This window comes from Pseudoalteromonas sp. CR1 (assembly GCF_019392235.1).
In the GTDB taxonomy this organism is placed as follows: Bacteria; Pseudomonadota; Gammaproteobacteria; order Enterobacterales; family Alteromonadaceae; genus Pseudoalteromonas.
Map to the genome: position 1 here is coordinate 1 of NZ_JAHXRM010000003.1, position 115343 is coordinate 115343.

105 protein-coding genes and 4 tRNA genes (1 of these 109 running past the window's edge) are annotated in these 115343 nt (G+C 39.1%); 68 read left to right on the forward strand and 41 right to left on the reverse strand.

Features of this window, described 5'->3' with window-relative positions; translation table 11 throughout:
* Positions 1-2: 2 nt before the first annotated feature.
* The 4 genes from KZZ04_RS04090 to KZZ04_RS04105 all read right to left on the reverse strand — a co-directional run bounded on the left by KZZ04_RS04090 (position 3) and on the right by KZZ04_RS04105 (position 2782).
* Positions 3-76 (reverse strand) — tRNA-Val (locus KZZ04_RS04090).
* Positions 77-196: 120 nt separating this feature from the next.
* A tRNA-Val gene (locus KZZ04_RS04095) sits at positions 197-273 on the reverse strand.
* A gap of 114 nt (positions 274-387) precedes the next feature.
* Positions 388-1449 carry a DUF3080 family protein gene (locus KZZ04_RS04100; RefSeq protein WP_219421913.1) on the reverse strand — a complete coding sequence of 354 codons (1062 nt, stop codon included), beginning with the start codon at positions 1447-1449 and terminating at the stop codon, positions 388-390.
* Positions 1430-2782, reverse strand: a complete 1353-nt coding sequence (locus KZZ04_RS04105; protein WP_219421915.1) for an MATE family efflux transporter — start codon at positions 2780-2782, stop codon at positions 1430-1432. The genes KZZ04_RS04100 and KZZ04_RS04105 overlap by 20 nt, the downstream gene beginning before the upstream one ends.
* A gap of 128 nt (positions 2783-2910) precedes the next feature.
* On the opposite strand from KZZ04_RS04105, the gene KZZ04_RS04110 reads away from it, so the two are divergent.
* Positions 2911-3537 (forward strand): riboflavin synthase, encoded by a 627-nt coding sequence (locus KZZ04_RS04110; protein ID WP_058405487.1) that lies wholly within the window; start codon positions 2911-2913, stop codon positions 3535-3537.
* On the opposite strand, the gene KZZ04_RS04115 is transcribed toward KZZ04_RS04110, so the two are convergent.
* Complete coding sequence (locus tag KZZ04_RS04115) at positions 3534-3737, reverse strand: CPXCG motif-containing cysteine-rich protein (RefSeq protein ID WP_219421917.1); 204 nt, start codon at positions 3735-3737, stop codon at positions 3534-3536. The genes KZZ04_RS04110 and KZZ04_RS04115 overlap by 4 nt on opposite strands.
* Before the next feature lie 136 nt (positions 3738-3873).
* Positions 3874-4734 carry a fructosamine kinase family protein gene (locus KZZ04_RS04120; protein ID WP_219421919.1) on the reverse strand — a complete coding sequence of 287 codons (861 nt, stop codon included), beginning with the start codon at positions 4732-4734 and terminating at the stop codon, positions 3874-3876.
* A gap of 124 nt (positions 4735-4858) precedes the next feature.
* On the opposite strand from KZZ04_RS04120, the gene KZZ04_RS04125 reads away from it, so the two are divergent.
* Entirely contained in the window at positions 4859-5551 is a 693-nt protein-coding gene (locus KZZ04_RS04125) for a hypothetical protein (RefSeq protein ID WP_058405490.1), read from the forward strand.
* Between the two features lie 68 nt (positions 5552-5619).
* Here KZZ04_RS04125 and KZZ04_RS04130 read toward each other — a convergent pair whose 3' ends face one another.
* Positions 5620-5982 (reverse strand): DUF3718 domain-containing protein, encoded by a 363-nt coding sequence (locus KZZ04_RS04130; RefSeq protein ID WP_138528525.1) that lies wholly within the window; start codon positions 5980-5982, stop codon positions 5620-5622.
* Between the two features lie 251 nt (positions 5983-6233).
* Between KZZ04_RS04130 and KZZ04_RS04135 the strand changes: the two genes are divergently transcribed.
* From KZZ04_RS04135 to KZZ04_RS04145, 3 genes are all read left to right on the forward strand, one after another.
* On the forward strand, positions 6234-7019 hold the full coding sequence (locus KZZ04_RS04135; RefSeq protein WP_058405492.1) for a hypothetical protein: 786 nt from the start codon (positions 6234-6236) through the stop codon (positions 7017-7019).
* A gap of 100 nt (positions 7020-7119) precedes the next feature.
* Entirely contained in the window at positions 7120-8502 is a 1383-nt protein-coding gene (locus KZZ04_RS04140; protein WP_138528529.1) for an amidohydrolase, read from the forward strand.
* Positions 8503-8514: 12 nt separating this feature from the next.
* The gene (locus KZZ04_RS04145) at positions 8515-9756 is read left to right on the forward strand and encodes an amidohydrolase family protein (RefSeq protein WP_219421921.1); all 1242 of its coding nucleotides are present in this window, start codon (positions 8515-8517) and stop codon (positions 9754-9756) included.
* Positions 9757-9858: 102 nt separating this feature from the next.
* On the opposite strand, the gene KZZ04_RS04150 is transcribed toward KZZ04_RS04145, so the two are convergent.
* Positions 9859-12081 carry an NADP-dependent isocitrate dehydrogenase gene (locus KZZ04_RS04150; protein ID WP_058405495.1) on the reverse strand — a complete coding sequence of 741 codons (2223 nt, stop codon included), beginning with the start codon at positions 12079-12081 and terminating at the stop codon, positions 9859-9861.
* Between the two features lie 516 nt (positions 12082-12597).
* Positions 12598-12816, reverse strand: coding sequence for a cold shock domain-containing protein CspD (cspD, locus tag KZZ04_RS04155; protein WP_006792879.1), 219 nt, complete (start codon positions 12814-12816; stop codon positions 12598-12600).
* 208 nt (positions 12817-13024) lie between these two features.
* Between cspD and clpS the strand changes: the two genes are divergently transcribed.
* Positions 13025-13333, forward strand: coding sequence for an ATP-dependent Clp protease adapter ClpS (gene clpS / locus KZZ04_RS04160; protein ID WP_021032429.1), 309 nt, complete (start codon positions 13025-13027; stop codon positions 13331-13333).
* 68 nt (positions 13334-13401) lie between these two features.
* Positions 13402-15663 carry an ATP-dependent Clp protease ATP-binding subunit ClpA gene (gene clpA / locus KZZ04_RS04165; RefSeq protein WP_058405496.1) on the forward strand — a complete coding sequence of 754 codons (2262 nt, stop codon included), beginning with the start codon at positions 13402-13404 and terminating at the stop codon, positions 15661-15663.
* A 193-nt stretch (positions 15664-15856) separates the two neighbouring features.
* Here clpA and infA read toward each other — a convergent pair whose 3' ends face one another.
* The 4 genes from infA to trxB form a co-directional block, all read right to left on the reverse strand.
* Entirely contained in the window at positions 15857-16075 is a 219-nt protein-coding gene (gene infA, locus KZZ04_RS04170) for a translation initiation factor IF-1 (RefSeq protein ID WP_002962494.1), read from the reverse strand.
* A 90-nt stretch (positions 16076-16165) separates the two neighbouring features.
* Complete coding sequence (locus tag KZZ04_RS04175; protein ID WP_219421923.1) at positions 16166-16870, reverse strand: arginyltransferase; 705 nt, start codon at positions 16868-16870, stop codon at positions 16166-16168.
* Positions 16863-17579, reverse strand: a complete 717-nt coding sequence (aat, locus tag KZZ04_RS04180; protein WP_219421924.1) for a leucyl/phenylalanyl-tRNA--protein transferase — start codon at positions 17577-17579, stop codon at positions 16863-16865. The genes KZZ04_RS04175 and aat overlap by 8 nt, the downstream gene beginning before the upstream one ends.
* Positions 17580-17678: 99 nt before the next feature.
* A complete protein-coding gene (gene trxB / locus KZZ04_RS04185) occupies positions 17679-18629 on the reverse strand; it encodes a thioredoxin-disulfide reductase (RefSeq protein ID WP_058405499.1) in 951 nt (316 codons plus the stop codon).
* Between the two features lie 289 nt (positions 18630-18918).
* On the opposite strand from trxB, the gene pssA reads away from it, so the two are divergent.
* A complete protein-coding gene (pssA, locus tag KZZ04_RS04190; protein WP_219421925.1) occupies positions 18919-20244 on the forward strand; it encodes a CDP-diacylglycerol--serine O-phosphatidyltransferase in 1326 nt (441 codons plus the stop codon).
* A gap of 69 nt (positions 20245-20313) precedes the next feature.
* Here the strand turns inward: pssA and ald are convergent, their stop codons facing one another.
* Positions 20314-21435, reverse strand: a complete 1122-nt coding sequence (gene ald, locus KZZ04_RS04195; protein WP_219421927.1) for an alanine dehydrogenase — start codon at positions 21433-21435, stop codon at positions 20314-20316.
* 142 nt (positions 21436-21577) lie between these two features.
* On the opposite strand from ald, the gene lrp reads away from it, so the two are divergent.
* The 8 genes from lrp to KZZ04_RS04235 all read left to right on the forward strand — a co-directional run bounded on the left by lrp (position 21578) and on the right by KZZ04_RS04235 (position 30629).
* Positions 21578-22057, forward strand: a complete 480-nt coding sequence (gene lrp / locus KZZ04_RS04200) for a leucine-responsive transcriptional regulator Lrp (RefSeq protein ID WP_006792871.1) — start codon at positions 21578-21580, stop codon at positions 22055-22057.
* Between the two features lie 168 nt (positions 22058-22225).
* Positions 22226-24724, forward strand: a complete 2499-nt coding sequence (locus KZZ04_RS04205; RefSeq protein ID WP_219421929.1) for a DNA translocase FtsK — start codon at positions 22226-22228, stop codon at positions 24722-24724.
* Complete coding sequence (gene lolA, locus KZZ04_RS04210) at positions 24721-25347, forward strand: outer membrane lipoprotein chaperone LolA (protein ID WP_219421931.1); 627 nt, start codon at positions 24721-24723, stop codon at positions 25345-25347. Before KZZ04_RS04205 ends, lolA begins: the two co-directional genes overlap by 4 nt.
* Positions 25340-26683 carry a replication-associated recombination protein A gene (locus KZZ04_RS04215; RefSeq protein ID WP_219421933.1) on the forward strand — a complete coding sequence of 448 codons (1344 nt, stop codon included), beginning with the start codon at positions 25340-25342 and terminating at the stop codon, positions 26681-26683. The genes lolA and KZZ04_RS04215 overlap by 8 nt, the downstream gene beginning before the upstream one ends.
* Positions 26676-27056: a fluoride efflux transporter CrcB gene (crcB, locus tag KZZ04_RS04220; protein WP_058405505.1), complete on the forward strand. Its 381-nt coding sequence runs from the start codon at positions 26676-26678 to the stop codon at positions 27054-27056. The genes KZZ04_RS04215 and crcB overlap by 8 nt, the downstream gene beginning before the upstream one ends.
* Positions 27057-27065: 9 nt before the next feature.
* On the forward strand, positions 27066-28370 hold the full coding sequence (serS, locus tag KZZ04_RS04225; RefSeq protein ID WP_219421935.1) for a serine--tRNA ligase: 1305 nt from the start codon (positions 27066-27068) through the stop codon (positions 28368-28370).
* A gap of 731 nt (positions 28371-29101) precedes the next feature.
* Complete coding sequence (locus KZZ04_RS04230; RefSeq protein WP_219421937.1) at positions 29102-29473, forward strand: hypothetical protein; 372 nt, start codon at positions 29102-29104, stop codon at positions 29471-29473.
* Positions 29474-30200: 727 nt separating this feature from the next.
* Positions 30201-30629, forward strand: coding sequence for an aspartyl protease family protein (locus KZZ04_RS04235; RefSeq protein ID WP_219421939.1), 429 nt, complete (start codon positions 30201-30203; stop codon positions 30627-30629).
* A 66-nt stretch (positions 30630-30695) separates the two neighbouring features.
* Here the strand turns inward: KZZ04_RS04235 and KZZ04_RS04240 are convergent, their stop codons facing one another.
* Positions 30696-31877: a PQQ-dependent sugar dehydrogenase gene (locus tag KZZ04_RS04240; protein ID WP_219421940.1), complete on the reverse strand. Its 1182-nt coding sequence runs from the start codon at positions 31875-31877 to the stop codon at positions 30696-30698.
* Here KZZ04_RS04240 and KZZ04_RS04245 point away from each other — a divergent pair.
* Positions 31862-32314 (forward strand): hypothetical protein, encoded by a 453-nt coding sequence (locus KZZ04_RS04245; RefSeq protein WP_058405510.1) that lies wholly within the window; start codon positions 31862-31864, stop codon positions 32312-32314. The genes KZZ04_RS04240 and KZZ04_RS04245 overlap by 16 nt on opposite strands.
* Before the next feature lie 69 nt (positions 32315-32383).
* Here KZZ04_RS04245 and KZZ04_RS04250 read toward each other — a convergent pair whose 3' ends face one another.
* Complete coding sequence (locus tag KZZ04_RS04250) at positions 32384-33586, reverse strand: Nramp family divalent metal transporter (protein ID WP_219421941.1); 1203 nt, start codon at positions 33584-33586, stop codon at positions 32384-32386.
* A 597-nt stretch (positions 33587-34183) separates the two neighbouring features.
* On the opposite strand from KZZ04_RS04250, the gene KZZ04_RS04255 reads away from it, so the two are divergent.
* The 8 genes from KZZ04_RS04255 to KZZ04_RS04290 all read left to right on the forward strand — a co-directional run bounded on the left by KZZ04_RS04255 (position 34184) and on the right by KZZ04_RS04290 (position 42250).
* Positions 34184-34717: a spore coat U domain-containing protein gene (locus tag KZZ04_RS04255; protein ID WP_058405512.1), complete on the forward strand. Its 534-nt coding sequence runs from the start codon at positions 34184-34186 to the stop codon at positions 34715-34717.
* A gap of 64 nt (positions 34718-34781) precedes the next feature.
* Positions 34782-35291 carry a spore coat U domain-containing protein gene (locus tag KZZ04_RS04260; RefSeq protein WP_058405513.1) on the forward strand — a complete coding sequence of 170 codons (510 nt, stop codon included), beginning with the start codon at positions 34782-34784 and terminating at the stop codon, positions 35289-35291.
* Between the two features lie 11 nt (positions 35292-35302).
* On the forward strand, positions 35303-36040 hold the full coding sequence (locus KZZ04_RS04265; RefSeq protein ID WP_138529246.1) for a molecular chaperone: 738 nt from the start codon (positions 35303-35305) through the stop codon (positions 36038-36040).
* A gap of 2 nt (positions 36041-36042) precedes the next feature.
* Positions 36043-36567, forward strand: coding sequence for a hypothetical protein (locus KZZ04_RS04270; protein ID WP_219421942.1), 525 nt, complete (start codon positions 36043-36045; stop codon positions 36565-36567).
* A complete protein-coding gene (locus KZZ04_RS04275) occupies positions 36516-39410 on the forward strand; it encodes a FimD/PapC C-terminal domain-containing protein (RefSeq protein ID WP_219421943.1) in 2895 nt (964 codons plus the stop codon). Before KZZ04_RS04270 ends, KZZ04_RS04275 begins: the two co-directional genes overlap by 52 nt.
* On the forward strand, positions 39407-40330 hold the full coding sequence (locus KZZ04_RS04280) for a spore coat protein U domain-containing protein (RefSeq protein WP_058405516.1): 924 nt from the start codon (positions 39407-39409) through the stop codon (positions 40328-40330). Before KZZ04_RS04275 ends, KZZ04_RS04280 begins: the two co-directional genes overlap by 4 nt.
* 231 nt (positions 40331-40561) lie before the next feature.
* Complete coding sequence (locus KZZ04_RS04285; protein ID WP_235591506.1) at positions 40562-41671, forward strand: endonuclease/exonuclease/phosphatase family protein; 1110 nt, start codon at positions 40562-40564, stop codon at positions 41669-41671.
* A gap of 159 nt (positions 41672-41830) precedes the next feature.
* Positions 41831-42250: an MAPEG family protein gene (locus KZZ04_RS04290; protein WP_058405517.1), complete on the forward strand. Its 420-nt coding sequence runs from the start codon at positions 41831-41833 to the stop codon at positions 42248-42250.
* Between the two features lie 55 nt (positions 42251-42305).
* On the opposite strand, the gene KZZ04_RS04295 is transcribed toward KZZ04_RS04290, so the two are convergent.
* Positions 42306-44153 carry an ABC transporter ATP-binding protein gene (locus KZZ04_RS04295; protein WP_219421944.1) on the reverse strand — a complete coding sequence of 616 codons (1848 nt, stop codon included), beginning with the start codon at positions 44151-44153 and terminating at the stop codon, positions 42306-42308.
* Between the two features lie 114 nt (positions 44154-44267).
* Positions 44268-45101 carry a hypothetical protein gene (locus tag KZZ04_RS04300; protein ID WP_058405519.1) on the reverse strand — a complete coding sequence of 278 codons (834 nt, stop codon included), beginning with the start codon at positions 45099-45101 and terminating at the stop codon, positions 44268-44270.
* 286 nt (positions 45102-45387) lie between these two features.
* On the opposite strand from KZZ04_RS04300, the gene KZZ04_RS04305 reads away from it, so the two are divergent.
* The gene (locus tag KZZ04_RS04305; protein WP_219421945.1) at positions 45388-45792 is read left to right on the forward strand and encodes a GFA family protein; all 405 of its coding nucleotides are present in this window, start codon (positions 45388-45390) and stop codon (positions 45790-45792) included.
* On the opposite strand, the gene KZZ04_RS04310 is transcribed toward KZZ04_RS04305, so the two are convergent.
* Positions 45793-46596, reverse strand: a complete 804-nt coding sequence (locus KZZ04_RS04310; protein WP_058405521.1) for a hypothetical protein — start codon at positions 46594-46596, stop codon at positions 45793-45795.
* A gap of 292 nt (positions 46597-46888) precedes the next feature.
* Here KZZ04_RS04310 and KZZ04_RS04315 point away from each other — a divergent pair, with 292 nt between their 5' ends.
* From KZZ04_RS04315 to KZZ04_RS04330, 4 genes are all read left to right on the forward strand, one after another.
* Entirely contained in the window at positions 46889-47302 is a 414-nt protein-coding gene (locus KZZ04_RS04315) for a hypothetical protein (protein ID WP_058405522.1), read from the forward strand.
* A 14-nt stretch (positions 47303-47316) separates the two neighbouring features.
* Entirely contained in the window at positions 47317-47718 is a 402-nt protein-coding gene (locus tag KZZ04_RS04320) for a hypothetical protein (RefSeq protein WP_058405523.1), read from the forward strand.
* 111 nt (positions 47719-47829) lie between these two features.
* Positions 47830-49218, forward strand: a complete 1389-nt coding sequence (locus KZZ04_RS04325) for a M28 family peptidase (RefSeq protein ID WP_219421946.1) — start codon at positions 47830-47832, stop codon at positions 49216-49218.
* Positions 49219-49335: 117 nt separating this feature from the next.
* Positions 49336-49779, forward strand: a complete 444-nt coding sequence (locus KZZ04_RS04330) for a DUF4826 family protein (protein ID WP_058405525.1) — start codon at positions 49336-49338, stop codon at positions 49777-49779.
* A gap of 42 nt (positions 49780-49821) precedes the next feature.
* Here the strand turns inward: KZZ04_RS04330 and KZZ04_RS04335 are convergent, their stop codons facing one another.
* From KZZ04_RS04335 to mnmA, 5 genes are all read right to left on the reverse strand, one after another.
* A complete protein-coding gene (locus KZZ04_RS04335) occupies positions 49822-50280 on the reverse strand; it encodes a GNAT family N-acetyltransferase (protein WP_058405526.1) in 459 nt (152 codons plus the stop codon).
* A 16-nt stretch (positions 50281-50296) separates the two neighbouring features.
* Positions 50297-51454, reverse strand: coding sequence for a cupin domain-containing protein (locus KZZ04_RS04340; protein ID WP_219421947.1), 1158 nt, complete (start codon positions 51452-51454; stop codon positions 50297-50299).
* Between the two features lie 87 nt (positions 51455-51541).
* The gene (purB, locus tag KZZ04_RS04345) at positions 51542-52912 is read right to left on the reverse strand and encodes an adenylosuccinate lyase (RefSeq protein ID WP_058405528.1); all 1371 of its coding nucleotides are present in this window, start codon (positions 52910-52912) and stop codon (positions 51542-51544) included.
* 31 nt (positions 52913-52943) lie between these two features.
* A complete protein-coding gene (gene hflD / locus KZZ04_RS04350) occupies positions 52944-53546 on the reverse strand; it encodes a high frequency lysogenization protein HflD (RefSeq protein WP_006792838.1) in 603 nt (200 codons plus the stop codon).
* Positions 53546-54646 (reverse strand): tRNA 2-thiouridine(34) synthase MnmA, encoded by a 1101-nt coding sequence (gene mnmA / locus KZZ04_RS04355; protein WP_058405529.1) that lies wholly within the window; start codon positions 54644-54646, stop codon positions 53546-53548. The genes hflD and mnmA overlap by 1 nt, the downstream gene beginning before the upstream one ends.
* Positions 54647-54988: 342 nt before the next feature.
* Here mnmA and KZZ04_RS04360 point away from each other — a divergent pair, with 342 nt between their 5' ends.
* Entirely contained in the window at positions 54989-56251 is a 1263-nt protein-coding gene (locus KZZ04_RS04360; RefSeq protein WP_219421948.1) for a sensor domain-containing diguanylate cyclase, read from the forward strand.
* A gap of 195 nt (positions 56252-56446) precedes the next feature.
* Here KZZ04_RS04360 and KZZ04_RS04365 read toward each other — a convergent pair whose 3' ends face one another.
* Genes KZZ04_RS04365 through KZZ04_RS04395 form a run of 7 tightly spaced genes read right to left on the reverse strand, consistent with a single transcriptional unit; the run spans position 56447 to position 59583 of the window.
* The gene (locus KZZ04_RS04365; protein ID WP_058405531.1) at positions 56447-56884 is read right to left on the reverse strand and encodes an NUDIX domain-containing protein; all 438 of its coding nucleotides are present in this window, start codon (positions 56882-56884) and stop codon (positions 56447-56449) included.
* Positions 56877-57560 carry a pseudouridine synthase gene (locus tag KZZ04_RS04370; RefSeq protein ID WP_058405532.1) on the reverse strand — a complete coding sequence of 228 codons (684 nt, stop codon included), beginning with the start codon at positions 57558-57560 and terminating at the stop codon, positions 56877-56879. The genes KZZ04_RS04365 and KZZ04_RS04370 overlap by 8 nt, the downstream gene beginning before the upstream one ends.
* On the reverse strand, positions 57560-57889 hold the full coding sequence (locus KZZ04_RS04375; protein WP_058405533.1) for a TusE/DsrC/DsvC family sulfur relay protein: 330 nt from the start codon (positions 57887-57889) through the stop codon (positions 57560-57562). Before KZZ04_RS04375 ends, KZZ04_RS04370 begins: the two co-directional genes overlap by 1 nt.
* A gap of 3 nt (positions 57890-57892) precedes the next feature.
* On the reverse strand, positions 57893-58159 hold the full coding sequence (locus tag KZZ04_RS04380; protein ID WP_219421949.1) for a DsrH/TusB family sulfur metabolism protein: 267 nt from the start codon (positions 58157-58159) through the stop codon (positions 57893-57895).
* Positions 58156-58512 carry a sulfurtransferase complex subunit TusC gene (tusC, locus tag KZZ04_RS04385; RefSeq protein WP_058405535.1) on the reverse strand — a complete coding sequence of 119 codons (357 nt, stop codon included), beginning with the start codon at positions 58510-58512 and terminating at the stop codon, positions 58156-58158. Before tusC ends, KZZ04_RS04380 begins: the two co-directional genes overlap by 4 nt.
* Positions 58509-58862, reverse strand: a complete 354-nt coding sequence (gene tusD, locus KZZ04_RS04390; protein ID WP_219421950.1) for a sulfurtransferase complex subunit TusD — start codon at positions 58860-58862, stop codon at positions 58509-58511. Before tusD ends, tusC begins: the two co-directional genes overlap by 4 nt.
* Before the next feature lie 55 nt (positions 58863-58917).
* Positions 58918-59583, reverse strand: a complete 666-nt coding sequence (locus KZZ04_RS04395; protein ID WP_006792828.1) for a Bax inhibitor-1/YccA family protein — start codon at positions 59581-59583, stop codon at positions 58918-58920.
* Between the two features lie 249 nt (positions 59584-59832).
* Between KZZ04_RS04395 and KZZ04_RS04400 the strand changes: the two genes are divergently transcribed.
* The 21 genes from KZZ04_RS04400 (at position 59833) to KZZ04_RS04500 (ending at position 89000) form a co-directional block, all read left to right on the forward strand.
* Positions 59833-59923 (forward strand) — tRNA-Ser (locus KZZ04_RS04400).
* Positions 59924-59974: 51 nt separating this feature from the next.
* A tRNA-Ser gene (locus KZZ04_RS04405) sits at positions 59975-60065 on the forward strand.
* 337 nt (positions 60066-60402) lie between these two features.
* A complete protein-coding gene (locus KZZ04_RS04410) occupies positions 60403-60783 on the forward strand; it encodes a hypothetical protein (protein ID WP_058405537.1) in 381 nt (126 codons plus the stop codon).
* 128 nt (positions 60784-60911) lie between these two features.
* Positions 60912-61370: a GAF domain-containing protein gene (locus KZZ04_RS04415; RefSeq protein ID WP_010556413.1), complete on the forward strand. Its 459-nt coding sequence runs from the start codon at positions 60912-60914 to the stop codon at positions 61368-61370.
* A complete protein-coding gene (locus KZZ04_RS04420) occupies positions 61370-61648 on the forward strand; it encodes a hypothetical protein (protein WP_058405538.1) in 279 nt (92 codons plus the stop codon). Before KZZ04_RS04415 ends, KZZ04_RS04420 begins: the two co-directional genes overlap by 1 nt.
* Positions 61649-61663: 15 nt before the next feature.
* On the forward strand, positions 61664-62311 hold the full coding sequence (proQ, locus tag KZZ04_RS04425) for an RNA chaperone ProQ (protein ID WP_058405539.1): 648 nt from the start codon (positions 61664-61666) through the stop codon (positions 62309-62311).
* Between the two features lie 25 nt (positions 62312-62336).
* The gene (prc, locus tag KZZ04_RS04430; protein ID WP_219421951.1) at positions 62337-64361 is read left to right on the forward strand and encodes a carboxy terminal-processing peptidase; all 2025 of its coding nucleotides are present in this window, start codon (positions 62337-62339) and stop codon (positions 64359-64361) included.
* Between the two features lie 178 nt (positions 64362-64539).
* Positions 64540-66003 carry a Na+/H+ antiporter NhaC gene (gene nhaC, locus KZZ04_RS04435; protein WP_219421952.1) on the forward strand — a complete coding sequence of 488 codons (1464 nt, stop codon included), beginning with the start codon at positions 64540-64542 and terminating at the stop codon, positions 66001-66003.
* A 45-nt stretch (positions 66004-66048) separates the two neighbouring features.
* A complete protein-coding gene (gene pepN, locus KZZ04_RS04440) occupies positions 66049-68643 on the forward strand; it encodes an aminopeptidase N (protein ID WP_219421953.1) in 2595 nt (864 codons plus the stop codon).
* Entirely contained in the window at positions 68644-68865 is a 222-nt protein-coding gene (locus KZZ04_RS04445; RefSeq protein WP_058405543.1) for a DUF2835 domain-containing protein, read from the forward strand.
* A gap of 253 nt (positions 68866-69118) precedes the next feature.
* Positions 69119-71215 carry a DUF1302 domain-containing protein gene (locus tag KZZ04_RS04450; protein ID WP_219421954.1) on the forward strand — a complete coding sequence of 699 codons (2097 nt, stop codon included), beginning with the start codon at positions 69119-69121 and terminating at the stop codon, positions 71213-71215.
* Positions 71216-71228: 13 nt separating this feature from the next.
* Entirely contained in the window at positions 71229-72593 is a 1365-nt protein-coding gene (locus KZZ04_RS04455; RefSeq protein WP_219421955.1) for a DUF1329 domain-containing protein, read from the forward strand.
* A gap of 129 nt (positions 72594-72722) precedes the next feature.
* Positions 72723-73718, forward strand: a complete 996-nt coding sequence (locus KZZ04_RS04460) for a YCF48-related protein (protein ID WP_138529208.1) — start codon at positions 72723-72725, stop codon at positions 73716-73718.
* On the forward strand, positions 73718-76039 hold the full coding sequence (locus tag KZZ04_RS04465; RefSeq protein ID WP_219421956.1) for an RND family transporter: 2322 nt from the start codon (positions 73718-73720) through the stop codon (positions 76037-76039). Before KZZ04_RS04460 ends, KZZ04_RS04465 begins: the two co-directional genes overlap by 1 nt.
* Before the next feature lie 208 nt (positions 76040-76247).
* A complete protein-coding gene (locus KZZ04_RS04470; protein WP_058405548.1) occupies positions 76248-81089 on the forward strand; it encodes an NAD-glutamate dehydrogenase in 4842 nt (1613 codons plus the stop codon).
* A gap of 120 nt (positions 81090-81209) precedes the next feature.
* Positions 81210-82220 (forward strand): quinone-dependent dihydroorotate dehydrogenase, encoded by a 1011-nt coding sequence (gene pyrD, locus KZZ04_RS04475; protein ID WP_058405549.1) that lies wholly within the window; start codon positions 81210-81212, stop codon positions 82218-82220.
* Between the two features lie 122 nt (positions 82221-82342).
* The gene (locus tag KZZ04_RS04480) at positions 82343-82873 is read left to right on the forward strand and encodes a cell division protein ZapC (RefSeq protein WP_058405550.1); all 531 of its coding nucleotides are present in this window, start codon (positions 82343-82345) and stop codon (positions 82871-82873) included.
* Positions 82874-82964: 91 nt separating this feature from the next.
* Positions 82965-85082 (forward strand): bifunctional 23S rRNA (guanine(2069)-N(7))-methyltransferase RlmK/23S rRNA (guanine(2445)-N(2))-methyltransferase RlmL, encoded by a 2118-nt coding sequence (rlmKL, locus tag KZZ04_RS04485; RefSeq protein ID WP_219421957.1) that lies wholly within the window; start codon positions 82965-82967, stop codon positions 85080-85082.
* Positions 85075-85314 carry a glutaredoxin family protein gene (locus tag KZZ04_RS04490; RefSeq protein WP_138529202.1) on the forward strand — a complete coding sequence of 80 codons (240 nt, stop codon included), beginning with the start codon at positions 85075-85077 and terminating at the stop codon, positions 85312-85314. The genes rlmKL and KZZ04_RS04490 overlap by 8 nt, the downstream gene beginning before the upstream one ends.
* Positions 85315-85329: 15 nt before the next feature.
* Positions 85330-87243 carry an ABC transporter ATP-binding protein gene (locus KZZ04_RS04495; RefSeq protein WP_058405553.1) on the forward strand — a complete coding sequence of 638 codons (1914 nt, stop codon included), beginning with the start codon at positions 85330-85332 and terminating at the stop codon, positions 87241-87243.
* An 11-nt stretch (positions 87244-87254) separates the two neighbouring features.
* The gene (locus tag KZZ04_RS04500) at positions 87255-89000 is read left to right on the forward strand and encodes a DUF3466 family protein (RefSeq protein ID WP_219421958.1); all 1746 of its coding nucleotides are present in this window, start codon (positions 87255-87257) and stop codon (positions 88998-89000) included.
* Between the two features lie 66 nt (positions 89001-89066).
* On the opposite strand, the gene KZZ04_RS04505 is transcribed toward KZZ04_RS04500, so the two are convergent.
* Complete coding sequence (locus tag KZZ04_RS04505) at positions 89067-89576, reverse strand: DUF2062 domain-containing protein (RefSeq protein WP_219421959.1); 510 nt, start codon at positions 89574-89576, stop codon at positions 89067-89069.
* On the opposite strand from KZZ04_RS04505, the gene KZZ04_RS04510 reads away from it, so the two are divergent.
* The 7 genes from KZZ04_RS04510 to tcdA are packed head-to-tail and all read left to right on the forward strand — an operon-like array spanning position 89556 to position 97028.
* Positions 89556-91823 (forward strand): DNA internalization-related competence protein ComEC/Rec2, encoded by a 2268-nt coding sequence (locus tag KZZ04_RS04510; RefSeq protein WP_219421960.1) that lies wholly within the window; start codon positions 89556-89558, stop codon positions 91821-91823. The genes KZZ04_RS04505 and KZZ04_RS04510 overlap by 21 nt on opposite strands.
* A gap of 60 nt (positions 91824-91883) precedes the next feature.
* Positions 91884-93629: a lipid A export permease/ATP-binding protein MsbA gene (gene msbA, locus KZZ04_RS04515; protein WP_058405556.1), complete on the forward strand. Its 1746-nt coding sequence runs from the start codon at positions 91884-91886 to the stop codon at positions 93627-93629.
* Positions 93626-94606, forward strand: coding sequence for a tetraacyldisaccharide 4'-kinase (lpxK, locus tag KZZ04_RS04520; RefSeq protein ID WP_219421961.1), 981 nt, complete (start codon positions 93626-93628; stop codon positions 94604-94606). The genes msbA and lpxK overlap by 4 nt, the downstream gene beginning before the upstream one ends.
* Positions 94596-94793, forward strand: a complete 198-nt coding sequence (locus KZZ04_RS04525; RefSeq protein ID WP_138529188.1) for a Trm112 family protein — start codon at positions 94596-94598, stop codon at positions 94791-94793. Before lpxK ends, KZZ04_RS04525 begins: the two co-directional genes overlap by 11 nt.
* Positions 94781-95542: a 3-deoxy-manno-octulosonate cytidylyltransferase gene (gene kdsB / locus KZZ04_RS04530; protein WP_138529186.1), complete on the forward strand. Its 762-nt coding sequence runs from the start codon at positions 94781-94783 to the stop codon at positions 95540-95542. Before KZZ04_RS04525 ends, kdsB begins: the two co-directional genes overlap by 13 nt.
* 7 nt (positions 95543-95549) lie before the next feature.
* Positions 95550-96218, forward strand: a complete 669-nt coding sequence (locus KZZ04_RS04535) for a TIGR01621 family pseudouridine synthase (protein ID WP_219421962.1) — start codon at positions 95550-95552, stop codon at positions 96216-96218.
* The gene (tcdA, locus tag KZZ04_RS04540) at positions 96219-97028 is read left to right on the forward strand and encodes a tRNA cyclic N6-threonylcarbamoyladenosine(37) synthase TcdA (RefSeq protein WP_219421963.1); all 810 of its coding nucleotides are present in this window, start codon (positions 96219-96221) and stop codon (positions 97026-97028) included.
* Here the strand turns inward: tcdA and KZZ04_RS04545 are convergent.
* The 3 genes from KZZ04_RS04545 to KZZ04_RS04555 all read right to left on the reverse strand — a co-directional run bounded on the left by KZZ04_RS04545 (position 97020) and on the right by KZZ04_RS04555 (position 100074).
* A complete protein-coding gene (locus tag KZZ04_RS04545) occupies positions 97020-97436 on the reverse strand; it encodes a SufE family protein (protein ID WP_219421964.1) in 417 nt (138 codons plus the stop codon). The genes tcdA and KZZ04_RS04545 overlap by 9 nt on opposite strands.
* Positions 97437-97449: 13 nt before the next feature.
* The gene (locus KZZ04_RS04550) at positions 97450-98676 is read right to left on the reverse strand and encodes an aminotransferase class V-fold PLP-dependent enzyme (RefSeq protein WP_219422050.1); all 1227 of its coding nucleotides are present in this window, start codon (positions 98674-98676) and stop codon (positions 97450-97452) included.
* A gap of 111 nt (positions 98677-98787) precedes the next feature.
* Positions 98788-100074: a citrate synthase gene (locus KZZ04_RS04555; protein WP_058405563.1), complete on the reverse strand. Its 1287-nt coding sequence runs from the start codon at positions 100072-100074 to the stop codon at positions 98788-98790.
* A gap of 419 nt (positions 100075-100493) precedes the next feature.
* On the opposite strand from KZZ04_RS04555, the gene sdhC reads away from it, so the two are divergent.
* From sdhC to sucD, 8 genes are all read left to right on the forward strand, one after another.
* Positions 100494-100871 (forward strand): succinate dehydrogenase, cytochrome b556 subunit, encoded by a 378-nt coding sequence (gene sdhC, locus KZZ04_RS04560; protein WP_074210168.1) that lies wholly within the window; start codon positions 100494-100496, stop codon positions 100869-100871.
* The gene (gene sdhD, locus KZZ04_RS04565) at positions 100862-101209 is read left to right on the forward strand and encodes a succinate dehydrogenase, hydrophobic membrane anchor protein (protein WP_219421965.1); all 348 of its coding nucleotides are present in this window, start codon (positions 100862-100864) and stop codon (positions 101207-101209) included. The genes sdhC and sdhD overlap by 10 nt, the downstream gene beginning before the upstream one ends.
* Positions 101210-102982 carry a succinate dehydrogenase flavoprotein subunit gene (gene sdhA, locus KZZ04_RS04570; protein WP_058405564.1) on the forward strand — a complete coding sequence of 591 codons (1773 nt, stop codon included), beginning with the start codon at positions 101210-101212 and terminating at the stop codon, positions 102980-102982.
* Positions 102983-102992: 10 nt separating this feature from the next.
* The gene (locus KZZ04_RS04575) at positions 102993-103709 is read left to right on the forward strand and encodes a succinate dehydrogenase iron-sulfur subunit (RefSeq protein WP_006794722.1); all 717 of its coding nucleotides are present in this window, start codon (positions 102993-102995) and stop codon (positions 103707-103709) included.
* A 90-nt stretch (positions 103710-103799) separates the two neighbouring features.
* A complete protein-coding gene (sucA, locus tag KZZ04_RS04580) occupies positions 103800-106619 on the forward strand; it encodes a 2-oxoglutarate dehydrogenase E1 component (RefSeq protein ID WP_219421966.1) in 2820 nt (939 codons plus the stop codon).
* 3 nt (positions 106620-106622) lie between these two features.
* A complete protein-coding gene (gene odhB, locus KZZ04_RS04585) occupies positions 106623-108134 on the forward strand; it encodes a 2-oxoglutarate dehydrogenase complex dihydrolipoyllysine-residue succinyltransferase (RefSeq protein WP_219421967.1) in 1512 nt (503 codons plus the stop codon).
* Positions 108135-108311: 177 nt separating this feature from the next.
* Positions 108312-109478, forward strand: a complete 1167-nt coding sequence (sucC, locus tag KZZ04_RS04590; protein ID WP_006794719.1) for an ADP-forming succinate--CoA ligase subunit beta — start codon at positions 108312-108314, stop codon at positions 109476-109478.
* Positions 109478-110350, forward strand: coding sequence for a succinate--CoA ligase subunit alpha (gene sucD, locus KZZ04_RS04595; protein WP_008127375.1), 873 nt, complete (start codon positions 109478-109480; stop codon positions 110348-110350). Before sucC ends, sucD begins: the two co-directional genes overlap by 1 nt.
* A 62-nt stretch (positions 110351-110412) precedes the next feature.
* Here the strand turns inward: sucD and KZZ04_RS04600 are convergent, their stop codons facing one another.
* Positions 110413-111483 (reverse strand): DUF3083 family protein, encoded by a 1071-nt coding sequence (locus KZZ04_RS04600; RefSeq protein WP_219421968.1) that lies wholly within the window; start codon positions 111481-111483, stop codon positions 110413-110415.
* 218 nt (positions 111484-111701) lie between these two features.
* Between KZZ04_RS04600 and glnS the strand changes: the two genes are divergently transcribed.
* Positions 111702-113360, forward strand: coding sequence for a glutamine--tRNA ligase (glnS, locus tag KZZ04_RS04605; protein WP_219421969.1), 1659 nt, complete (start codon positions 111702-111704; stop codon positions 113358-113360).
* 92 nt (positions 113361-113452) lie between these two features.
* Here the strand turns inward: glnS and fur are convergent, their stop codons facing one another.
* From fur to KZZ04_RS04630, 5 genes are all read right to left on the reverse strand, one after another.
* The gene (gene fur / locus KZZ04_RS04610; RefSeq protein ID WP_219421970.1) at positions 113453-113896 is read right to left on the reverse strand and encodes a ferric iron uptake transcriptional regulator; all 444 of its coding nucleotides are present in this window, start codon (positions 113894-113896) and stop codon (positions 113453-113455) included.
* 186 nt (positions 113897-114082) lie between these two features.
* Positions 114083-114610 carry a flavodoxin FldA gene (gene fldA / locus KZZ04_RS04615; RefSeq protein WP_058405570.1) on the reverse strand — a complete coding sequence of 176 codons (528 nt, stop codon included), beginning with the start codon at positions 114608-114610 and terminating at the stop codon, positions 114083-114085.
* Positions 114611-114624: 14 nt separating this feature from the next.
* Positions 114625-114903, reverse strand: coding sequence for a LexA regulated protein (ybfE, locus tag KZZ04_RS04620; protein WP_002962928.1), 279 nt, complete (start codon positions 114901-114903; stop codon positions 114625-114627).
* Positions 114904-114905: 2 nt separating this feature from the next.
* Positions 114906-115127, reverse strand: coding sequence for a DUF2788 domain-containing protein (locus tag KZZ04_RS04625; RefSeq protein WP_006793041.1), 222 nt, complete (start codon positions 115125-115127; stop codon positions 114906-114908).
* Between the two features lie 95 nt (positions 115128-115222).
* Positions 115223-115343: the final stretch of an alpha/beta fold hydrolase gene (locus tag KZZ04_RS04630; protein WP_219421971.1), read on the reverse strand. It continues 647 nt past the right edge of the window; only the last 121 of its 768 coding nucleotides appear in the window; its start codon lies beyond the right edge, outside the window; its stop codon occupies positions 115223-115225.

Sequence of the window (115343 nt, forward strand, 5' to 3'; positions counted from 1 at the left end):
GGTACGACTGAGTGGATTCGAACCACCGACCCCTACCATGTCAAGGTAGTGCTCTAACCAACTGAGCTACAGTCGTACAATTTTTTTAGGATTCTTAAATGTTGCTACGACTGAGTGGATTCGAGTCACTGAACCTTGGACCGGGTGGCCAAGAGTAGGTAGTGCTCTATCCATCAATTGTATGTTTCATTAATGTTGGTACGACTGAGTGGATTCGAACCACCGACCCCTACCATGTCAAGGTAGTGCTCTAACCAACTGAGCTACAGTCGTATTTTACATTTAATAAGCTTATGAAAATAATCACCAGCGGTCGCTAATATATAGCGTGGGGGAGGTCGAATCAAGCACGTTTCGTATTTTTAAGTTTATTTGCCGTTTTTTTATTCATATCGGGCTGATTTCACACGTTTTATAAAATTCTTGCCACCAAATAACATGCTGTTTAGCTGAGCTTTTTAACTGATTTAATAAATTTGTTTTAGAGTGGGGTGCTAGTAGCTCATTAATAGCATCTGTTGTTACTGGCTCTTTATACCAAACCTGGTTTAATAAAGGCTGAAGTACTTCAAGAAAACCAATAAGTTGTGCCTGATATGGCTGTATTTGCGACAAATAATATTTTTGAAAAATATTATTCATAATTTTCGCTTTATCTTTGTTTTTATTTTTAGGGCAAAGAGTATTTAGCTCTATATTTTCAACTAAATTAGTGGCAGATTGATTTAGTCGAACTTGTTGCCTTACAGATTTGATTAAGGACTGATTAAACCTGTATTTGTTAAGCGTTTCGAGTGCTTGATATATTGCATCTGCGTTTATTTCGTCAAATTGAGACTGTGCTAATTGAGCTTTAATAGCAGTCAGTTTTTGCATAGCCTCTATTGTATCGCTAAAGCCCGCGGGTTCTTTATTTAACTCGGAAGCGGTTAGCGACCATGTGCGGTTTAGCTCCGACTCTTCCAAAAGAGCTGCATTAAAGTAATAAAGTAAATTAGTTTGTTTTTGATTTTTTGCTTCACTAATTTTTTTATACGTTGCTGAGGATTCTTCGAGCGAGGCTAAGCAGCTATTGGCGTTTTGAATAAAGTCTATTTGATATTTTAAACGCCCTGCAGCGGTGGCTGTCTTACCCAGTTGATTGTTGTGCTCACTTATCACCACATTTAAGTTACAACTACTGATCTCCGCAAGCTCAACTATACCCAGTGTTATTTTATTGTTTTTGAGTTTGGTTAACGGCTTTAACTTTAGTGAATTTAGCGATGGCAGGTCTTCAGATTTTTTATCGGTTACATTTTCAAGGCGTTCTATGTAAGTGCTGTTTATATTACTAGGAGCTTCTGTACAAGCTGTAAGCACAGTAGTGGCTAGTATCAGTAATATACATACTGATACTAACTGCTTTATATAATGTAAATTGAGTGTGTTAGCTAATAAATGGTTCATGTTTAAAGCGCTTACTAACGGTTAGCATTAAGAGTATGGCTGCGACGGTGAGCCCGACAATTATACCAATCCAAAACCCGTGCGGCCCCATTGCTGGTACTATTATGTCTGTTCTTGCTAATACGTAGCCTAAGCTAAAGCCGATTAACCAATATGAAATAAACGTGATGTAAGAAATAGGGGCCGTGTGTTTTAACCCTCTTAAAATGCCATTTGCTGCAACTTGTAGGGCATCGGGCAATTGGTAAATACAGGCTAAAACCATAATTGAAGTGGCAAGGGCAATAACAGCAGGGCTCTCTGTGTATAGCTCACTGATTACATCACGGCCTATAAACGTTATAAACGCCAAAAACAGTGCGATGAATACAGCCAGTAGATAACTTGTCGATACAGCTATTTTTAACTGTTCATACTTGTTTTGGCCGTACAAGTTACCAATCCGAATACTAATGGCAATAGAGAGGCTCAGCGGCATCATAAACAGTAATGCGGTAACACTCGCTGCAATTTGATGCCCTGAAACAGCAACCGCGCCTAAATGAGCAATAAATAGTGGAATACACGCAAAGAGTGTGACTTCAAAAAAAGTAGCCAAAGAGATAGGAATACCTAATTTTGTAATAGTGGCGATAGTCGTTATATTTGGTTTTTCAAACGGTGTGAGCAGCCCTTTGGCATCTATTTTTTTACTCATTTGGCAATAAGTGACCTGTGCGAATGCCATCACCGTTAAAACAATGGCGGTTGCTATACCGCAGCCAGCTCCTCCATAGACAGGAAGGCCAAATAAACCATTTATGAAAATGTAGTTAGCAGGAATATTAACGGCTAACCCGAGTAAGCTAATATAAAAGGCCGGTTTTGTCATACCCATGCCTTCGGTCATATTTCTGTAGGTGGTAAAGAATAAAAATCCAAATACCCCCCATTTAACAAAATGAATATAGTCGTAGGCTAAGTTAGCAATAGCTGGGCTTGTATCTAGCTGTAATATAATAATGTTGGCCAAGTAGGCAATACTAAAGCCTGCAATGCACAGTAAAACGGTTAGGTATAAAGCTTGTTGAAAATAGTGGCTTATGCCTTTTTTGTCATTCGCGCCGGCAAACTGCGCAATAATGCCAGTAAGTGCTAATAAAATACCTTGCAGCGCTAAAAGTAGCGGGTTCCAAATACCTGTCGCAATAGACAGGGCTGCCAGATCGGTAGGGCTGACTTGACCTGCCATTATAGTGTCGACGACCGACATCAATATAAGGGTAACTTGCGCTAAAAAAACAGGTAACGCGAGAGAAAGTAAACGCTTCGCTTCCCAATTACAAAAGGTCATAAAAACAGCTATTTAATGAGTAAGACTTTAATTGTAATCTATTGTCTTTGAAATAAAAATCTCAGGAGTGAATGATTTTATAATTCGATACGTTAAACTATTACTTTGTCATAATTAAACGAGATTTTATGTTTACAGGTATAGTGCAAACTCAGGCTACTGTGGTGTCTAAAACCCATAATGAAGGAGTGTTACGTTTAGTGGTGTCGGTGAGCGATGATTACGTTAAGCACTTAGATTTAGGAGCCAGTATTGCTATTAATGGGTGTTGTTTAACGGTTGTAAAAGTTGAGCTAAGTAATCAAGATGTGGTGGCGCAAGTTCACTTTGATGTGATTGACGAAACACTTAAATTAACTAACCTAGGGCTTCTTGAACTAGGCAGTTTAGTAAATTACGAGCGCTCTGTTACTTTTGGTACTGAGCTGGGTGGGCACATTGTATCGGGACATATTCACTGTGCGGCTAAAATAAATCAAATAATCAATACCCAAAGTAACTGCAAAATTCAGATAAGCTTACCTGTAAAGTGGCAAAAATATGTCCTGTATAAAGGCTTTGTCGCCATTAATGGTGCCAGCTTAACAGTAGGCGAGATTGACGAGCAGGGCTTTTGGTTGCACCTAATCCCAGAAACACTCACCATTACAAATTTAGGTAAAGCGCAAGTGGGTGATGAGCTTAATATAGAGGTGGATCAGCAAACTTACACTATTGTTAACACCGTTGAAAACTACCTGCGTCATCAGGGTTAAAAAATTTGTTCGTCGTCACTGTCTACGTGCAGCTCTAACTTATTCTTTGCATAATCTATATGCATATTTAAATGAATTGGGTTACAACAGGCAGTGCAGTCTTCAATGTAGTCCTGATCGCCCATGCTTGCATCTAAATCTAAATGAATGTGGTGTCCGCAAAACGGGCAGCTGATACGTTGTGATAAAAAGTCTTTCATAATCACTCCAATTACAGATAACTTAAGCAGAGCTTGGAATGTTTCTATTCTAAACACGGCTTAACGACGTAAAACTCAACTCCTTAGAACCCTTTAAATATAGTCTGTTTGGCGTGTTATGACAGTTTATTTACACTTATTGTATAAGCTTATTTATATGTTGTTTAGCTTCAGTAAGATAGTGGCCAGCATATATATTTGCATGGTTTAAAATAGGATATAGCTGGTAAATGAGTTTACGTTTTTGGTAGCTTGGCAAAAGTGGATATTGCGTATTGTAGGCAACATAAAATGCGTCGGGTAGTGGGGCAAATAGCTCGCTCATGGCGATATCTACTTCTCGATCACCATAATAACAAGCTGGGTTAAACACCGTTGGCTGCTCTTTCAAAAAACCTAGGTTGCCTCGCCAAAAATCACCATGTAACAAAGATGGGCTCACAACATGACTATGCAGTTGCGCTTTAACTTCATGAATTATGTGCTCAGGATCAGCAAATTGAATGCCTTTTTCAGCTAATAGCTGTAATTGCCAGCCAATGCGTTCTTCGGCGTAAAATACATTCCATTTTTTATGCCAACGATTAGGTTGAACGGTTGTGGCTAAGTGATTATCTATATCAAAACCAAACATTGCTTGGTCATGCTTTTGATGCATTTGAGCAAGTTGGGTACCCATTTTTTGCCATTGATTATGGGGTTGCTTATCAAGGACTAACCACGAAAGTACAATAAATGAGTATTCAATGTTAGCACCTGTTGTAATGCAGCGAGGCACAGTAAAAAAGCTATTATTAGCGAGCAACTCTAAGCCTCTAGATTCACTCTCTAGCCGCTCAAACTCGCTTTTGAGTGCAATTTTAACAAAGTAGTTTTGCGTGCCATTGCCTATATGAAAATATTTATCGGTTGTTGTGCTTTGCAGTTGGCGCTTTTGTGTGTGTTTAAACTCAGTATTTGTTGCTTGGCTAATGTGCTCGTTAATTGCTTTCCACATAACAATTGCTCGTATTTTATACAGACACTTAAACTATGGCAAAAAGGGATTAATATAACAAACTAAACGTTGTAAAATTAACGAATGTGTCGCACAAAGTGATGCGGATTGTAATGGAGCAAAAATGAACAAAAGTTTTATAACCAATTTACTAGCAAGTATTTGTGTAGCTGCAGGGTTTATGTTTGATCAACCAGTGGTTTTGTCGGTGGGATTATTTGCGCTGTCTGGCGCAGTGACCAATTTACTGGCTATTCATATGTTATTTGAAAAGGTTCCGTTTTTATATGGCTCTGGCGTTATTGCGCTTAAGTTTGAGAGCTTTAAAGTTGCTATCCGGAACCTGATACTTACAGAGTTTTTCTCCGAGCAAAAAATTAATAATTTACTTAATAAGGCGCAGCCTAATATCGACTTTGAACCGATAATTAGCCATGTTGATCTAAACCCTGCGTTCGATAATTTACTCGAGGTAATAGAGCAATCGCAATTTGGTAGCATGCTGGGTATGTTTGGAGGCACCGCTGCAATAGAGCCAATGCGTGAAAAATTTATAGAAAAAATGCAACTTTCGTTGGCACAAATTTCTCAAACAGAGGACTTTAAAGCGTTAGTAACGCAAACGCTTTCACAAGGAAATAGTGCTAAAGGATTACACAGCACAGTACTTAAACTGGTTGATGAACGCCTTGATGAATTAACCCCTAAAATGGTGAAAGAAATCATTCAAACAATGATACGAGAGCACCTAGGTTGGCTGGTTGTATGGGGTGGAGTATTTGGCGGTTTATTTGGTTTACTAGCGGGTGTTCTTTGAGCGATTAGGTAAACAATAAAACTAAGCAGGTTACAGTAATGCCTGCTTAGCTATAAAGTTCAAGCATGCTACTGCGGAGATGAAATAACAACGACGTCCGGTAACGACACATTTGCCAAATCTTTAATTGAAGTGCGTGTATTGCTTTCAATATTTAAATAGTTAGCACTTTTATCTAAATTATAACGCGCTACAAAATCACCCATTGGCAGGTTGTTGCACGTTAGTTTATTGCTAATAATACTTTTTTTAACGTTAAGCGATTGCTGTGCTTTGCGAAGTACATACGCTTTGTTAGACGCTACAGCCATACAAATTTGCGTACCTGGCGTTGAGTCGGCTGCTACAAATTGTGCAGCTGATACAGGTGCTGCTAACGCTGCACTGCCAATAACAAGTGTTGTACATAATGCTTTTTTAACTGTGTTCATTTTACTTTCCTCATTGTTTGCGGTTGCATGCTAATTATTGACTAACTAATTAAAAAAGCTGTTAATCAAACGCAACAAGCTGTAAGCAAGTATGTGTAATGTACACACTTATATTTAGGCTCATGAAAACACATGTTTTTAAGTGTGTTTTTTGACACACTTTTATAAAAATAATTTTATTGATACTGACATATTCTTTAAGGCTGGTATTATCGCCTCATAAATAAACGTGAAGATTTTTAGGATAAACAGTGAGTAAAGCGTTAGCCAGTTATTACCAGCAAGCCTATGCATGCGAACAACAACATTTTAACCAGTGTTTTTATTGTGGCTGCGAAGCAACTGAGCGAGATCATTGTCCACCTCTTCACATGTTGCAAAGTATTATTGACTTAGGCGAGGATGCCGACTTTATTTCAATTCCTGCTTGTTATGAGTGCTATGCGTTGTTACATAATGAACGACTTATGTCTATTGATGAGCGCTTTACAAAAATTAAAAAAAAGTTGTCTAACAAATACGCTAAAGCACTGCGTGTTTACAACATGTGGGAAGAAAACGAATTAAGTGACATGAGTGATGAATTTGCTCACAGTATTCAGGCCGGAATGAAATTAGGAAAAGAAGCAGCTGAGCGATTAGCGTTTACAGGTTTTAGTTACGCCACTGAAGAGGCCCGTGTCACAGTACGCGAAAAAACCAAAGAGTTTGATGTAGAAGGAAAGGTGTTTTCCGATTTTAAAGACGCACTGAATTACTGCATTACTGTTTTAAATGTGCAAAAAAGTGACTTTTATAAAATTTTAGTTGAAGACTACAACGGCGATTTTAACAAAGCCCTTAGTCAGTACCGTCACCGCCACGACAAAGTAACCGCGGCTAAAGATGGGAATACCCTTATTAAAGATTTTTCTAAATTGCATAAGCAAAATTCAGATTTTGTAACCCGCACGGTTAAGCATTTTATCAGTAAAGATCCGTCACTCACCACGCAGGGCGCGCTAGAAAAGCTCTATAACAATTATATAAAAAAATAATCACGTAAATTCATCTTAATTTACCGCGTTTTCACCTGTTTTTTTAGCTTTATGCCCAAGCATTCGCTAAAGTATTAAAAAAACAGGAGAACCCAAAAACATGAATAAATTTGCTCCCTCTTTATTAGCCGTTGGCCTAGCCGCTGCACTTGTAGGCTGCCAAGAAAATGGCCCGCAAGATGATAAGATTACAATCAATAAAAATCCTTACCCAAGCACTTACACGCCAATTTCAACATCAAGTACACTCATTACAAACGCGACTGTTCTGACCGGGACTGGCGAACGTTTAGATGACGCTGATGTATTATTAGTTGATGGTAAAGTACTACAAGTGGGTAAAGACTTAGCTGCAAAAGCAGACACGACGATTGACGCACAAGGTAAATGGGTAACACCAGGTATTATTGATGTACATTCTCATTTAGGTGCGTATCCAAATCCATCGGTAGAATCACACCAAGATGGCAACGAAATGACTAGCCCAAATACAGCTGAAGTTTGGGTAGAGCATTCTGTTTGGCCACAAGACCCAGGATTTAACCGTGCACGTGAAGGCGGTATTACGTCACTTCAAATTTTACCGGGCTCTGCTAATTTATTTGGCGGACGTGGTGTAACACTTAAAAACGTGCCTGCGCATACAATGCAAGGAATGAAATTTCCTGATGCACCGTATGGACTAAAAATGGCATGTGGTGAAAACCCAAAACGCGTATACGGCCGTAAGGGCGTATTGCCTTCAACACGTATGGGTAATATGGCTGGTTACCGTTCGGCTTGGATTGGTGCTCAAGAATATAAACGAGCCTGGGATAAGTACGATGCAGAATACGCCGCAGGTAAAAATCCAGATGTACCTAATCGCGATATAAAGTACGACACATTACGTGGCGTGCTTGAAGGCGAAGTGATGATACACAATCACTGTTACAAAGCTGAAGAAATGGCAATGATGATTGACCTTTCAAAAGAATTTAACTATCACGCAGGTACTTTTCATCACGGTATTGAAGCATACAAAATTGCCGATTTATTAGCTGATAATGGTTCGTGTGCTGCATTGTGGCCAGACTGGTGGGGCTTTAAAATGGAAGCTTACGACATGGTTCAAGAAAACGTTGCCATTGTGGATGCGGTTAAAAACTCGTGTGCCGTAGTTCACTCAGATTCAGACACAACTATTCAACGCTTAAATCAAGAAGCGGCTAAAGTGATGTATCGCGCCAATGAAAATGGCTTTGATATTTCAGAAGAGCATGCAATTAAGTGGATCACCACTAACGCTGCGAAATCATTGGGTATTGACGATAAAACAGGCTCGCTTGAAGCAGGTAAACAAGGCGATGTGGTTATTTGGAACCAAAGCCCGTTTAGCGTTTACGCAAAAGCTGAGCAAGTGTTTGTTGATGGTGCAAAGGTTTACGATAGAAACGATAGCACTTATCAAGCAACCAGTGATTTCATGTTAGGTCAAAAATAAGGAGCACCCAGAATGAAAAATTTATCACGTTCGTTTTCGCTATCTCTGGTTGCTGCCGGATTATTCGCCTCTGGTGCTGTAAATGCTCAGTCACTGGCAATTATTAATGCAACTATTCATACATCAACAGAGCAAGGCGTATTAGAAGGCGCAAGCATTGTTATGGACAACGGTAAAATTACTGCTATTAACCCAGCACAAGTAAACGCCGATGAAATTATTGATGCGAATGGCAAAATTGTTACCCCTGGATTCATTGCAAGCAACAACCAACTAGGCTTAGTTGAAGTAGGTGCGGTTGCAGGCTCTCGCGATGCGGGTGACGACAAAGCCGGTATAGATTTTGATGTAAGCCTTGCTTACAACGCACATTCAAGCTTAATACCTTATGCACGTAAAGGTGGCGTTACAAGAGATGTAATTACCCCTTATGGCGGCGATAGTATTTTTGCTGGTTTGGCAAGTGTGGTTGATTTGAGTGGTAGCCTTGAAAGTAACATTCAAAAACAAGCGGCGTTAGTTGTACATTTAGGTGAGCGCAGAAAAGGCTCGCGAGCTTTTACACTGCAAACATTAATTAACAAGCTAGATGCACATCAAACTAAATTGAGCAAAAAAGATAAAAAAGACGACGATAAACCAAGTACTGCAGATAAAGTAATGGCTAAAGTACTTTCTGGCGATATGCCATTGGTAATAAGCGTATCGCGTGCTTCAGATATTGTTGAGCTTATTAAAGTAAAAGAACAATTTGGTGTTAACTTAGTACTCAGTGGAGCACAAGATGCCGTTGTTGTTAAAGAGCAAATTGCTAAAGCGAATATTCCCGTAATTATTAGCGCTATGGATAATTTGCCGGGTAGTTTTGATTCATTACATGCTAATTTAAACAATGCTGGTTTACTTGAAAAAGCCGGTGTTAAGGTACTTTTAACGGTTGGCGGAGACGCAAGCCACAACATTTATCAGCTTCGCTTTGACGCAGGTAACGCTGTATCTTATGGCATGAGCCAGCAAGGTGCACTGAAAGCTGTTACATCAAATGTTGCTGATGTATTTGGTATTAATGCGGGCAGTATTGAAGTAGGTAAAGCTGCAGATGTAGTGATGTGGACTAATGATCCGTTTGAAATAAGCAGTAACGTAAGCCGTATGTTTATAAATGGCACTGAGGTGTCTACACAGTCTCGTCAAGATAAACTACGTGACCGTTATACTACTGATTCAAATATGCCAAGAGCATACACTAAGTAATGAGTGAACGTTAATTTAAATAGGCCGCATTGAGCGGCCTTTTTTATAGACGTAAAAAAACCGCTTATTTTTAAAAGTAAGCGGTTTTATTTTTACTTTTTATTACACTAATTTAGCAAGGATATCGTTAAATGTAGTGCTTGGACGCATTGCTTCAAAAGCGGCTGCGTCGTTAGGCTGGAAGTAACCACCTAGTTCAACTGCAGGGCCTTGAGCATCGTTTAATTCGCTTACGATTGTATCTTTATTTGATTCTAAATCGCTCGCAATTTGCGTGAACTGCGCTTTAAGTTCGCTATCGTCATTTTGCTTAGCAAGCTCTTGAGCCCAAAATAAAGATAAGAAGAAATGAGAACCACGGTTATCAATTTCTTTAACTTTACGTGAAGGCGATTTGTTTTCAGCAAGGAAAGTACCCGTCGCTTTATCAAGCGTATCAGCAAGCACTTGTGCCTTGTTGTTACCTGTAGTTACGCTTAAATGTTCTAGTGAAGCTGCAAGTGCTAAAAACTCACCTAAAGAATCCCAACGTAAGTGGTTTTCTTTTTCAAACTGCTGAACGTGCTTAGGTGCAGAACCACCTGCGCCAGTTTCAAATAAGCCACCACCATTCATAAGTGGAACAATTGAAAGCATTTTAGCGCTTGTACCCAGCTCTAAAATTGGGAATAAATCTGTTAGGTAATCACGTAATACGTTACCTGTTACAGAAATAGTGTCTTTACCTTCTTTAATGCGAGCTAAAGAGAATAAAGTGGCTTCAAGCGGTGCTAAAATTTGAATATCTAGGCCAGCTGTATCGTGATCTGGTAGGTATTTATTTACTTTTTTGATTAGCTGAGCATCGTGTGCACGGTTTTCATCTAACCAAAAAATAGCAGGAACGCCTGTAGCACGTGCACGGTTAACTGCAAGTTTAACCCAATCTTGAATTGGTGCATCTTTAACTTGACACATACGCCAGATATCACCTTGCTCAACACTGTGCTCAAGTAATGTAACACCCGCTGTATCAACTACACGAATAGTACCGGCAGCTTTAGCTTCAAACGTTTTGTCGTGCGAACCGTATTCTTCTGCTTTTTGAGCCATAAGGCCAACGTTTGGAACGCTACCCATTGTCGTTGGATCGAACGCACCGTGTTCTTTACAAAAATCAATAGTTGCTTGATAAACACCAGAGTAACAACGATCAGGAATTACAAAACTTGTGTCTTGTAGTTTTCCATCGTTATTCCACATTTGACCGCTTGAGCGTATTGCAGCAGGCATAGACGCATCAATAATTACATCACTTGGCACGTGTAAGTTTGTAATGCCACGGTCTGAATCAACCATAGCAATAGCAGGGCGGTCAGCGTAAACAGCTTGAATATCTGCTTCAATTTCTTCGCGCTTAGCGTCATCTAATGTTTGAATCTTAGAGTATACGTCCCCTAAACCGTTGTTTACATCAACGCCAAGCTCTTCAAATAGCTCACCGTGTTTTGCAAATACATCTTTGTAGAAAACTTTAACTGCGTGACCAAAAATAATTGGGTCAGATACTTTCATCATTGTCGCTTTCATATGAAGCGAAAATAAAACACCTTTTTCTTTTGCAGCATCAATTTCAGCAGCTAAAAAAGCTTGTAGCTTAGCCGCACTAATGCGCGAAGCGTCAATTACTTCACCAGCAAGTAGCGGTGTGCTTTGCTTAAGTACAGTTACGTCACCGTTAGCAGCAACATGTTCGATACGAACGTCTGTTGGTGTTTCGATAGTTGTTGATTGTTCTGAACCAAAGAAATCGCCTTCGCTCATGCTCGCTACGTAAGATTCTGAATCTTTGCTCCAAGCGCCCATTGAATGAGGGTTATTACGAGCATATTCTTTTACAGAACCTGGCGCACGACGGTCAGAGTTACCTTCACGTAATACTGGGTTTACCGCACTACCTTTAACTTTGTCGTATGCAGCTTGGATTGCTTTTTCTTCATCGTTTTTAGGTTCAACAGGGTAATCTGGAAGCGCATAGCCTTTTGCTTGAAGTTCCTTGATTACAGCGCGTAACTGTGGAACTGAAGCACTAATGTTTGGAAGCTTGATGATATTTGCTTCAGGTGTTTTTGCAAGCTCACCTAGTTCAGCAAGTGCATCACCAATACGTTGTTCTTGCGTTAAATAATCAGGGAAGCTAGCAATTACACGACCTGCTAATGAGATATCGCGAGTTTCAACTTCAACACCTGCTGCATTTGTATATGCTTGGATGATCGGTAGCAACGAGTAAGTTGCTAGTGCCGGAGCTTCGTCAGTTTTTGTATAGATAATTTTTGATGTCATCATCATTCCTAGATAGTCGGCCAATAGGCCTTATTCAACAATGCAAAGAAATCATTAACGCTGAGTTAGCAAATATTATAGTGTTTTAATAAGTACGCTCAGATAATGAATAGTTTGTTAGGTGTTGGTACTCGTGTAGCTTTGTAATTAAAGCAGAATAGTCACACCTGACGAACTGTGGTCATATTTATAGCTAAAAAAACAATAAAAATAAATCAGCCTTTAGACTAGTACATTTTATATGGGCGGCAAGTTGAGTTTTTTGCAGCATTTTACGTATATTTTTAGCACTAAGAGTGTAACAAGCTTGAATACAAAGGGCTAGAGTTTGAACATGCTTAGGGGCAGTTAAACAGCCAACTGTTAGAATATTGGGATATATAAAATAAAAACAAGGATAAGGGTTGAAAATACAGAAAAAGAAGCAATTTATAACAATGAAGGGGTAGAAAAGTAGCTTGAGGAATTAAGCGAGGAGCCTAGAAGGTCGCTCGCTTTAGTCGAATAAAACAGTAATCACTCTAAAATGTCGCCATCTAAGGCAATATTTTTAGCGTGTAGGCCTTTAGGGCCTTGTTCTAGTTCGAATGTTACATCTTGACCAGCTTTAAGCGTTTTATAACCGTCCATTACAATTGTAGAGTAATGGGCGAAAATATCATTCTCGCAGCCGTCTTCAACGATGAAACCAAAACCTTTAGCATTGTTAAACCATTTAACTTTACCACAAGCCATACTTCTACATCCTTCAATAAGTTGACTAATTTAGTTATTCTAAACCATATTATTTGCTAGACTGATTAAGGATTAATCAACCTATGTTTGACTGTAGTTTATTTAATCAATCAGTCAAGCTTTTTGGGCTATTTTTTAACATTTTATTTATTTTTTATTCAAGTTTGCTTGAGTTCCTAAGACAAGACTATATTTAATTATGAGTGGTATGAAAGATTCAGGTGTTATCGACACAGTTCGCGATAGCGAAAAGCAAAAGCTACAGCCGCCGCGAAAATACAAAGTTGTTTTAAATAATGACGATTACACGCCGATGGACTTTGTAATAGAAGTTTTAACGACGTTTTTTAATATGGATAGCGATAGAGCAACCGACGTGATGCTTCAAGTTCACGAAAAAGGTAAAGGTATCTGCGGCGTTTACAGCGCTGATGTAGCCTACACCAAAGTTGAACAAGTTAACCGCTACTCGCGTGATAACGAGCATCCGCTGCTTTGTAGTTGTGAGCAGGAATAAATACCAACTAGGGTGATCACACACCTGTTTGTTGTGGTATACATTATTATCTCAGTAAGGGGTTGCCAATGCTAAACAAAGACTTAGAACTAACCTTAAATGCCGCGTTTCGTGAAGCGCGCACTCGCCGTCATGAGTTTATGACCGTCGAGCACCTTTTGCTTGCGCTATTAGATAACCCTTCTGCCTCAGAAGCGCTAAATGCGTGTGGTGTAAATATTTCAGGCTTAAAATATGAATTGCTTGAGTTTATTGACGAAACAACACCGGTTATTCCCGATTTAGAAGAAGAGCGTGAAACGCAGCCTACACTTGGTTTTCAACGTGTTTTACAACGTGCAGTGTTTCATGTTCAATCATCAGGTAAAAACGAAGTAACCGGCGTAAATGTGTTGGTTGCTATTTTTTCTGAGCAAGAAAGCCAAGCTGTTTACCTACTTAAGAAAAACGATGTTTCACGTTTAGATATTGTTAACTTTATCTCGCATGGTATTTCAAAAACTGATGACGATTTAGGTGATGACACTGACGACATCAATGAAGAAGTGCAAGAAGTTCAAAACGAAGAGGCTAGCAAGCTAGACAGTTTCACTACTAACTTAAATGCGCAAGCGCGCGAGGGTAACATTGACCCATTAATTGGTCGTGACAGTGAAGTAGAGCGTGCTGTACAAGTATTGTGTCGTCGTAAAAAGAACAACCCATTACTAGTTGGTGAAGCGGGTGTAGGTAAAACAGCGATTGCTGAAGGGTTAGCTTATCGTATTGTAAACGAGCAAGTTCCTGAAGTGATTGCAGATGCGGTTGTGTACTCTTTGGATATGGGTGCGCTGCTTGCCGGAACTAAGTATCGCGGTGATTTTGAAAAGCGTTTCAAAAGCTTACTAAAAGAGTTGCAAGCAAAACCAGGCTCAATTTTATTTATAGATGAAATACACACCATCATTGGGGCTGGGGCTGCATCAGGCGGGGTTATGGATGCGTCTAACTTGCTGAAGCCATTGCTTTCAAGTGGTAAGCTTCGTTGTATGGGGTCAACGACCTACAACGAATACAAAAACATATTTGAGAAAGACCGTGCATTAGTTCGTCGCTTTCAAAAAATAGATGTACTTGAGCCAAGTGTTGCCGACACCACTAAAATTCTAAATGGTCTAAAAGATCGCTATGAAGAACACCATGGTATTCGTTACACACAAAAAGCGCTAAAAGCCGCTGCTGAGCTTAGCGCTAAATACATTAACGAACGTCATTTGCCTGACAAAGCTATTGACGTGATTGATGAAGCAGGCGCTAACCAGCGTTTACAGCCTAGCTCGAAACGCAAAAAAACCATTGGTGTATCAGATATTGAAATGATCATATCTAAAATGGCGCGTATTCCACCGCAGAATGTATCGTCTTCGGATAAAGAAACACTTAAAAATATCGACCGTAATCTTAAAATGTTGGTGTTTGGGCAAGATCAGTCTATTGATGCACTCACATCGGCAATTCGTTTATCGCGCTCAGGGCTAACCAGTGAAGAAAAACCAGTGGGGTCGTTCTTATTTGCAGGACCTACCGGTGTTGGTAAAACAGAGGTCACTAAGCAGCTTGCTAAGTGCATGGGTGTTGAGTTTATTCGTTTTGATATGTCGGAATACGTTGAGCGTCATGCAATTAGCCGTTTAATTGGTGCGCCACCAGGCTATGTTGGTTTTGAGCAGGGCGGTTTATTAACTGAGGCTGTTATCAAAAACCCTCATGCGGTTGTTTTACTCGATGAGATAGAAAAAGCACATCCAGATATTTACAACATTTTATTGCAGGTAATGGATCACGGTACATTGACCGACAACAACGGCCGTAAGGCTGATTTTAGAAATGTTGTGTTAGTCATGACCACCAATGCCGGTGTACAAGAAACAACTCGCAAGTCAATTGGCTTCAGCGAGCAGGATCACACACACGATGCAATGGGTGAAATAAATAAAACATTTTCGCCAGAGTTTAGAAACCGCTTAGATAACATTATTTGGTTTAATCACCTTGAACGTGAAGTTATTCTATTGGTGGTTGATAAATTTATTGTCGAACTGCAAGCACAGCTTGATAAAAAATCAGTTAATTTTGAATTGACCTCTAAGGCACGTGAATGGTTAGCTGAAAAAGGCTACGACAAGGCGATGGGGGCACGTCCAATGGCACGTGTTATTCAAGAAGAGCTTAAAAAGCCACTCGCCAACGAAATATTGTTTGGTAAGTTGTCTGATGGCGGTACAGTTAAGGTATCGGTTAAAGACAAGAAAATCCGCTTTGATTACGAGAGTAATTTAACGCCGGCTTAAATATGTTTAAAAATGCTAAATGGCCCGCTTGAAATAGTGGGCCATTTTTATTTTAGACAACAAAAAACCCAGCCTAGGCTGGGTTTTTTGTTTATTAAATGTAATTGCTAGTCAAAGTCCATCAATTACATTTAATAAACGCTTTAAGCTAGTTATACACTAGCCAAAAACTAAATCTCGTTTACGCACTTACTTAGCGAGCACGGAATACGATACGACCTTTCGATAAATCGTAAGGAGTCATTTCTACCGTTACTTTATCGCCGGTTAAAATACGGATATAGTTTTTGCGCATTTTACCTGAAATATGAGCCACAACTACGTGACCATTTTCTAGCTCAACTCGGAACATTGTATTTGGTAAAGTATCAAGGACAGTCCCTTGCATTTCGATTACGTCTTCTTTCGCCATGTTTAGCGTAACACCTCTTTAATAGTTAAACGCTGCAGATTTTGCCCAAAATACACCAATAAGTAAAGGCGCAGGGGCTATATTTGCAAATTAAATAGCCACCCACTCATCATTAAGCTGTTTTTGTGCCGGTAAAAACTGCGTTTTGTACTTCATTTTGTCGCACTCATCAATTTGGTAGCCTAAATACACAAATTGTTTATTTTGTGCTTTGGCAAATTTTATTTGTTCTAATATCATAATTGACCCCAAGCTGTAATGCTCAAAGTCAGGATCAAAAAAGGTATAAATAGCAGAAATAGCGTTGTCCATACAATCAGTTACGGCAACAGCGACTAAAGTGCCTTGATGCCAAAGTTCAATAAACGTTATATCAAGCCAACTACACAACAAAAAGCTCTGAAATTGTTCAGGTTGAGGCGGATACATACTACCATCTTGGTGACGTAGGGTAATGTATTTACTGTATAGCGGATAATAGTCTGCACGCTCACTACTAGAATAAGTAACAGTAAAGTGGGTTTTTGCTTTGTTTAGTTTACGTTTTTGTGATTTTGAAGGGATAAATTCTTGAGCTAAAACACGTACAGAGTTGCAGGCACTGCAAACGGGGCAATGAGGGCGATAAATTTGGTTGCCACTGCGTCTAAAGCCCAAAGCTAATAATGACTCAAACTTGCTTGCACTGTAATAAGTAGGATCGAGTATTACTAATAGCTGCTCACGCCTATTTGGCAAATAACTACACGCAAATTCTTGGCTTAAACCCACCCGGGCTGTCAGGTTTTCATTCATAGATTGCATCCAGTTTTTGTGGCTTCCACATTGAAGGGTTAACTTTATAGGTAAGTGCAGTGTTAAGTTTAGCTAAAAAATCAGAACGAGATATCACTTTTGCACCCAAACTCATTAAATATGGGTTTTCGAGTTGGCAATCAATAAAATGTGCATTATGTTTTTTTAACCAATTAACCAGCGCCCACATGGCTAATTTAGAGCAATTAGTTTGATGATGAAACATCGATTCACCACAAAATACACCATTTTGCATTATCCCATATAAGCCACCTGCAAGCTCTCCGTTGCGCCATACTTCTAAACTGTGTGCTATTCCTGCGTTGTGAGCATTGGTATACGCGCTGAGCATATCAGAGGTGATCCAAGTACCGTCGGTATCAATGCGTTGATCGCGGCACGCTTCAATAACTTCAACAAAGGCGTTATTGATGGTCACTGTGACGGGGTATTTTTTTAGGTGCTTGCGCAGGCTTTTACTAACATGAAAATCGCTTAACTCTACAATGCCACGCTCACTTGGTGACCACCACATAATAGGTTCGTTATCGCTAAACCAAGGGAATATACCGTTGCGATAAGCATTACATAGGCGAGGTAGGCTTAAGTCACCACCAACAGCAAGTAAGCCGTCGGGAGATACTAATGCGTACTCTGGATTAGGAAATGCTATATCGGTATCACTTAATTGGTATAGCTGGTTTTTCATAAGGAATGTACTTTTTATTGTTTGTTTTAAAAGTGTAACTATATTTTAGATGTAAAAAAAGGGGCTGATTGCTCAGCCCCTTTTGTGAAAAAATAAACGTTATAGATTGTCTAAAAAGCGCTCTGCATCAAGGGCAGCCATACAGCCTGTACCCGCTGATGTAATTGCTTGGCGGTAAATATGATCAGACACATCACCTGCAGCAAAAACACCTGGTACGCTTGTTTGCGTTGCGTTGCCGTTAAGACCTGACTCAACAACTAGGTAGCCGTCTTTCATCTCTAGCTGGCCTTCAAACATATCTGTGTTTGGTTTGTGGCCAATTGCAATAAACACACCTGCTAGGTCTAGATCTTCAGTAGCATCAGATGCAACATCTTTAATACGAATGCCTGTTACGCCCATTTGGTCGCCCAAAACTTCGTCAAGCGTACGGTTGTAGTGCATTACAACGTTACCGTTTGCAGCTTTTTCTGTAAGGCGGTCAGCAAGAATTTTTTCACTACGGAAGCTATCGCGACGGTGAATTACATGTACTTCGTCAGCAATGTTAGATAAGTAAAGTGCCTCTTCAACTGCAGTATTACCACCGCCCACAACCGCTACTTTTTGACCTTTATAGAAAAAACCATCACACGTTGCACATGCCGACACACCGCGACCTTGAAAGTTTGTTTCAGACTCTAATCCTAAGTATTTAGCAGATGCGCCAGTGGCAATGATCAGCGCATCACATGTGTATGTACCTTGGTCGCCAGTTAGTGTGAAAGGGCGTTTAGAAACATCAACCTTATTAATGTGGTCAAACACAATTTCGGTTTCAAAGCGTTCAGCATGCTCTTTCATACGATCCATTAATGCAGGGCCTGTTAAACCGTGTGCATCACCCGGCCAGTTTTCAACTTCAGTTGTTGTGGTTAATTGACCACCTTGTTGCATACCTGTAATTAAAACAGGGTTTAAATTTGCACGGGCTGCATATACTGCTGCCGTGTAACCAGCTGGGCCAGAGCCTAAAATTAGTAGCTTGCTATGTTTTGCTTCAGTCATGATATTTTCCTAAACGATTCTATACGGTCATTAATGCGCTCGATTCTAAGAAAAACAAGGCAGAAGTAAACAAAATCTGAGATTATTTTTTTTAGTAAATCGAAAAGCTGTTCATTTTTATGTACTAAACAATCACACTTTTACGCCTTACAAGGTAAACTAGCTCAATAAATAGACTAACAAGCAACAAAACGTCGTTAATTCATGACCACTTTGATTTTTTTTGTTATGTTTTACCTAATTTTGATTTGTCACTGATAGATTATGTGACCTAAATGAATAGGCAACTATGTTATTTTGGCAGGAAAAACCCGCATTTGGGTTGACTTCAAAAGACGTTAACGTCTTAACCAATGCGCAAGATTACCGCACACAATTACTTAATTTAATCGCTAATGCAAAAACGCGTATTTATATTACCGCGCTTTATTTGCAAGATGATGAAGCAGGCCGTGAAGTTTTAGAGGCATTACACAATGCATCTTTAGCTAACCCTGGACTTGAAGTAAAAGTACTGGTCGATTTTCATCGTGCCCAGCGTGGACTCATTGGTGCTGAGAAATCAGACGGGAACGCAAGTTTATACTGTGACTATCTAGAAAAATTTAAATCAAATGTACAAGTATTTGGTGTACCTGTAAAAGCGAAAGAGCTATTTGGCGTCTTGCATCTAAAAGGCTTTGTTATAGACGATACCTTACTTTACAGCGGTGCTAGCTTAAATAATGTGTATTTACAGCATAGCGACCGCTACAGGCTTGACCGTTACTTTTTAATTACGCAAAAAGATTTGTGTGATTCTGTAATAGACTTTATCGAATCAAAGCTGTTGAGTTCAGTGGCCGTGCCTCGTATCGATATGCGTCCGCTCAAGCGTTTAATTGACTTTAAACTTGAGCAAAAGCAATTAATGCGCGATTTAAAAGCAGCAAGTTACAAGTCGGCTGAGCAAGCAAGTAATAATGCGTTAAATATTCGTTTGTTTTTAGGGCTTGGGCGCCGGCATAACGAACTTAATCGTATGATCAAGGCGCTTTTTGATACAACAGAGCGCGAATTAGTACTTTACACGCCATACTTTAACTTCCCGGCGCCGCTTATGCGCTCATTACGCAGGCTTTTAAAGCAAGGCAAACATATTACAATTGTTGTGGGTGATAAAACCGCTAATGATTTTTATATGCCACCTAGTGAGCCGTTTAGTAAAATTGGTGCGTTGCCTTATTTATACGAAACTATTTTGCATAAATTCGTTAAAACGCAAAAACGCCATATAGATAACGGAAACTTGAACGTATACCTTTGGAAGCACGACAATAATTCTTTTCATTTAAAAGGAATATGTGCAGATAGATCAAAGCATTTATTAAGTGGGCATAATTTAAATCCACGTGCATGGGGTTTAGACATAGAAAATGGGATATTAATTGAAGATCCCGAGCAAACTATTATGCAAGCGATTGATAACGAAAAGCATGAAATTCTTAAGCATTGCCGCCGTTTAACTGGTCCAGATGATTTAGAAACCATGGAAGATTACCCTCAGCCAGTTAAAAAGTTACTTGGCCAAGCAAAACGGGTAAAAGTAGATTTTATTATTAAACGGTTTATTTAAATTTAGTTTAAATTAGACATAAAAAAAGCAGCTCCATAGCTGCTTTTTTTTATAAGTACAAACGCTAAATTAAGCGTTTTCTACTGCTGTGCGTGGGTCAACGTAATCCATGTTAAATGCTTCAGCAACTTCTTTGTACGTTACTTGGCCTTTAATTACATTTAAGCCTTTTAAGAAGTTAGCGTCGTCTAACAATGCCTTTTTGTAACCTTTGTTTGCAAGGTTAATAATAAACGGCAATGTTGCATTGTTAAGTGCAAATGTAGATGTACGTGGAACAGCACCCGGCATATTCGCAACACAGTAGTGAACAACGTCGTCAACAATAAACGTTGGATCAGCGTGCGTAGTTGCTTTAGACGTTGCAATACAACCGCCTTGGTCAATAGCAACATCCACAATGGCAGAGCCTGGCTTCATTGCTTTAATGTGATCGGCTGTTACTAGCTTAGGAGCCGCAGCACCAGGGATTAATACACCACCAATAACTAAATCGGCTTCAAGTACGTGTTTTTCTAGTGCGTCAGCAGTTGAGTAAATTGCTTTTACTTTATTGCCAAATTGTGCGTCTAGTGCGCGAAGTACATCAATGTTACGGTCAAGCACAACAACATCTGCACCTAAGCCAACTGCCATTTGCGCAGCGCTACGGCCTACCATACCACCACCAATAACAACAACTTTGGCTGGCTCAACACCTGGTACTCCACCTAGCAACATACCACGACCGTGGTTAGATTTTTCAAGTGCTTGTGCGCCGGCTTGAATAGACATACGGCCAGCTACTTCGCTCATAGGTGCTAGAAGTGGTAAACCACCGCGAGAGTCAGTCACTGTTTCATAAGCAATACAAATTGCTTTGCTCTTAACAAGGTCTTCAGTTTGTGGAAGATCAGGTGCAAGGTGAAGGTAAGTAAAAAGAATTTGGTCTTCACGAAGCATTTCACGTTCAACTGCTTGTGGTTCTTTTACTTTTACAATCATCTCTGCGTTTGCAAAAACGTCAGCTGCAGTTGCTAAAATGTCTGCACCTGCTTGGGTGTAATCTTCATCTGTAAAACCAATGCCCATACCTGCATTCGTTTCTACAATCACTTGGTGGCCGTGATTAACTAATTCACGAACACTAGCAGGAACCATACCTACGCGGTATTCATGGTTTTTGATTTCTTTAGGTACACCAATAATCATAACATTTGCCTTATTAAGAACGGATTGAAATTTTTCACTATTATATTCATGACAAGCCAGTGTGTCTCACCTTTTTTTACTGCTAAGCTAGTGTTATTATCTAAAATTATAAAAATTACAGAGTAAAAAACTAGTAGGGCTTATGCATCAGTTGTTAGACAGAATAGACCGCAAAATTTTGATGGAATTACAACACGATGGGCGCCTCTCAAATGTTGAACTGGCCCGACGAGTTGGTCTGAGTGCCACGCCCTGCCTAGAGCGCGTAAAAAAGCTTGAGCGAGAAGGTTACATACTCGGATACAAAGCGGTGGTCGATCCGGCTAAGCTAGGGCAGGGGTTATCGGTGTATGTAGAGGTCACCATAACAAAAACCTCGCCAGACGTATTTGACGAGTTTAGTGCAGCCGTTAAAAAGCACGAAGAAATAATAGAATGTCATTTAGTGTCGGGTAATTTTGATTTTTTACTTAAAACGCGTGTTAACGACATGTCGGAATACCGGGGAGTACTGGGTGATATATTGCTTAAATTACCTAACGTAAGTGAAAGCAGAACTTATGTAGTGATGGAAGAAGTAAAAGGGGAAGACGGCGTTATAATTCGCCCTTATATTGCTTAAATTAATAATGGCATTGTAAATAATTATTTTATTACGGCTAATTTATAAAAACTTGTTCATAATCAGGCCATACAAACTAAGATAAAGTGCATCAAATTGCATTTCCTGCTAAGGTATTTGACTGCTGTTGAAGTGTAATAAATAGAATAATAAGAGGGATAGGAAGCTATGCGCCTGAACGGTGTGCAAAGACTATTAGAAACAGGTCTGATAATCAGTACCTTTGCTGCAATATTTATTTTATGTGCCTTAATCAGTTTTGATCCGGCTGACCCGTCGTGGTCGCAAACCGGCGAATTTAGAAATGTAAAAAATATTACAGGCACAGCCGGTGCATGGGTTGCCGATATACTTTTACTTACTTTTGGGTGGCTTGCTTATTTAGTTCCGGCGGCAATTCAATTATTTGGTTATTTATTATTTAAGCAACCCCACCGTATTTTACAGCTTGATTACACAACATTAGCCCTTCGTGTTATTGGCCTAGCCCTGTTTGTAACGTCTGCTACGGCAATCAGTAGCATTAACTTTGACGACATTTATAATTTTTCATCAGGCGGGGTAGTGGGGGATGTCATTGCAACAGCCATGATGCCGGCGTTTAATTTTACCGGCACATCAATTTTGCTATTGTGTTTCTTTTTTGCAGGATTAACCCTTTTAACGGGTGTGTCGTGGGTTGATTTTGTAGATTACCTAGGCGATTTAATGGTTAGGTTGTATCGCTTTATTACCTCGTACATTAAAGGTTGGATAAACAGAGAACGCATTGCTGCAAATACAAGTAATGACAATGTAGATGCCCAGTTTAACGACGACCTCACAGAGCAGCTTGAAGCGCCAGTAGAGGCGAAAAACGATTCGCCTCAAAAAGCCATTAATAAACCACAAACACCTTTTACAGAACCACAAATTAGTGACGACTACAGCCCATTTGATGAGCTTGACGATATACTCGATCAAGAAATTGGCTTTAGTGCCATAGACGATGAACCAATGGATACGGCAGCGGCTTTAAACGCGCTTGATCAAAGCCAAGTTGTGGAACCTGAAAAGCCAGTTACAACGGTGGTATCGCCAGCTAGACCTATGCCTAAAGCAAAGCCTGCGTATCAGCCACCGCCAACAGCAAAAGAGAAATTTGAACAACTGCTTGATCAAGAGCCGCCACCAGGCCCATTGCCGTCGCTTGATTTACTCGACAGGCCCGATAAAGCTAAAAACCCAATTTCGCAAGAAGAGCTCGATGTTGTATCTCGCCTTGTAGAGACAAAATTACTCGACTTTAACGTACAAGCCACTGTCGTTGGTGTATATCCAGGCCCTGTTGTAACACGATTTGAGCTTGATTTAGCACCGGGTATTAAGGTGTCTAAAATTACCGGTTTATCAAAAGATTTAGCTCGCTCGCTTTCTGCTATTAGTGTACGTGTAGTTGAAGTTATTCCGGGTAAAACATACATAGGCATAGAGCTACCTAACAAACACCGTGAAATAGTGCGTTTGTCGGAAGTAATAAATGCGCCTAAGTTTGAGCAAAACCCATCGCCGCTTACCATGGTGTTAGGTAAAGATATTGCAGGCCAGCCAGTGTGTGCTGATCTTGGTAAAATGCCGCATTTATTAGTCGCTGGTACAACGGGGTCGGGTAAGTCAGTGGGCGTTAATGTAATGATATTAAGCTTACTGTACAAATCGGGCCCAGATGATGTACGTATGATCATGATTGACCCTAAAATGCTTGAGCTTTCGGTTTACGAGGGTATACCGCATTTATTGTGTGAAGTTGTTACCGACATGAAAGAAGCGGCTAACGCGCTGCGTTGGTGTGTAGGTGAAATGGAGCGCCGTTACAAGCTGATGTCGGCATTAGGTGTGCGTAATTTAAAAGGCTACAATCAAAAAGTACTTGATGCCAAAGAAGCGGGCTACCCCATTATGGACCCACTTTTTAAAGACACAGACGGCATGAAAGACGGCCCCGACGAGCTAGATAAACTACCAAGCATTGTTGTTGTAATTGATGAATTTGCCGACATGATGATGATTGTAGGTAAAAAAGTAGAAGAACTTATTGCGCGTATTGCACAAAAAGCACGTGCAGCAGGTATTCACTTGGTCCTTGCAACACAGCGACCATCGGTTGATGTAATTACCGGCTTAATAAAAGCTAATATACCAACACGTATGGCGTTTCAGGTATCAAGTAAAATAGACTCGCGCACCATACTTGACCAGCAAGGCGCCGAAAACCTTCTTGGTATGGGTGACATGCTTTATTTACCTCCTGGCACTAGTGTACCAGAGCGTGTGCATGGCGCATTTGTAGATGACCACGAAGTACATGCAGTCGTTAATGATTGGAAAGCACGTGCTAAACCTAATTACATAGACGAAATACTTAATGGTGACGCCACGGAAGATATTTTATTACCCGGTGAAGCAAGCGAAAGTGCAGATGAAGAGTCAGACCCTCTTTACGACGAAGCGGTCGCGTTTGTAATTGAGACAGGCAAGGTATCGGTTTCATCAGTACAACGTAAATTGCGTGTTGGCTATAACCGTGCAGCCCGTTTAGTAGAACAAATGGAAACATCAGGTATCGTAAGTTCACCAGGTCATAATGGTGCTCGCGATGTATTAGTACCTAATGGAGCAAACCAATGAAAAAATTAAACAGTTTATTATTAGTATTAAGCGGCTTAATTGCCGCACCGAGTTTTGCAGATGATAGCCAAGCATTGCAAGACAAACTGGCAACACTTAAAAGCTTTAAAGCCCAGTTTGCACAAAAAGTAACAGACAAAGAAGGCCAAGCTGTAATGCAAGGCGAGGGCACTATCGCCCTTAAGCAACCTATGATGATACGTTGGGAGCAAACAAACCCAGACGACACATTGTTTGTATCCAATGGTGATAAAACCTATTACTTCGATAGCTTTGCTGAACAAGTAACCATAATGGATACTCACAGCTTAATTGACTCAACGCCGTTTGTATTACTTACATCAAAAGACCCTGCTCAATGGAAAAAGTACAGCGTACAAGCCACTAAATTTGGCTTTAGTGTAACGCCAAATAAAGGCATAGAGAGCCAAGTAGAGCAGCTTGATATCACGTTTGTAGACAACCAAGCAGGCCTTGCACAATTAGTCGTTACCGACAATTCGGGGCAACATTCTTCGTTTACTTTTAATGATGCTAAAGTAAACACCGAGCTTGATGCTGCAATGTTTGAATTTACCCCGCCAGAGGGTGTTGAAATAGACGATCAGAGCCACGGTGAGTAATTTAGGCTTTAACTTTGGGCCCGATGTACGCCCACTTGCGGCGCGTATGCGCCCAACAACGCTTGACGAATACATAGGTCAACAGCATTTACTTAGTGACGATAAACCCCTGCACCAAGCCATTATTGCAGGGCGTTGCCACAGCTTAATTTTGTGGGGGCCGCCTGGGGTGGGTAAAACAACCCTTGCGCAAATTATTGCAAACCATGCCGATGCCGAGCTTATACAAATGTCGGCTGTGACCGCAGGCGTAAAAGATATTCGCGACAGCGTAACGCAAGCCCAAGATAACCTACAAAGCCGTGGGCAACGCACGCTAATGTTTGTTGACGAAGTACACCGTTTTAATAAATCACAGCAAGATGCATTTTTACCTCACATAGAAGATGGCACCTTTATATTTGTTGGCGCAACAACCGAAAACCCTTCATTTGCACTTAATAACGCTATTTTATCGCGCGCACGCGTGTATGTTTTAAAGTCGCTAGCCGATACCGACCTATACACCGTGATAGAGCGTGCACTTAAGCAAGATGAGCAACTAAACCAAAAAAACATAGTTATTGCTACTAACGCCAAACAGGCACTGTGCCAAGCAAGCGGCGGTGATGCCCGCAAAGTGTTAAACCTGCTTGAGCAAGCGGTTGATTTAACCACGGAGCAAAACGGCACATACAACGTAGATGAGCACGTATTAAGCCAAGTACTGCCAACTCATTTAGCAAAATACGATAAAGGTGGCGATGAATTTTACGATTTAATATCGGCTTTTCATAAATCAGTACGCGGAAGCTCCCCCGATGGTGCGCTTTATTGGTACTGCCGTATTTTAGCTGGCGGTGGCGACCCACTTTATGTAGCAAGACGTTTACTTGCCATTGCAACAGAAGACATAGGTAATGCCGACCCCCGCGCAATGGAAGTGGCGTTAAACGCATGGGATATATTTCAACGTGTTGGCCCAAGTGAGGGCGAACGCGCGATTGCACAGGCCACTTTATATTTAGCCAGCGCACCCAAAAGTAATGCAGTTTATATGGCGTTTAACCAAGCAAAGGCAGATGCCAAAAACGAGACAAGTTACCCAGTGCCAGAACATTTACGTAATGCACCAACTAACTTAATGAAAGACTTAGGTTATGGCGCCGAGTATCGCTACGCGCATAACGAAGAGGGCGCCTTTGCCGCTGGCGAAAAATACTTACCGCCAGAAATGGACGGCAAGGAATATTACTTACCGAGCGATCGCGGCCTTGAGCAAAAAATTAAACAAAAACTTGATTACTTAAAAGAGCGCGACGCGCAAAGCCCACTTAAACGATACGAAAATGATTAAACTTTATATGATGATCGCCATTGGCGGCGCCTCAGGAGCCTGTTTACGGTTTTTTATTAGCGAAACCATGCTAAAACTCCTTGGTAGGGGATTCCCTTTTGGCACTTTGGCGGTTAATATTCTGGGTTCATTGTTAATGGGCATTTTGTACGGTTTGATAGAGAAACAAATTATCACTGTAAGCCCCGCTAAAACCCTTATCGGTATTGGCTTTTTAGGTGCGTTAACCACCTTTTCAACATTCTCAATGGACTCGTTGTTGTTGTTACAACAAGGTCACTTTATTAAAATGGCCCTCAATATCATCTTAAATGTGATGGTCTGTATTTTTATGGCTTGGCTGGGCCTTCAGCTGGTTATGCAAAAAGGTTAAAAAACTAACATGTTAGATTCTAAATATTTACGACAAGACGTCGAGCAAACTGCAGCACGCTTAGCAGCGCGTGGCTTCGAGCTTGATGTTGCAAAAGTGACAGAACTTGAAGAGCAACGCAAAACATTACAAGTAAAAACGCAAGAGCTTCAAAGTCAACGTAACGCCAGTGCTAAAGCCATTGGCCAAGCAAAAGCAAAAGGTGAAGACGCACAGCCGCTTTTAGACGCAGTGGCAAATTTAGGCAGCGAATTAGACGCCACTAAAAAAGCGCAAGACGAAGTACTCAACGCCATTAACGACATTGCTTTAGCAATTCCAAACTTGCCGGACGAATCAGTACCAGAAGGCGCTGATGAAGACGACAACGTTGAAATACTTACGTGGGGCACGCCTAAAAAGTACGACTTTGAAGTAAAAGATCACGTAGATGTAGGGCAAGACCTAAACGGCCTAGATTTCGAAATGGGCGTTAAAATTAGTGGCGCACGCTTTACCGTAATGCGCGGCCAAGTAGCGCGAATGCACCGTGCATTAACGCAATACATGCTAGACACCCACACAGATAAAAACGGTTACACAGAAATGTATGTACCGTACTTAGTAAATAGCGCAAGCCTATACGGCACAAGCCAATTACCTAAGTTTGCAGGCGACTTATTCCATACATTAGGCCTAGTAAACGACGACGGCGAGCAACAAGCTGGCTTTAGCTTAATCCCTACAGCAGAAGTACCGCTTACTAACAGCGCACGCGACGAGATTTACGAAGAAAGCGATTTACCCATTCGCTTAACTGCGCACACGCCATGTTTTAGAAGTGAAGCAGGCAGCTATGGGCGCGATACACGCGGTTTAATCCGCCAGCACCAGTTTGATAAAGTTGAACTAGTACAACTTGTAAAACCAGAAGATTCAATGCAAGCGCTTGAAGAGCTAACAGGCCATGCAGAGCAAATACTACAAGCACTTGAGCTTCCTTACCGTAAAGTAATTTTATGTATGGGCGACATGGGTTTTGGCGCAGCTAAAACATACGACTTAGAAGTATGGTTACCGGCACAAGACACCTACCGCGAAATTTCGTCTTGTTCAAACATGGTTGATTTTCAAGCACGCCGTATGCAAGCACGTTTTCGCCGTGAAGGTGCTAAAAAACCAGAGTTACTACATACACTAAATGGTTCAGGCTTAGCAGTTGGCCGTACACTAGTCGCCATACTAGAAAACTACCAACAAGCAGATGGTTCAGTAGTCGTACCAGAAGTATTACGCCCATACATGGGTGGACTTGAAGTGATTGGTAAAGCGTAAGGTTTAGCTATTAGTTTTTTGGCTATAAGTTTTAAGTAGAAAAGCCGCTGTTTTAAACGAACAGCGGTTTTTTTGTGGATAAAAAGTGAAAGGTTCAAGAAGAAAGGATCAAGGCGAAAGAAAAGTTTAAGTTTTGTTGTTTATTAGTGCATTACTCTTTTGTCCGATATTACTGTTCTCTACCATTTGGGTGTTTTTCTACATCAAGTAAATTTAGGTGAGAGCTAACTAATTGTTTACATGTGCTTATTCACTGGTTACATTAAATTAATTGTAATATTTGGACATTTGTCGGTTTATAAAGCGACAAATGTCGGATACAAAGTTGTTATGTTTTAAGGAAAGTATGAGTCTAATACGCAGCTCGGGCGTCTATACGAAACTAAATATTTGCTTAAGTTTATTTTGTATTGGCGGCTTATTTTCGTTTTTCGGTAATCTCGTTATTTCTATTGTTGGTTGTGTATTTTTAGTTTTATCATTTTTTATTGGTAAGTTTGGTGTTATATGCCCTAATTGTGGTTGTAATTGGCTGTTTACTTTTCTTACTCGCACAACATGGAACTTGGATATTAAAGAGTTATATAACCTTGAATCTTGTCCTAGGTGCAATTTAAAACATAACAAGCAAATTAATCAGGACAAATAACAGTTGGTTTTGCTCTGCGTCGCTTATTTTAACCAACTGATATTTGCCCATTATTTGGGCGTTAGCGGTACTCAGAGGTTTTGTGAAAAATAAGATTTTAGAGTGTGATAATTCAACAAATACTATTGAGGTTATAAACCTTAATTTTGATGTTGATCTCCTAACAATTACAATATCTATTGACGGTGATAAAATTGATATTATTTTCGAAGAGCCTGCAGGTTTTCGAGTCTTAGATGAAGGTGACTTGTTAGAGTTTTGGCATGAATGTTCCTTACAAGCAGGGTGGCTCCACGAAATAATTTCTGGTGGCTGGTTCGACTTAGAAAGTAAGCGTAATGGTTTTTCGTCGTGTGGTAATTCAGAAATAACGGAATATCTAGTTGTTGGTGTAAATTATTGCGTAAGTATTCTTGGTTGGGAAAAGCCAAGTATTCAGCAAAGTACGCGCTGACAAGGTATTAAAAACGGAACTAAAACAGTTGGTTAGGCTTCGCTACACTACACATTATAACCAACAATTTTAGTCCGCTTAATGCGGCGTTAGCTGTTTAAGGTCGAGTATGAATTTACTGGGAATGATTCCCTTTATTATTGCAATAATTTCTTTTATCTTTGCATTTAAACATTTCACGAAATTTGTTGATGGTGTTTGGCGTAAAACATTCTATAGCAAGCATTTGATCAAATTTGCTATAGCTACATGCATATTCTTAATCATGTTTTATATTATGGCGCAATATCATGAAGAGTTAGGTATTAAATCTTCATGTGCTAGAAGTGCTGATTGTTACCAAGAAAACACCTAACACATATGAGCCTTAACTCTGTCAATAGGCATTAGTGTTTTTGACCGTTTTTATAAGTTGACGGTCAATTCGGGAGTTAAGGGGGTCAAATCTTGACTTCAGACATCAAGTCGCAGTTAGTTAGATGCACCTTTATTTAAGCCATTATATGGACTTCCCAGATTTCTCTATAAGCAAAGCGCCTCTAACTCTCTTTGTGAATTAATAGGCTCTAAGAAAATTAGTTTTTGTATATTTAGTTTGAGAAATTACTGCAAGATTTGAAATACAAAAGGGATGTGAGTGAAAAGTCACTTGCTTACTATTTATGCGGTTGTTTTAGAAGGCAACTGTAGTAGAGTGTTTGTAAATCAACCTAAATAAGGGACATTCATGGAATTAGTTAAAACCACAAGCATAAAATTTGAAGTAACAGAAACAGGGCATCAAATTATACAAGCTGAAATAAACGGGCATAAAGTAAATTTAATTTTAGATACAGCGGCGGGTGCATCTGTTTTAGATAGGGCATGTATTAAAAAGCTTGGGATAAATGAGGAACTAAGCGAAGAAAATGCCGCAGGGTTAGGTACAGCCGAACATGAAATGGGCTTAATAGACGTTTTGAAATTTGAACTAGCAGGCCAGTTGTATGAAAGTACACAGTTTGTATCACTCAACCTAGACCATGTTCAGGCCGCTGGTGGCGGCAATAGAATACATGGATTATTAGGTTCTCCATTTTTTAGAAAGTACCAAGCTATAGTAGATTTTGGTACTAATACACTTACAATTAGTGAGCCATTACCTGATTGTGAGTGATTAAAGCGGCTCTCTTAAGCCGCTAGTATCCTCTAAAAGCGAAGCACCTTTAACCCTATTTGTACATTAATTTGCTTTAAACAACATCAGCTTTGCCTCTTTGCCATCGGTTAATATTGCTACATTACCTTTAGCTGTAACAAACACATCTCTTAGCCTGCCTGTTGCTTCTGGAAATACATGTGACTGGGTGTATTTACCATTCACTAAATTAACACTGTAGAGCTTTTTATCGACCAGTGTAGTAATAAGTACGTGACGTTGCAGTGAAGGGAAGGCTGCATGCTTAGAGCCATAATACGCCATGCCTGATGGGGCGATTGATGGCGTCCAATCTACGCTTGGTTTAGCCATTCCGGGGTAGTCTCTAAACGGGGAAATGCGTGCTTGTGAGTAATCGTCACCGTTTGTAATTACCGGCCACCCATAATTAGTTCCAGCTGTTAAATAGTTCAGCTCGTCACCGCCTGCGGGACCGTGTTCATGACTGACAATTTGCTGTGCATCGTAATCATACACTAAACCTTGTAAGTTCCGATGGCCGAGTGAATAAATGGCATGCGCGGTAGAGTTTTCATGTTTGATAAACGGATTATCGGTTGGAATAGTACCATTTAAATTAATTCGTAGCACTTTACCTAACTGGCTGGTTATAACTTGTGCTTGCTCGCGGTAGTCAAAACCGTCGCCACTTGAAAAAAGTAAAGTGCTATCGGGGAGAAAGAGGGCGCGGCCAGAGTAATGCTGAGGTGTACCCTTATCGGTGGCGACTTTATAAATAACTTTTGGTACCGAAAAGCGTGTTCCATCAAACCTAGCTTTGGCAATAACGAGCCTGTTTGCTTCAAGACTGCCTTGGGCATAAGTAAATATAAGCTCCTTAGACTCAGCAAAATTAGGCGTGAGTACTATGTCGAGTAAACCACCTTGGCCTGCAACATATAATCCTTCAAGAGGTAATTTTACTTTACTTTGTTGATTGTTTTTAATGATCACTACATGGCCATCACGCTCGGTTACTAACCACGTGCCATTTGGTAGTTGCACCATGCTCCACGGTGAGTTTAACTGTGTAGCTAATGTTTGCGTTTTATATTGTTTTTGAGGTAATTCATTGTTTGCATTAACGTTAAACGCAAAGAGCACGCATAGTATAAAAAGTGAGATAGATTGTTTAAGGTGCAAGCCTTTGCTACTGTAAGAAAAATTATTTTGTTTAAGTTGAGATAACCATGTTGTTTTTAACACGTATACTCCCTTCATTTTTAGTTGCTTGGTTACTTACGTTTACGCTTGCTAGCTTGTTTCATAGCCAATACGTTGTCAATCAATTAGTTAATGTAGGTGTAGTGGTGGGGTTTGCCGATCGTGTTAATTTAACATTCGACGATTGGTTAGGTTTACTTCCTACGTACGGCGCTATTATTGCTGTTGCACTTATTGTTGCTTTTTTTGTAACCTGGTTTATTAATAAAAAATTAAAAGGTCATTATGCCGGGCTGTTTGTTATAGCGGGTATAGCTGCTTTTGCGACCGCGCTCATTGCTATTGAATCAATTATGAATATAACCATAATTGCTGGCGCGAGAGGTTGGGGATTTTACTTACAGTTGCTTGCTGGTGCGGTTGGAGGCTATACGTTTGCACAGCTGATAAAAGATGCTAAAAGTACTAAAAAAAATTAACTGTTTTGTTAATAAGCAACAGCCGCTATTTTTAGTAAACAGCGGCTTTTAAATATGATTTTTTAGCATTTAGTTAAAAATTAAACCGATAAGTTTGTAGCTACTTAAGCCAAAAATAAGTATTAAAACAGGAAGAGTAATCAAATTTAAAAAAATGGAGTTTGTAAATTGCCCCATCACTGATTTTTGATTCACCAACCACACTAAGTAAATAGTAATAACAGGCAGTAATAAACCGTTAGCTGCTTGGGCAAATATTATAACCGCGACAGGGTCTAACCCAAGAGACGCTACCGCAGCACCAAATAATAAGATGATAATAGCAACGCTTTTAAACCGAGTGCTTGCCATGTCATTTGACCAACCTAACATACCACATACGGCATAAGCCCCAGCAAGGGGCGCGGTTATTGCGCTAGTTAACCCTGCGGCAAACAACCCTATAGCAAAAAAGTAATGGGCTGCATCACCGAGCAAGGGCTCTAGTTGTACTGCCATGTTTGCTGCACTAATTTGCCCTGCGTTTGTTCCATAAAAAGCGACCGACGCGGTAGATAAAATAGCTAATGTGATTACACCGCCCAAAGTAATTGAAAGGCCAGTATCAACATTGGTTTGCTTAATTACTTTTTGTAAGTCACTTTTGCTGTCGTGCTTAGCTGCTAAAACACCAGAGTGCAAAAATAGGTTGTACGGCACTATGGTTGTACCAACCAACGCTAAAACAGTTGTTATTGAGCCTTCAGGCAAGCTTGGCGTAAAGCCTGACAATATATCACCCAGTGATGGTGAAGCCATGATCAATGTCGATATAAACACCAAGCTCATTAAAATCACTAATACTATAAGTGCGTTTTCTACCACTTTATGTTTGCCGCTATAAAGTAAACCAGCACTTAAAAAAGTAATTAGAGGGGTCCATATTTGTGGATTAACGTATGGAAATATGCCAATTAATCCCATACTCGCGCCACTTAAATTACCCGCTTCGTATGCTGCACTGCCAACACCTATGGCACTGATCACCAAAAATATGGCTAACAATTTAAATAACGGTGTTTGAATATTAGCTCTCAGTGCTTGCGCTAAGTCTTGGCCTGTTGCAACGCCAAGGCGTGCTGCCATTGATTGCAGTAATATAGTGGCAATAACTGAAAATAGTAATGTCCAAATAAGCTTAAAACCAAAGTTTGCGCCTGCCACACTGGCTGTGGTGATTGTACCTGGCCCAATGAAGGCAGCAGTCACGAGTAATCCTGGACCTAATCGCATAATTTACCTTAATAGTGTTATTGCATGTTGCTATTTAAAGTTACACCTAACGTTTTTAACGTGATGCATGTAATATTGCTGCCACTTATAGTAAGTGCCTTGTAGCGTTGGCCGCCCCTTGGCTATGCCTTTGTTTGATAACCATATGTTAAAAAAGGTCGCGTAGCATACCAACTTATATATAAATTTAAAGAGGTGATGGTGCGTTTTTACAAAAAAATTAACACATATGCATTAAAGCTTATTTATCTGTAAGCGCTGCCTACTTAGATTCTTACATAATACTTAATTTAAAAATTTTGCTTAAAAACATCTTTTATCTCGCTCGAAATACTCATAATTTTAACAAACTTCCGTATCGCTAGATTCTCATTCGTAACAAGATAATGTGTTGGTTTATTTTTGTACTGTTGAATTCGCAAAATGCAATAGTTGAATTGCATTTTGCAAATCAATTGAATAAAAAATAAAAATACCGAAATAGAATGTTTTTAACTTATTGTAATTTAATAGTTTGATTTTTAACCAGGTTGGCACTAATACTGCTCTTAAAGAATAAACCTAAAGTAAAACTTACGAAAAACACTGAGGTGGATTATGAAAAAATTAAATTTAGCAATCATTACATTAGCAGCTTCAACAATCAGCATTAGTTCTTCTTTTGCCAACGAGATTCGTGGCGATGTTGATGTTTCACTAATCATAGGTCAAGGCTGCGCTATAAATGGAGCTGCAGACACAGGCGCTGGGATTAATAAATTTGCATCTGTAGATTTTGGAGAGCAAAGCAACCTTGATTTATTTATTGATACTGAGTCAACAGGGGCTGCAGGTGCAGGCAGTATAGAGCTGACCTGTAATGCTGACCTTTCATATAGTGTGTCACTAGATGATGGTTCAAACCCTTTGACTGGTCAACGTCGTGTTGAATCTGGTGGAGCATTTGTAGATTATGAGCTCTATCAAGATGCTGCTCGGTCAGTACGTTGGGGTGAAGGCGCTGAATCACTAGCGCTATCCGGAACGGGGACTTCACAACCTCTTACCATTTATGGTCGTGTACTAGCAGGTCAAACCACACCAGCCGCTGGTACTTACTTAGATACCGTGCGTATGACTATTGCGTGGTAATTCAAAACTGCGCCACACAGCTCTGAAATATGTCGCAAAATTTCATCACTGTGAGGATAGAAGTATGACTACAAACATACTGCTCGTGCTGCTTGCTATCACACCAATGACCTTACTGGCGGCTCAATCTGAAGATACTAGCGAGATTAGTATTCAAATTGAGCAAGGATGTGTGTTGGACAATGGCAGTGGTGCAACTTCATTTGGAGTTATAAGTTTTGGCGAATACAGTAGCTTAGCTTACGGTGCACAAGCTACATCTAATGAAGGTAGTGGTTCTATTGGCTTTCGTTGTTCACCAAATCTAAGTTATCGAATCGAGCTAGGTAACGGATTAAATGCTACAGACAGTAGCAACAGAAAATTATTGAATAGTTCTACTGGGGAGTTAATCCCTTATCAACTTTATCAAGACGCTGGGCGGTCTCAAATTTGGGACGATGCAAATGCTGTTAGCGGAAATGCAAGTGGCTTATTTGAATGGTTACCTATCTTCGCATCAATATCGCCTCAACCAGTTACCCCTTCAGCGGGAATTTACAATGATAATATCGAAGTTGTACTCATTTTCTAAGGAGAAGCATCATGAAGAGCATTAGCCTAATTTTTTTACTCGGTGTAATTTTGTTGTTTAAACCTATAACGCTTCATGCGGGAGAGTTATTAATTTCACCTGTCAACATCGATATTCCTCCAGGCGAGAGAGCTGCCTTGTTAAAATTACAAAATAATAGCAATTCCCCTATGAAGATCCAAATTAGAGTACGCAATTGGGATAACGACAAAACAAAGCCAAAGCCTAAAGTTATTGTAAGCCCTGCATCTGTTAATATTTTTCCAGGAAAGCAACAAGTTGTGCGGATAGTAAATACAGGCCCGGTGAGTAATATAGATAAAGAACGTTTGTACCGTGTGTTTTTAGATGAAATTCCAGATGCCAGTAGCGCATCAGATCAGGGTCTGTTACTTCAATTACGCTACGCTTTACCGCTCTTTATAGGTGGACCTGATCTATCAGTATCTCGCACTAACAACCTTAGTCAATTGAAAAGCATATGGAACCGCGCATTAAGTTATTCACACAATAGCCTTACTAATCAAATAACTTTTAAAAACCAAACTAATGGACATGCCAGAATCTCAAAATTACGCTTTGCTGACGAAAATGGTAAAGAAACATTTATTTTCAGTGGTTTACTTGGTTATACCCCTGCAAATAGTCAACATAGCTTCGACATCCCATCGGTTGCGCTAGCTAACACTTCAATTTTGTCTGCAGAAATAAATGGTGTTGATGTGGAGATTGAAGCATTTAGGAAATAGCCATGTATATATTAGTAAAATTAATGCTTGGTGTCGGCGCTTTCTACTCCTCAACCTCATCTGCTGAAACGCTATTTTTAGACGTGTATCTAAATGGTAAACCAGTGAGTGAGTTAGTACAGTTTGAAAACAAAAATAATCATTTTTGGAGTACTGATGATGTACTTGGGGATTCACTGCTTGCTGATTATGCGAGTGAATTGAAGGGTAAAGTCGATTATTGTGGTTTACAATCTATAAGCTGTAAATACAGTTATGAAAAACAACGATTATACCTCACGGCTGACGCAGATTTGTTTCCAGATCAAGTTATCACAAGCAAAAGAAAAAACACGCTTGCGATCACTAAATCTCGCGGAGCATTATTAAATTACGATATATATTATCGAAACTATGAATCAGGTTCTGCGACCACTGATATTTTCAGCAATGGCGAGCATTTTCTGAATTGGGTATTTTCGAAACTACGGCAAATTTGCGTAAAGAGTGGAATAGTTCTAGTAACACCTCTGTTTCAGAGGGGATGACCCGTTACGATAGTTTTTGGCAATATAATGACGAAGAAAAAATGCGTTTTTGGCGAGTCGGAGACCTTCTTACGAGCGGTAGCCCTTTGGCCAGACAGGTTCGAATGGGGGGATTAAAGTTATCTCGCCGGTTTGAGCTAAATCCACAATTTGTTAGTTACCCATACCCTGAGTTTGTTGGCAGTGCCGTATTACCCTCTGATGTTGAAGTTTTCGTCAATAACTACAAAATGTTTAGCGGTAATGTAGATCCTGGGAACTTCATTCTCGACAGCGAGCCTAGGGTAAATGGCTTTGCTAGTGCAAGTATTGTTACCACCGACATCAATGGCCAAGCAGTAACTCGCGACCTGCAATTTTACGTTGCCCCTGAACTATTGAAAAAAGGGATTTACGATTACGATTTAAACTTAGGTATGCTGAGAAAGAACTTCGGTATAAAGTCGTTTGATTACGATACAAATCTTACAGGTATAGCTGATATTCGCTATGGCTTAACAAACAATATTACCATTTTCAGTCATACTGAACTTAATAAATATGTTTATAACTTAGGTATAGGCACTGACTTCACTTATGGTAATGCAGGGGTATTTTCATTTGCTCTAGCCCATGGTAAAGGTAAGGACAATAGCGGTTGGTTAGGCTCTGCAGGATATCGCTTTCAGGCAGATAACTGGGGGCTTTCGGCTAAAGTAAAGCAGCAGCAAGCAGGTTATAGCGATATTGGTACCAGCCAAGCTATCTCACCAATCAAGCGAGAAGCGCAAGTCAATACGGCATATTCATTCGCTAATGGAGTATCGTTGGGGATTGGTTATTTTGATATTGAAAAGTTTGATAATGAAAACCGACAACTACTGTCAGGTTTTTACAACCAGTCAATAGGAGAATCATCTCTGTCGGCCAATGTTAATTTGGACCTTAATACAAAAGATCTCAGTGTAGGTTTAAACCTATCCATTCCTTTTGGCCAACGTTTAAGAGCCAGTATCAATCACGTACAAAATAGACGGACTAAAAACCGAACCGTGGCTTCAGCTTCAATGTCACGTGTTGGGAATCGTGGTTTTAAAGGTGCTGTGAGTAATGTTATTGGTTCAAGTGATCTATCTGCAAATGGCAGTTGGCGTACCGATAAAGTAGAGCTGAGTTCAGGCTATTACAACCGTGGAGGATCAAGTGGTTATTGGGGGCAGTTGTCTGGTTCATTGGTGCTCTCTAAAAACCGCTTATTAATGGGGAATCGTGTTGCTGATACTTTTGCTGTTGTTTCAACTGGTGGAATTAAAGATGTACCGGTACTGGTAGAGAATCAGGTAGTAGGAAAGTCTGATGAAGAAGGGGTTTTGCTTGTGACAGGGCTTGCATCATATAACCCAGTCAATGTCAGTATCAGCACTAAAACTTTACCAATAGATACCAATGTAGTTAACGATAGAGTACAAATTCTGGCAGCTGAAAATCATGGTATTGACATAGATTTTCAGCTTTATCAAACTAAAGCAGCTATTATTATCCTCAACGATGAGAGCGGTCGACCGATCCCGGTTGGCGCAACTGCTAGCTTAAATGAAGAGCAGGGCGATAACTTCGTAGGATGGGACGGCGAGCTGTATTTAGAAAAGCTCCAAGACAACAATACATTAATACTTACGTGGGATGATAAACAGTGTGTTTTAGAGTTCCCTTATATTAAGGAGAGTGAAGACGTGCCAGTTATTGGCCCTCTCACTTGCTCAGCTGAAGCATCGGACGCCATAGTACTACTTATTGATGCTAACGAGTTACCAATCCCTGCTGGCAGTTTAGCGATTATTAATGATCAAGCTGCTCCCTTTGTGGTCGGGCTTAATGGAGAACTTACCCTCAGTGGATTATTAGCACAAAATATAGTAACAGTTAACTGGGCGGGCCAAGAATGTTCAGCAGAGTTTAGTTATTACAAACAAAGTACCGATATTCCCGTTATTGGGCCAGTCAAATGTGAGAAAAAGACATTTATGGCGACTGTGATTGTAAAGGATAGTCGAGGTCAACCAATCCCTGCAGGAGCGAATGCAGTAATAAATGCGGAGCAATCGCATACCGTATCGCACAATGGAGAAATTTATCCACAAGCGCTACAAGACACAAACCAAATGGTATTAACGTGGAGCAACAAGCAATGTACTGTGTCCTTTAGTTATGACCAAGTCAATCATCAAAAAGCGATTATTGGGCCGCTGCAGTGCAAAGAAAGCTTATTACCAACAGCTGTGCAGCAGTCTGAAGCTATTGGGGACAAAGAAGCACGTAAAGCACCAAAAACTGAAACTAAGCGCAGTGTGGCTGAGCCTGTAGAGTTAGAAACAGAGGAATATACTGATGACTTGCCTTTAAAAGATACGCCTTTGAAGGACACATTATCAGTTAAAAAATCAATTACACCTTTACAAGGTAGTAATGATTTTAATAACTCTACAGAGCTAAAAAATAAGCAGCACAAAGATGACTTTTATTTAGACGACATTAATTTTGACGAGCACTTTTCAAATAATGCTAAACCGTCGTTGACAACACAAGGTGATGGAACATCAAATATTTGTGCTGGTTTAATTGTTAAAAAACATTTTACCTCATCATATCTAGCTCAAAAGCCAACGACGGTGATGCCTAATCTGCAAAATGTTCAATCAATAAGCAAACAAACCATATCAATGGCATATCAAGAGTGTGAACATCATCGCAATAAGGTAACAGTTATTTGTCAGGTCAATAAGCAACTTAAGCAACAAAGCTTAGATGTAACAAATAAATCGAATAGATTAGTACGTATTTCGACCCGAGGAGAATCAGTATGAATACCATATCTAAACTTTGCTGTGGCGCTATAATGGTCATGACCTGTGAAACGGCATTAGCGGATTGCGTTGTTGGGGGAAATAGCAACCAAAACTTGGGTACCTTTAATTCAAACTCAATATCGACTGGGGTAGTTGAAACATCATTTAGTTCTGACTTTGCTTGTTCGGGTTTTGTTAACCTATTAGACTTTAGTGAAATTGATGCCACATTAGTTGCTGCTGATTTCCAACTAACTGCAACTAATGGCGATGCGATCCCTTACACCCTCTATACAGCAGCAGAGCGAACAGATCCATTTACCCTGAACGAAACCGTTAGCTTTGGTTCGTTTAACTTATTAGACTTGCTTGGTTTGTTTGGAGACGATGGTACGATTCCAATCTATTTATCAACAGGGACTTCGAATGTCGGTGTTGGGTCGTATAGCGATTCAATTACAATATTTTGGCAGTGGGATTATTGCTCTGGAATTGGTTTATCGGGTATATGTCTTGGAAGAGATGAAGGGTCTGCTAGTGTAGTTGTTAATGTTCAACTCGATGTTACTGCTAGTTGTAGCGTACAAACATCGGATGTTTCATTAGGCACCGTATCTTATTTAGGTGATTTACATAGTGCTATTTTGCCTTTTGATGTCAACTGTACAAAACAATTAAGTTATCAGTACTTTGTTGACGGTGGTGATAACTTTACTAATGGCAACCGTAATATGGTATTTGGCGGTGAAAGCATTGCTTATAAAATCTCTGCGACCGATGGTAATACTGCTATTGGTCCTGATGTAGGCGCCAGTGTAGCAGGGGTAGGCATTGGCAATAACCAAGCTTATCAATTTTTAGTTGAAACATTGGTAGAAGATAGGTTCCCATCACCTGGTTTATATGCTGATCGCGTGAGAGTTATTGTAGAGTTTTGATAAAAGGATAGCAGGTATAAATTACTAACTGATTGCAATGAATACGCAAACCATTTATAAATAAAAATTTCGCTAGGTTTGTATTGAGTTGCGATCTTTTTTATTATCTACTGACAAATAATCTTACTCCGCTGCCCTTACAAAGATATAAATTGATTGCTCTGAGTTACTAGTAATAAAAATACAGGCAGTGCGACAATTATAACGGAAAATATATAGACGACTGATAATTTGAAGGAATATTCAATTAATAATCAAGAAGTAAAAATAACAACCTTTAATTTATTTAACTACCTTGAGCCACCTAACGCCTATTATGAATTTGAACGCATATACACCGCTGAGCAATGGGTAAGAAAACAACGATGGATAACTGAATACATAAAGGAGCAGCAGCCCGATGTAATTGGTTTTCAGGAAATATTTAGCATTGAGTCGCTTAAAGAATTAATGCTAAACCAAGGTTACGAGCACTTTGCTGTAGTTGATAAACCCCATGTTATAGATGATTTTATTTTTAAGCACCCAGTCGTCGGCATCGCCTCTAAATACCCGATTGTTGATGTTATAGCTGTAGAGCATGATAAAGAACTTGCATGCTCACTTGGTTTAACAGAAGCATTTTTATTTAGCCGAAAGGTACTAAGAGCCACAATTACTTTACCGCATTTAGGGAACACTGATTGTTATGTTGTGCACTTTAAATCTAAGCGAGGCATGATTGAGACTGATGAGCACACTAAAGCACTTACGCCCGAGCAAAACATAATCGAAATATTAAAAGCGAATGTAGCAGGTGGCTGGGGCTCTACTATACAGCGCGGCAGCGAAGCGACTTTACTTATGATACAAATGATCACCCGACGAGAAGCAACTCAATACCCTATGGTATTAATGGGGGATTTTAACAACGACCTAACCGATGGTGTGCTTAGCCATTTACTGACAAATACACTCAGGTTTGCGCCCGCACTGGATGCCAAAGCCTACCTTGCTAAATATTGTTTGTATGACTCGTGGGCGTTATTTGAAAAATTAGCTATTTCGATAGATGATGCTGAACTAGCCAATACTAATATCAATACTAATACCAATAGTGATAATAATATTGCCAAACAAGCGCCTTTAACGCGTAAGCCAACGCATTACTTTGGTACAAGCAGCTCAGTGCTCGATTATATTTTGCTGTCTTGTGAGTTTGATTCAAGTTACGACGATAGTTTTTTTGAGGTCAGCGACCATACTACCTACGACAGGCATTTAATTAACCCAGAATACGAGCGAGATGACTTAACGACCGATCATGGTGTTGTGTGTATTACTTTAAGCCTCAGAACTTAAAAAACCGTTGTAAAAAGGCACATAATAATATGTATTTATTACAAAAGTGATTTTTAATTTATTACAAGGTGCTGAATAAATTGAATTTATATTTGGTATTCATTTTGCAAAAAGTATTGCAGCTTTAATTACTTAGTTTTAATAATAAAGGATTTAACAATGACGGAAGTTTCTTTATCTGCTTATTTAGGGTTTTATTTTTACTTAATTATGCTGGTGGTGCAGTGGGGGGTAGCAACATTTAGTAAAGCTAAAGAACCCGGTGCAGTGCCGGGTAAAATTAGTGACGATTTATCGCACGGTAGCTTTATATTTAGAGCGCATCGTACCTTTCAAAATACATTAGAAAACAGCGCTTTGTTTATTGGTACGGTGTTATTTGCATTTGTAATTAACTACCAAAGTGCTGCTTTTGCACTGTGTGTATGGGTGTATGTTGTTGCTCGTATAGTTCATATGGTGCTTTATTACGTTATAGCAACAGAGAAAAATCCAAGCCCACGTACTTATTTCTTTTTAATCAGTTTTATTGCCAACATTGTCATGTTGGTATTAATAGGTTTACGGTTAATTGCTTAATAAGTAAACCACGACGTTATAGCTAAAGTGCTATAACGTCGTGTTATATTTACAGCTACTCCACCCCAATAAACCCGCCGGTTTGATGTGCCCAAAGGCCTGCATATATTCCACCTTGAGCAATCAGTTCATCGTGCGAGCCTTGCTCAACTACGCCACCATTATCCAACACGATGAGTCTATCCATTTGAGCAATGGTAGACAGCCTGTGCGCAATAGCAATTACCGTTTTGCCTGTCATTAAATCATCCAGACTTGCTTGAATAGCCGCTTCAACTTCTGAGTCAAGTGCACTGGTTGCTTCGTCTAAAATAAGAATAGGGGCATTTTTAAGTAACACACGTGCAATGGCAATACGTTGGCGTTGACCGCCCGATAGCGTGACACCACGTTCTCCTACTTGTGCATTAAACCCTTTGTTGCCTTTTGAATCTTCTAAGTCATTAATAAACTCTAGGGCTTTAGCTTGCTTTGCTGCGTTTAACATTTCGGCTTCGGTGGCATCGGGGCGGCCATATAAAATATTGTCTTTTACTGAGCGGTGAAGTAGTGAGGTGTCTTGAGTTACCATAGCAATGTAACGACGAAGGCTTTCTTGACTTACGTCAGTAATATTTTTCCCATCAATTTTTATGCATCCAGAGTCGGTATCGTAAAAGCGAAGTAGTAGATTAACAAGCGTTGATTTACCCGCGCCAGAACGTCCAACTAACCCTATTTTTTCACCTGGTTTTATGTTGAGATTTAACCCGTTCATTACCGGTCCGCGGTGGGTTTCGTTAGCGGCTTTGCCATAATTAAAGTGGATATTTTGAAACTCAATGCTTCCTTGTGTTACTTCAAGGGTGTTTGCATTAGGTTTATCGTCTACTTTTATTGGGTTTGAAAGCGTTTTCATACCATCGGTGGCGGTGCCAATGTTTTCAAATAGGCTACTTATTTCCCACATGATCCATTGCGCCATGCCATTTAATCTAAGCGATAAACTCACTGCAACAGCTATGGCGCCAGTGCTAATTGCACTTAATGACCATAAATAAAGTGATAATGCGGCAACACTAAACACCAATAAGTAGTTTAGCGTATTAATTGCAAAGTTAAGGCTGGTTACTAAACGCATTTGTTTGTACACAGGTTGTAAAAATACATCCATGCTTTGTTTAGCATATTGCTCTTCCCGCTGGGTGTACGAAAAAAGTTTAATAGTTGAAATGTTTGTATAGCTATCAACAATACGGCCCGTCATTTCTGAGCGGGCGTCGGCTTGTGAACTGGCTATTTTTTTAAGTTTAGGAACAAAGTAAACCTGTATTGAAGCATACAACGCAAGCCATACAAGCAATGGGATCATTAAGCGCCAGTCAGCTTCAGCCACTAAAAACACCATTGCGCCAAAGTAAACCACTATGTACATAAGTACATCAAGCAACTTCATTACTGCTTCGCGAACCGCTAAAGACGTTTGCATGACTTTGGTGGCTATTCGTCCAGCAAATTCATTTTGGTAAAAACTCACACTTTGGCGAAGTAAATATCGATGCGCCGACCAACGAATTGACATAGGGTAATTGCCCAGTAAGGCCTGATGCAAGATGGCTGCATGAAAAAAAACCACTATGGGCAAAACGACTAACAGCATAATAGCCATTTTGATAAGTTCAGACTTTTGTTCTACAAACAGGGTTTGAGGTGTATGCGTACTTAGCCAATCTACTAATTGGCCCATATAACTAAATAACGAAACTTCTAAAATAGCCAAGAGCGCCGCACTTATCGACATAAGTACTAGTGAGAGTTCCATGCCCTTGGTGTAATGGCGGCAAAACGCAAATAAAGTAGAAGGCGGCTGAGTGGGTTTTTCCTCAGGAAATGCGTTGGTCATTCTTTCAAATAATCGATACATTTTAAAAACTTAAATAGCAAATAATATGGGGTATCATACCATTTAAGTATTTTTAAATGCAGTTTTGTGTTCACTAACCTGAACTCAGGTTAATCATTACTTAGGTAGGCTATTTTACCTAACAGGGTTCGAAAGGTTTATGCCTCGGCTCATATATAAGTCGTCGTATTTTAACCCACCGTTGCCATAGGGCTTTTTAGCCGGTCCGGTGTTTGCGTTTGCTAAAAAGTAAATAAGTGGTTGTTCGCGTTTCATTCTAAATTTTGCATTTTTATATACCAGTGTTTGAGTTGTAAACTCCCCACCTTGAACATACACATTATATTGTTGGCCTTGCATTTTTGTAGGCGCGTTATTAACCACATACCAAATGCTGTACCATTGATTTGTATTGAGTGGCTGTGCTGATTGAGCGGCTTTGTAGTTTTGTATATTGCTGTAGCCATTGTCTGTTTTAACCATTAACGTACCGTTGTTTTTAAACCCATTCGACTCGGCTTTATCTGTTACACGCAACGTGGGTTCAAACGCGTTGTAACCCTGCTTTTTTATTTCATTTGGTTGCAGATTACTTAATCCAAAAGCATGGTTATTAGGAAATGTTTCTACATTTATACGTGTAAAAAACGTGTAAGTTTCACCAACTTCTACTACTTTTGGCAGTTTGGTAAAGCTGAGTGCTTTTCGGTTGCCAAAAATACCTTCGGCGGCTGGTTTTTTTAACAAATAATGATTTGAGGATTCAGCCTCTTGCGATATTTTTGTCACTTGTGGGTAGGGTACGTATGGATTGGTTTGATTGTCTGTATCAGCTTTTTGCCATGTTAACGTTTGCGTTTCAAAATTATCGATCAACAACCATTGAGACGTGGAAGAGTGTTGGTGATTTTGACTACATGCCACTAACGAGGTTAACCCCATTAGTAGAAGACCGTTTTTATAGCGCATTGTTTGCTCTTTATGTAATTGGTATTGACAGCATAAACAGAAGTAAATTTATATTGGTAATAAGATTTAGTTGGGTGGTTTTAATTTGCTATTACCAAATTGCATTTACTTTATAACCAATAATAACCTAATTGTAAATCAAAATAATTTGACAGGATTAAATATAGGTAAAAATAATATAAGATTTGACGTGTTCGCAGTAAATTACTGAAACTTATTCATATTAAATAACTTTATAGTTAACATGCGTATGTATTTATTTTTAAGAAATTAATAAGGAAATATTATGTATTCAGGCGCTTGTTTGTGTGGAAAAGTAAACGTAAAAATTACAGGTAATATTACCAGTATTATTCACTGCCACTGCTCTTTGTGTAGAAAAAACAGCGGGACGGCATTTGCTACAAATGGTTTTGTAAATGCAGATGAGTTTTTAATTACTCAAGGGCAAGACTCATTAAGTGGTTATTCGTTTAAACCTGGTAGAACACGGTATTTTTGCACCTGCTGCGGTTCGCCTATTTATAGCGCAAACAGCAGTGATATTAGCCGTATTCGTATTCGGTTAGGTTTACTGGATACAGATATTACAGAAAAACCGTTATCTCATAATTTTGTTACTTCAAAAGCGAATTGGGAGCAGTTAGAAACCAGTTTGCCTTGCTATGTAAAGCATGAGCCAGGTCGCTAATTACTGCGATTCAATGTGATAAATATGGTTAATATCTTTATATAAATTGGGTGCAAGGTGCTCAAAAACTGCAGAATTTTGAATTTCATCAACGCTAATGTGTTTTAACGAACTGGGGCTTAAAACAATAACTATATTTTTATACTCATTAAATTCAACAAGCGCGATTGCTTTAAAGTACTTTCTTAACATGGCCAGTAACAGGTGTAACTCTTGAGCTGTTTTAGGGTTTATGTTGAGTGTTATTTGGCTATTTGAATGACAACAGTGCGTCATATTTTGCCAAAAAAGAGCATTATTTAAAAAGGGCTGGTGATGCTCTCCACTGAATATGTCGATGGTGATCACATCGTATTTAATTTCACATTGCTGAATAAATTGCTCAGCTGATTGTATAAATACAGAGTGTGTTTTTGGCAATTTAAAATGTGTATGTGCAATTTCAACCACATCAGGGTTAATTTCAATGGTATTAAAAGTATGTAGATTTTTTATAAGTTGTTTTTTATTAAGCAAGTAGTATATAGCGCGCTCTACTCCCGCCGTTCCCAGTCCTAAATTTAGCATTTTGAGATTGGTTACTGACTTTAATAAAAAAAGTAGCATGCTTTGATTAACAGGTACTAAGACGCGCTCTGGACTACTTTGGCTCATTACACCCTGAATAACAGCATCTTGCTCACGTTTTTCATCAAGTGTTAACCAACGGTATTGCGAGTTTTCATAAACATAGATAGGACCTAGCGCCGTTTGCTTAAACTGCACAAGGTTACATTTTAGCGTTTCATTTTTTAACTGGCGCATACTTTTACTATTTTAAATGATGACTAAATTGGAATTCTGATTAAGTGATTTACTAACTTATCAAATCATGATGATAATTAAACTTTCCAAGCCTAGGACCTTTAATAAAAACAAGGCGAACTTACAGGCAATAGTTGCTCGAAATTGATTTATTATCCAGAGTCTTCGTTTATTAGTTTGGCACGAAAATAAAAAGTTTACTTAAGTTATTCGGTTTTAAGTTTATTGATTTGCTTAACCGTGTAGTATTTTGGTTTAAATTAAATCATTTAATACATTCAAGGAAAGAAAAATGGGATTAATTTTAGGCCCTGTATTGGTAGTTTGGCTCGCTATTTTTATTTATTCAACTCGACTTGGTTATTTGCTTATTCACAAAAATATGGCTTTAGAGGTCACGCTCATTACTTTGACAGTGGCTTTAGTTGGTGCTATTGCCTTTGTATTTTATGGTTACAAACAATTTATAAATGAAACGTCATTATGGGCATTTGAGATACCTAGCTACTTTGTTTTCAACAAATTTGCAATATTTAGTGTTGGTTTGGCTTTATGTATAAAATTTTTTATTACTAGCTCACAAAATAGCGTAGGGCTGGCCTGTGTTGTTTTTGTAATTTTGTTTGTGTTTTCAGCTTCGGTATTATTAAGTGTGGGTTTGCATGACCGTTTTATAAGTTATAACAATATCCAACTTACTCATTAATTCAAGGATAGAAGATGAGATCGTTTATTTGCGCTGTACATTTTGTGTGTGCTCAGTGGCTGAAAAAAGTGGATCCAAAAAACACGCATACGGGTTACAAAGCGAGTGTACTCATCGGTATGGTCTTATCTGTTTATATAGGGATATTTGCTCTTATTTTTTGTTTTGACTATGCAAAAATACTGACAGATTCATTAAGACATAATTTAATAGTATCTAGTGCACTTTATTTAGCGCTTATTATAGGGGGGATGAATTTAGTAATTGGTAACGCCTCTGATTATAAAGTCAGAGTTCGCAAAAGGGTGAACAAAAAAGTTATTAAACATTATACCTTAGGGCTAAAGCTGTGGATATTTGGTTTGATCCCTTACTTTATAATCATGGCAACTATTTTTATATTGAACTCGAATTAGAACCCTTCTTTACTGCGCTTTAGCGTACTTATTTTCGTATTTACCTCAAATCAATTGCGATATACAAATACATAGGTAATTGTGAACCAATAACAATAAGGAGCGACATATATGCTTAAACCATCAATAAAATTATTAAAGGTAAGCGCGCTTGCGCTTGCTTGCTCAGTATCGAGCGGAGCTAGTGCGGCTGAGGTGCAATACAAAGACCAACAGAAATCACATGATATTGCTGCAAACGTATCAGCTGAGCGAATTGGTAGTGATATTCAAACGCTGGTGGACTTTGGTACACGTCATACACTTTCAGAAACTAAATCTGACACGCGAGGTATTGGCGCCGCAAGACGTTGGATTAAAGCCGAGTTTGAAAAAATATCAGCGCAATGTGGTGGTTGCCTAGAAATTATTGAGGTATCGGACACTATATCTGGTGAAAAACGTATCCCTAACCCAGTTGAGGTAGTCAATATTGTTGCTATTCAACGAGGAAGCACTGAGCCAAATCGTATGGTGATGATGTCGGGTGATATAGATTCACGTGTCAGCGATGTCATGGACTTTACTAGTGACTCACCGGGTGCAAATGATAATGCATCTGGGGTCGCTGGAGTTATTGAAGCAGCTCGGGTATTGAGTAAATATAAATTTAATGGCTCTGTAGTTTACGCCGCGTTATCGGGAGAAGAGCAGGGGTTATTTGGTGGTAAAATTTTAACAGCGTACGCTCAAAAGAATAACTGGCAAGTACATGGTGTTTTAAATAATGACATGATAGGCAATATTACGGGCATAAACGGTGTGACCGATAATACGACTGCACGTATTTTTTCAGAAGGTACACGTGTTGTTGAAACAAAAGCGCAAGCTCGTACTCGCCGGTTTACAGGTGGTGAGGTTGATTCTGCGAGTAGAAATCTAGCGCGTTATATTGATACCGTTGCAGATAGATATATACCCAACCTAGACACAATGCTTGTTTACAGATTAGACAGGTTTGCACGAGGCGGACACCATAGACCATTTAATGATGCCGGGTTTGCAGCGGTGCGTATAATGGAAACCAATGAGCATTATGATCGCCAACACCAAGACTTACGCACAGAAAATGGCATTACATACGGAGATACAATTGACGGTGTTGATTTTGATTATGCAGCAAAATTAACATCACTTAACGCAGTGACTATGGCATCTATGGCATGGGCTCCATCCCCTCCAAAAGACGTTAAAATTACAGGCGCGGTTAAGGCCAGTACTTCCTTTTCGTGGCGAAAAAGTAATGATGATACCGTTGCCGGTTACAAAATATACTGGCGTTACACAAGCGAACCGCAATGGCAGTTTAGTAAATACGTGGGTAATGTTTCTGATTTCACACTTGAAAACGTTGTAATAGATAATTACTACTTTGGCGTATCATCAGTAAGTCATGATGGTTTTGAGTCGCCAGTCGTATTTCCAGGTGATGTTGGTTCGTTTGACCATAATATAAAATAGCAATTTGTATAAAAACAAAGCAGTCAGAGTTTTTAAAGTGCAAGCAGCCTGTTTTATGCTTGCACCTTATTTACTAAGACCTTACAGTGTTTAAAAAGAAGTAATAAGGTCATTACAATGGAACAACAACAAAAACAATTAACACCTGAAGAGCAAGCTTTAGCCGAACAACAACGTGTTGCATGGCAACGTGGATGTTTTCAAACAGCACAAAAATATTTAGCAGAAAAAGGCATTATGCCTAAGTCGGTAGTTGAGCAAGACAGCCGTTTTTTAGCGCCTATTTGCGCTATGTGGAAATTTAAAGCGCAAAATGGAAAAACCTATTGGGTTGTTACAGGCCAATTACCAACAGATCATGCTGAAGTGGGGGCGGCATCAGATGCACGTGATGCTATGCGTTATTTTTCGCTGCAATGGCAGCTAAAAGCAGACCAGATAATGAGTACGGGCGCACGTGATAAAACACAGGCAGATTTTGCTAACTTATTAGTGAAAAGAGCGCATGGTCTATACGAGTTATACGATAACGATAAGCTTTGGGCTCACGAACCAAAATAATCAAAAAAGGGTAATCGATTGTCGATTACCCTTACAATTCAATTAATGAACTAACGTAAAAGGTGTTGTATCTGCACACCTAACTGGGCATTTAAGCCTTTGCCTAGGTATACCCGCTTCCATAAATACGTTGCCTTGCTTTATAAATCCATTACGTATAAAGCGTTCAACTTCGTGTAATACACAGTTAACGCTAATAGACTCAATGCCTTGCTCTGTAGCCAAATCAAAAATGTAATTGAGTAATGAGCAATATACCTTTCGGTTTCTGTGATCAGGCAGTACAGCTAAGCGACTAATTAAGCCGTCATCACATAATCGTGCAGTAGCTACAGGACAACGGGTATCGTCTGTTACAAGTACATGCAAAGCTAATTTATCGTAGTTATCAAATTCAACGCGTTTAGGTATGTGCAGCTCATAAACAAAAACGCGCTCCCTTATTTGTTGTAACTGATCTTTTTGTCGATCCCATTCAACTTTAGTTACTCGATAACCCACAATGGCCTCCTACTTGTTACTCTTGGTTTGTGTTAAACCAAATACCTTCATTAACAAGTGTAGTAAACATTTGAACAAAAACTAGGCTGTTTTTTGTTTTAACCATTTCGTTAGTCTTAAACTCAGTCTCGTCGGTCAGTAATTTTACTGCTGCTAAGTCCTCGAGAGGCAGTGTAAAATTTTCACCATTCACACTGACAAGAAGTTCATTATCACACAGCTGATAAATTGCACGTGTGCCACCTACTCGTTCAAAAATAGTTTCTGGCTCTGCCAATTCTTTTAGTATTTGCTCTTGGGTAAAAGCAGGCTCTACTGGTGCTAAGTCCATTTCATGCTTTGGTTGGCTTAAGGTTTTGCCAAGCCACTGCTTAAATAAATCGTCATTTTCTAGCATTGACGCCATAAGGTGTTTAACTTTTTCTACTTCAGCGTTGTTAAGTTTACCTTTAGAGGCTCTGCTTACTATATTATGATCGGTGTAGCGCGTTTGACCACTTTCAGTATCAATAATATGATCGGCAAAGCTTGAAAGTAAATCTTGCTGATTTGGTGCTCTAAATCCAACAGAGTAATTAAGCGCATTTTCAACTGCGTAGCCTTCATGCGGGCAGCCTGGCGGGATATACAAAATATCACCGGGCTCTAAAATACAGTCTATGACTGCTTCAAAGGCTTCAACTTGTAATAGTTTTTTATTTTGAGCAAATTGCTTAAGCGTTGGGTCGGGTAGGCCTACTCGCCAATGACGCTTTCCTTCACCTTGAATAATGAAAACATCGTATTGATCTAAATGCGGGCCAACACCCCCATTAGGGGTAGAAAAGCTGATCATTAAATCATCAATGCGCCAGTTAGGAATAAATCTAAAGGGCTCTAGCAGCAAAGCTGCATCAGGATGCCAGTGATCAACTGCTTGTACTAATAACGTTGAATTTTGCTCTGTAAGTACTTCAAAGTCTTCAAAAGGTCCTTGATGAGTTTGCCAATCGTTGTTGTGATTAGTAACGATACGCGACTCAATAGAGTCTTCCATGGCTAAGCCAGCAAGTTCGTTTGCATCAAGTGGATCTTCAAAGTGACTAAACCCTTGTTTGATCAAAAGCGGCTTTTTTTGCCAAAAATGGGTTAAAAATTCTTGTTCAGATAAATCGTTTATTTTTAATTGATACATGCGTTTGCCTGCTGGTAATTGCTTTGTTTTTTATACAAAAAAAGCGAAAGGATAAACCTTTCGCTTTTTAATAGTCGCGTTTAATTATTAAACTAAATCGTCAATAAATTCAACCGCGCGGCCAATGTAATTAGCCGGTGTTAGTTTTTTCATTTCTACTTTGGCATCTTCTGGCAGGTCTAAGCCATCGATGAAGTCAGCCATTATTTCTTGATTTACGCGTTTACCACGGGTTAAATCTTTAAGTTTTTCGTATGGCTTTTCAATACCGTATTTGCGCATAACAGTTTGAATAGGCTCAGCAAGTAATTCCCAGTTTTGATCTAGCTCTTCAAGCAGACGTTGTTCGTTAACTTCAAGTTTACTAACACCTTTAAGGGTTGATTGATATGCAATAAGCGCATAACCCATACCCACACCAAGGTTACGTAACACAGTTGAATCTGTAAGGTCACGCTGCCAGCGAGAAACAGGCAGTTTTTGTGCAAGGTGTGCAAAAATTGCATTAGCTAAACCCAAGTTACCTTCTGAGTTTTCAAAATCAATAGGGTTAACTTTATGCGGCATTGTTGATGAGCCAATTTCGCCTGCAATTGTTTTTTGCTTAAAGTGGTTAAGGGCAATGTAACCCCAAACGTCACGATCAAAATCAAGCAAAATAGTATTAAAACGTGCAATTGCATCAAATAATTCTGCAATGTAATCATGCGGTTCAATTTGTGTAGTAAATGGGTTTAATGTTAAACCTAAGCTTGATACAAACTTATCTGCATGTGTATGCCAGTCGTAATCTGGGTATGCACTTAGGTGAGCATTGTAGTTACCTACAGCACCATTTACTTTACCTAGCATTTCAACTTGCGCAATTTGGTCGCGTTGACGCTTTAAACGCATGTATACGTTTGCAAACTCTTTACCCATAGTTGATGGTGTAGCAGGTTGTCCGTGTGTACGAGTCATCATTGGCACTGATTTATACTCAATCGCTTTTTCTTTAATGGCGTTAAGTAATTGGTCACAATATGGTAGCAATACGTTGTCACGGGCTTCAGTTAACATTAAACCATGTGATAGGTTATTAATATCTTCAGAGGTACATGCAAAGTGAATAAATTCGTTGATAGCATGAAGCTCTGCGTTATCAGCCACTTTTTCTTTTAGAAGGTATTCAACGGCTTTAACGTCGTGGTTAGTTGTACGTTCAATGTCTTTAACGCGCTGAGCGTCGGCTTCACTGAAGTTATCAACAATAGCGTTTAAAAGTGCATTTGCTTGTTCGCTAAATGCCGGTACTTCTTTAATGTCGCTTGCTGCAGCTAGCGCTTGCAACCAACGCACTTCAACAATTACGCGGTATTTAATTAAGCCAAATTCGCTGAAAATACTGCGTAGTTCAGTGGTTTTGCTGCCGTAGCGACCATCAACTGGCGAGATAGCCGTTAACGCTGAAAGCTCCATAATAACTCCTAAATATTTGTTTGAACGATAATTAAATTTTTGCTTTAGCAATGGCGATTATTTTTCTTTTTGCAAAGAAAAAGTGACGGCGTTTACCGCCCATTTGTCGCCACAATACTGCACTTCTGATCCCGGCAAGTAGTAATGCGCGGATTTTATTTTGAGTGAGTTGCTGTTTTAATAACTCGGGTTTACCATAAACCTGTATTCGGTGCCCAAGGGGGCTTAGCACCGACGAGTATATATCTGCCAAACCGGCAACAACGGTGTCATCGGTTATGGCAAAATGGTCTAAACGACGATGAATATCATCAATACGTTTACCTAATTCGTTTAAGCTTTTGTCGTTTGCGCTAAGTGCTCGCTCAAGCTGCATTAAGCCACCAACATATTTTACAATCTCAACATCTTTCTGAGCGCCCGCAGAGAGTTGTTCCATCAAGGTTTTGTAGCCATCTCGTAAATTATGAGTACCTTGGTATACATCTTCTGGTGATGCTGGTGATGTTTGAACAATACTAGAAAGCAGTATGTCTAAATCGTGCTCATTATTACTGCCATATTGCGCGATTTTTTGTACTTGTTTAGCGGCTTGGCACATAGCGGCAAGCGCCATAACTTGGTGTTCATTCATTACTTGATCACCGAGTCAATAATACCGCCGCCTAAGCAAACTTCTTGCGCATAAAATACCGCAGACTGACCTGGTGTAACCGCTTTTTGAGGTTCATCAAATAACACACGGGCCATACCGTCATCCCCAACAAGCAAAGTACAGTTTATATCTTCTTGGCGGTAACGTGTTTTAACGGTGCAACGTGTCGTTCCTTTTGGACCTGTACGGTCTACCCAGTGGAGTTGGTTAGCATTTAAACCATTACTATATAGGCGTGGGTGGTCTTTACCCTGACCCACAATAAGTACGTTACGCTCAACATCTTTGTCTACAACGTACCAAGGCTCGCCAGAACCTTCTTTCATACCACCAATTAGCAAGCCCTTTCGTTGGCCAAGTGTGTGGTACATTAAGCCTTCGTGCTCGCCGACGTTATTACCTTCTGTGTCTTCAATAACACCTGGTTGAGCAGGTAAAAACTTTTGTAAAAAGTCTTTAAATTTACGTTCGCCAATAAAACAAATACCGGTGCTGTCTTTTTTATCATGAGTAATTAAATCTTGCTCTTCAGCAATACGGCGAACTTCTGGCTTGGCGATATCGCCCACAGGGAAAAGTGTTTGAGCGATGTGTTCGTGACTTAAGGTGTACAAAAAGTAGCTTTGATCTTTGTTGTTATCTAAACCACGACACATTACATATTTGTCGTCCCGAAGCTCACGACGCACATAATGGCCTGTTGCAATAAAGTCCGCACCCAGTGCTTGTGCAGCAAATTCTAAGAAGGCTTTAAATTTGATTTCTTTGTTACACATTATATCGGGGTTAGGAGTACGGCCTGCTTTGTATTCTTCTAAAAAGTATTCAAATACGTTATCCCAATATTCAGCTGCAAAGTTTACTGTATGTAGCTCAATGCCTAGCTTGTCGCATACAGCTTGTGCATCTTTTAAGTCTTCTGCAGCGGCACAGTACTCGTCATTGTCGTCTTCTTCCCAGTTCTTCATAAACAGGCCTTCTACTTGGTAGCCCTGTTGTTGTAACAAATATGCAGATACAGAAGAATCAACACCGCCGGACATGCCAACGATGACTTTAATGTGACTATTTTCGCTCATGAATAATTTCGCTTATACAGATTACTGTTAACTTGGAAAGGTGGCGATTATAGCATGTATTTTGTTTCTGCTTAAAGAGACTAACAAGGCAAACCTAACAATTAGTGGGTATTTTATTAATATAATAAATAGCTAAGTTACCTAAGGCGCTAACACAATATTTTTTTGAGCAAATTTGATTCCAATTCAATGGTTAAAAACAAAATAAAATATGAGTCTCTTATTAAAATTTAATAATAAGTTCTTTTAAAGTGATTAGAGTATAGATACACTCATTAGTAATAAGGTTGGATGGGTGAACCCAATCAATGAGCTGTAAAATATAATCAATGGAATGAGTATATGAATCACGCATACAAAATTAATAAAATTAGATCGTTCGTAGAACAAAACAAACATCAAGTAAATCTCATTTCTAATAAGCTTTTAATCATAAATTTGTTAGATTTAAAAAAGTCAGCCTATAACCTTTTTTATGAATTAATAAAACTCAAACACGCCCAATCCCATCATCAAATTAGTGATTTGTTTAATTTAATTAAGCACACTACAGAAGTGCATAGTCTGGAAATGCAGCTTTTGGATAAATTAGAACATTGGTGGCTAGAATGGGATTTTGCTATACAAATGCACGAACAATTAAGTGCTGAAAGCAAAGAAATGCCGATGAGCTTTTTATCCCGCAGTACCTTAAACCCAATGCGAAAGCATGAGATAAGTCATTATGCTAAGTTATTTTCAGTGCCCCCTATGCCGGTGTGTAACGTGTGTAGTAAAACTGGTGATATCCTCAGAGTAAACCAACGGTTTGTAGATGTGTTTGGTTATACTGTTGAGGATGTGCCTAACCTTCATGCATGGTGGAAAAAGGCCTACCCAGATCCTCAATATAGGTTACAAGCTCAAAATCTATGGTCTGAAGCTTTGAAAAAAGCGAAGAGTAATAATGACGATATACCAGCCAATAACTACACTGTTGCACGAAGTGATGGCACACAAGTGGTTATGGAGGTGTCGGGGATAAATATTGGCGAAGAATTTTTAGCCGTATTTAAAGATGCAACCGAACGAATAGAGGCTGAGGATATTTTAAGGGATATGGCGTTTTTGGATTCATTAACCAAAATTGCTAATAGGCGTCGATTTGATGAAAAACTTGCCCATGAATTTGATAAAGCCAAGGAATGCGAAGGGGCAATATCCTTAATAATTATTGATGTTGATTTTTTTAAACAGTTTAACGACCGCTACGGTCATTTAGCAGGTGACTCTTGTTTATACGAAGTGGCTCAAACTATTGCATCGACTGTAAACCGTCCTGAGGATTTTGTTGCCAGATACGGTGGTGAAGAGTTTGTTGTGTTACTTCCTGATACGGATAGGGAAGGTGCACTATTTATTGCTGAGCAAATACAGAAGGCTGTTGAAAGCTTGGCAATTGTGCATGAAGAAACTTATAGCGGTTTATTGTCTGTCAGTATGGGTGTTAACTCAACAGCTAATTACGAAAACGATAAAGTAAGCTTTGTTAAAGGAGCCGATAGCGCACTGTATTATGCAAAAGACCAAGGCAGAAACTGTATTGCACTACACTCTCAAAGTTAAATTAATTATTTGTTGCCTACATGGGGTAGGCAAGGGCTTAGGCTGAACGCAGAAATTTTTGCTTTTTTTACTTATCCGTACATGGTTGCAACTCACAAAAATAACACAAGAGCAATTACATACCCCACGTCACTATGTAGGCCCTCTAGTCAGAGCAAACTTTAAAACACACCATCAACATGCCTTAATTTTTGATTAGTTATAAATAGTATCTAGGCTTAATGGCGGACGCGTTATCGCGTCATCAATGCATTTTTGAACGAGCGGGCTTCGTAGTGCTAAAGACTTAATCTGTTCAAGGTTGAACCAGTGGGCACTTATAATATCTTTATCAATTGGATTGAGTTGTTGGCTGGTGCCAGTCGCATCAAATAAAAAACAAAATCTTAAGTAATGAACACCGTTATCAGCGTATAAGTTATAAATGCCTAAAAGGCCTGTAGGGGTGAGTGACAAACCTGTCTCTTCATATAATTCGCGGCTTGCTGCTTGGGCTAGCGTTTCATTCTTTTCTAAATGGCCTGCTGGTTGATTGTAGCAAATGCGGCTAGTAAATTTATCGCGCTCTTTTACTAATAAGTATTCGTTATGTTTTTTTACGATGGCGGCTACTGTTACATTTGGCTTATGCATTAACGCTACCTTTAATGATTTTATATTCACCATTATTAATATCGTCTAAAGTGTAATTACCTATGCTGTAACGGATGAGCCTAAGAGTTGGGTGGCCAATATGAGCAGTCATTCGGCGAACTTGTCTATTTTTTCCTTCATTAATGGTAATACTGAGCCATGTGGTAGGAATAGACTTTCGTTCACGAACCGGCGGGGTACGTTGCCAAATATCAGGTTCATTAATTATTTTTACATTAGCAGGCAGTGTGAGCCCGTCTTTAAGTTCAACACCTTTACATAAAGCTTGTATTGATTGTGTAGAAGGTTCGCCTTCTACTTGGACCCAGTACGTTTTATTGGTTTTTTTATTAGGTGCTGTTAATGTATTTTGTAGTTTACCGCAGTTTGTTAGCAGTAATAGCCCCTCACTATCGCGGTCTAATCGTCCTGCAGCGTATACATCTTTAATAGGAATAAATTCAGCTAGCGTTTTTCTGTCTGCATCGTCGGTAAACTGGCAAAGTACATCGAAAGGCTTGTTAAAAAGTACAATTTTTTTGTCTTTAGCGTCTATTTGAGGTTTTATTTCTCTTTTGTTTGTAGGCTTTTTAATTGCACTTCTAGAATAGGTACGACCCGTATTGCGCTTATTTAAGGAGGCGGGTGTTTGCTTGTTACTTGATTTACTTCTCATTAAATACACCTAGCTGGTTTTGGTAATCCAGCAATTTTTGTCGCTTGTTTAGCCGGGCCCTTTGGGAACAACTTATAAAGATAAATACTATTGCCTTTATCTTCTCCGAGTGCTTTAGCCATTGCCTTTACAAGCATGCGGATGGCTGGGCTTGTGTTGTATTCAACATAAAATTCGCGGACGAAGTTAATCACCTCCCAGTGTTGTTCGCTAAGCGATATATTTTCTTGCTCTGCAATAAGGGGGGCTAGTTGCTTAGACCATTGTGTATGGTCAAGTAAGTAACCTTGCTTATCGGTTTCGATTATTTGTTCGTTAAATTCAAGCATGGATTACCAAGTAATTAATTGCGTAGAGGTTAAAGTAAGCGCTACAAACTCGTTGTAGCTAATGGGAGTTTCGTTGTGTGATAACTTAATTGCGCGAACGTGTGCGTCCTCTTCAAGTACTAAGAGAGCGTCTGAAAACTGTTTAAATTGTTTACTAGCAAAGCACGCGTCACCTAAAAGTAATACCCGGTCATCAAGGCTAATTAAGTTCTCTAATTGATTAGCTGAGTAATAATTTAAAGGTTTTGAAAAAATATGTAGCGTGCTCATAAGGTCACCACATGATGTTGTTTTTTAATAAGTGTTTGTTGTTCACTAAATGTCATTGTATGTGCGTCTATGAGTAAATCAGTTTTGCTTAAACCATAATCAAGAAGCGACTTTTCGCAAACATAGATGTTCTCTACGTCATAAATTTCAAGCGTTTTTATGTTTTTAAAAAAATCTTTTATACCTACTGTAGAAGGAGTTTGATGTTTTTTTAAAGCTAAAACAGCGGGGCCGCTAAACAACCAACTGATATTTTGATCGACAGCTGCAAAAATCAGCGTCATATCGAGCGCGTCGCGCAGGTTTAGATCATCAAATGGACTGCTTTGACTCATTACTAATACATTAATCATTTAAATTGCACCCATTTATCAGCGTCGCTTACAAGCATTGCAAACTCCGCTAAACCTGCCACAGAAAACACGCCTGTATTTGACGTATCTAGGCCTCTTTTTTCTGCAGCGGTTACACACAGCATAAGATTAATATTTTGACTTGATAGCTTCTGCCATAATGCGCCAATTTTAAGCTCATCAGAGGCTAAGTCAAAATGGGTTGATGCATGATAAACGCCTTGCTGGTACAAAAATATTGCGTCTATGGTGTGCCCTTGAGATAAACACGCATTAGCAAACTTAATTATACGTTGGCTGGTGTCGTGATCTGATGGTGGTGTGTGTAATGAAAGAACAAATCGTGCCAAAACAATTCCAATAAAAAAGCCCCAATAAAGGGGCTATTTTAACAGAACTATTTAATTAGTCATCACTTGCGCCAAGTAGGTGCAGTAATGAAGTAAATAGATTGTACACATTCAGATATAAAGATACTGTAGCGCGAATGTAGTTAGTTTCTCCGCCGTTAATAATGCGGCTTGTATCAAATAAAATTAAGCCAGACATAATTAATACAACAGCAGCGTTAAGCACCATAAACATTAAAGAGCTGCCGATGAATATGTTAACAATGCTCGCAACAATAACAACAATTAGGCCAACGGTTAAAAAGCCGCCCATAAAAGAGAAGTCTTTTTTGGTGTTAAGCGCATATGCAGATAGACCAAAGAAAATAAGTGCCGTCGAACCAAGTGCTTGCATAATCAGCATTGGGCCATTAGGCATGGCAGCGTAATGGTTTAACATTGGACCTAAACCGGCTCCCATTAAACCAGTGAAAGCAAATACCCAAAATACACCAGATGCGGTGTCAGCTTTTTTGTTTACAACAAATAGTAAACCAAACGAAACCAGTGTGAACACAATTCCCATAAAGTAAGGTAATTGTAGTGCCATTGAGATACCAGCCGTTACTGCACTAAATGCCAGTGTCATCGCTAGTAAAAAGTAGGTGTTTTTAAGTACCTTGTTTGTTTCAATGGTAGACATTACCGGTTTAGCGGTATTGTACGATTGATTAAACGCCATTGTAGAGCTCCTTTAAGTGAAACGTGTGTTTCGATAATTTAACTAAAATTAGATTACCAACTCTTATATGTTTGGGCAAACCTTTGTGGATCAATAGACATTAATTTTTTAATTAAAGTTCATTTAAGCACCAAAAAGAAAGTTTTTGTTTTATCTTTGAACAAATCAATTGTTTTTTAAGCACTTAAACAATTTTTTTAAAAAAAAGCTTCACAAAGCTAACGGGTTTCCCTATTATGCAGGCCGTGCGGAGAGATGGCAGAGTGGTCGAATGCACCGGTCTTGAAAACCGGCATAGGTTTGTAGCCTATCTAGGGTTCAAATCCCTATCTCTCCACCATTTATTACAATAATTATGAGTACACTCTTACTTGTAATTTATAGCACCTTTGGAGAGATGGCAGAGTGGTCGAATGCACCGGTCTTGAAAACCGGCATAGGTTTGTAGCCTATCTAGGGTTCAAATCCCTATCTCTCCACCATTATATTAAAGCCCGCTAAACAGCGGGCTTTTTTGTTTTTTTAGATTTAACTATTAATTGAAATCAGCATTCTTGTTTAATTAATTTTAAAATTAAACATAGAACTTATGTCATCAAATAATTCTTCTGTTTAACATCTGCAGATTGAATCACCTGTCTTGTTATTTAAAAGCAATAACTTTACCTTTATTAAAATTACCTCCCGAGAACGATAGTTCGTTCGTCGTTTAATGTGTTTTATTTTTGAGCGTAATTTACGACCATAGTCTCTGTTTCTAACTTTGGGTTCTTGGTGCATGCTTATTAGTAAAGTATATGTGTAATTAAGGACTATTAAATGAAACACCAATTAGCAAAAAGCGTTGCGCTTTCATTACTTTCTCCTGTTATTGTGGGTAGCTTATTAGGAGTCTACTATTCGGTAACCTTACAAGGTGAATTTGTCTCAATATTTTTCTCTTTATTAATGACGGCTATCTCTAATGCACATATTGTTGGGTTAACAATGGCTGCATTTGTTGTCCCTGGCTATTTATTAATGTTTAAGTATTCAAAAGTAAACTACTCAGGTGTTTTAACGCTTGGTTTAGTTGGTGGGGCTATTTTTAGTTTTCTACTGAGTGCCTCTACAGGCGAAATATTTTTAATTAATAGTGTTATGTCGGCAATAGCGGCAGGGCTGTTTTTATTTGGTCTTCGTAAAACTTCAAAATCATAATCGCGTCTTTATTAACCAAGGACGCTTTTAAACTACGGAAATTCCTTTTTTTTACCTGCAAAAGGTTCCAATTTTTCACCACAAAGAGTACCTTTAGCTACTGTATGTTTAATAAGAAGTAGTTTGGTATGCAAAAGCACGATTTTTACCAGTCATTAGTTAAACAAACTGAATCGCTGATTGCCGGTGAGTCGAATGTAATTGCTAATATGGCAAATATAAGCGCGCTGTTATTTACCTCTTTAGATGATGTAAATTGGGCGGGCTTTTACTTTATTGATTCGCCGTCAGAATTAGTGCTAGGCCCATTTCAGGGTAACCCAGCATGTATCCGTATTCCAGTTGGAAAGGGTGTATGTGGAACGGCTGCAGCTACGTTGCAAACACAACTAATTGAAGATGTTCATGCCTTCGATGGGCATATTGCCTGTGATGCAGCATCGAACTCTGAGATTGTTGTACCTATCATGAAACATGGTAAAATATTTGCAGTGCTAGATATTGATAGCCCTAGTATTTCTCGGTTTGATACTGATGACAAAGCGGGATTAGAAGCATTGGTTAAATGCTTTGAGGCTAGCTTGTAATGAAAGATTTGCTAAATGTTCAAGACTACCTATTTGCTTTACAAGATGTAGGCGACTGGGAAGGCGAAGAAGAACATGTAGCGGAAACGCTCAATGATTTGATTCACATTGCTTGGGACAAACTCCCAGACGATTTAGATTGTGAATCAATCGATGAAATAATAAATGGTATTTGGGAACACCTTCGAGGTGATATGGCTGTACTAGAAGCCGACTTCGAAGAACTGGTCGACTGGGTAATACACTATGTTGATTCGTCCCTTGATGAAAAGATGTGAAAAATAGGTTCTAAAATGGAAACCACAAACAAGCTAAAAGATATTAATGAAGTATTGGAATTCTTGTACCAAGAATTTTCACAATGTTTTAAACAAAAAGACGGTATCAAACCGCTTAAAGTCGGTATTTTTAAAGATATTGCTGAGCGTATTGAAGGGTCTGAAAAAGTAAGCAAGACTCAAGTTCGTCAAGCACTAAGAAAATACACGTCTAACTGGCGTTATTTAGAAGCTGTGACAAAGTCGGAGTTTCGTATTGACCTTGATGGTAATCAAGGTGAAAAAGTTGAGCAAGAGCATATTGACCATGCTCAAAAAGCATTAGAAGAAAGTCGTGCAAAAATGGCTAAGCGCAAAAAACAACAGCGTCCACGTCAAGACTCAGATTCTAAAAACTTTAAGAAAAAACCAGCACATGCAAGTAAAGGTGCAGATAAAAACGCATCGGCTAACAAAACAGCTAAAGCTGCATCTGCTAAACGTTCAGGTAAAATTGAACCTTTACCAGCGATAGAGGTCAAGGTTAATAACAAGGTTAAGGTTAAACTAGGCCAAGCACTTGTAAATGCAGTAATCACTGAGGTAAACAAAGACGACGTTCATGTTGAATTAGTGACTGGTATGCAAGTTAAAACCAAAGCAGACAGCTTATATACTATATAAGTTGTACATAAATTAAGGAGTTTGTATGAGTAAAAAGTTTACGCTCATTCCGGTAGTTGCAGCCCTGTTCTCAGGTTCATTATTTGCTGCTGTAGAGCCTGTCACAATTGATGATTTACCTCTACTCAAGCAAGAAAGTCAACATGGTACTGCCAGTAAACGCGTGGCAAGCTTATTTACTCGTTCACACTATATCCCGGTTCGATTTAACGATGAGCTCTCAAGTAGAGTGTATGATCGTTACATCGAATCCCTTGATTTTAATAAAAGCGTTTTTTTAGCCAGTGATATTGCATCGTTTGAGCAATATCGCGATAGCTTTGACAACGCTTTAACAACCGGCAAACTAGGCTTTACGTTTGATATATTTAATTTAAGCCTAAAGCGCCGTTTTGAACGTTACGAATATTCACTTTCTTTGCTAGAAAATGAAATGACGTTTGAGAAACCAGATGAATATTTTTTTGATCGTGAAGATGCAGCCTGGCCAACATCGCAAGCTGAGCTAGATGAAATTTGGCGTGAACGCGTTAAGTACGATGCACTACGTTTAAAAATGACTGGTAAAGATTGGGAAGGTATTAAAGAGGTTCTCACTAAGCGTTACAAAAACGCAGAAAAACGTTTAGTTCAATCAAACTCAGAAGATGCCTTTCAAATTGTTTTAAATTCTTTAGCTCGCTCAATTGAGGCGCATACGTCTTACCTATCACCAAGACGTGCTGAACAATTTAAAATGGATATGGACTTAGAGCTTGAAGGGATTGGCGCAGTGCTAACTCCTGACGAAGATTACACCGTTATTCGTAGTCTTGTTCCCGGCGGTCCAGCGGATAAAACAGAACAAATTAAAGCCGATGACCGAATTATTGGTGTAGCACAAGAGGGTGAAGATTTTACTGACGTTATTGGTTGGCGTTTAGACGATGTTGTAGATTTAATTAAAGGGCCAAAGGGCACTAAAGTACGTTTACAATATTTAAAAGGGGCAGATGCTCACGGCACACCTAAAGTTGTCGAAATTACTCGTGATAAAATCCGACTTGAAGACAGAGCTGCCAAGTCAGAAGTGTTCGAAGCTAAATATTCTGATTTAACAAGCAAAATTGGGGTTATTGAAATCCCAGGTTTTTACAATAACCTATCTAAAGATGTCAAAGTTGAGTTAGCTAAATTAAAAGAGGCTAAAGTAGACGGTATTATTATTGACTTACGCCAAAATGGGGGGGGCTCCTTATATGAAGCTACTCAGCTTTCTGGTTTGTTTTTTGACCAAGGGCCTGTCGTACAAATACATACATTGAACAACAGAATTGAAGAACAAAGGGATCGTGATGGCGTTACTTATTACGACGGCCCTTTAACGGTTCTAGTTGACCGTTACAGTGCTTCTGCTTCTGAGATTTTTGCCGCTGCAATGCAAGATTATGGTCGCGCTGTTATTATTGGCGAACAAACGTTTGGTAAAGGCACTGTGCAGCAACATAAAGGTCTTGCAAGAGCATATGACCTTTATGATAATCCACTAGGTAGCGTGCAATACACCATAGCGAAGTTTTACCGTATAAATGGCGGTAGTACTCAGCATAAAGGTGTTATTCCTGATATTTCTTTTCCATCAGCGATAGACCCTGCTGAGTGGGGTGAAAGTAAGCAAGATAATGCATTACCATGGGATAGCATTGTAAAAGCAAAATATAAGAAGTTAGGAAACTTAACACCTGTTATTCCGTATCTTGAAAAACAACATAAAGATCGGATTAAATCTGAGCCAGAATTTGGTTATGTGTTTGACGATATTGCGTTTTACAATGAAGAAAAAGGTCGTAAAACAATTTCTTTAGTTGAAGCTTCTCGCATTAAAGAAAAAGAAGAGGGTGAAGCGCGTGCATTAGTACGTACAAATGAACGCTTGAAACGATTAGGTAAAGACACTGTTGAAAACCTAGATGATGTACCCGAAATTATTGATGAGCTTGACCCTTTCCTTGAAGAGGCAGCCTTAATAACTCAAGATTATATAAATTTTGGGCGTATAGCCAAAAAGTAAAACTGGTTTTACCACTATAAAAAAGGCGCTTATGCGCCTTTTTTGCTACCTATCACTGCCTAAATTGTTATAATCTCTAACTATTAAAAATTGAGCCAGCTTAATAATGCTCAGTTAATACGCACTAAGTGCTAAAAATAATAATTAAACACGCTGTATGTGTGTAGGAGTCTCAACCTTGAACCCATTGGATGATAAACCAGTCAAATCCGCCTCATTCCTTGATGCATTAATTCCCATTTCAGTTTTAATTTGTTTGTTAGGGGCCGCGGTTTATTTATTTGGCGACAATTCGTCATCTGGACCAAACCAAATTGCACTTTTATTTGCAACCTTTGCAGCTGCTCTCATTGGCCTAAAAAACGGCTATACTTGGAAAAAGCTTGAGCAAGCCATGATAGAAGGTATAACGCTGTCACTTGGCGCTATACTCATTTTATTGATGGTAGGCGCATTGATAGGTACTTGGTTGCTATCTGGCACAGTACCAACGTTAATTTATTATGGTTTGCAAGTAATTAACCCTAGTTGGTTTTATGCCGCAAGTTGTTTAATTTGTGGCATTGTAGCTATGAGTATTGGTAGCTCGTGGACCACAGCAGCTACAATTGGTGTTGCTTTGTTAGGTGTAGCCACTGGCCTTGGCTTAGAGCAGACGGTTACAGCTGGTGCTGTTATATCGGGTGCGTATTTTGGTGATAAACTAAGTCCACTCTCTGAAACAACTAACCTTGCACCCGCTGTGGTTGGCTCTGACTTATTTGAACATATTCAGCATATGCTATGGACAACAGTCCCTAGCTTTGTGATTGCACTCATTATATTTATATTTATGGGCTTTAATGCAACGGCATCTAATGAGGCGGGGCGCTTAGACGAAATTACGCTAATTTTGGAGCAAAATTTCAACATTGGTTTTGAAATGCTTATTCCTTTAATTGTACTTTTAGTGTTAGCAATTAAAAAAATGCCTGCTTTTCCTGCTATTTCTATTGGTGCTGTTGTTGGTGCTGTTTGGGCAATGTTATTTCAGTCTGACCTAATAGGCTCTCAAATTGATACTTCCCAGGGCCAAGTGGTTGGGTATTTCAAATTGGTATGGACGACATTTTTTGACGGCTTTAGTATTGATACCGGTGATGACAAAATGGATTCACTACTTAGCGGTGGCGGTATGGCGGGCATGTTGACAACTACCTGGTTAATTATGACTGCGTTAATGTTTGGCGCAATTATGGAAAAAACGGGCCTGTTGGATATTTTTGTAAGAAGTATTTTAAAAATAGCGAAAAGTACAGGCTCTTTAATTGCCTCTACAATTGCAACATGTATTGGCACCAACCTCATTGCAGCTGATCAGTATATCGCTATTGTGGTTCCTGGACGTATGTTTAAAGACGAATATAAAAAGCGTGGTTTGAAGCCAGTTAATTTATCTCGCACCTTAGAGGATGGCGGTACAATTACCAGCCCGCTTATTCCTTGGAATACTTGTGGTGCTTACATGCAAAGTGTACTTTTAATAAACCCTTTCGATTACGCGCTTTATGCTTTCTTCAACTTAATTAATCCCGTTTTAGCTGTTATATATGCTTACCTTGGTATTAAAATTTTACGTATTAAGCCGAAACAATCTGCCTAAATTTAGTAGCGCCTTTATTGATAAAGGCGCTACTTTGGAGTAAATATGATTAACTCAAAGACACCTCAAGCTCAATATCTCAAAGACTATAAAGCCCCTAATTTTTTAATTGATCATACAGACCTAACTTTTGATCTTCAGCCTACAGCTACAACGGTAATAAGCGTACTTACCTTAACACGTGTTAGTGGCGATCAATCACCTCTAATACTTGATGGCATAGATTTACGGTTAATTTCCTTATCGATAGATGCGCTTGAGCTAACAGATTACAGTGTTGTTGACGAACAGCTAGTCATTAATAACCTACCAGAGCATTGTAAATTACGTATTGTGACTGAGATATCTCCTGAGACGAATACGTCTTTAGAAGGTCTCTATCTGTCTGGTGGAGCATATTGTACACAGTGTGAGGCGCAGGGATTTAGAAAGATAACATACTACATGGATCGCCCTGATGTGTTGTCGACGTTTGATGTGACTATTGTTGCAGATTTAAAGTACACACATTTGTTGTCTAATGGTAACCAAGTTGATACCGGTAAGACATCCGACGGCCGTCATTTTTCTAAATGGCAGGACCCATTTAAAAAACCAAGCTATTTGTTTGCATTAGTTGCCGGTGATTTTGATGTATCAAAGGATACGTATACAACAAAAAGTGGTCGAAAAATTGATTTAGCTTTATTTGTAGACAAGGGTAATTTGTCTAAAACACCTCATGCGATGCAATCACTTAAAAAGTCTATGCAATGGGATGAAGAGCGTTTTAACCTAGAATATGATCTTGATATATATATGATTGTAGCCGTAGATTTTTTTAATATGGGTGCGATGGAAAATAAAGGCCTAAACATATTCAATAGTAAATGTGTCTTGGCAAATCAAGAAACAGCAACGGATAAAGATTACCATACTATTGAGTCTATAGTGGGTCATGAATACTTTCATAACTGGACTGGTAATCGTGTTACCTGCAGAGATTGGTTTCAGTTATCACTTAAAGAGGGGCTAACTGTATTCAGAGATCAAGAATTTAGTAGTGACCTAGGTTCGCGCGCGCTCAACCGCATTGATGCTGTAAAGGTAATGCGAACTCACCAGTTTAGCGAAGACGCAGGACCTATGGCGCACCCTATACGGCCTGAAAAAGTTATTGAAATGAATAACTTTTATACCGTAACAGTATACGACAAGGGGGCTGAAGTAATTAGAATGATGCATACCTTGCTTGGTGAGGATAACTTCCAAAAAGGTATGGCCCTTTACTTTAAACGCCATGATGGCCAAGCTGTTACATGTGATGACTTTGTCAGTGCTATGAGTGACGCATCGGGTGTTAATTTAGAGCAATTTAAGCGTTGGTATAGCCAGGCAGGCACGCCTCGTTTAAATGCTATAGAGCATTACGATAGTGCTTCTAATACATACACACTAACCATAGAACAAAATGCACCTGTTAATCAGCCCGATAACGCACCTTTGCACATCCCGTTTGCAATTGAGTTGTTAGACGAATCTGGTAATAGCATCGAACTACAGTACAAAGGCTTAAAAGTAAGTAATGTACTTAATGTTACTGATGCAAAGCAGCGTTATATTTTTGAGAATGTAACGTGCAAACCCGTTGCCGTTTTATCAGAAGATTTTTCAGCACCGTGTATTTTGACTCAACAAACAACTGAGCTAGAGCTTTTGCATATCATGCGTTTTGCACGAAGTGATTTTTCACGTTGGGATGCACAACAACAATTGTTCATAAAAGCAGTAAAAACAGCAATTAACTCTGATATACAATTTCAATTGAGTGACGAAATAATTGAAGCCTTGCGTGTGTTGGTCGTATCAAAACAAGGCGATTTAGCGTTAATTGCTGAGCTATTAAAACTTCCTAGCTTTGACACATTAGCTGCTGAATTTGAAATTATTCCTGTTGATGAAATTATTCGCGTTGTAGCACAGTTCGAAGTGCAAATTGCTACAAGCCTTAATGATGAGCTGACCGCATGTTTTGGTTCATTACATGACGATGGTAGCATAAGTGCTGAAGCGGTTGCTGTGCGCTCACTACAGCAAATATGCCTGCATTATCTTGCAAAAGTTCGAAGTAAACAAACAGATAAATTTATTAAACGTGCTGCTAGCTCATCAAATATGACCAATGTGTTGGGTTCGCTTAGCGCTGTGGTAAAAGCTTCTCATGAGCTTTGTGATGAATTACTGTCACACTTTGATAGTCAGTGGCGACATGAAGTACTTGTCATGGACAAATGGTTTGCGCTTCAAGCAATGCAAACTGGTGAAGACGCAATTATTAACATTAAGTCATTATACGAACACCCAAGTTTTGATTTTTCAAATCCTAATAGAGTGCGTGCTTTAGTAGGTAGCTTTAGTTACTTTAATACTCAGCAATTTCATCGTGTGGACGGGCAAGGGTATGAATTGCTAGGTGATTTACTTGTTAAGCTTAATGCAATAAATCCACAAAATGCGTCAAGAATGTTAACACCGTTTATGTCTTGGAAGCGTTATGATAAAACACGTTCAGCGCTTATGAAAACGCAATTGGAACGTATATCTAATTTAGATGGACTAAGTGACGACTTATTCGAGAAAGTTGAAAAAGCACTTAATTAAATGCTTGAATATTACTTTAATTTAAGATTGAGCTATAACGACTGCATGGATTACTACCACGGTCGATATAGTTCTGTTCAAGTGGTTGAAGAGGGTGGGAAGTCAATTCGGTTTTCTGCCGATCATTTAAGACCGTTTGTTACAAGCTTGGGTGTAAGAGGGCGTTTTAGAATGTTACTCACCCCTGAAAATAAATTTATTCGTATTGAACAAGTGGCTTAGAGCGCTATTTTTATGTTATAAAACCATAAAAATATTGTCTTTTTGTTAATTTCAATTTGTTCTATTGTTAAATAACGTGTATAAATTATCTGGTATGACGTCTTACCAATACGTAAACGTCAGCTGACACACTATATATATGACAGATTGAATGCGACTATTTGTAATTTATACAATTCGCTTCTATCGTTACGATTACACTAAAAACAATAACTTGATCACACAATATGACCCGCGACAGGGGGGAACCACAATGATAAGAAGATCGCTTTTTGTTAAAAACAAAATCGCTATAGGTTTAGCAGCCGCTAGTTTAGCTTTAACTACAGCAAGTTCACAGGCTGTAACATTTGACGCCGGGGGCTTTGACATAACCTTCGATTCTACATTTTCGTACGGCCAGAGTATTCGTGTAGAAGATAGAGACTTTGGTTTAATAGGTAAAAGCAATAACCCCGCATTTAATTGGACAGGATACAATCCTGCTGTAAATACTATTTATTCTGCGCAAGATGTTTGGGCTCAGCCTGGCTCTTACTCTAATAATGGTGATGCTGGTGACCTTAATTTTGACAGCGGTGATTCGTTTTCAAAACTATTGAAAGGTACACATGATATTTCAATAAACAAAGACAACTACGGTCTATTCACTCGGTTTATGTATTTTTATGATTTTGCCCTAATGGATGGTGACTTTGCCTACGCAAATCCTACATCAGGCCAAAGCGTTGATCCTTGTGATGATAAAGACACTAAAAAGCAGAGCTGTGCAGATATTCGCTTATTAGACGCGTTTGTTTGGGCTGACTTTGATTTAAACGAAGGCAAAAACCCATTATCAGTCCGACTTGGCCAACAAGTAGTTAACTGGGGTGAAAGTACACTTATATCTCATGGTATAAATGTGAACCCTGTAGATATCGATAGATTGAAAGCGCCAGGCGCAGAGCTTAAAGAAGCATTTATTCCTGTTGGTATGCTTTGGGCATCATTGGGCATTACAGATAACATCACCCTAGAAGGTTTTTACCAATACCAATGGCATGAGACTCGCTTGCCAGCTGCAGGTACTTATTTTTCTACCAATGACTTTGCAGCAGAAAATGGTTACCAACAAAACGTTCAGCTAGGCTTTACGTCTAACCCTGATATAGATGTTGCATTTTTAACTGAAAGTTTAAATAACTTAACTGCAACCTATGCTCAAGTAGCTGCGGCTCAGGGTATTGATCCTACAAGTGCAGAAGGCCAAGCTCTACTAGCTAATATGTACCTAGCGCACCCAACCAAGGTTGCACTTAAAGGTAAAGGTAGTAACGGTAAAACTGAACCAGATGATGGTGGTCAATATGGTTTACGATTAGGCATATTTTTACCCGAGTGGAATGACACTGAAATTGCGCTTTACCACGTAAATTACCACAGCCGTCGTCCTCTTATTTCAGGGCGTGTATCTAATTTTTCTCAAGCTGCCATTGCACAAGATTTAGCAATGATTTCTACAACAGAAATCACTGATGATAATGTTGCTGACTTAGTTGCATTTTCTAAAGCTGAGAATGAATACCCTGAAGATATTAAACTTTATGGTGTGAGCTTTAATACGACTATTGGCGAGACTGCGTTTGCAGGTGAATTTGCTTTTAGACAAGACGAGCCTCTGCAAATTGATGATGTAGAATTACTTTACACAGCAATGCCTGAACAGCTAGCCGTTGCTGGTATTCGTCCTGATTTTGCCGGTATTTCGCAAATGAGTATTGGCGATGCCGTAAGTTCAGTAGGTCCAGGTGAAGTTGCAAAAGGTTATATTGAACGTGATACGTCACAAATTCAGTTTACTGCAACTCATTTATTTGGCCCGTCATTGGGAGCTGACAGCTGGGCTGTGGTAGGTGAAGTGGGCGCCGTTAAAATTCATGATATGCCAGATTACGATGAAATGCGTTTAAATGTTTCTGGTACTGGTCGAAGTGGTGTTATTACTGGCCCAGGTACAACAGATTACTCAACGCTGCATTTAGGTCTTTCAAATGGTCCTGAAGAAAAGTCGTTTGCCACTGGCTCATCTTGGGGTTATCGACTAATTGCCAAGGGTGACTATTTCAACCTTTACAACGGTATTAACTTTTCTCCACGTTTTGTATTTTCACATGACGTAAATGGTAATACACCTGATCCTATGTTCTTGTTCATTGAAGATCGTAAGTCATTAGGTGCTACTATGAACTTTAACTACCAAAATGCGTGGTCACTTGATGTGAGCTACAACTCATTTTGGGGCGGTGGTGGCGTAAATACCTTCTCAGACCGCGATTACGTTTCTTTTAACTTAAAATATTCTATTTAGGGGTAACATTATTATGCTTAAAAAACCTACCCTCATTGCAGCAGCTTTTGCTAGCTTGTTTGCAAGTAATGCTGCTTTAGCAAAACTATCAGCTGAAGAAGTTGCACGTTTAGGTCAAGACCTAACTCCTATGGGCGCCGAGAAAGCGGGTAACGCTGACGGCTCTATTCCTGCGTGGAATAACGGCATTACTGCTGCTCCAGCAGGTTACGAAGCGGGGATGCATCACCTTGACCCTTTCTCAAGTGACAAAGTACTTTTTACAATTGACAAAACAAACATCGATAAATACAAGGCAAACCTGAGCCCGGGTCAGATTGCTTTATTTGAGGCATACCCTGACACGTTTAAAATGCCAGTGTATGAAACACGCCGATCAGCGTCTTACCCTCAATTTGTTTATGATGCAACTAAAGAGTTTGCACCTACTGCTGAATTGATTGAAGGCGGTAATGGGATTAAGAACACAGCTATTGGCATTCCATTTCCAATTCCTAAAACAGGTTTAGAAGCAATTTGGAACCATTTACTTCGCTTTAGAGGTGAGTCAATTGAGCGTTTTGGTGGTCAAGCAGCACCTACAGCATCAGGTTCTTACAACTATGTTGGTTTTGATGAACAACTACTTGTTAAATACTCTGATCCAAGTGCTACACCTGCTGAGCTTCAAGACTCAAACATTTTGTTTAAATTTAAACAAAGCGTTACTCAGCCAGCTCGTCTTGCAGGTACAGCCTTATTGGTACATGAAACAATGGACCAAATATTAACGCCTCGCCAAGCATGGACATATAACTCTGGCCAACGCCGTGTTCGTCGTGCACCAAATGTCGCCTATGATGCACCGGGTACAGCAGCAGATAGCTTACGTACTACTGATGACTTTGACATGTTTAATGGCTCGCCAAATCGCTATAATTGGACACTCAAAGGTAAGCAAGAACTTTATGTTCCATATAATAGCTACAAACTTCACAGTGACAAGCTTGAATACGATGATATTTTAAAACCAGGTCATATAAATCCTGAGTACACACGTTATGAAAAACACCGTGTTTGGGTAGTAGAGGCTAACCTTAAAGATGATACTCGTCACATTTATAAAAAACGTGTGTTTTATATAGATGAAGATAGCTGGCAGGTAACGGTAACTGATATTTATGATAACCGTGACCAACTTTACCGTGTAGCAATGGCCTATGGTCTTAACTACTATGAAGTACCTACCCAGTGGAGTACTTTAGAGGTTTATCATGATTTGAATTCACGTCGTTACTTAGCTATTGGTTTAGATAACCAAGAAAAAATGTACGATTTCTCAAAATCATTTAATGATAACGAGTTTACATCTAGCGCATTACGCCGCGCAGGTAGATAAGTTAAAAATAGGCACCTAGTCGCAAGTTAGGTGCCTTTTTCCTTTCTCATCGCGTTTGTCTTTCAACGCAAAAAACTTTCCTCGTTTACAAAGACAAACACTCCTTTCAGTTCAAGGCGATTAAAATTTATGAAGTATTTGGTATGTGCCAGCCTGATTATAAGCAGTGCAAGTTTTGCTCAAGATACACCAAAAAACGCAATTAGTGCGCCTAATGCACAAAAAACACTATTAACAGATATTATCAATACAGGTAATGAATTAGTTGCTGTAGGTAAGCATGGCACAGTAATAAAAAGTGTAAATGGCGAAACTTGGCAACAAGCAAAATTAGTACCTACGCAAGTATTGTTGACCGCTGTCGATTTTAGTGATGAAAACAACGGTTGGGCATGTGGGCATGATGCTACAATTATTAACACCGTTGATGGGGGGAATAATTGGCAATTACAACAGGCTAAGCCTTCTTTAGATAAGCCATGTTTAGACATTTTATTTAAAGATCAATTAGAAGGTTTTGCAGTGGGTGCGTATGGCATGTTTTACCATACGACCGATGGTGGAAAACAATGGGAAAAGCGATTTTTAGATTCTTTGTTGTTCAGTGAAGACAGAGAGTACTTAAATGACTTAAAAGAAAATGATCCCGAGGGTTACGAAGCAGAAACAGCATCAATTTTGCCACATTTTAATCGAATTGAAAAAACCGAAGATGGCTTAATGCTTGTTGGTGAGATGGGTTTATTAGCTCGAAGCACGGATAACGGCAACACGTGGCAGCGTCTTGAAGAAATATACCCAGGCTCTTTCTTCGCATTTAATTCAGATAATAACCAAGAGGTGGTTGCTGGGCTTAGAGGTAATGTATACAGCAAGCAGCGCGATGAAAAAGAATGGCTTCACCTTGATAGCACTAAAGCCGCTACTATAAATAGCATTATTAATTACAATGACGAGCAGTGGTTAATGTTAGCAAACAGTGGGGTGATTTTTCACTTACAAGATGGGTTATTAACTCATGAGCAACTTGCCGACGGTAAAGCGATACTTGATGGTGTAATTAAAAATAATAAATTGGTTATGGCTACTGAAGATGGCATTAAAGTGAAGGAGTTGACCCCTTAATGCATACTATTTTAGATTTTATAGAAAAAGCGATATTCAGACATCGCTTGGTTGTGCTTATAAGTTTTGCAATTATTACTTGTTTACTTATTTTTAAAGCTACGCATATTCAACTTGATGCTTCATTTAATAAAAATATCCCCCTAAATCACGAATACATGAAAGTGTATACCAAGCATGAGAAGCAGTTTGGTGGTGCGAATAGCATTTTAATTTCTGTGTGTGATGACAGTGGTAATATATTCAATCCAGAATTTTTTACTCAATTAAAAGCCGTTCATGATCAGCTTTACTTTATACCGGGTGTTAACAGGCCACTTGTAAACTCTATATTTGCTCCTAGTGCCCGTTTTGTAGAAGTAGTTGAAGACGGTTTTGCAGGTGGTCCAATTATTCCTGCAAACTTTAAAGCAAACGAACGTGGTTTAGCCGTTGTAAAAGAAAATATAGAAAAAGCAAAAGTTGTTGGTCGTATGATTGCCAGCGACTATTCGTGTGCAATGGTAACAGCTCAGTTATTAGAAACTGATCCACAAACACAAGAAAAACTTGATACCTTAGCTTTTGCAGAAAAGCTCGAAACAGAGTTAAGAGAGCCTTTGAGCACTGATAAGGTGAGTATTCATATTATTGGCTTTGCAAAAATGGCCGGTGATATTGCAGAAGGGGCTAAAGGTGTTGTGTTATTTTTTGCCATTGCCATTGCCTTTACTTTTATTATGGTTTGGTTGTTTTGCGGTAGTTTAAAGCTGACAATTTTACCTATCGCATGCTCGATTATTGCAGTCGCATGGCAGTTGGGCTTACTTTCAAGCCTTGGCTTTGGTCTTGACCCAATGTCGATATTAGTCCCATTTTTAGTATTTGCTATTGGTGTAAGCCATGGTGTGCAAATGATTAATGCCATTGGTAAAAAAGTAAGCGAGGGAAAAAGTACTCGTATTTGTTGCCAGTCGAGTTTTAGAGCGCTTTTGATTCCCGGTGGTATTGCGCTTCTATCAGACACTGTTGGTTTTTTAACTCTGTTGACGATTGATATAGGTATCATCCGAGAGCTTGCAATTACTGCCAGCTTAGGTGTTGCAGTAATTATTTTTACAAATCTAATTTTGTTGCCTGTTTGGGCATCATACATGCAGTTTGAAAATAGCATTCATATTCAATCAGGTGATGCTAACAAACCAAATATGCTTGATAAAATTAGGGATTTATTGGTAAAAGCAACCGATCCTAAAGTAGCTAAACTCATTATTGGCTTTACGCTTGTTTTGTTTGCGCTGGGTTACTGGCAAGCGGATAAAATGCGTATTGGTGATTTACATGCGGGTGCGCCGTCACTTCATCAAGATGCACGTTATAACCAAGATACTTTTTTAATATCGGACAAATATACAATTTCATCAGATATTTTAAAGGTAATAGTTGAAGCTTACCCAGCAGCATGTACAGAGCATGATGTAATGGAACGTATTAGCCGTTTTCAATATAAAGTTGAAAATGTTGACGGTGTTCAATCTGCAGTTAGTTTAAGCTCAGTTGCCCAGTCTGTTAATGCGGGTTATAACGAAGGTAATTTAAAATGGCAGAGTTTGCCTCGTAATTCAGCTACATTAGTGCAATCTACTTCTCGGGTGGAAACGAGTACCGGTTTACTAAACGGTGATTGTTCTGTTATGCCTGTCATTATCTTTTTAGACGATCATAAAGCGCAAACTATTGATCGTGTTATTGCTAGCGTAAAACAGTTCGCAAATGAGGAAGGGACAGATAAACTTGCATTTAAATTAGCATCTGGCCCAGTTGGTGTTATGGCCGCTACGAATGAATCTGTTTCAGAAGCTCAAATACCGATGATGCTTTATGTATACGGTGCTGTAATTGCATTGTGTTTATTAAGTTTTAGAAGTGTCAAAGCGACCATTGCTGTTGTGCTACCGCTTTATATTGTATCAACACTTGCACAAGCTTTAATGGTGCAGCTAGAAATTGGCTTAACAGTTTCAACACTACCTGTTATTGCTTTGGGTGTTGGTATTGGTGTGGATTACGGTATTTATATATTATCGTCAATGATGGGGCAACTTAAACAAAATGTGCCGTTGTCGATTGCCTATCGCAATGCACTTATTGAACGTGGCAGTGCAGTACTATTTACCGGTATCACGCTCGCCATTGGGGTAAGTACATGGATTTTTTCAGATTTGAAATTCCAAGTTGATATGGGAATACTCCTTACCTTCATGTTTTTAGTAAATATGTTAGGCGCAGTCCTGTTATTACCTGCAATTGGTAGTCTTCTGTGGACCGACCAGAAAAAATAATGTGAATAATATTGCTCCTAAATGGCCACTATTGGCCATTTATATCTATAATTTGTGAATAGATGACCAAATAGCTGAAAAGCTTGAAATGTTTTCATCGAAAAAGCTGTTTATTAGCTGTAAAAGGGTTAGAATTTATCTGACTCCACACTAATAAATGGCTGTACAAATTCCTGCTCTTGAGCAGTAATAGATTAAGGAACATACAATGACACGAAATGAAGGCCAAGCCTCGGTTATCCTAGATAATGTCTGTAAGCTTATCCAGAAAAAAGTTCACGCTGATAATGTGTTACTCGTTGAAAAATTCGCCAAAGCCTTGTACAGCAATATGTCTAAAGAGGATTTGGCAAATCGAAACGACAGTGACTTATACGGCGCTGCACTCAGCCTTTGGAATTCGCTAGAAAAAAACACTACCGACGACGCCGTTATTCGCGTTTTCAATCCAGAAGTGGCAAAGGATGGCTGGCAGTCATCACATACCATCGTAGAAATTATTGCTAAAGACATGCCGTTTTTGGTTGATTCTGTTCGGATGGCCATGACACGCGAAAATATCGCCTCTCACTTACTACTTCATAGCCCTCTTAAAATTCAACGCGACGAGAGCTCGAAGATTTCTGGTTTATCTAACTTGAAAGCAGAGCAAGAATCTACATCAACAAAAACAGTTTTTTTTATAGAAATTGACCGTCAAACAGATTCCTCTGCTATTGAGTCTTTTAAACAAGAACTCGAGTCTGTACTGGTTGATGTATCAGTTGCTGTAGAAGATTGGCAACCGATTCGCAAAAAGTTAATTGAGGTTAGTAAAGAACTACCAAAACGCCGCCACGGTAAAAACAAGAGCGAGGTAGCAGAAACTGTTGAGTTTTTAGATTGGCTAGTTAGCGACAATTTTACCCTCATGGGTTACCGACAATACGAGTTAAGTCCAGTACAAGGTGACTACCAGCTAAAAGGTAAAATGGATACAAGTCTGGGCTTGTTAAAAAATTCAACAGAAGAGCACACTCGATTATTGTCTGAGCTGCCAGAAGTAGCACGACAAGAAGCCCGCAGTAGTAATCTACTCATATTGACTAAAACAAATTCTCAGTCTCGCGTACATCGTCCAGCTTATATTGATTACGTGGGAATTAAACGTTTTGATGATGAAGGAAATGTAATTGGCGAAGATCGCTTTATAGGCCTGTTTTCATCTAATTTTTATAATAATAGCGCAGCCGACGTCCCTGTTTTAAAAAGTAAAATTACTCGCATAATGGACATGTGTGATTTTGCTAAAGGGACGCATGCCTATAAAGCTGTATTGAATATTCTCGAAACGTACCCTCGTGATGAATTAGTTCAAGCACGCGAGAATGAGTTACTTGAAGTTGCAACGGGTGTATTACAAGTACAAGAGCGAGATATGTGTCGCTTATTTGTGCGTAAAGATGCCTATGGCAGATTCTTTTCTTGCATGGTTTATGTTCCGCGTGAGCGATATAACACAGCTCTGCGCCGCGAAACTCAAGATATACTAGGCAATGCATTTAATTCCGACGAAAAAGTCGAATTTACAACTTATTTCTCTGAGTCAACACTAGCACGTACTCATTACACTGTTCGTGTGACCGACAACAATATCGAATATAACGTGAAAGACATCGAAAACAATTTAATTGAAGCAGCCCGTACTTGGGAAGACAAACTACAATCAGCGCTTCTAGAGTCTGCAGGCGAAGCGCGTGGTAATGACTTAAATCGCAAATACTGTAGTGCATTTGCGCGTTCTTACAAAGATGAAGTGTTACCGAGTGCGGCAGTAGTCGATATTGAAAAGCTAGAGCTATTGAGTGAAGAAAATAAACTTGAGATGCTTTTTTATCGCCCTCAAGAAGAGGCGAATACCAATATTGTGCGCTTGAGCTTATTCCATAAAGACGAGCCAATTCATTTGTCAGATGTAATGCCAATGTTAGAAAACTTTGGTTTACGTGTTATTGGTGAAACACCGTATTCAGTTAAAACAAGTGATGGCCGAATTAATTGGATCATGGATTTCTCTATGCTGATTGATAGCAAAGGAATGGATGATTTTGATAAGGTGTCTGCACGTTTTCGCGCAGCTTTAACTAATGTATGGAATAACCGTTTAGAAAATGATGGTTTTAACCGTTTAGTACTAATGGGCGGTTTAACGGGTCGTGAAGCATCTATATTGCGTGCTTACGCTAAATATATGCGCCAAATTGGTGTTACTTTCTCTCAAACATATATTGAAAGTACGTTTGCAAACTACCCTCATATTGCGTCGCAAATTGTTAACTTATTTGCGAAACGATTTTCTGTTAAAAACCCTGCAAGTGCTAAAACGCTGGACAAGTTAATAGCGCAAATCTATCTTGAGCTGGAAAATGTAGCTAATCTTGATGATGACCGTATCATACGTTTGTACGTTGATATGATTGTGGCTACGCTTCGTACTAATTACTATCAAAAAGACGCTCAAAACCAATTTAAATCTTATGTGTCATTTAAAATTCAACCACGTTTAATACCTGACGTACCGTTACCGTTACCTGCTTTTGAAATATTTGTATATTCGCCTCGTGTTGAAGGTGTTCACTTACGCTTTGGTAAGGTTGCTCGTGGTGGCTTACGTTGGTCAGATCGTCGTGAAGACTTCCGAACTGAAGTATTAGGCTTAGTTAAAGCACAACAAGTTAAAAATACCGTAATTGTACCCGTTGGCTCTAAAGGCGGATTTGTTTGTAAACAGCTTCCATCAGAGCGTGAGGCTTTCATTAAAGAAGGCCAAGAGTGTTATAAAATCTTTATCAGAGGTTTATTAGACATCACTGATAATATTGCTCGTGGTGAAGTAGTCCCTGCAACCGACGTTGTTCGTCATGATGAAGATGATGCTTACTTGGTAGTTGCAGCCGATAAAGGAACGGCAACGTTTTCTGACATTGCTAACGGTATTGCGAATGAATACAACTTTTGGCTTGGTGATGCCTTTGCATCAGGTGGGTCAGTAGGTTACGACCATAAAAAAATGGGTATAACAGCAAAAGGTGCGTGGGAGTCTGTTAAACGTCATTTCCGCGAGATGGACATTGACTGTCAAACAACTGATTTTACAGTGGTTGCTATTGGCGATATGGCTGGAGATGTATTTGGTAATGGTATGTTGCTGTCTAAGCACATTCGCTTACAAGTTGCATTTAACCATATGCATATATTTGTTGATCCTAATCCAGACGCCGCTAAGTCGTATGTAGAGCGTGAACGCTTATTTAATATGCCTCGCTCTTCGTGGGAAGACTATAATAAAGATCTTATTTCTGCTGGCGGTGGTATTTTCTCTCGTGCAGCGAAATCGATTACCCTTAGCCCAGAAATGAAAAAAATGTTGGGTACTAAAAAAGCAAGCATGACGCCTAACGAGTTAATGAAAGCATCATTAATGATGGAGTTTGATTTACTCTGGAATGGCGGTATTGGTACATATATCAAGCACACAAAAGAGACAGATGCTGACGTAGGCGACCGTGCTAACGACGCGCTGCGTATAAACGGTAAAGAACTGGGTGCTAAAGTCCTTGGTGAGGGTGGTAACTTAGGTGCTACGCAACTTGGACGCATAGAGTTTGCTGAACAAGGTGGACGCGTTAATACTGACTTTATTGATAACGTTGGCGGTGTTGCTTGTTCAGATAATGAAGTAAATATTAAAATTCTTCTAAATGGTTTAGTTGCTGAAGGTGATTTAACACTTAAGCAGCGTGATGAGCTTTTATACTCTATGACTGATGAAGTATCAGAATTGGTATTAAAAGACTGCTATCGTCAAACGCACACGCTTTCGATTACTCAATCTCGTGGTACATCGACGCTTAAAGAGAAAATCCGCTTTATTCATGCCCTTGAGAAAGATGGCAAATTAGACCGTGCTATAGAGTTTATTCCGAGCGATGAAGAACTAGCAGAGCGAGCTGCATCAGGTAAAGACCTAACACGCCCTGAGCTTTCAGTGTTAGTTTCTTACGCTAAAATGGTGTTAAAAGATTCGCTTGTTACAGATGATATTACTGAGAATCCATATTATCGTCAGTTACTGGTTAAATCATTCCCACGTCCATTACGTGAGAAATTTAATGATGCAATGAACAATCACCCACTTCGTAAAGAAATTATAGCAACCAAGCTTGCTAATAATATTGTTAACGACATGGGCTTAAATTTCATGGTTCGCATGCATGAAGAAACAGGTGCAAGCGAAGCAGAAATTGCAATGTGTTACTCAATTGCCAGTGAAATTTTTGAAATGCGTGATACCTGGTCATCAATTAGCGCATTAGATAATAAAATACCTGCGGCAGTACAAACAGAAATGCTTTACCAACTCCGTAGAACTGTTCGTAGAGCAACACGCTGGTTCTTGCGTCATCGCAATAAATCGCAAACAATTGAACAAGGGATTGAGTACTTCTCACCAACATTTAGTGATTTGAGTGATAACTTGACCACATACATTGTTGAAAAGGAAAGTGCTCGCATAGATCAAGCTGCGGCTAAGTTAACTGACAGTGGCGTACCAGTAGATATTGCTAAGCGTATAGTGTCGTTATCTAGCTTGTTCTCGGTGATGGACTTAGCAGAAATTGCTAATAATTCACGTAGAGGCATTGCTATGGTGTCGAATACTTACTTCAAGCTTGGTGCAAGAATGGGCTTACATTGGTTCTTAGATCAAATAACCAACCAACCAGTAGCTAACCATTGGCAGGCGTTGGCACGTTCATCTTATCGAGAAGAGCTTGATTGGCAACAACGTACACTCGCACAGGTTGTATTAAACAGCTTTGAAGCAGATGAGAAAGACGTTGATTATCAAATTGATGAGTGGATGGATAAGCAAGAGTTACTACTTACTCGTTGGAAGCAAATGCTGGCTGAATTTAAAACATCACAAAGTCATGACTTTGCTAAGTTTTCTGTAGCATTGCGTGAATTAATGTTATTAAGTCACAATTGCGATACACCAGCCAAATAAAGTAGTAAGTTAACTTATTATTTATTAACTAAGTAATAAGCTAATTATTAAAAATGTTATATAATACCTCAGCCTTGTCTGAGGTATTTTTTTGTCTGTTATTTAAAGAGGAATATATTCATGTTTTACGATTTAGCTCGCCGTTTTATGTTTACCCGTGATGCGGAGTGGGCACATGAATTTGCTCTTAACAACCTTAGTCGTTTCGCTAACACACCATTGAGCGCTGCATGGTCGCAATCTGTAGCAGACAAGCCGGTTAACTTTTTAGGTCTTGAATTCAAGAATCCGGTTGGATTAGCTGCAGGTTTAGATAAAAATGCAGACTGTATAGATGCATTTAGCCAAATGGGTTTTGGTTTTATTGAAGTGGGCACAGTTACACCTCGTCCGCAAGCAGGTAACGACAAGCCTCGTATATTTCGATTACCAGAATCAAACGCTATTATTAATCGTATGGGCTTTAATAATAAAGGCGTTGACAACCTTGTTGCTAACGTAAAAGCAGCAAAATACAACGGTATTTTAGGTATTAATATTGGTAAAAATAAAGATACGCCTAATGAGCAAGGTAAGGACGATTATATACACTGTATGAGAAAAGTTTTTGAGCATGCTTCTTATATTACCGTAAATATTTCTTCACCAAATACACCGGGCCTAAGAGATTTACAATACGGTGCAGCACTGGATGATTTATTGCAAAGCCTTAAAAATGAGCAACTAGATTTAATTTCAAAACATAATAAGCAGGTTCCAATGCTTGTTAAAATTGCGCCAGATCTTGATCCTATTCAAATAGAGCAGGTGAGTGAATCACTACTAAATAATAAAATAGACGGGGTAATTGCAACTAATACAACACTGGAACGGGGTGATGTTATTGGCCAACAGTATGCAGACGAGGCCGGTGGTTTATCTGGACACCCTGTGAGAATGCGTTCTACAGAAGTAGTGAGTGAATTAAAGCGATTAACAAAAGGCGAATTACCTATCATTGGCGTAGGGGGAATTGACGATGCTAAATCAGCTAAAGAGAAACTCAACGCGGGCGCTAGTTTAGTTCAGGTTTATACCGGTTTTATTTATAAAGGCCCTGAATTGGTAAAATCGATCGTTAATGGCTTATAAGGATCAGTTATCTAAGCTTTTGATCGTTAGATAAATGTTCTAAGCAATTATATATAAAATGGTCAAAAGCGGTTATACTTTGAACTGATACCATTTCTAATAAAGCCCACAAGGAGGAGCATATGTTACAAGCGTCAAAGCAATGGCAGTGGATTGCTTGTCCTAATAAAAATCGTTTATTACTTGATTTGAACGACGAAATGCAACTTTGCACACCTTACAAAATAAGGCAGTTAACAGATTTAGTTATCAAAAACCCAAATTTTAGTTTAGAAGATGCCGCTTTTTACGAACAAGTTTATAATTACTTAGATGGGTTTGAAATCTGGTCTAGTGTGCAAGTTTGTCAGATAGCGCTCAATGCCACCGCTGTAAAATTTCATTTAAAACCAGTGTTAGCTAAAAGCTGGTTTTTTAACGAATATACAGGCACTCAACCCAGTGTTGAAGCTGTCGTTAAATTAGTTTCTAAGGCGCAATCAGGGGACTTTCTAATCGTCGATCATTGCAGCGATGCGTCAGTTTGCTTAAACTTAAGCGAGAACTTTCAGCTAGACGAAAATTTATCTCTTGCTCAGTTTGAAGTTATAAAAATTTTAAACAACCGCGTTCATCCCATCTTAACCCAGCAGTTTAAATTTAAAACCGCCTAATCAAATTTACGTTATTAAGCATGCGTTATGGCGTGTTTGTCCCTCAACCTATGGTATAATCCTGCGCAATTAGCTATTAAGGGTTACTACTTTGCAATTTATCGCACTTACTTCTATCGGAATCGAAAATTTATTGGTTGATGAGTTAACAGAACTTGGCGCTGCTGTGTCTAAGCAAACTGTTGGTTCTGTTCGTTTTGAGGCTGACTCATTACTGGCGCAAAAGGTTTGTTTATCAAGCCGTTTTGCTACTCGTGTGCTTATGCTTATCGAAGAAAAAGAAGGCGTTAATGATAAAGATAGCTTGTATAAATTTGCTCGTTTTCAACCTTGGCAAGAATGGTTTGGCCCAACCCAAACATTCGCTGTAGATTTTAACGGTACTAATGATTCATTAAAAAATACACAGTTTTCAGGTTTAGTCATTAAAGACGCAATTGTTGACTATTTTAATGACTTGTACGAGCAGCGTCCTAATGTTGATAAACAGGATGCAAATGTTCGTGTTGTTGCGCGTTTAAATCGACACGGTGTTTCTCTTTACATTGATTATTCAGGACCAAGACTATCTGAACGTGGATATCGTCAAGGACAAGGTAAAGCGCCAATAAAAGAACATTTAGCGGCGGCAATTATTAAGCGCAGTGGATGGCTTGATAATGTAAAGCAACCTTTGTTTGACCCATGTTGTGGTGCGGGTACTATTTTAATAGAAGCTGCTGGTATGGCGCGTAATGAGGCGCCAGGGCTATTTCGTGAAGGGTTTGCTTTTGAGCGTTTACCTAGTTTTAGAGTGGCAAAATTCAACGCGTTAAAAGAAGAGTTGTTCGAAAATATTACAGATCCAAAATTATGGTTAATAGGCCACGATTACGATGCTCAGGTACTAGGTAAAGCCATTGATAACGCAAAACGTGCAGAGCTTGATGACATAATTAAATTTAAACAAAGCGATGCGACAAAGTTAACCGCAGTGGCTAAATTACCTGGTGTAGTTATTTCAAATTTACCCTATGGCGAACGTATTGGCTCTATGGCTGAGTTAGTTAATTTACACCGCAACTTAGGTGTGGGCTTTAAAAAGCATTTTAATCATTGGAAACTGGCGTTATTGGGCATGGATGAAAGTTTATTTAAACTTTTAAAGCTGGTTAAATTAAAACGTTATAAATTTAAAAATGGTCCTTTAGATGTTGAGCTTAATTTATATCAACTAGATGATAAGCAAGTCAGTTTGACTACGGATGATAAAAAAGCCCTTAATTATGAAGGTTCAATGTCATTTGCTAATCGTCTGAAAAAAAATAAACAAGGCCTCAAAAATTGGTTAAAGCAAAATAAAGTAGATGCTTATCGTGTTTATGATGCTGATATTCCGGAATATAATGTAGCAGTTGACGTTTACAACGACAGTGCTGTAATTTTTGAGTATGCTGCACCGAAAGAAATAGATGAAAAAGTATCCGATAAACGCCTTCAAGACGTAATTAGCTTAACAGCGCAACAATTAAATATTGCACCTGAAAACATAGCTGTAAAAGTCCGTAAAAAGCAAAAAGGTGAAGAGCAGTACACACCTATGGCTAAGCAAAATAGAACAATGGTTGTTGAAGAGTTTGGTGCAAAGTTTAAAGTTAATTTATTTGACTACTTAGATACCGGGTTGTTTTTAGATCATCGTTTAGTGCGCCGTTACATCCAAGAAAATGCTAAAGACAAACGTTTTTTAAATTTATTTGCCTACACGGGTAGTGCATCAGTCCATGCAGCCCTTGGTGGTGCAAAGGCTATTACCACAGTCGATTTATCCAAAACCTATTTAAAATGGGGGCAAGATAACTTTGATTTAAATAATATCAGCAATACGCGTTACCGTTTTGAACAAGCAGACTGTCTTAAGTGGTTAGAACATGCGACTGCGCAATATGATTTAATCTTCCTTGATCCGCCTACATTCTCAAACTCAAAGCGAATGAAAGATGCGTTTGATGTGCAAAGCGATCACATCAAATTACTCACTTGGGTTAAAAAAATTCTTAGCCCGTCTGGCACATTGATTTTTTCTAACAATAAACGCGGTTTCGTTATGGATGAAGTTGGCTTGATTGGCTTGGGTTTAAAAGCAGTTAATATTTCTGACAAAACACTGTCACCAGACTTTAAGCGTAATAAAAAAATTCATAACAGCTGGTTAATTACCCATGGCTAAATGGACGTTATACCATACGGAAGGTTGCCATTTATGTGAACAAGCTCATTCGTTAATAACACCGTTATTAACGAGTGAAAAAAGTTTACTTTTAACAGACATAATGACTGACAAGCAACTTATTGCGCAGTACCAGGTAAGTATTCCTGTTTTAGAAAATGAACATGGCCAACAACTTTTTTGGCCTTTTACTGCAGAACAAGTGCAAATCTTTTTAGCACTGGCAGATTAAGAGCATAGTAGAATTATGGATTTAATAAGAATTTCAAAAGCCCAACTCGCCTTTGGTACACATGCGTTACTTAATAACGCAGAGGCTGTTATTGAAAGTGGCGAGCGAGTATGTATTGTTGGCCGAAACGGCGCAGGTAAGTCGACACTGTTAAAAGTGTTAGACGGCCAAGTAATTTTAGATGATGGCGAAATAAACCAGTTAGGTGGTTTAAAAATATCTCGTCTTGAACAAGACCCACCAAAAGGGGCCAGCGGTACTGTATTTGATTACGTTGCGCAAGGTATGCCAGATATAGCTAATTTACTTATTGATTATCATCATGTTAGTAATGAGCTTCAAACTGAATGTACTGATCAATTATTAAATAAACTTGAGCGTTTATCGAATAAATTAGAAGCTGCGGATGGCTGGCGCTTTGATAGCCGCATTCAACTCGTTTTAACAAAACTTGAGCTCACACCCGATGCAAAACTTGAATCGCTGTCAGGTGGGTGGTTACGTAAAGTTGCACTGGCACGTGCATTAGTTAGTGAGCCAGACTTGTTGCTATTAGACGAACCAACAAACCACTTAGATATGACAAGTGTGATGTGGTTAGAGCAGTTTTTAAAAGACTTTAAAGGTGGGATTGTATTTATATCTCACGATCGTGCGTTTATTCGTGCAATTGCTACGCGTATTTTAGATTTAGATCGAGGCAAACTTATTTCATACCCAGGTGACTACGCCACTTATCTAGAACAAAAAGCGCATGACTTAAAAGTAGAAGAAAGTCAAAATGCACTCTTTGATAAACGATTAGCTGAAGAAGAAGCGTGGATCCGTCAGGGCGTAAAAGCCCGAAGAACTCGTAATGAAGGTCGTGTACGTGAATTAAAACAATTACGTAATGAGCGCAAGCAACGGGTTGATCAAGTTGGTAAAACAGATTTTAATATTGAGACTGCAGACCGCTCAGGAAAGTTAGTTTTTGAAGCGAAACATTTATCTCATGCTTTTAGAGAAAAAACGATTGTAAGCGATTTTTCTACCTTAGTAATGCGTGGCGATCGTATTGGATTAGTTGGACCTAATGGTGTAGGTAAAACGACACTATTAAAACTTATGTTTGGTGATTTAGCACCTGACAGCGGGGAAACTAAGCAGGGTGTTAACTTAGAGTTTGCTTACTTTGACCAATACCGTGAAAAATTAGACGAAGAAGCAACGGTTCAAGACAATGTTGCCGAAGGAAAACAAGAAGTGATGATGGGCGGCCGCTCTCGTCATGTATTAGGTTATTTACAAGACTTTTTGTTTCCACCTGCACGAGCGAGAACACCAGTTAAAGCTTTATCGGGCGGCGAGAAAAATCGATTATTACTTGCTAAGCTTTTTTTAAAACCATCGAATATTCTGGTGTTGGATGAGCCAACAAATGATTTAGACATTGAAACACTTGAGCTGTTAGAAGACATTATCAATCAATATCAAGGCACCGTAATTATTGTAAGCCATGACCGTGAATTTATTGATAATACGTGTTCTAGTGTGTGGGCGTTTGAAGGAAACGGCAAAGTAACAGATATAGTCGGTGGTTATAGTGACTATGAAGCCTATGTAAGTTATTTAGCAGAACAAGAAAAACAAACGGTTAAACCAAGTGTAAAAAAAGTAGAAAAGCAACCGACCCCAGTTGCAAAGCCAGCCGCTAAAACGAATAAGCTATCTTACAAATTAAAACTTGAATTAGAACAGTTGCCGAATAAAATGGAGCAACTTGAAGCTGACGTAGAAGCTCAACAAAACGTGGTAGGCGATCCTGACTTTTTTAAACAAGACAGTGACATAACAACCAAAGCATTGAACCATTTAGCACAACTTGAGTCTGACCTTGAAGCCGCTTTTGAGCGATGGGAAGAACTTGAAGAATTACAGAATCAGTAGTAAGGACTAAAATGAAATATAAATTACTCGCTGCCAGTATCTTAGCAACATTGAGTACATCAGCTATTAGTGCAACATACCAATTAAGTGAATTAGGGACTCCTGATAATGCGAAGTTTTCTTATGTTACTGATGCAAGTGAGAGTGGACACATAATTGGTTTAACAAATGGATTATATAATTTACCAATTGATATTAGCTATATAGATTTCACTGATAACCTTATAGAAAATGCATATGATAATGAAGTTTCAATTTTTGAACTGAGTGATAAGGTAATAACTTTTACACTTGATGATATTGAAAATAATAATGCAGCTTCCACTAATCCTGATGCACACAATTTTATGGTTAGGTTTTTGTCTGGTTTATCGACTAATTTTGAATATCAAAAACTAAATTCGTTTACCGGTATTAGATTTAGTGAAAATGGAGTAGTTGAACAGCCTCTTTTTGATATTGCCTCAGTAGACTATGATGGTTTAACACGCTCTACCTTTAATGTTTACAATGCAGTGAGTGAAGACGGTGTTTCAGTCGGATGGGGCAGTGCGCCTTATGATAAAGTCTCTTTTACGCCCGATGGTGAAGACGATGCTGAAATTTGGTTTACCCATGATTTTATAGAACGAGGCATCGTAATAGGTGCTAATGGTACAGAAGTGCCTCTTGTACCTGAGTTCAATGAATACGGCGGTACAAGCCGAGCCAATGATATTGTCAAAACTAATAATGGGTATATTGTTGTAGGTAATATATCAACGGATATTAATTTCGATAGATTAGAAGATATTGATGAGAACTGCGATGGCGAAGATGAACCTGTTTCTTCTTGTATTAACCTATTAAATAGTAATTTTCTTGGTGGGATTTTTAACAAGCGAGCAGTGAAATGGCAGTTGGACGCCTCCCTTAATATTACTTCTGTAGAAGAACTTGGTTTAGCTTTAACTCCTGATGAAGATGAAATAGAAGAGGACACATTTACCAGTACGGCTTTTGCAGTAAATGCGAATGGTACTGCAGTAGGCTCTTCACATACACGTTATAAAAATAATGATAATATATTCGTTACAATGCCTGTGTACTTCAAAGATGGAGAGGTTGTTACCTTTATTGAGCAAGAAAATGACTCTAGTCAAACTGGAATTTCTTCAGCAATAAATGATGATAATATCATTGCTGGTTATGCAACTCGAATAGTTGAAAACACTCGGATAAGAAAATTCTTTTATCATGATATCGCCACAGGCAACACGGTTTACCCTACAAACTTCTTTTTAGCTGCAAACTCGACTGCTAACGATATAAATAATCAAGGTTATATTGTGGGTGAGAGCGAGTTAGGTGGATCGGACAGTTCACGCGACAAAGCTGCATTTATTTATAAAATTGGTGAAGACAAAATAACCAATTTAAATGATCTTTTACCTTGTTATGAAACAGACGGTGAGACTGATTATCCATATACGGTCGTAGAAGCGAATGTTATTAATGAGAATAACGAAGTGTTTGGTGTTGCAACCAAAACCGTAGAAAAGCGTGATACGCTCGGCGGAATAGTTACCGATGTAAATGGCAATATAGAATTTGAAAGTGTAGCTGTTGCAGTTAAATTAACACCACTTGAGAATGGTTCAATTGAAAATTGTGCACCGCCAGAAGCTGAAGTTTATGAAAGAAGTTCAGCGAGTATGTCTTGGTTAGCGTTCTTGTTATTACCATTAGTTGGTTTTAGACGTATATTTCGTTTTTAAGTAAATTTTTTAACAAAAAACCCAGCTAGTCAGCTGGGTTTTTTTTCGTCTATAATAAAGTGAATACTAATGTTTATTACGAGCTGCTCTTGCATTAACAATAGAGCGACGCCATAAAATATCAATTCCAAAATAACCGATAATTGATGCTATGGAGGCGCATACAAGCGAGCCTACAAGGAATGCAGGGCCAATAGTTTCGATACTTTGCTCGAACCAAGCCCAGTTAAGTTCAAAGGCAAAGTGTTGCTCTGGCTGATTTAAAACAAGCGTACCTACGAGATAAGAGCCATAAAAAATAGGTGGCATAGTCAGCGGATTAGTGAGCCAAACAAGTGTTGCTGAGATAGGTAAGTTGACTCTAAACACAATAGCGGTTGCTGCGGCTAAAACCATTTGAAAAGGAACAGGGATGAACGCAAAAAATAAACCAACTGCAAAGGCCCCACGTGCAGAGCGCCGGTTTAAGTGCCAAAGGTTTGCGTCTTGCAAAAGTTTACCAAAAATTTTTAACGATTTGTGATGTCTAATTTTATTCGGATCGGGTAAAAATCTTTGGATAGTTTTCTTAGCCATTTAAAGCAACCATTTACATCAGTGTGGATCAGTCTTGGTTTGGTAATTGGCTGTATTTCAACCGTGTTTTATTACGAAACGCTCGAGTTTTCTATTATTACAATTTCTATTGTAATAATAGGTGCTTATTTTAAGCCGTTTTTGTCCGTATTGTTAGGCTTTATTTTAGGTATTTGCCTAGTTGTGGTTCATTATTTTATGTTTTATGACTTTAACCACATAATAAAACATGATAAATACGCGTATCCAGTCGAAGTTGTCATTCAAGAAGTAGTTTCAAGCAAGGCTCCACAATACATCAAAGCGAAATTAGTTAAAATTAATGGCCAATACTACTCTGATTTCACCGCACCAAGCGCGATGCTAAGTGTTAATGTAGAACAACCACTGCGTACCAATGATAAGTTTGAAGCGAGTGTTAATCTAAAAAAATTTAGAAGTACGAAAAACTTTAATGTATTTGATAATGAATTGTATGCATTCAAGCAGCGAGTATTTTTTAAAGGTAAAGTCCTTAATAAAGAGTTAAAAATTAAAAGCACTTTAGTGCAAAGCACCGTTGAAAACTACAGAAGCTTTATTAAAGTCACATATGAAAATACAACACTAAAATGGCTTTATTATGCGTTATTAACAGGAGATACGTCGTTGATGACGTCGAGTGATAAGCAGCTTATGCAATCACTTGGTTTAAGCCATTTACTTGCCATTTCCGGTTTACATATTGGGTTAATATTTGGTTTTGGTTTTTTTATTACAAAGTTTGTATTCATACAAGTTAAATTTGTAAACAATCAAACGCTTAATTTCTCAATTGTATATAGCGTGGTAGGTTTTGTACTAGCGTTTGTTTATGTATATTTAAGCAATTTTTTGGTTTCTGCAACAAGAGCCCTAATTATGCTTGGCTGTTATTTGCTATTGTACAATTTGCAAAGACAGCCGATGAGATGGCGCAGTATTTTATTCGCGCTTGTTATTGTACTTGTAGTTAATCCGTTTAATGTGTTGAATCCTGGATTATATTTTTCATTTTTTGCAGTCGCGGTTATATTTTTAGTTATAAAAAAAACACCTACCTTTAACAATGTATTTTTAAAAATGGTTTTTGCTCTAATTGCTATTCAGGCCACACTATTCATTAGTTTACTGCCTTTGTCTTTATATTTCTTTAATGGGGTTAGCATTGCTGGTTTAGTCATCAATTTAGTCGCTATTCCATTTCTTTCATTTATTTTAATGCCCTGTTTAATCTTATTAACGGCTATCAGTGCTGTGTTTGATATTAGTATCGCTATTATTTTTATCGATAGTGGTTTAGCGTTTATTTTCGACTTTTTAAATAACCTACCGCCAGGTTTTGGTTGGCTAAACCTTGGTTTTATGAGGGGAGGTGTCATTATTTATGTTTATCTTACTCTTGCACTATTTTATTTTGCACCATACAAGCGGCTCATTTTTTTACCCTTAACTATACTTTATATCGACTCTTTACTGACTGATAAGCCTAAATGGAAATTACATGTGTTTGATGTAGGTCATGGTCTTATGGTGCTTATTGAAAAAGATAAAAAGGGGTTTATTTATGATTTTGGGCCAAGTTACTTTAATCGTTTTAGTCGGGCTAAGAGTATTTTGTTGCCTTTTATTGAAGCAAACAACATAACAATTATTCATTCGGTCGTTAGTCATCTTGATAACGACCATTCAGGCGGTATAGTGCATTTTATCGATGCTGGGTTAAAATTTTCATTTAGTGAATTTCACCCTGATGGACCTAAAAAGAGCTGCATACTAAATGAGGTAAATATGGTGGGGCTTAAAATTAAAAGCTTTCCAACAGAGCTGTTTGGTAATGAAAATGATGAATCTTGCGTGATTAAAGTTTCAGATGAGGAGCATAGCGTTCTACTAACGGGCGATATTTCAAAAAATAGAGAGTCTCAGCTTGTAAACCTCAGTGATGCTTTAAAGAGCACCGTTTTACTGAGTCCACATCATGGAAGTAATACGTCATCAAGTAATGAATTTATTATTGCAGTTATGCCACAGGTCGTTATTCACTCTAGTGCTTATAAAGGACAGTGGCAATTTCCCAAAGCTGAAGTTGTTGAACGTTATAATAAAATTGATGCCTTGCAATATAGCACCGGTGTTCAAGGGCAAATCACGATAGAGTTTTATAAAGGTGATACGTCTGTTATTTCAGCAAGAACTCAGCAAAGCTACTGGTTTATAAAAGATTGACGTTTTGTTTTAGTTCAAGCAAGGATACAATAGGGGCTGTAATTGTAAAAAGAGAGTGTTATGGATCAAAGTACTACACAAATTTACAAGCGTTTAATTTCCTACGTTGGAGCCTTTAAAAGTGTAGCCGTTGTTGCTGTTGTCGGCATGATTGGATATTCAGGTATGGATGCACTATTTATTCAATTAATGAAACCATTTATCGATGAAGGTTTAAATCAACGTAATACCGAAGTATTAAAGTATGCCCCTTTTGTGGTTATTGCTTTGGTTATTGGTCGTGGTATTTTCAATTTTATGTCGTCTTATTGCCTCAGTTACGTTGGCTCGCAAGTTGTTCGTTCTTTACGCCAGGAATTATTCGACCATATTTTACACCTCCCCGTATCTTTTCATGATAAGAACTCAACGGGTGATTTAATCTCTAAAATCACGTTTGATACAGAGCAAGTCCAACAAGCGATTACTAAAGCGTTATTAATAGTAGTGCGTGAGGGGGCGTTTGTTATATTTTTACTTGCACTGATGTTTTATACCAGTTGGCAGCTATCACTTATATTTTTAGTTATTATTCCTTTAGTTGCCTTAATTGTTGCCATTGTATCTAAGCGATTTCGTCATATTTCTAAAAACATTCAATCTGCTATGGGTCAAGTTACAAGAAGCTCAGAGCAAATGTTAAGCGGCCACAAAGTGATCCATGGTTTTGGTGGGCAAGAACAAGAAGTGAGTAAGTTTTCTAAAATTAATAATCATAACCGCCAGCAACGTATAAAAATGGATGCTACTAAAGCGCTGAGCGTTTCAATTATTCAAATACTTGCAGCGAGCGCTATGGCAGTTATTTTGTGGGTGGTATCAATGCCTTCAATGATAGATACAATCAGCTCAGGCGACTTTGTTGTGCTTATTTCATCTATGATGATGTTACTTCGCCCGCTAAAACAATTAGCTAATGTTAATAGTGATATGCAGCGTGGTATTTCTGCGGCACAGAGCATATTTTTAATTCTTGACGAAAACATAGAAAAAGACACAGGCACAGTATTAGTTAAGAAGGCCAAAGGTTTAATTGAGGTTAAAAATGTGACCTTTAAATATCCAACCAAAGACGAGCCTGTGTTAAATGACTTAACACTTACAATTGAGGCTGGCCAGAGCATTGCGTTAGTTGGGCGGTCGGGCTCCGGTAAATCAACAATTTCAAATTTATTGCCTCGTTACTATGATTTAGATCTACCTAGTGAAATTCTCTTAGATGGAGTTCCTCTTAGTGATTATAAACTTACGGATTTGCGCCGCCAATTTGCTCTAGTATCGCAACAGGTTGTGTTGTTTAACGATACTATTGCTAACAATATATGTTACGGAATACAGCGAGATATTTCAGAGACTGAGTTACAAAAAGTGGCTAAGCAAGCTCACGTGTGGGAGTTTGTAAAAGATTTACCTGAAAAGCTAAATACAATAGTAGGAGAAAATGGGGTGATGCTTTCTGGTGGTCAACGTCAGCGTATTGCTATAGCCAGAGCTATTTTAAAAGATGCCCCTATTTTAATATTAGATGAGGCAACATCAGCATTGGATACAGAATCAGAAAAACTGATTCAACATGCGCTTGATGACTTAATGAAGGATAAAACATCCATCGTAATTGCACATCGGTTATCTACAATTGAAAACAGCGATAAAATTTACGTTATTGATAATGGCCGCGTTATTGAAAGTGGTGACCACACGAGCCTACTCTCAAACAATGGAACCTATTCAGCACTATGTAAAATGCAGTTTGGCGATCACTCGTGAATACCATTGAAAAAAGCTGGTATAAACCGGTTGGGCTAATAACATTACTATTGATGCCATTGTCAGCTTTATTTTGGCTAATTTCGATTACAAGAAAGTGGTTGTACAGTGTGGGAATACTTAGGCAATTTAAAAGCAAAGTACCCATAATTGTAGTCGGTAATATAAGTGTAGGTGGAAATGGTAAAACACCGTTTGTTTTATGGCTTTATGACTTTTTAACAAAGCAAGGGTTATCAGTTGGAGTAATCAGCCGAGGTTATGGTGGAAAAGCAGGTAGTTACCCTTTAATTGTTACTAATAACACGTCAGCATCTGAGGCGGGTGATGAGCCTAAACTTTTGTTTCATCGTCTTAAATGCCCAATTGCGATAGGCCCAAATCGGCAACACAATATTGAGTTACTGGTACGTGAATATAATTTAGATATCATTATTTCAGATGATGGCATGCAGCATTATAAAATGGCACGGACTATTGAATGCTGTATTGTAGATAGTGAACGGCAATTTGGAAATGGGTTATTAATGCCTGCTGGACCATTACGAGAAACCCCACAACGTTTAAAATCGGTCGATTTGGTTGTTGAAAATGGTGGACAAAGTAATAACAACTATACATTACAACCCGCAGCGCTCAAATCAGTAAAAAACTCCATCCCTGTTGCTGAATCGATTACAAAAGGCCATGCAGTTAGTGCTATAGGAAACCCTAAACGTTTCGAAAATACCCTAATAAAACAGGGCATAACACTATTGTCTTCAAATCATTTTAGAGATCACTATGCGTATACAGCTGAGGATTTCAAACAATTTGGCAACGACAATGTTCTAATGACCGAAAAAGACGCAGTTAAATGCGGCGAGTTCGCCAAAGATAACTGGTATTATTTACCAGTAGATGCAAAGCCAACACAGGCTGTAATAAACAAATTAACTTTAATATTAAAAGAAAAAGGGATCCTAAATGGCCTTTGATACTAAATTACTCGAAATAATTGCTTGCCCAGTATGTAAGGGAAAATTACGTTTTGACAAAGATAACAATGAACTAATTAGTACTGCTGCAAAATTAGCATACCCTGTTAAAGATGATATTCCGGTATTACTAGAAAATGAAGCAAGAGAGTTATCTTTAGATGAGGTTGAAAAGTGGAATTCGTAGTTGTAATACCTGCGCGTTATGCTTCAACTAGGTTACCAGGTAAACCATTGGCGGATATTTGTGGCAAGCCAATGATTCAGCACGTTTATGATAAAGCATGTTTATCAGGTGCAAGCCAAGTAATAATAGCAACCGATCATCAAAAAGTGTTTGATGCAGTAAGTACGTTCACTAACGACGTAGTAATGACACGTGAAGATCATCAATCCGGCACTGAACGCTTAGCTGAAGTGGTTGCTTTATTAAATTTAGATAGCAACACCATAGTTGTGAATGTTCAAGGTGATGAGCCACTTTTAGCACCAGATAACGTTTTACAAGTAGCTAAGTTACTTGATGAATCATCAGCACCTATGGCAACGTTAAGTGTCGCTATTGAGGATAAAGACGAAGTATTTAATCCTAATGCTGTCAAAGTTGTAAGTGATATAAACAAAAACGCGTTGTATTTTTCGCGTGCCAGTATTCCGTTTGATCGAAATGCTATGCTAGACGAAAAAACTGAATTAGAACTTTCCTCATTTCAGCGCCACGTTGGCATTTACGCATACAGAGCGGGTTTTATTAATCAATATATTGCACTTAGTGTTTCACCTTTGGAGTTATTAGAGTCATTAGAACAGCTGCGTGTTTTGTACCATGGTTATACTATTAAAATAGAGCAAGCTAAAATAGCCCCTCACGCAGGCGTTGATACCGCCGAAGATTTAGCTAAGGTAATCGCCTTTTTACAAAGCAAAAACGTGTGATCTTTGAATGAGCTTAATATTAAACGTGGTATGTAAACATGCTGATTTTTATATTATAGAAAAACCTGCAGAACTTAGCTTTCATTCAGAAGATGGGCCTGGCTTTGTTGTTTTAGCAGAGCGGCAAGTTAACGAAAAACTTTACGCAGTGCATAGATTAGATAAAGTAACGTCGGGTCTAATTATTTTAGCTAGAAATAAAGACGCTGCTGCAGATTTAACAGCGCTTTTTACACAGCATGCTATCGATAAATTTTATCTTGCTATCACAGATTCAAAACCTAAAAAAAAGCAAGGGTGGGTTAAAGGAGACATGATAAAGTCTCGTCGTGGCACTTATAAACTTTTGGTATCAAAATTAAATCCTGCGATTACTCGTTTTTATTCTATTAGTTTTAAACCAGGTTTTAGGGCGTTTATTTTAAAGCCTTTTTCGGGTAAAACGCACCAATTAAGGGTCGCTTTAAAAAGTATTGGAGCACCAATATTGGGTGATATTGCTTATACGGGGACGCAGTCCAACAGAACTTATTTGCATGCTTATGCATTGAGCTTTAATTGGAAGGGTGAACATTTACAATATATGCAATTACCAAGCAACGATGATGAGTTTATGGCTTTAGTACAACATGAAAATTTTCAAGCATGGCGCTCGCCATGGGAACTGGATTGGTAAATGAGTGAAAAAATAACTGACATCCGCTTTGGCGGTATTAAACGTTTATATGGCCATCAGCAGTTTAATTGGCTGCAAGAAGCACATTTTTGTATTGTTGGCATTGGTGGTGTTGGCAGTTGGGCTGCTGAAGCACTAGCCCGTACTGGCATAGGAAAAATAACACTTATAGATCTTGATGACATATGTGCAACAAACGTAAACCGTCAAATTCATGCTTTATCAGGTACAATTGGCCAAGCTAAAGTAGATGCGATGAAAGCTCGTTGCGAATTAATTAATCCTGATTGCGACGTTAATGTAATAGATGACTTTATTACAATCGACAATATTAAAGAACATATTAAAGGTTTTGATTATATTATTGATTGTATCGATGCCGTAAAAGAAAAAGCAGCGTTAATTGCACATTGTAAACGAAATAAGTTATCAATCATCACAACGGGTGGAGCAGGTGGGCAAACAGACCCTAGTCAAATTACATTTGGTGATGTAGCTAAAACAACGCAAGACCCTTTACTTGCAAAGGTACGCTACATACTACGTAAGCAGTATAACTTTAGTAATAATCCCAAACGAAAGTTTAATATAGATTGTGTGTATTCAACAGAGCAATTAGTTTATCCTGCTGTAGATGGCACAGTATGTAGTGCTAAACAGGGGGCTGATGGCTCGATGAATATGGATTGCAATAATGGATTCGGTTCTGTAACTATGATTACAGGCAGTTTTGGTTTTTTTGTAGCGGCCAAAGCTGTTCGTAAATTCTTAGATAAACGTGGCAGAGAGATAAAAACAATTTTAGATTAATTTTTGCTTTGCCATGGTTTGAATTTTTTCAACCATGGCTTTAATACCATTACCACGAGAAGGACTTAAGTGGCTTATTAATCCAAGTTTTTCGAATTCATTGTAAGCATTAACTTGTAAAACCTGTTCTGGCGTTAGTCCGTTATAAAGCGCTAGGATAAGTGCAAGTAACCCCTTAACTATTCGTGTGTCAGAATCACCTGCAACAACTAGAACGTTTTCTGTGAGGTCAAATTCTACATACATCCATACTTTACTTTCACAACCCGGTACTAAAGCATCATCAATCTTAAGCGCTGTAGGTAAGCTAGGTAATGTTTTGCCAAGTAGCATGATTTCACGGTACTTTTGCTGCCATACAGATGCGTTTCTTATCGACTCACTCACCTTGTTAAATGTATTTGTCATTAGTTATCCCAAATTAGTCTAATATTGCAATGCACGCTTGAAGTGCATCTATAAACTTATCTACATCACTGTAATTATTGTAAAATGCAAAGCTTGCTCTGACACTGCCGTTAATTCCTAAGTGTGCCATTAATGGTTGAGTACAATGATGGCCAGCCCTTACCGCAACGCCATAACCGTCAAGTAATGTTGCCACATCGAACGGATGTTCGTCTTTATAGTTAAAACAAAGCGTACCAATATTATTTTTTACAGAGCTGTATAAATAAATGCCATCTATTTTAGCTAATCTTGAGTGCGCATAATTAAATACTGCTTGTTCATGTTCAAATATTTCAGCATGACGAAATTGGCTTAAGTAGCTAAGAGCTGCACCAAAAGCGGTGATCCCAGCTATATTGGGGGTACCAGACTCAAATTTAGCAGGAGCATCTCTATAGACGCTTTCATACAGGGTGACGGTTTGAATCATTTCTCCGCCTGTCTGATAAGGTGTTAAGGCGTTTAAGAGCTCATAGCGCCCGTATAAACCACCCACACCTGTTGGGCCAATCATTTTGTGAGCTGAAAAAACATAAAAGTCACAATCTAGAATTTTTAAGTTTGGTTTCAGATGCATGGCGCTTTGTGCACCATCAACAACCACAATAGCACCAAGTGATTTTGCACACTCAATAATAGTGGGCAAATCAGTAATATTGCCTAAAGCATTAGATGCATGAGAAATTGCAACTATTGCAGGCTTTTGCTTTTTGATAAATTTTAAACAGAGCTCAGTATCAAATGTTCCATCTTTGTTAAGTGGCATTGCAGCTAACTTTGCACCGGTTTGCTGGGCAAGCACCTGCCAAGGTACAAGGTTAGCATGGTGCTCAATGGGGGTAATTATAATTGTATCGTTTGCCGTGACTTGCTTACGCAATCCATTTGCGACAAGATTAATTGCCTCGGTGGCGCCTTTAGTCCATACAATTTCGCTACTGTTAACACCAAAATAAGTGGCTGTTTGTGCTCTTACATTTTCGTATTGAATTGTCGCATTTTCACTCAGGGTATGGCGCCCCCGATGAACATTTGCATTTTCATCAGTGTAAAACTTAGCAGTAGTGTCTATCACACATTGCGGTTTTTGTGTTGTTGCACCAGAATCTAAATAAACGAGCGGGCAGGCGTTAATACTTTGATTTAATGTGGGGAAATCTTGTCGCACACGCGTTATGTCAAACTTTAATTCTGGCATGGTAATATCAACGTTATCATTGTTGGCGAGGATTGTAGCCACTTTGAATTTAAACTCAAGTAGCCAAAAACAAAAAAGGCCGCAAAAGCGGCCTTTTATAGCTAAATAGTATTAGCGTTTGTCAGTAGATACGTAGTCACGGGCAGTGTAACCAGTATACATTTGACGTGGACGGCTGATCTTATGACCAGGCTGAGAAAGCATTTCATCCCAGTGAGTGATCCAACCAACAGTACGAGCCATTGCAAAAATTACAGTGAACATACTTGTCGGAATACCAATCGCTTTTAAGATAATACCAGAGTAGAAGTCTACGTTAGGGTATAGTTTCTTCTCAACAAAGTACGGGTCTTCTAAAGCAATTTGCTCAAGCTTCATAGCGATATCTAGAAGTGGATCTTGAATGTTTAACTCTTCTAAAACTTCATGACACGTTTGACGCATTACTGTAGCGCGTGGGTCAAAGTTTTTGTAAACACGGTGTCCAAAGCCCATTAGGCGGAACGGGTCTGACTTATCTTTTGCTTTAGCAACGTACTCGTCAATACGATCTACTGAACCAATTTCTTCTAACATGTTTAAACATGCTTCGTTTGCGCCGCCGTGAGCAGGGCCCCACAAAGATGCGATACCTGCCGCAATACATGCATAAGGATTAGCACCTGAAGAACCAGCAAGGCGAACTGTAGACGTCGAAGCATTCTGTTCGTGGTCAGCGTGAAGCATGAATATTTTATCCATGGCCTTAGCAGTAATTGGATTTACTTTGTACTCTTCAGCTGGAACAGAGAACATCATGTGTAAGAAGTTTTCTGCATAGCTTAAATCGTTACGTGGATATACAAAAGGTTGGCCAATATTTGTTTTATAAGCCATTGCTGCAATTGTTGGTAATTTAGCAACTAATCTAACAGCACTTGTTTTGCGTTGTTCAGCATCAGTGATATCTAGATCTTCATGGTAAAAAGAAGAAAGAGCACCAACAACACCACAAAGCATAGCCATCGGGTGTGCGTCAAAACGGAAGCCTTGGAAGAAGTTGGCAATTTTTTGATCGAGCATAGTACTGCGAGTGATTTTCTCAGCAAATGCATCGTATTGCTCTTTTGATGGTAATTCACCATTGAGCAATAAATAGCAAAGTTCGATGTAATCTGACTCTTCAGCTAGTTGCTCAATTGGGTAACCACGGTGAAGTAAAACACCTTTACCACCATCAATATAGGTGATTGCAGATTCACAAGAACCAGTCGACATGAAGCCTGGGTCATAAGTAAAGTGGCCGTGTGAACCTAACGTACGTACGTCGATTACATCTTGGCCAGCAGTGCCTTGATAAATTGGAAGTTCGATTGGATCAAGTCCATCAATATGAACTGTGGCTTTTTTATCTGCCATCGCTATGTATCTCCTATTAAGATATCTATTCTGATTTTTAGATTTTTAAAGTTCTGAAATCTGTTTTAAGCACATCTACGTATTTTAACGTGAAAGAGGGGGTTAAAGTCAATTTTTATAAACATTATGCACATTTGTATAATAAATATTCTGTATCATATATGTATTATACTATTGGCTAATTCGCAAACATCTCTAAATAAACAAGAATTGTAAAAAGCCTTGTGGGTATATATACTAACGGAGGTTTTAAACCGTATTGTATTTGGGTAAAGATATTTTTACACCAAAAAATTTACATTAATGTGAACTTTTAGTGTTTTAATTCGTTTATCTTGATAGTTCCACCAGAAACATTTGGTGGGTTTTTAGAAAAGCAAGTAGATGAGCTCCACTGTGAGCAAGATGGGCAAGTAACTGTGAAAAAGCAAAGACCTGTAAATCTAGATCTAACAACTATATCTATGCCGGCAACGGCTAAAGCATCAATTTTTCACCGCGTCACCGGTGTTGCATTATTTTTTGCTTTAACGTTTGTCATTTGGGCTTGGTCTGAGTCTCTCTCGTCAGCTGAAAGTTTTGAATTCGTCAAGGGTCTGTTTAACGGATTTATTGCCAAATTTATAGCTTGGGGCACCATTTCAGTACTAGGTTATCACTTAATTGGTGGTATCCGTCATATGGTAATGGATATGGGACACTGGGAAGAACTTGAGTCAGGTAACCTAAGCGCTAAAATTGCAATGGCTCTTGGCGTTGTATTCGCTGTATTGGCGGGAGTGTGGATATGGTCTTAAATCAAGCAACTCTTAAACGTGATGGTGTACAAGATTATGTATCTTTACGTACCACGGCATTAATAATTAGCGCATATGCTATTTTTATTATCGGCTATTTTTTAGCGACGCCAGAAGTCACTTTCGAAGCCTGGACAGGCCTCTTCTCTAACCTAGCTATGAAAGGGTTTACGTTAGTAACTCTAATATGCATCATGGTTCATACCCGCATTGGCCTTTGGCAGGTTTTAACAGACTATGTTAAAAACTCAAAGTTACGCGCATTTTTAGGGTTTGTTCTAAACCTAATGTCCGTTGCTTACGTAGCTATTGGTCTAATTGTATTATGGGGTGTTTAAGTGAAATATTCTGTTCGTGAATTTGACGCCGTAGTAATCGGTGCTGGTGGTGCAGGTATGCGCGCTGCCTTGGCTATTACTGAATCTGGCAAAACGTGTGCATTAATATCTAAAGTATTTCCAACACGCTCACACACTGTATCCGCTCAAGGCGGTATTACAGTAGCGCTTGGTAATTCACACGAAGATAACTGGGAATGGCATATGTACGATACCGTCAAAGGTTCCGATTTTATCGGTGACCAAGACGCTATTGAATACATGTGTCAAACTGGCCCAGAAGCTATTACTGAATTAGAAAACATGGGTTTACCATTTTCTCGTTTTGAAAATGGCCGTGTTTACCAACGCCCGTTTGGTGGCCAATCGAAAAATTTTGGTGGTGAGCAAGCAGCACGTACTGCAGCCGCAGCTGACCGTACTGGTCACGCTTTATTACATCTCCTTTATCAACAAAATGTTAAAAACAAGACAAATGTATTCTCTGAGTGGTATGCACTTGATTTAGTTAAAAACGATAATGGTGATGTAGTTGGCTGTACTGCAATTGAAATTGAAACAGGTGAAATCACTTATTTCAAATCAAAGGCAGTTGTTCTCGCTACTGGTGGTGCAGGTCGCATATACGCCTCAACCACAAATGCTCACATAAACACTGGTGACGGTGTTGGTATGGCTACGCGTGCTGGCATATCTATGCAAGACATGGAAATGTGGCAGTTCCACCCGACTGGTATTGCAGGAGCAGGTACGCTTGTAACTGAGGGCTGTCGTGGTGAGGGTGGTTATCTTTTAAATAAAGATGGCGAGCGTTTCATGGAACGTTATGCACCTAACGCAAAAGACTTAGCATCTCGTGATGTTGTTGCACGTTCAATGATGACCGAAATTCGTGAAGGTCGTGGTTGTGATGGTCCTTGGGGTCCTCATATCAAGCTTAAGCTTGACCACTTAGGTGAAGAAACACTTAACTTACGTCTTCCTGGCGTATGTGATCTTGCAAAAACATTTGCTCACGTTGATCCAGCTAAAGAGCCGATTCCAGTTATACCAACATGTCATTACATGATGGGTGGTGTACCAACTAACGTAAATGGTCAAGTACTTCAAATCAATGCTCAAGGCGATGAAAAAGTAGTTGAAGGTTTATTTGCGGTTGGCGAGATTGCGTGTGTATCTGTACACGGTGCAAACCGCCTTGGTGGTAACTCGTTACTAGATTTAGTTGTATTTGGTCGAGCTGCGGGTAACTTCTTAGGCACATACCTAAGAGATGTCGAGGTATCTAAAGCGGCGTCTGAGTCAGACTTAGAAGCGTCACTTGCTCGTTATAATCGTTGGGAAAATTCAACAGCTGGGCAAGGTGAAGATCCTGTTCAAATTAAGAAAGATCTTCAACAATGTATGCAGCTTAACTTCTCGGTATTCCGTGAAGGCGACTCTATGGCTACTGGTTTACAAGAACTTAAAGAAATTCGTGAACGACTACAGCATGCACGTCTTGACGATAAGTCGTCAGACTTCAACACGCAGCGTATCGAGTGTCTTGAGCTTGATAACTTAATGGAAACAGCTTACTCAACAGCAGTAGCTGCAAACTTCCGTACAGAAAGCCGTGGTGCGCACTCTCGCTTTGACTTCCCAGATCGTGATGACACGAATTGGCTATGTCACTCAGTATATAATCCGGTTACGGATGAAATGAGTAAGCGTGAAGTTAACTACGCGCCTAAGACGCGTGAAGCATTTCCACCTAAAGCACGTACATACTAGGAGCGAGACGATGGCACAAGTACAATTTTCAGTTTATCGTTACAATCCAGATGTTGACAACGCACCTCGTATGCAAGATTACACCTTGCAAATAGACGATGGGCACGACATGATGGTGTTGGATGCACTTTTACTTTTAAAAGAGCAAGATCCTTCACTTTCATTCCGTCGTTCATGTCGTGAAGGCGTGTGTGGTTCTGACGGTGTTAACATGAATGGTAAGAATGGTTTAGCATGTATTACTCCTTTATCAACGTTGCAAAATAACGGTAAAGGTACAATAGTAGTTCGTCCTCTTCCTGGATTACCAGTGGTACGTGACCTTGTTATTGACATGAGTCAGTTCTACACTCAATACGAAAAAGTTAAACCGTATCTAATTAATGACACGCCTGCTGCTGGTGAGCGTCTTCAGTCTATTGAAGAGCGTGACAAATTAGACGGCTTATATGAGTGTATTTTATGTGCATGTTGTTCAACATCGTGTCCTTCGTTCTGGTGGAATCCAGACAAGTTCATTGGTCCAGCAGGCCTTCTTCATGCTTACCGTTTCTTGGCTGATAGCCGAGATACAGCAACAGAAGAGCGTTTAGCAGACTTAGACGATGCGTTCAGTGTGTTCCGTTGCCACAGTATCATGAACTGTGTTAGCGTTTGTCCTAAGGGTCTTAACCCGACTAAAGCAATAGGGCAAATCAAATCTATGTTACTAAACCGTTCGGTTTAATTATATAGAAACGTAAGATGGCTAGTATTAATTATTAGCCATCTTGTTATTATAACTATTAATTTCTGCGCTAAAGAAAAGGGCTTATAAATGCACGAAGGTGTGATGAAGGCATGGTTAGAATCTTCACATTTAAACGGCGGCAACGTTGCTTATGTAGAAGAGCTTTATGAAGCGTATTTAGACGATGCGACTTCTGTGCCAGATGAATGGCGAGAAGTGTTCGAACAATTACCAAAAGTTAATGGTGTGGATGTTGAAGTAAAACATTCAGAAGTTCGTGCACAGTTTGCACAGCTTGCAAAAAACAAGCATAGAGAAGTAGTGGTAGCAGAGGGTAGTGGCGGTGACCTAAAACAGGTTAAAGTTCTACAACTTATTAATGCTTTCCGTTTTCGTGGTCACCAAAATGCAAACCTAGATCCATTGGGTATTTGGGAACGAGAGCGTGTTCGAGATTTAGAGCTAGATTACCACGACTTATCAGAAGCTGATTTTGAGCGAGAGTTTAATGTAGGGTCTTTTGCGGTTGGTTCAGACTCTATGCCTTTAGGTGAACTATACCAAGCGCTTAAAACCACATACTGTGGCTCTATCGGTGCAGAGTATATGCACATCACATCGACAGAAGAAAAGCGTTGGTTACAACAACGTTTAGAATCTGTTCAATCTAGGCCTAAATTCGAAAAAGAAGAAAAGCTACGTATCCTTAAAGGATTAACCGCTGCTGATGGTCTTGAAAAATATTTAGGTGCTAAGTTCCCAGGTGCTAAACGATTTTCACTAGAAGGTGGAGACGCGCTGGTACCTATGCTAAAAGAACTTATTCACCGCGCTGGTGAAAGTGGCCAACAAGAAGCTGTAATAGGCATGGCTCACCGTGGACGATTAAATGTTTTAGTAAACGTTTTAGGTAAAAATCCATCAGAGCTTTTTGATGAATTCGCCGGTAAGCATAAAGAAACCCTTAGCTCTGGTGATGTTAAATACCATATGGGGTATTCATCAGATTTTGCTACTGAAGGTGGCAATGTTCACATGGCGTTGGCCTTCAACCCTTCTCACCTTGAAATAGTTAATCCAGTAGTTATGGGTTCTGTACGCGCTCGTTTAGATCGTTTAGGTGACAGTACGGGAATAAAAGCGCTCCCGATCACTATTCATGGTGATTCTGCTGTAACAGGTCAGGGTGTGGTTCAAGAAACGTTTAATCTTTCTCAAACTAATGCCTTTAGTTGTGGTGGCAGCATTCGAATTGTTGTAAATAACCAAGTTGGTTTTACTACTTCTAAACAAGACGATGTTCGCTCTACAGATTACTGTACTGATATTGCAAAAATGGTACAGTCGCCTATTTTCCACGTGAATTCTGATGATCCTGAGGCAGTTGCATTTGTAACGCAGATAGCACTTGATTTCAGAAATAAATTCAAGCGTGATGTGGTTATTGATTTAGTTTGTTACCGCCGACATGGCCACAATGAAGCTGATGAGCCAAATGCTACTCAGCCTTTAATGTACCAAAAAATTAAAAAACACCCAGTTCCACGTCTGGTATATGCGGATCAGTTAATTGCTGAGGGTTCTTTTACAGAGCAGGAAATTAAAGCCCTTGCAGATGAGTACCGCAATGCATTAGATGACGGCAATTGTGTTGTATCTGAAATTCAGCCAGAAACGTCTCATTCTTCAGATTGGGCTAAATACGTAGGCCACGATTGGGATGTAGATTACGACGCAAGTGTTTCGGTAGAAAAGCTTAAAGAGCTTGGTGAAAAGGTAGCTAGTTACCCTGAACAATATAAAGCTCAATCGCGTGTTAAAAAGATTTACGAAGATCGTAAGCTTATGGCCGCTGGCGAAAAGCCGCTTGATTGGGGGATGGCAGAAACTCTTGCTTATGCAACTATCGCAACCGAAGGCACAGATATTAGAATGACTGGTCAGGATTCTGGTCGAGGTACGTTCTTCCATCGTCACGCAGTTGTTCACAGCCAGAAAGACGGTGCAACTTACCTCCCTTTGCAGCATTTAAGCGAAGATCAGGGCACGTTCCAAGTTTTTGACTCGGTACTTTCTGAGGAAGCTGTTGTTGCATTTGAGTATGGCTATGCGACTGCGGAGCCAACTTCTCTTGTACTTTGGGAAGCTCAGTTTGGTGACTTTGCAAATGGTGCACAGGTTGTATTTGACCAATTCTTGAGTTCAGGCGAGCAAAAATGGGGCCGTTTATGTGGTCTTACCATTTTGTTACCTCATGGTTATGAAGGCCAAGGTCCAGAGCATAGCTCTGCACGTCTAGAGCGCTTCTTGCAGCTTTGTGCTGATCATAATATGCAAGTTTGTGTTCCGTCTACACCAGCGCAAGTTTACGCAATGTTACGACGTCAATCGGTCAGACCTCTTCGTCGACCACTGATTGTTATGACACCTAAGTCGTTACTACGCCATCCACTTGCTGTTTCTTCACTTGAAGAACTTTCAAATGGTGTATTCCATAATATGATCGACGAAGTTGATGATATTAAATCTGATGACGTTGAACGCGTTGTATTTTGTAGTGGTAAAGTTTACTACGAGCTACTTCAAGAGCGTCGTAAGCTGGAACAAAATAATATTGCCATCGTTCGTGTGGAGCAATTATACCCGTTCCCACATGACGAAATGAAAACTATTATGGAACGTTACCAACACGTTACTGATTTTGTATGGTGTCAAGAAGAGCCACAAAACCAAGGTGCATGGTACTGTTCTCAGCATCATTTTGTTGATGCAATTCCACAAGGTGCTAAGTTAAAATACGCAGGTCGTAAAGCTTCTGCGTCACCAGCGTGTGGTTACATGTCAGTACATACTAAAGAACAACAAGCGCTCGTTGCCGACGCGCTTACTATAGAAAATAAAGGATAAGCGATGAGCACAGAAATTAAAGTTCCTGTTCTTCCTGAGTCGGTTGCGGATGCTACCGTTGCTACATGGCATGTAAGTGTTGGCGACAAAGTAACTCGCGATCAAAACTTAGTAGACATTGAAACAGACAAAGTAGTGTTAGAAGTAGTTGCACAACACGACGGTGTAATTACAGAAATATCTCAAGAAGAAGGTGCTACTGTACTTGGTGACCAAGTTATGGGCTTGCTCGGCGATGCTGATGCAGCGCCTGTGAGTGAAAGCACATCTTCAAACAAATCAGAAAAATCAGAAGACGCGCCAGTGGCGCCATCAGCACCAGCATCAGAAGGTAAAGAAGTGGATATTAAAGTACCTGTACTCCCGGAATCAGTTGCAGACGCAACAATTGCTACATGGCATGTACAACCTGGCGACGCGGTAACACGCGATCAAAACTTGGTAGATATCGAAACTGATAAAGTTGTTCTTGAAGTGGTAGCTCAAGAAGACGGTATTATGGGCGATATCATTAACGCTGAAGGCGACACTGTTCTTGGTGAACAAGTTATTGGTTCAGTTAAAGCCGGTGGCACAGTTGCAGCTCCGGCAGCAAAACAAGAAGCTTCACCTGCTGCTGATTCAGCTGACAGCTCTGATGTATTAACGCCATCAGTACGTCGTTTAATTGCTGAAAAAGGCCTAGATGCTTCTAAAATTAAAGGTACGGGTAAAAATGGTCGCGTAACTAAAGAAGACGTTGATACTTTCTTAAAAGCACCTGCACCATCAGGTAAGAAAGTAGAGTCAGCTGCTCCAGCTGCACCAATGGGTGATCGAACTCAAAAACGTGTACCTATGACACGTTTACGTAAAACGATTGCTAACCGTCTTCTTGAAGCTAAAAACTCTACTGCAATGTTAACTACGTTTAACGAAGTTAATATGAAGCCAATTATGGATCTTCGTAAGCAGTACCAAGAGGTATTTGAAAAGCGTCACGGTATTCGTTTAGGCTTCATGTCTTTTTACGTGAAAGCAGTCACTGAAGCACTTAAACGCTTCCCTGATGTAAATGCATCAATTGATGGCGACGATATTGTATACCACAATTATTTTGATATTAGCATTGCTGTTTCTACACCTCGTGGTTTAGTAACACCAGTTCTTAAAGATTGCGATAAGTTATCAGTTGCTGAAATTGAAAAAGGTATTCGTGAACTTGCACTTAAAGGGCGTGACGGTAAGCTAACACTTGATGATATGACGGGTGGTAACTTTACAATTACAAACGGTGGTGTATTCGGCTCGCTACTATCTACACCTATCATTAATTTGCCACAGTCTTCAATTTTGGGAATGCACAAAATTCAAGACCGTCCAATGGCAGTAAATGGTAAAGTTGAAATTCTCCCTATGATGTATTTGGCACTTTCTTATGATCATCGCCAAATAGATGGTAAAGAATCTGTTGGTTTTCTAGTAACAATTAAAGAGTTACTAGAAGATCCAACACGTTTATTACTAGATGTTTAATCTAGTTGTATAAAATGTAAGCTGTGAATGGATGTTCACAGCTTTTTTTTTGCGCCTTTGGTCGTACTGGGGTTTTCATGTTAAGCCTTGGCAACTATACTAGGTGCGCAATTTGGGATAGTTGTTTATTTGAAAAAGTATTCAGCTCTTTTAGTATAAAAAATTGGATAAAGCATCATGAATTTGCATGAGTATCAGGCAAAACAACTTTTTGCCGAATATGGTTTACCAGTTTCTCAAGGTTTCGCTTGCGATACACCTGAAGAAGCTGCAGCAGCTGCTGAAAAAATCGGCGGTGATATGTGGGTTGTTAAAACTCAGGTTCACGCAGGTGGACGTGGTAAAGCTGGCGGTGTAAAGCTAGTTAAAACTATCGATGAAGTTAAAGCGTTTGCAGCTAACTGGTTAGGTAAAAACCTAGTTACTTACCAAACAGACGAAAATGGTCAGCCAGTTGCTAAAATTTTAGTAGAAAGCTGTACAGACATTGCCAACGAATTGTACCTAGGTGCAGTAGTTGACCGTGCTTCTCGCAAAGTTGTTTTCATGGCGTCTACTGAAGGCGGTGTTGAAATTGAGACTGTTGCTGAAGAAACACCAGAACTTATCCACAAAGCTGAGATCGATCCGTTAGTTGGTCCTCAAGCTTACCAAGCACGTGAACTTGGTTTCAAATTGGGTCTTAACCCAACACAAATGAAACAGTTCGTTAAGATCTTCATGGGTCTTGGTAAAATGTTTAACGATTTCGATTTCGCACTTCTTGAAATCAACCCGTTAGTAATCACAGACGAAGGTAACCTTCACTGTCTTGACGGTAAAATCGGTATCGATGGTAATGCACTTTACCGTCAACCAAAAATCCGTGAGTTCCACGATCCATCTCAAGAAGATGCACGTGAAGCACATGCAGCAAGCTTTGAGCTTAACTACGTAGCATTAGATGGTAACGTAGGTTGTATGGTTAACGGTGCAGGCCTAGCGATGGGTACTATGGACATCGTAAACCTACATGGCGGCAAGCCAGCTAACTTCCTAGATGTTGGTGGCGGCGCGACTAAAGAACGTGTTTCTGAAGCATTCAAAATCATCCTTTCTGACGACAATGTTAAAGCTGTTTTAGTTAATATCTTTGGTGGTATCGTTCGTTGTGACATGATTGCTGAAGGCATCATTGGCGCAGTTAAAGAAGTTGGCGTAAATGTACCTGTAGTTGTACGTTTAGAAGGTACTAATGCTGAATTAGGTCGTGAAGTTCTTAAGAGCTCTGACTTAGACATCATCGCTGCTGAATCATTAACAGACGCTGCTGAAAAAGTTGTTGCTGCTGCGGAGGGCAAATAATGTCTGTATTAATCAATAAAGATACAAAAGTTATCTGTCAGGGTTTCACTGGTGGCCAAGGTACTTTCCACTCAGAGCAAGCGCTTGAGTACGGTACTCAAATGGTTGGTGGTGTTAGCCCAGGTAAAGGCGGTCAAACGCACCTTGGTCTTCCTGTATTCAACACAGTACGTGATGCAGTACAAGAAACTGGCGCAACTGCTTCAGTTATCTACGTACCAGCACCTTTCTGTAAAGATGCAATCTTAGAAGCAATCGATGCTGGCATCGAGCTAATCGTTTGTATTACCGAAGGTATTCCTACGCTTGATATGGTTGACGTTAAAGTTAAACTAGATCAAACAGGTACTCGTATGATCGGTCCTAACTGTCCAGGTGTTATCACTCCGGGCGAAACTAAGATTGGTATCATGCCTGGTCACATCCACAAGCCTGGTAAAGTAGGTATTGTTTCTCGTTCTGGTACTTTAACGTACGAAGCGGTTAAGCAAACTACAGATGCTGGTTTTGGTCAGTCTACGTGTGTTGGTATTGGTGGTGATCCAATCCCAGGTACTAACTTTATCGACGTTCTAGAAATGTTCGAAAAAGATCCACAAACTGAAGCAATCGTAATGATTGGTGAAATTGGTGGTACTGCAGAAGAAGAAGCTGCAGAGTACATCAAAGCTAACGTAACTAAACCTGTTGTATCTTACATTGCTGGTGTTACTGCACCAGAAGGTAAGCGCATGGGTCACGCTGGCGCAATCATCGCAGGCGGTAAAGGTACTGCTGATGAGAAATTTGCTGCATTAGAAGCTGCTGGCGTACAAACTGTACGTTCACTTGCTGATATCGGTAAAGCACTTAAAGAGAAAACAGGCTGGTAATCAGCTTAGCTTAATCTTTGCAAAGGCTCGCATTTAGCGAGCCTTTTTGTTTATGTACCCAATTAAAATGGGTAACTTATATGTTGAAAAAATCTAACCGTTAAATCTTGTCGTTCTTTATTTATATCTAGCTCATCACAAAGACTAAAAATCGTTTTTTCAACCTGATTCATAAATTTACCGTAACCAATTTCTTGCTTGTTTTGCTTTGTAGCAACGATTACAAAATGCATTGTTTCGACTAACTTTTTGTTATCGTAAAAATACTTTACTTGTTGTTCTTCGTTGTTTAGTTCAAAGCTTAATTTTTGAAGTTCTTCATTTCCTTCATTTACATCGACTTTGCTATTACGAATAATTGGTTTAGCACCATTTGCCACTAAAGCACCATGGGTGAGTTTATTCACTTCACAACATCGCTTAAAGCTATCTAAAAAGTAATCATAAAATTGATTAAAGTCGCCATTGTTAATTAAAGTTTGAAATTGAGTTTTAATAGCCCTTGATACAGGAATAGAAAATGTCGCGTATGTCATCTCGGCATGATCTTTAGGTATTACACAGTGACGATTTTGATACCTAGGATACAAACTCCTCAATTTGTAGCCGTAGGTTTCTTTATTACCTTTATTTTTGGCAAATAAATCATAAGTTAAATGTTGATGATCACGCACTTTGAATTGTGGTTGATCAATAAATAACTGTTCTTGCATAAGCGTTAATACTTTTTGGACTTTTCTGTGAAATACAGCGGAGTTAGGTCGTATATCATCACCCGTAGCTAAAAAGAGTAAGCGCACTTTTTTACTTTGCGTGTCGGTTGAATAATAGAGTTTGTGTGCTTCGTGATAGCGTGGGTTATAAAAAATAAGCATTTGCTTATTAGTCTCTAACTGATAAGACTCATCATGAAACCTGACAACAGGAAGTTTGTCGTTTGCTAAAATATGCACATTATGCAGTTCATATTCATCGCATGCTGCAAATAATTGTCGTGCTATTCTTTCGTAACAACAGTTTATTGAGTTAAAGCTTTCGTAAAAACTATCGTTAGGGGTAACTTCTGCAAGTAAGTAATGATTAGCACGTGCATTACTAGGTATATAAACACGGTGCTGGTTAAGTGTAGCCATCTCTTAATCCTTATAAAGTACGGTATTGACGCACTATAAAGCGCTTCTATGAATTAAATATTGCGCTAAAACAAACTTTATTCGTTAAAAACAGATTAGATGGATTAAAGTTAATCAATAAGTAAGATAAAGCGTAATCTATTGCTGTATGTTAGTGACTGTTTTTGTAATAATGCATTAGTTTTGTTAATAAGTAATATTTAGAGGATCGTACTCCTATGGCGGAAATTGAGAATCGCCCAAGTAACTTTATTAGAACCCGAATTGATGAAGACTTAGCAAGTAAAAAGCATGCTGCAACGCATACGCGTTTTCCACCTGAGCCCAATGGTTTTTTACATATTGGTCATGCAAAATCAATTTGTTTAAATTTCGGTATTGCAAAAGATTATAACGGCTTATGTAATTTACGATTTGATGATACAAACCCAGAAAAAGAAGACATAAACTACGTTAATTCTATAAAAGAAGACGTTCAGTGGTTAGGGTTCAATTGGGATGGTGACATAAAGTATTCTTCTAATTATTTTGACACTCTATACGGTTATGCCGTTGAGCTTATAAACAAAGGTTTAGCCTATGTTTGTTTTTTAACTGCAGACCAAGCACGTGAATACCGCGGCACTTTAACGGAGCCAGGTAAAAACAGCCCATACAGAGATACATCTCCTGAAGAAAACCTCGCACTATTTGAAAAAATGCGTGCAGGGGGCTTCAAAGAGGGTGAATGTGTATTGCGTGCGAAAATTGATATGGCAAGCTCGTTTATGGTGCTTCGCGATCCAATTATATACCGTGTTCGTTTTGCTCATCATCATCAAACTGCTGATAAGTGGTGCATTTATCCGATGTACGATTTCACGCATTGTATTTCTGATGCAATTGAAGGCATTACCCACTCATTATGTACTCTTGAGTTTCAAGACAATCGCCGTTTATACGACTGGGTACTTGATAACATCAGCATTGAGTGTCATCCGCAGCAAATAGAATTTTCTCGTTTAAACCTTGAATATACAATTATGTCTAAGCGTAAGTTAAATGACCTAGTTGTTAATAATATGGTTGAAGGTTGGGATGATCCTCGTATGCCTACCATTGCAGGCCTGCGTCGTCGAGGTTATACACCGGCTTCAATTCGTGAATTTTGTTTACGAATAGGCGTAACTAAGCAAGAAAATATGGTTGAAATGGGTATGCTAGAAGCGTGTATTCGTGATGACTTAAATGAAAATGCCCCGCGTGCCATGGCTGTACTCGATCCGGTTAAAGTGGTTATTGAAAACTATGATGCCGAGAGCATAGAAACTTTATCGGTGGCTAATCACCCTAATAAAGAAGAAATGGGCAGACGTGACGTACCATTTACTCGTGAGATATACATTGAACGAGAAGACTTTAAAGAGCAGGCTAATAATAAATTTAAACGTTTAGTGCTCGATAAAGAAGTTCGTTTACGTGGTGCTTATGTCATTAAAGCTAACCGAGTTGAAAAAGACGAAAACGATGAAATAACGACTATTTACTGTACTTACGACAACGAAACGCTAGGTAAAAACCCAAGTGATGGTCGTAAAGTTAAAGGCGTTATTCACTGGGTATCGGCCTCACAGGCCATCACTGCTGAAGTTCGTCTATACGATCGCTTGTTCAATGTGCCAAATCCAGCAGCAGCTGAGGAGTTTGAAACAACATTGAATCCTGAGTCGTTAGTTGTATTAGATAATGCCAAACTTGAACCCTCATTAGCTAACTCTCAAGCAGAGCAGGGCTTTCAGTTTGAACGAACGGGTTACTTTTCACGAGACTCTAAATCAGACAATATCGTGTTTAATCAAACAGTGGGTCTGCGTGATTCTTGGTCTAAAACTCAATAGGTTGATTATTACTATACCCTTTAATTTACGGGTGTAGTAATTTAGACACAAAAAAAACCTGCCATTGGCAGGTTTTTTATAACTAAATTATATTAGCTGTTTGCGTCGCTAAAAGCTTTACATGCAGCTTTGTCATCACACTCGCCGTAAAGGTATAAAGAATGGTTGGTTAATGTAATACCGTTTTCTTGCGCAATTTCAAGTTGACGAAGTTCAATCATTTCATCTTCAAACTCAACAACTTTGCCACACTTTAAACAAACTAAATGATCGTGGTGAGTACTGCCTGATAATTCAAATACCGATTTTCCACCTTCAAAATGATGACGACTTACAATGCCTGCATCATCAAATTGGTTCAGTACACGGTATACTGTTGCAAGGCCTATTTCTTCACCTAAATCCAAAAGAATTTTGTAAACATCTTCAGCACTGATGTGTTGGTTATCTGGAGATTGTAAAATCTCTAAAATTTTAATACGCGGTAAAGTTACTTTTAAACCGGCTTTTTTAAGTTCCAAGTTATGATCAGTCATTAAATCTGTCTCAATTTTATTTGGTTATACTAGACATCTTGCAAAGATGCTCACGACACATAAGCAACAAATAGGATAACGTGCCTAGGCCTTAAGTGCAAAGAAGAATTGATTTATATTGCAGCAAATAAAGAAAACGCTAACTGTTTGATAACTATTTAAACAGTTAGCGTTATGTTGTGTGAATTAGTCTGCGAGTTCGCTTAAACACATTTCATCGAATACCTGTGCTGACCAAGCCTTAACGCGCTGCTCAGTAAGCTCTGGTTGACGGTCTTCATCAATCCCTAAACCAACAAAGTGCTTGTCATCGGCCATGCCTTTTGAAGCCTCAAAATCGTAGCCTTCTGTAGACCAATGTCCTACAACAATAGCGCCACGCTCAGTAACAATATCGTTGATCATGCCCATAGCATCTAAAAAGTATTCAGCATAATCTTCTTGATCACCACAACCAAAAATAGCAACAAGTTTGCCTTCAAAGTCTACTTCTTCAAGTTCAGGGAAAAAGTCATCCCAGTCACATTGTGCTTCGCCGTAGTACCAAGTTGGAATACCAAATAAGATTAAATCAAATTCTGCAATCTCTTCTTTAGAGCTTTTTGCTATGTCATGAACAGCCACCAGCTTTTTACCCAATTCTTTTTGGATCATTTTTGCTACGTGTTCTGTGTTACCTGTGTCACTTCCGAAAAAAATGCCTACACTTGCCATGGATTTGCAACCTTTTATGTATCAATAGCCAATCTTTCTTGTAAAATCGTTTCAATCAGCGCACTGCGGCTAATATTTTGTGCATCTGCCATATCACTTAATGCTTGATATAACTGCGATGAAACTTTAAATTCAACACGTTTTAAACCACGTGCTTTATCTCTTTTTATTTGATTACGTTTATTAACCTTTAACTGCATATCCCGAGAAAGGGGGTTTGTTTTGGGTCTGCCTGGTCGTTTTTCGTATTCAAATAAATCAAGCGTTGTTCTATCTGTTTCTGACTTCGCCATGCCTAACCTACACCTGCGCCTTGCCAAAATACTTGAATAAGTCCTTTAGCAATAAAGCCTGAACAGCCTAAAAAGAGTACGGTCCATACTATATAGCGACCAAACTTTGGTACATTACCACTTTTAAGTACGTCTTTAATCGCCAAGCCGATGAATATCAAAATACCGGCTAAGCCAAAGTACAACCCTAGGGTATCAAATTCGTTAATTAACTGACTGACCATCAACGTATAACCTTTAAATTAAACGGCGCGTACTATAGCATAAAAATATTCATTTATTTAGTACGTACATCTAAAAACAAGCGATTAAAATAACTTTAATTTTGAATCAAAAAATCACTAATTGCTTTATTAACTGCAATTGGCTTTTGGGCATGCAACCAATGCCCGGCACCATGAATGATTTTTGCATAGGTGTTTTTAAAACGGGTAGTAATT

Excerpts from the sequence above, each read along its gene's own strand:
- KZZ04_RS04370 (WP_058405532.1), bottom strand. The coding sequence starts at position 57,560 with ATGAGAAGTAAATCAAGTAACAAGCAAACACCCGCCTCCTTAAATAAG.
- KZZ04_RS04550 (WP_219422050.1), bottom strand. The coding sequence starts at position 98,676 with ATGCCAGAATTAAAGTTTGACATAACGCGTGTGCGACAAGATTTCCCC.
- KZZ04_RS04375 (WP_058405533.1), bottom strand. The coding sequence starts at position 57,889 with ATGCTTGAATTTAACGAACAAATAATCGAAACCGATAAGCAAGGTTAC.
- trxB (WP_058405499.1), bottom strand. The coding sequence starts at position 18,629 with ATGACTGAAGCAAAACATAGCAAGCTACTAATTTTAGGCTCTGGCCCA.
- KZZ04_RS04175 (WP_219421923.1), bottom strand. The coding sequence starts at position 16,870 with ATGAATGAAAACCTGACAGCCCGGGTGGGTTTAAGCCAAGAATTTGCG.
- sucA (WP_219421966.1), top strand. The coding sequence starts at position 103,800 with ATGCACGAAGGTGTGATGAAGGCATGGTTAGAATCTTCACATTTAAAC.
- KZZ04_RS04300 (WP_058405519.1), bottom strand. The coding sequence starts at position 45,101 with ATGCGCTATAAAAACGGTCTTCTACTAATGGGGTTAACCTCGTTAGTG.
- KZZ04_RS04265 (WP_138529246.1), top strand. The coding sequence starts at position 35,303 with ATGAAGAGCATTAGCCTAATTTTTTTACTCGGTGTAATTTTGTTGTTT.
- KZZ04_RS04255 (WP_058405512.1), top strand. The coding sequence starts at position 34,184 with ATGAAAAAATTAAATTTAGCAATCATTACATTAGCAGCTTCAACAATC.
- tcdA (WP_219421963.1), top strand. The coding sequence starts at position 96,219 with ATGAGTGAAAAAATAACTGACATCCGCTTTGGCGGTATTAAACGTTTA.
- KZZ04_RS04490 (WP_138529202.1), top strand. The coding sequence starts at position 85,075 with ATGGCTAAATGGACGTTATACCATACGGAAGGTTGCCATTTATGTGAA.
- KZZ04_RS04120 (WP_219421919.1), bottom strand. The coding sequence starts at position 4,734 with ATGTGGAAAGCAATTAACGAGCACATTAGCCAAGCAACAAATACTGAG.
- KZZ04_RS04260 (WP_058405513.1), top strand. The coding sequence starts at position 34,782 with ATGACTACAAACATACTGCTCGTGCTGCTTGCTATCACACCAATGACC.
- KZZ04_RS04140 (WP_138528529.1), top strand. The coding sequence starts at position 7,120 with ATGAATAAATTTGCTCCCTCTTTATTAGCCGTTGGCCTAGCCGCTGCA.
- cspD (WP_006792879.1), bottom strand. The coding sequence starts at position 12,816 with ATGGCTTGTGGTAAAGTTAAATGGTTTAACAATGCTAAAGGTTTTGGT.
- KZZ04_RS04455 (WP_219421955.1), top strand. The coding sequence starts at position 71,229 with ATGCTTAAAAAACCTACCCTCATTGCAGCAGCTTTTGCTAGCTTGTTT.
- KZZ04_RS04235 (WP_219421939.1), top strand. The coding sequence starts at position 30,201 with ATGGAATTAGTTAAAACCACAAGCATAAAATTTGAAGTAACAGAAACA.
- sdhD (WP_219421965.1), top strand. The coding sequence starts at position 100,862 with ATGGTCTTAAATCAAGCAACTCTTAAACGTGATGGTGTACAAGATTAT.
- KZZ04_RS04340 (WP_219421947.1), bottom strand. The coding sequence starts at position 51,454 with ATGTATCAATTAAAAATAAACGATTTATCTGAACAAGAATTTTTAACC.
- KZZ04_RS04460 (WP_138529208.1), top strand. The coding sequence starts at position 72,723 with ATGAAGTATTTGGTATGTGCCAGCCTGATTATAAGCAGTGCAAGTTTT.
- prc (WP_219421951.1), top strand. The coding sequence starts at position 62,337 with ATGAGTAAAAAGTTTACGCTCATTCCGGTAGTTGCAGCCCTGTTCTCA.
- clpS (WP_021032429.1), top strand. The coding sequence starts at position 13,025 with ATGAAAGATTCAGGTGTTATCGACACAGTTCGCGATAGCGAAAAGCAA.
- KZZ04_RS04505 (WP_219421959.1), bottom strand. The coding sequence starts at position 89,576 with ATGGCTAAGAAAACTATCCAAAGATTTTTACCCGATCCGAATAAAATT.
- KZZ04_RS04365 (WP_058405531.1), bottom strand. The coding sequence starts at position 56,884 with ATGCATAAGCCAAATGTAACAGTAGCCGCCATCGTAAAAAAACATAAC.
- sucC (WP_006794719.1), top strand. The coding sequence starts at position 108,312 with ATGAATTTGCATGAGTATCAGGCAAAACAACTTTTTGCCGAATATGGT.
- KZZ04_RS04270 (WP_219421942.1), top strand. The coding sequence starts at position 36,043 with ATGTATATATTAGTAAAATTAATGCTTGGTGTCGGCGCTTTCTACTCC.
- KZZ04_RS04360 (WP_219421948.1), top strand. The coding sequence starts at position 54,989 with ATGAATCACGCATACAAAATTAATAAAATTAGATCGTTCGTAGAACAA.
- KZZ04_RS04130 (WP_138528525.1), bottom strand. The coding sequence starts at position 5,982 with ATGAACACAGTTAAAAAAGCATTATGTACAACACTTGTTATTGGCAGT.
- odhB (WP_219421967.1), top strand. The coding sequence starts at position 106,623 with ATGAGCACAGAAATTAAAGTTCCTGTTCTTCCTGAGTCGGTTGCGGAT.
- infA (WP_002962494.1), bottom strand. The coding sequence starts at position 16,075 with ATGGCGAAAGAAGACGTAATCGAAATGCAAGGGACTGTCCTTGATACT.
- KZZ04_RS04295 (WP_219421944.1), bottom strand. The coding sequence starts at position 44,153 with ATGTATCGATTATTTGAAAGAATGACCAACGCATTTCCTGAGGAAAAA.
- pyrD (WP_058405549.1), top strand. The coding sequence starts at position 81,210 with ATGTTTTACGATTTAGCTCGCCGTTTTATGTTTACCCGTGATGCGGAG.
- KZZ04_RS04310 (WP_058405521.1), bottom strand. The coding sequence starts at position 46,596 with ATGCGCCAGTTAAAAAATGAAACGCTAAAATGTAACCTTGTGCAGTTT.
- KZZ04_RS04105 (WP_219421915.1), bottom strand. The coding sequence starts at position 2,782 with ATGACCTTTTGTAATTGGGAAGCGAAGCGTTTACTTTCTCTCGCGTTA.
- ybfE (WP_002962928.1), bottom strand. The coding sequence starts at position 114,903 with ATGGCGAAGTCAGAAACAGATAGAACAACGCTTGATTTATTTGAATAC.
- KZZ04_RS04380 (WP_219421949.1), bottom strand. The coding sequence starts at position 58,159 with ATGAGCACGCTACATATTTTTTCAAAACCTTTAAATTATTACTCAGCT.
- KZZ04_RS04290 (WP_058405517.1), top strand. The coding sequence starts at position 41,831 with ATGACGGAAGTTTCTTTATCTGCTTATTTAGGGTTTTATTTTTACTTA.
- msbA (WP_058405556.1), top strand. The coding sequence starts at position 91,884 with ATGGATCAAAGTACTACACAAATTTACAAGCGTTTAATTTCCTACGTT.
- fldA (WP_058405570.1), bottom strand. The coding sequence starts at position 114,610 with ATGGCAAGTGTAGGCATTTTTTTCGGAAGTGACACAGGTAACACAGAA.
- KZZ04_RS04600 (WP_219421968.1), bottom strand. The coding sequence starts at position 111,483 with ATGGCTACACTTAACCAGCACCGTGTTTATATACCTAGTAATGCACGT.
- KZZ04_RS04330 (WP_058405525.1), top strand. The coding sequence starts at position 49,336 with ATGGAACAACAACAAAAACAATTAACACCTGAAGAGCAAGCTTTAGCC.
- proQ (WP_058405539.1), top strand. The coding sequence starts at position 61,664 with ATGGAAACCACAAACAAGCTAAAAGATATTAATGAAGTATTGGAATTC.
- KZZ04_RS04495 (WP_058405553.1), top strand. The coding sequence starts at position 85,330 with ATGGATTTAATAAGAATTTCAAAAGCCCAACTCGCCTTTGGTACACAT.
- KZZ04_RS04450 (WP_219421954.1), top strand. The coding sequence starts at position 69,119 with ATGATAAGAAGATCGCTTTTTGTTAAAAACAAAATCGCTATAGGTTTA.
- KZZ04_RS04205 (WP_219421929.1), top strand. The coding sequence starts at position 22,226 with ATGCGCCTGAACGGTGTGCAAAGACTATTAGAAACAGGTCTGATAATC.
- KZZ04_RS04125 (WP_058405490.1), top strand. The coding sequence starts at position 4,859 with ATGAACAAAAGTTTTATAACCAATTTACTAGCAAGTATTTGTGTAGCT.
- lrp (WP_006792871.1), top strand. The coding sequence starts at position 21,578 with ATGCATCAGTTGTTAGACAGAATAGACCGCAAAATTTTGATGGAATTA.
- KZZ04_RS04410 (WP_058405537.1), top strand. The coding sequence starts at position 60,403 with ATGAAACACCAATTAGCAAAAAGCGTTGCGCTTTCATTACTTTCTCCT.
- aat (WP_219421924.1), bottom strand. The coding sequence starts at position 17,579 with ATGAAAAACCAGCTATACCAATTAAGTGATACCGATATAGCATTTCCT.
- KZZ04_RS04395 (WP_006792828.1), bottom strand. The coding sequence starts at position 59,583 with ATGGCGTTTAATCAATCGTACAATACCGCTAAACCGGTAATGTCTACC.
- fur (WP_219421970.1), bottom strand. The coding sequence starts at position 113,896 with ATGACTGATCATAACTTGGAACTTAAAAAAGCCGGTTTAAAAGTAACT.
- KZZ04_RS04280 (WP_058405516.1), top strand. The coding sequence starts at position 39,407 with ATGAATACCATATCTAAACTTTGCTGTGGCGCTATAATGGTCATGACC.
- KZZ04_RS04545 (WP_219421964.1), bottom strand. The coding sequence starts at position 97,436 with ATGACAAATACATTTAACAAGGTGAGTGAGTCGATAAGAAACGCATCT.
- KZZ04_RS04420 (WP_058405538.1), top strand. The coding sequence starts at position 61,370 with ATGAAAGATTTGCTAAATGTTCAAGACTACCTATTTGCTTTACAAGAT.
- KZZ04_RS04480 (WP_058405550.1), top strand. The coding sequence starts at position 82,343 with ATGTTACAAGCGTCAAAGCAATGGCAGTGGATTGCTTGTCCTAATAAA.
- KZZ04_RS04100 (WP_219421913.1), bottom strand. The coding sequence starts at position 1,449 with ATGAACCATTTATTAGCTAACACACTCAATTTACATTATATAAAGCAG.
- KZZ04_RS04145 (WP_219421921.1), top strand. The coding sequence starts at position 8,515 with ATGAAAAATTTATCACGTTCGTTTTCGCTATCTCTGGTTGCTGCCGGA.
- KZZ04_RS04115 (WP_219421917.1), bottom strand. The coding sequence starts at position 3,737 with ATGAAAGACTTTTTATCACAACGTATCAGCTGCCCGTTTTGCGGACAC.
- glnS (WP_219421969.1), top strand. The coding sequence starts at position 111,702 with ATGGCGGAAATTGAGAATCGCCCAAGTAACTTTATTAGAACCCGAATT.
- KZZ04_RS04470 (WP_058405548.1), top strand. The coding sequence starts at position 76,248 with ATGACACGAAATGAAGGCCAAGCCTCGGTTATCCTAGATAATGTCTGT.
- pssA (WP_219421925.1), top strand. The coding sequence starts at position 18,919 with ATGTTATTTTGGCAGGAAAAACCCGCATTTGGGTTGACTTCAAAAGAC.
- ald (WP_219421927.1), bottom strand. The coding sequence starts at position 21,435 with ATGATTATTGGTGTACCTAAAGAAATCAAAAACCATGAATACCGCGTA.
- KZZ04_RS04305 (WP_219421945.1), top strand. The coding sequence starts at position 45,388 with ATGTATTCAGGCGCTTGTTTGTGTGGAAAAGTAAACGTAAAAATTACA.
- lolA (WP_219421931.1), top strand. The coding sequence starts at position 24,721 with ATGAAAAAATTAAACAGTTTATTATTAGTATTAAGCGGCTTAATTGCC.
- KZZ04_RS04525 (WP_138529188.1), top strand. The coding sequence starts at position 94,596 with ATGGCCTTTGATACTAAATTACTCGAAATAATTGCTTGCCCAGTATGT.
- hflD (WP_006792838.1), bottom strand. The coding sequence starts at position 53,546 with ATGAATGAACACCAAGTTATGGCGCTTGCCGCTATGTGCCAAGCCGCT.
- KZZ04_RS04325 (WP_219421946.1), top strand. The coding sequence starts at position 47,830 with ATGCTTAAACCATCAATAAAATTATTAAAGGTAAGCGCGCTTGCGCTT.
- KZZ04_RS04250 (WP_219421941.1), bottom strand. The coding sequence starts at position 33,586 with ATGCGATTAGGTCCAGGATTACTCGTGACTGCTGCCTTCATTGGGCCA.
- KZZ04_RS04110 (WP_058405487.1), top strand. The coding sequence starts at position 2,911 with ATGTTTACAGGTATAGTGCAAACTCAGGCTACTGTGGTGTCTAAAACC.
- KZZ04_RS04245 (WP_058405510.1), top strand. The coding sequence starts at position 31,862 with ATGTTGTTTTTAACACGTATACTCCCTTCATTTTTAGTTGCTTGGTTA.
- KZZ04_RS04535 (WP_219421962.1), top strand. The coding sequence starts at position 95,550 with ATGAGCTTAATATTAAACGTGGTATGTAAACATGCTGATTTTTATATT.
- purB (WP_058405528.1), bottom strand. The coding sequence starts at position 52,912 with ATGGAGCTTTCAGCGTTAACGGCTATCTCGCCAGTTGATGGTCGCTAC.
- crcB (WP_058405505.1), top strand. The coding sequence starts at position 26,676 with ATGATTAAACTTTATATGATGATCGCCATTGGCGGCGCCTCAGGAGCC.
- clpA (WP_058405496.1), top strand. The coding sequence starts at position 13,402 with ATGCTAAACAAAGACTTAGAACTAACCTTAAATGCCGCGTTTCGTGAA.
- KZZ04_RS04625 (WP_006793041.1), bottom strand. The coding sequence starts at position 115,127 with ATGGTCAGTCAGTTAATTAACGAATTTGATACCCTAGGGTTGTACTTT.
- KZZ04_RS04445 (WP_058405543.1), top strand. The coding sequence starts at position 68,644 with ATGCTTGAATATTACTTTAATTTAAGATTGAGCTATAACGACTGCATG.
- KZZ04_RS04465 (WP_219421956.1), top strand. The coding sequence starts at position 73,718 with ATGCATACTATTTTAGATTTTATAGAAAAAGCGATATTCAGACATCGC.
- tusC (WP_058405535.1), bottom strand. The coding sequence starts at position 58,512 with ATGATTAATGTATTAGTAATGAGTCAAAGCAGTCCATTTGATGATCTA.
- KZZ04_RS04575 (WP_006794722.1), top strand. The coding sequence starts at position 102,993 with ATGGCACAAGTACAATTTTCAGTTTATCGTTACAATCCAGATGTTGAC.
- KZZ04_RS04500 (WP_219421958.1), top strand. The coding sequence starts at position 87,255 with ATGAAATATAAATTACTCGCTGCCAGTATCTTAGCAACATTGAGTACA.
- sucD (WP_008127375.1), top strand. The coding sequence starts at position 109,478 with ATGTCTGTATTAATCAATAAAGATACAAAAGTTATCTGTCAGGGTTTC.
- serS (WP_219421935.1), top strand. The coding sequence starts at position 27,066 with ATGTTAGATTCTAAATATTTACGACAAGACGTCGAGCAAACTGCAGCA.
- KZZ04_RS04315 (WP_058405522.1), top strand. The coding sequence starts at position 46,889 with ATGGGATTAATTTTAGGCCCTGTATTGGTAGTTTGGCTCGCTATTTTT.
- KZZ04_RS04150 (WP_058405495.1), bottom strand. The coding sequence starts at position 12,081 with ATGACATCAAAAATTATCTATACAAAAACTGACGAAGCTCCGGCACTA.
- mnmA (WP_058405529.1), bottom strand. The coding sequence starts at position 54,646 with ATGAGCGAAAATAGTCACATTAAAGTCATCGTTGGCATGTCCGGCGGT.
- pepN (WP_219421953.1), top strand. The coding sequence starts at position 66,049 with ATGATTAACTCAAAGACACCTCAAGCTCAATATCTCAAAGACTATAAA.
- KZZ04_RS04320 (WP_058405523.1), top strand. The coding sequence starts at position 47,317 with ATGAGATCGTTTATTTGCGCTGTACATTTTGTGTGTGCTCAGTGGCTG.
- KZZ04_RS04415 (WP_010556413.1), top strand. The coding sequence starts at position 60,912 with ATGCAAAAGCACGATTTTTACCAGTCATTAGTTAAACAAACTGAATCG.
- KZZ04_RS04555 (WP_058405563.1), bottom strand. The coding sequence starts at position 100,074 with ATGGCAGATAAAAAAGCCACAGTTCATATTGATGGACTTGATCCAATC.